A 115,343-nucleotide genomic window follows, 5' to 3' on the forward strand; every position below is an offset into this window, starting at 1 on the left:
CATTGGTTATATAGCGGTGGTTGAGTATCGCCAGTACCGGCTTGTAATAAAAACCCGTATAGTTTTCCGACCTGCGTATATTACGCTGCAATTCAAATACATGCTCCATCAATCCCGAAATAGAACTATTACCGAGGCTGTAGCCCATTGTTACATTGATCTTATCTATCTCTCCGGGGATGGAATATAATGCCGGTAACAGCAGGTTTTCGTCAGGCAACACCAAAGCTGTATTCATTGCTTGGGTAGACGAAGTTATCTGTTTCTCATCCATCAATGACCTGATGATAGTATGCACATATTTAGCCTGTCCTACAGCCGAAGGAATGCCTATTACCTCAACTACAGGCAGATCCATACTCAATTCTTCCGGCTCCAGAGTCAGCTGTGTAGGAAAAAGCATCTTATTCCTGTCTATAAAGAATGAGGCTTTATTTTGAGGGTCACGAACCAATGGAGAGGAGTAGTCCCAGTAAAAATCAGCGATTTTCCGTTTATGCAAATACTTCAAAAGTGTTTCTTCCGATTTACTGTGCCCGTTCAGTCCTACAAAGATTACTTTTTCGAAAGGCAGCTCATAATCTATATCATTCGCCAAGCGCTCGGTCACATCACGGAAAATCATTCCTTCATATGCCATACCCTTGTTATGAAGCTGCTCACGCAAAGATGTGTACAATTGGAAAAGTACCTCCCACATCTCCAAAAAGTCCTTTTTTTTATCATTCTCTCCTATTGGAAGAAAGTTGGACCAAAAGCGGCGGATAGCTTCTATCTGGCTTTCGGTAAGATAATCGAACCCGGCATCGATCTCTTTCAGGTCATGTATATTGCGAAATAGCTGCTGTGCATCTACAAGGTATTTATCCACATCGTCGAAGTCATTCAGCAGCATCTCGCCCCAATAGAGAAACTCATCGAAAGTCTCGGTCGATAAGCTCACCCGTATATAAATATCATACAATAAGAAAAGCATCTCGATCCGGTCAGCTTTCTTATACGGACTCAACTTTTCGAAGAGGTCGGTAACAGTCAGTATTTCGGGAGAAAAAATCGGGCGTCCTGCTATTTGTGACAAATAGTGCTGAAAAAATATCCCTGCCCTACGGTTAGGAAATACAAACGTATAACGGCTTATATCCTGACCGTAAGATTTGTAGTATGCCTGAGCGACATTATATAGGAATGGAATCATTTAATCAGCTCTGTTTTTATGAGTAATACAAAGGTAAAATTAATGTGCAAATTATCTAATATGCCGATGTGCCAATTAAATTAGCAAATACAAAAATTAGCAGTTGTTACTATTGCTAAAATATACATTTATTAACCATACAATGTTAAAACCTGACACATCTGACACTTTATTACTATTTCTATCTTGCCATTTTTACTTTTATTAACTACATGTAGTTAAAAGGTAACAAAGGTAACGCTTTTTCTACCTATTACTTTTTACCCTCTCTGTGGCCTCCCCTCGGGGCAGAGCTGTTAAGTTCTATTTTTTTACCCTCTGTGTCATGTTGAACGGAGTGAAACATCTCGTTTTTCAGGGTCGGGATCCTTCGTTCCACTCAGGATGACAGCAGAAAATAACAGAACAAAGTAGAGAACTTAACAACCCTGCCCCGAGGGGAGGTTGGAGGGGGCAATCAATTTTTCAAAGAACTATAAGCTATCAGCTAAAGGCTATCAGCTCTAACTATATAGATAATTATCTTCAAATCTGTTCACAAATTCCCTGGCAGTTATTTAGAGCCTTTAACAATAAATCCTTTACAATCTCGTTTTTAACTTAATTGAATAAAACTGCCGATCAATCGGTTTTTAGTGTAATTTTGTATCTGAAAAAGTTCCGGTGAACTTATACCCGTGAATGGTTGTTTATCAAGTAAAATAAATACAAACTATATCGATTATGAAAAAACTTCTTTTCGTTTTATTTGCAGCAGCAATGCTTACAGCATGCGGTACTGCTTACAATACTCAGCTCAAACAAGTTCAGTTGGGTATGACTCCCCAGCAAATCGTGACATTGATGGGTGACAAATACACTGTGGTTGAACAGAAAGACAATAACAACCAAACTATCATGTACAAAGACAAATTCAAGAACGAATGGTATTTCCAGTTTGTAGACGGAAGTTTGTATAAATGGTATAAAGAAAAAGAATAAAGCAAACTCGTTTTTATTTAAAAAACATAAAAGAATCGGCGAAAGCCGGTTCTTTTTTATTTCAGGAATACGGTTCTATAAGTAATTTAATGTATTTTTATGCACTTAATTACAATATAAGTTTTGTAAAGCATTTATTGTCGTAATTAAATGTTTGATTAATTTTGACTCCACTTCGTTTCGTCAGAATATTCATTTTGCCTTGATGCAAAACGAACCAAAAAATCAAGGCTGCATCCCTCGGCGACCCAAAACCGTAGCTTCGGTGGGGCAAAATAATACGAAGTCATCTTTAGTCGGATTATCGACCGGGTATAACTGCTACCCTATTTTGCTCTACACCTCCGCTTTACGGATTGGGTGCCCGCCTGTGGGACGAGGCCGAGACCGCAATGCGGCGACGAGAGGCTGTCTTATTTGAGTTCAAAGGGCTTCGCGCCCCTAAGGCGTCAGCGGACGCGCATTAGTTCTGCAGGCGGGGCACCCACACGGTGCAGGAGGCGTAGATGGTGATGGGGCGATAGCCCATTCGTCACTATCAGCCGGCAAGCCGACTGTGGGTCGCCGAAAAACTTAGCGCTAGCCTTTTGCTTACTTTTGGGCAATGCCAAAAGTGAGGACAAGCCCGGGAGGGCGCGGCAGGACTGAGATAAGGCCGCAAGTCCGAGAAAAGGTATGGCTATTGTACAAAACAATCAGACAATTAAATACGACAATAAATATCATTTATTACTTAATACCTGAAAACAATTATGGAACAATCACCTTTATCTAAAATGCCCCGTATAGAAGTTGTTGATGCTCTCCGTGGATTTGCTGTTATGGCAATCTTACTTGTACACAGCCTTGAGCATTTCATTTTTCCTGTATATCCCGATCCTCTATCGCAACCCGAATGGCTGAATATTCTGGATAAAGCTGTATTCAGTATAATATTTACTCTTTTTGCAGGCAAATCATACGCCATCTTTGCTTTGCTTTTCGGTTTTACCTTCTATATCCAATTGGCAAACCAGCAGGCCAAAGGCCGGGATTTCGGATACCGTTTCCTGTGGCGCTTGGTACTTTTAGTTGGTTTTGCCACACTGAACGCAGCATTCTTTCCTGCCGGAGATGTTTTATTATTATTTTCCATAGTCGGTATTTTCCTGTTCATTGTCCGCAACTGGAGTGAAAAAGCTATACTGATCACTGCTATTATTTTTCTGTGCCAGCCCATTGAGGTCTTCCATTATATCGCCAGCCTGCTCAATCCCACATATACACTACCCGATCTCGGAGTAGGCAGAATGTACGGAGAGGTGGCAGAATATACAAAAAGTGGCAATTGGGGTGAATTCCTTTGGGGAAACATCACACTCGGACAAAAAGCTAGTCTTTTCTGGGCCATAGGTGCAGGGCGCTTCTTGCAAACCGCAGGACTTTTTCTGCTCGGATTCCTTATCGGAAGAAAAAAACTGTTTATCTCGTCGGATAGCAATATTAAATTCTGGATTAAGACACTAATCATTTCAGCTATATTATTCGCCCCGCTGTATCAACTTTGGGTGGAATTGTCGGCCAGCAACAATGCCATAGTAAAACAAAGCATAGCTGTATTATTGGATATGTGGCAAAAGCTCGCATTCACTTTTGTACTGGCATCCTCGTTTGTACTGCTATATCAGAAGGAGAAATTCCGGAATATGGTTTCAAACCTGCGTTTATACGGAAAAATGAGTTTGTCTAATTACATCACACAATCTATCACCGGAGCATTGATTTATTTTCCTATCGGACTTTACCTTGCCCCTTATTGCGGATATGCGTTAAGCCTGCTTATAGGACTGGCAACTTTCTTCTTACAAGTACAATTGTGTAAATGGTGGCTAAAAAGCCACAAACAAGGTCCATTGGAAAGATTGTGGCATAATCTCACATGGATTGGAAGTAAATAACTCATTAAAGAATCCTTGGACGTAAATAAGGGTCAGTTTAAATTTTTCACGAATATTTAAACAGGCTCTAAATACCACTCTTACAAAAATCGGTATATTTGCAATAAATAAAAATACAAAAAAGAATGAAAAATGTTTTTGGATTGCTGCTTGCCGGCTTACTCTTTACTTCAGCCCATGCGCAACGTTTAGACCTCAGGGATATTAATGCAGGAAAATATTACGCACGTGGCGTACAACCTGTAACATCGTCAACTGACGGAGAATCATATTTTCAGGCCGACAGGGACAATAAAATGATTATCAAATATTCGTATAAAACAGGATTGCCTACCGATACGATTTTTAATGTAAAAAAAGCCCGGGATTGTACATTCGACTCATTTCAGGGTTTTCTCATAAGCCCTGATGAAAAACGATTGGTCGTATACAATGATTCCGAGTCCATATACCGCCATTCTTTCAAAGCAAATTATTATTACTATGATGTGCGCCGCAATCTGGTGCGCAAACTGACCGAAAACAAAAGCAAACAATCTGTACCGGTATTTTCCCGCGACGGACGTATGCTTGCTTATGTGATAGACAACAATATCTGGCTGGCTAAATTCGATTACGATACAGAATCGCAGGTAACCAAAGACGGTGAAATAAATAAAATCATCAATGGAGGTACCGATTGGGTATACGAAGAAGAATTCGGAACTACCAGGCTGATGGATTTTTCGGCCGACGGAGGCTTATTAGCTTTTGTCCGTTTCGATGAAACCGCCGTACCGCAATATTCTATGCAGATGTATGGCAATCAGTTGTACCCGTCGCTGTTTACATTCAAATACCCAAAAGCAGGAGAACAAAACTCAAAAGTAACATGTAATGTGTTCGATATAGATGCCAAGACTATCCGCAAAATGAATATCCCTGAAAGCACGGAGTACATCCCGCGTATAGAATTCCTTCCTACGGGTGACGAACTGGCTATTATGACTCTGAACCGTGACCAGAATAAATTTGAAATGTTCTTCACCAACGCCCGTTCTGCCGTTCCCCGCTCGGTGCTAAACGAGGTGAATAGCCGTTATGTAGATTCCCAATCATTGAATACAATACACTTCTTTGGGAATCAGTTTACATATGTAAGCGAAAGAAGCGGCTACGCCCATATCTATCTGTACGACAATACAGGTGTAATGCAGAAACAACTGACTTCGGGCAATTACGATGTAACCGGCCTGCTTGCCGTAGACCCTGTTGCAAAAGCTGTATTCTACGAAGCTGCAGAAGAAAGTCCCTTACAACGCGCCATTTATAAAGTAGATATGGTGAAAGGCATCAAAACGAAGCTATCGGCTAAACAAGGCACAAATGAAGCGACATTCAGTGAAAACGGTAAATATTATATCAACAGCTATTCCAACACATCTACGCCAAAGATAACCACTGTGCATGACGCCACAGGCAAAGAACTACGGGTACTGGAAGACAATGCCGCTCTAAGTAAAACACTGGCATTAATGACTCTTCCCAAGAAAGAGTTTATAACTGTAAAATCGGCTGATGGCAGGGATTTGAATGCATATATAATGAAGCCTGCCGACTTTAATCCGTCCCGTAAATATCCGCTGGTTATGGTGCAATATAGTGGACCGGACTCACAGCAAGTACAGGATCGTTATGGTATGGACTGGACTGATTATCTGACCACCCAGGGCTTTATAGTAGCCTGTGTAGACGGACGCGGCACAGGAGCCAGAGGGGAAGAATTCCGTAAATGTACCTATATGAATCTGGGTATCTATGAATCGGATGACCAGGTGGCTGCCGCTAAACACTTTGCCACACTTCCATATATCGACGGCAGCAAAATGGCAATCTGGGGATGGAGCTACGGAGGGTATAATGTACTGATGAGTATGAGCCGTGGTAACGGCACATTTAAAGCCGGAGTGGCAATTGCACCAGTAACCGATTGGCGCTTCTACGACTCTGTTTACACTGAACGTTTTATGCGTACACCTCAGCAGAACAATGCAGGATATGAAGCCGGCTCACCTGTCAATTTTGCAAATAAGCTGGAGGGGAATCTATTATTGATACACGGTTCGGCAGATGATAATGTACATTTCCAGAATACGATGGACTATGCTGCTGCTCTGGTAAAAGCAAACAAGCAATTCGATATGTTTGTGTTTACAGACAAAGACCATTCGATACGGGGTGCGGCTAACCGTACTTATCTGTATGAAAAAGTAATTAAGTTTTTGAAAACAAATCTGTAATAATGCGAATCAGTAGTTGAAATAAGATTCACAGAAACGAAGTGTATGTAATTTTAATATTGGTTTTTTATTGACTACACTTCGTTTCGTCTGAATGTTCATTTTGGTATTACCCAAAACGAACCAAAAGACTAGCGCTTCGTTTCTCGGCGACCCAAAACCGCAGCTTCGGTGGAGCAAAATAATACGGAATCATCTTTAGCCGGATTATCAGCGAGGTATAGCAGCTACCGTATTTTGCTCTACACCTCCGCTTTACGGATTGGGTGCCCCGCCAGCGTCACTAATGCGCGGGAGCGGACGCCATAGTGAGGGCAAAGCCCTTAAATCAAATATGCATCAGCCTTGTCGTGCGTCAGCGGACGCCATTTGCTTTATGGACGGGGTACCCATAGGGTGAAAAAGGCTAAAAAACGAAAACGTGTTTGAGCTTGTCTACAGATTCGTATTATGCTCTATTCAGAGCGAGTTTTTTCGTTTAGCCTTTAAGTCCGTTATGGGTCGACCTATAAAGTGGGCGTCAAAGCATTTTTGATTACTTTTTTTGCTTAGGAAAAAAGTAATACAAGCAATCTGTGATTGTGCGTAGTAGAAAAAAACAATTTTATACTACAATAATTGCTTTAACTACTGTATTGATATAAAACATTTTTTTAGCCACATGCCGTATCATAATTTACATGTCTTTATGGAGTAAAATGAACAATTGAGACCTCTCATCTTATCGAATATGAATTTCTGATAAAAAACACGCTTATAATAACATATCGTGAACTTTTCATTATCTTTGTGCTTCGAAAATGAGGTGAAATATATGACTAAAAATAAACAACAGTTGCTGGATGAACGTTATATGAGAATGGCGGCTATCTGGGCTGAAAATTCATATTGCGTACGCAGAAAAGTCGGGGCTTTGATTGTTAAGGATAAAATGATTATATCAGATGGATATAACGGTACTCCGGCGGGTTTTGAAAATATCTGCGAAGATGAGAACAATGAAACCAAGCCGTACGTTCTACATGCCGAGGCCAATGCCATAACAAAAGTAGCATGCTCTCACAATAGCAGTATGGGTGCAACAATGTATGTAACGACATCTCCCTGTATTGAATGTGCCAAATTAATTATCCAGGCAGGTATTAAACGCGTTGTTTACAACCAAAAATACCGGCGCAGCGACGGTGCGGCATTACTGGAGCGTGCCGGAATTGAAGTTGTTCTTATCGAAATGGACGAAACAGAAAAGAATCACTAAAAAAGCATTTAATGCAACATTGTTTAGTCATGGTCGGCTATTGCTGTTGCTGATATAAAAATAATAAACAGGTCTGAGACCTTAATAGAGTCTAAGAATAAATGAAAAGTAATAAAAGGATATATATTTGGCTGCCTTTGTGCATCGCATTGAGTATCGCTGTAGGGATACTCATTGGTAATTTATTTTCTGTGTTTACCCCTGTACGGAAAATATTCGGAGGTAGTAATAAACTGGAGACTATATTTGAATATGTAAATAAGTCGTATGTAGACACTGTCAACGTAAATGAATTGGTGGAAGATGCTATTCCCACGATTTTGGCCGGACTAGACCCTCACTCTGTATACATTTCGGCAGAAAACATGGCATATAGCGGCGATGAACTGGAAGGTCACTTCAGCGGGGTCGGAGTAGAATTCCTTATCAAGAACGATACGGTAAATATCGTGAACGTTATACCAGGAGGGCCATCTGAGGCAGTAGGCATTATTCCCGGCGACAGGCTGGTATATGTCAACGATAGCCTTTTTGTAGGAAAAGGGCTTAGCGAGGAAAAGGTATTCAAGACATTACGGGGTAAGAAAGATACCAAAGTTAAGATAAAGATAAAAAGGGACACAAGCCCCGATCTCATCGAATTTGAGGTTACCCGTGCCGATGTACCTGTAAAGACAGTTCCGGTATCATACATGATAGATGATAAGATAGGATATATCAAAGTTACGAAGTTCGGCAGTACAACTTATAATGAATTCATTACAGCTATTGCTAAGCTGAAAAGTCTGGGATGTGATTCATTCATCGTAGACCTCCAACAGAATACAGGTGGCTATATGGGTGCGGCAATTATGATGACGAACGAATTTCTCGCAAACGGAAATATGATTGTTTATACCGAAGGACGTGCTTATCCCCGCGAAAATGTATTTGCCGATGGTTCGGGCACATGTAAAGATAACCAGCTGATCGTGCTTATTGACGAAGGAAGCGCTTCTGCCAGTGAGATCTTCGCAGGAGCCATGCAGGATAACGACAGAGGCCTGATTGTAGGCCGCCGTTCATTCGGAAAAGGCCTTGTACAAAACAGGTTTATGTTTAAAGACGGGTCGGCTTTACAATTGACCATCGCCCGTTATCATACCCCTTCGGGAAGATGTATCCAAAAAGCATATAAAAAAGGTGACCGAACCGATTACGATATGGATATACTAAACAGGTACAACAGAGGAGAATTCTCGAACAGGGACAGTATAAAACTGGACAATCTCCCATTGTTCCATACTTTAGCAGGACGTCCCGTATATGGTGATGACGGTATATTGGCCGATGTATTTGTCCCCCGCGATACAGTAGGAATCAACTCTTATTATCTGAAAGTGGCTAACAGCGGTATGATGCGGGAATACTCTTTTGTTTATTCAGCCAAGAACAGGGATAAGCTGAAAGGGTATAAGACATGGCAGGAGGCTCATAAATACCTGGCTGCGCAACCAATTGTAGATTATCTGGTAGAATATGCATACAGCAAAGGAATACGTCGCCAGCCATACCTGATAGAAGAATCCAGAAGGCTGCTACAGGCGCAGATGGAAGCGATCATTTTGCGGAATATTTTCGGTGAAGACGCATACTATCCGATAGCACAGAAAGACGACCTGATAATGAAAGAGGCGGTTAAACTACTCAAAGCAAATAAGGCAACCCCCGAAGCAATAAAGAGCGAGCAATACAAATAAAATAATATAAGAGAAGCATGAGATATTAACTCATGCTTTTTTTATGTCCCTATTGTAACCTTTTCCCTCTTACATTCGTCATATAAGAAACATTTAAAATAAAAAGGATGAAAAGAGCCGCACTATCTGTTATTTTTGTTATAATGACTATTGCATCCCTACATGCGCAGAATAATAAGATATATACTGTAAAAACAAACTCTGAGAATGTAAGAATCATTGTAAACGGATCAGAATCAGAAGAGTCGATTCCCTTTAATGCTAACAGAAGCGACACGATACAGCTCTCTATAAATGTAGACCCTCTCTGTCTTGAAATTCAAACAGATATCGATAGTTTAAAACTCCTCATACCTGTGGACCTGAAGTATGTATTCAACATTCGGAAGGAGACCATGCAACCTTTTGTGCTGATTATAAATCATGGTTTGGAAATAGACAGTATTAGTTTTGATAAAGCAGAACAAGACTTTAAATTAAAGTTTGCCTATGAGAAAGAAACAAATAATCCATATCTTCAAAAACTGAGAGCCGAATACCCGATTGACAGTATTGCTGCAATAGGAAAGACAGATATAGAAAAAGTCCGTCATATCGCATCATGGGTACATAACCTTTGGCAACATGATGGGATGAATGAACCGAAACAAAGCAATGTATTATATATTCTGGACCAGGTAAGACAAGGGCAACGGTTCAGATGTGTCGAATACGGAATTGTTACAACTGCCTGCCTGAATGCAATAGGTCTGCCTTCCCGCACACTATCTCTTAAAACAAAGAATGTAGAGACTACTCCTAGCGGTGCAGGGCATGTAGTAATGGAAGTATTCCTGAAAGATCTGAACAAATGGGTTATGGTAGACCCTCAATGGGATGCTATCCCCTATTTGGAAAATACACCCCTGAATGCAGTTGAATTTCAGGAGGCAATGACCCAAAAGAAAAATATAGATATCAAATCAAGTGACATAGAGTTCAATAAATTCCAATACGAAGCATGGATATATCCTTATTTATATTATTTCTCCTGTAAATTTGATAACAGGGAAAATATACCCAAAGAAGCAAGGATTACTATAAATGGTAAAACCGATCTGATGCTTGTACCCCTTGGCGCGAAAGAGCCCACTGTATTTCAACGTCGTTTCTCTATAAACTACTGTATATATACAAATTCATTATCAGACTTCTACAGCAATCCGTATTAGACCGGAAACTATTATTGGTCGATGAGATAATCTTCTGACAATTCTTTTTCTGACGTTTTCCGGAATGCTACAAGCTGGTAAACCAACACGAACCATACCAGCAGGCTCGGGAGAGCTTTTAATGAGTATGGCCTTATAATCTCCCTTCTGATAAAGGCCGGAATTATGTCCGAATTAGCAAAAAGAGTTAAAAACAGAGTGAATACAAATAAGACAAGCAGGTATTTATTCAGGGGCTTCTTCTGTATCAGAAACCAAATAGCAACCCCGGTTACGGCTATGATGTAAGTACTGTTTTCGGAGCCGGTACTGAATAAGACGATAAAGATAAGGGTAGAAGCTAAAAGGCCATATTGATAAACCGGATTCCGGTATTCCTTTATCGGTATGTATTGCAAGGCAAACAAGATAACAGCAGGAACAAGAATTATAAGATTTGAAAAGGTTAGTCCTGAAACCCTTTGTACTAAACCTATTGCAGATATATTCTGATAAACGGAACCTGCATTCAATGTATTCTTCAACATCAGCGATTCGTACCAGTCGGCATAGCTTTGTATAATAAACTGGGGCGAAGAGATGATCATTGGTAAAATGAAGAAAATAATCCCCCATAAAAATAAATATCCGATAAGTTTTGGCTTATGTTTTGAGAAAAAGAAGAATGCCAGCCCTACAATACCATACAGTTTTATAAATAGTCCCAGCATAATAAAGCAGGCTGCCCAAAAGTCCTTTTCCGACTTGATGCAAATGAAAGATCCGATTATCAACGCTGCTATAAGTGTATTAGTCTGACTGTTAGTCGCATTCAGATACACTTCGAGTATGGCAATCCAATAGATTATAACTTTGCCTTTCCACGACATAGGAAGTTTATAGATCGCGACTAGTAATGTAGCGGCAATTACCATTTCCCACAAAGGTATTCCGAGGAAATCAGGCAGCAGGGCAAAAGGCGCTATTACAATACTGAATAGCGGTCCGTAATGGTTCGAATCAAAATATTTATCAGGATATTCGGCATAAAGATTCACCTGTTCGATTGTATGATAAAATACATACTTGAATATCTGGTAATTATTGGCTTTATTCAGATGCCCCAACCCTGCGACCAAAGCAGCACCAATCCATAAGACAAATATCAGACGCTTATCATAGAAAATCGGTTTCTGAAAGAACTTGAAAACGGAATTCATTGCTATTATTCGTTGTTTTTTAGGATATTTCTTATTTTCAGCATCAAAAATAGGATAATATTACTGAAGAAATGTATTTTTGTCTGATATTTCTATATCAAGCTGAATTATGATATATTCTTTTTCAGCTTCAACGGTCTAAAAAGGATGAGCAATATACAACAAGCAAAAGATAAATTACGAAAAGAGATTTCCATACTCAAAAAAAAATGTACTTCTGATGAACTTCATAATCGTTCACTGGAAGTATTATCAGTTCTTGAACTAACCGGGATATTTCAGGAATCGAAGACGATATTTATATACAATAGTCTTGAGGACGAGGTGCAGACCTTCGATTTTATTCGTAAATGGAATTCCGAGAAACATTTTTATCTCCCGGTGATTGAAAAAGATGAAATGGTTTTCAGGAGATGTACATCCAACACCTGTTTCCAGCAATCCGCATTTGGCATCATGGAGCCTGTGGGTGAAAATTACACCGATTATAAAAAGGTTGATTTGATAATAATTCCCGGGGTGGCATTTGACCGGAAAATGAACCGGATGGGCAGGGGGAAAGCTTATTACGATCGTTTTTTACCCAAAGTAAAAGTACCTAAGTTGGGTATATGCTTCGAATTCCAGCTATTCAACGAAATACCGGCAGACAAAAATGATATAAAAATGGATTATATTGTATCTGAGAATGAATTGATTTGGTGAGGTGTCAATTAACAGAAGCTAATTCATAATTTATAATTTATAACTCATCATATAAAATATTATCTTTACGCCCAAATAAGTAACGGAAGATATTTAATAATATACTTTCGAGCGATAATTTACGTTAGTTGTTATACTTACCAAAGCAACGTTTAAAGCAGAGAGAGCAGAGTCAAGTGTACTTGAACTATGCCGAATCGCGATAAACGACTAATGAATTGAATAAATAGGTCTGAGACCTTAGAATCAGAAATTGAAGTATGTCTATAGTAATTAGAGAAGTAAAAGAAGACGATAAGGCACTAAAGAAGGCCTTTGTGAAATTCCCTATAAAATTATATAAAGATTGTCCGTATTATGTGCCTTCCCTGATATTGGACGAGTTGGACACCCTGAATACAAAGAAAAACCCTGCTTTTGATTTTTGCGAGATGCAAATGTTCCTGGCCTATAAGGAGAATGAGATTGTAGGTAGGATTGCGGCGATCATCAATCATAAAGCCAATGAAGTATGGAACGAAAAACATGCGCGTTTCAGTTTTGTCGATTTCATAGATGATAACGAGGTCGTAGATGCTTTATTCGCAGCAGCAATAAAATGGGTAAAAGATAAAGGAATGGATGCGATAGTAGGACCTATGGGATTCACCGACCTTGACCCAGAGGGCATGCTTATAAAAGGATTCGATCAGGTAAGTACAATGGCGACTAAATACAGTTACCCATATTATGTGGCGCAGATAGAGCGATTAGGCTTCGAGAAAGAAGCGGACTGGAATGAATACAGGATTCCTGTGCCTGATGCAGTACCTGAAAGACATCAGCGAATAGCCAATATGGTAGCCACACGTTATGGTTTGAAAGTTCTTAAATTTAAAAGTTTGAAACAGATAGCCCCATATGTGGACAGGTTATTCAAATTGATGAATGAAGCCTACACGCCTCTTTATGGTTTTGCTCCTTTATCTCAAAAGCAGATAGATCATTATGTAAAAATGTATGTACCGCTTTTACGTTGGGATATCGTATCTATTATCATCAAAGAAGAAACGGATGAAGTAGTTGGCTTTGGTATCGGAATGCCAAGTTTATCCCGGGGGCTGATTAAGTCGCGTGGAAAACTATTCCCTTTCGGATGGTATCACTTGCTGAAAGATCTGAAGAGTAAAAAGAATCCGGTTATTGACCTGCTATTGATAGGTATTTCACCTGAATATCAGGGAAAAGGTGTGAATGCGATTATATTCAATGACTTTATACCATCAGCGTACAAATGTGGTTTTCAGTTTGCCGAATCCAATCCGGAATTGGAAATGAATAATAAAGTAGCCTCATTATGGGATGGCTTTAATGCAGAGAATCATAAGATGCGCAGAGCATATATTAAACATCTAAATTAAAGGATGAGGGTCTACTTTAACTTTTTCTTCCGAAGATTTTTTTATAATTTTACGCTGCGTTTTTCATTACTAGAGATTTTTTAAAAGTTTATGGAAGAAGAGAAGATCGAACTACCCGAAGTTAATTATTCCGATGATGATATAAAAACCCTCGACTGGCAGGAGCATATCCGCCGCCGTCCGGGGATGTATATTGGTAAGTTGGGCGATGGCTCATCTGCCGATGATGGTGTCTATGTGCTTCTCAAAGAAGTGATGGACAACTCTATCGATGAATACATGATGGGTTTTGGCAAAACTATCAGTGTCACGATTGAGGAAGGCATCGTCAAAGTGCGGGACCACGGACGAGGAGTGCCATTAGGTAAAGTGAAAGATGTATCATCTAAAATGAATACCGGGGCCAAATATGACTCTAAAGCCTTCAAAAAATCGGTAGGACTGAACGGTGTAGGTATAAAAGCCGTAAATGCACTTTCTTCATTTTTCCAAATTCAAAGTTTTCGTGACGGACAAACAACGTCTGTTGAATACAGCAAAGCGATTGTAACCAAAGAGGATAAAATACACGATACAACAGAAGAAAACGGTACACTAATTGAGTTTATTCCTGATAATACGATTTTTACAAATTATAATTTCAGGGATGATTATGTAGAGAGCCTTCTCAAAAACTATGTATTCCTTAATACCGGGCTTACCATAATTTATAATGGTAAGAAATTCTTTTCCAAAAACGGGCTTGTAGATCTCCTGAATGAGAACATGACCTCCGAAGCCCTGTATCCCATCATTCACCTGAAAGATGAAGATATAGAAGTCGTTATTACCCATACCGACCAATACGGGGAAGAATATTATTCGTTTGTGAACGGACAACATACCACACAGGGAGGAACGCATCAGTCTGCATTCCGTGAATCATTATCCCGTGTAGTCAAAGAATACTATAATAAGAATTTCGATTATGCTGATATCCGCAGCGGTATTGTGGCAGCTATCAGTATAAAGGTTGAAGAACCCGTATTCGAATCCCAGACCAAAACGAAGCTGGGATCAAAAGATATGGGACCGGGTGGGCCTTCTGTACAGAAATTTATCGGAGACTTCCTCAAAAAAGAATTGGATAACTACCTGCATAAACATACCGATGTATCGGAGACGTTACTTAAAAAGATTCTTGACTCGGAAAAAGAGCGTAAAGCTATTGCAGGGGTAACCAAGCTAGCCCGTGAACGTGCAAAAAAAGCCAATCTGCATAATAAGAAATTGCGCGACTGCCGCATTCATTATAACGATACCAAGGGCGATAATCTGGATGAAACCAGTATTTTCATTACTGAGGGGGATTCCGCCAGCGGGTCTATCACAAAGAGCCGTAATCCGAATCTGCAAGCGGTATTTAGCCTTCGTGGAAAGCCTTTGAACAGTTTCGGGTTGACAAAGAAGATTGTATATGAGAATGAAGAATTCAACTTGTTGCAGGCAGCTCTGAATATCGAAGACGGACTGGACGGGCTACGCTACAACAAGATAATAGTTGCTACCGATGCTGATACGGATGGTATGCACATCCGTTTGCTGATACTTACTTTCTTTTTGCAATTCTTTCCGGATTTGATAAAGAAGAATCACGTATATATATTGCAAACACCACTTTTCCGTGTTCGCAACAAGAAAGAGACATTCTATTGCTATACCGAGGAAGAACGAATTACTGCCATCAGTAAATTGGGGGCAAATCCTGAGATAACCCGCTTTAAAGGTCTGGGTGAAATATCGCCGGACGAATTTGTGCACTTCATAGGGAAAGATATGCGTCTCGACCGGGTGACAATGAAGAAAGAAGACTTAGTAAATAATATGCTCAACTTCTATATGGGTAAGAACACTCCTGAGAGACAAGAGTTTATTATCGATAATCTGGTGATAGAAGAAGACTAAATAAATTAAAATGAACAACGCTCACGCAATTATACTTATATCTTCACCCGACCAACCGGGGCTGGTAGCTGCCGTTACCGATTTTATCAATGTAAATGGAGGTAATATCATCAATCTGGAACAACATGTGGATAAACAAGCAAATACGTTCTTTATGCGTATCGAATGGGATTTAACCAATTTCATTATTCCTCGTGAGAAAATCAGTGATTACTTCCAGACGATGTATGCTAAGAAGTACGATATGACATTCCGGCTTTACTTCAACGACTATACGCCACGTATGGCCGTTTTTGTTTCTAAGATGTCACATTGCCTGTTCGATATACTAGCTCGCTACACTGCCGGAGAATGGAACGTGGAGATTCCTCTTATCATCAGCAATCACGAAGACATGCGATGGGTTGCCGAACGCTTCGGTATTGAATACCATGTATTAAAGCTCAACAAGGATAATAAGGATGAAATAGAAGCTCAACAATTGGCACTATTGAAAGAAAAGGAAATCGATTTTATTGTCCTTGCACGTTATATGCAGATATTGACGGATAAATTCATCGAAACATATCCTAATAAAATAATAAATATCCACCATTCTTTCCTTCCTGCTTTTGTGGGGGCAAAACCCTATCATGCGGCATATGAGAGAGGTGTGAAAATTATCGGCGCTACAAGCCACTATGTAACAGCCGAGCTTGATGCAGGCCCGATTATAGAACAGGACATCACCCGTATTACGCATCGCGATAGTGTGGAAAATCTGGTGCGCAAAGGACAGGATCTGGAGAAGATAGTATTATCCCATGCTATCGAATATCATCTGACGCGTAGGGTATTGGTATATAAGAACAAAACTATCTTATTTGCATAAAAAATGCGGTTAGCAAGGTTTTATGTTCTTTAATATGTTTGGATAAAACGATTATCTGGTATGTTTTCTTACTTTTGTAAAGTTTAATACCACACGGAGGAATAAAATAACTTATAATATTAATCTTAAATATAATTTTATGTTTAAAAATCATCCTAAAGGCTTGTTAGCAGCCTCATTATCTAATATGGGAGAGCGCTTTGGCTTCTATATTATGATGGCTATCTTAGTTTTATTCCTAATGGGAAAATATGGTTTAGACCTTAAAACAGCAGGAGGAATATATTCCGGATTCTATTTTGCAATATATGCATTAGCCCTTGTTGGAGGGATTATTGCCGATAAAACAAAACAATATAAGAATACTATTGCTGTAGGAATTGCGCTTATGGCTATAGGGTATCTTATTATAGCTATACCGACAGACACACCTGTAACTAACTTTCCTTTAATGCTAGGTTTAACATGCTTTGGTCTATTTGTAATTGCATTTGGTAACGGCTTATTTAAAGGGAATTTACAAGCATTGGTTGGTCAATTATATGACGAAAATCCAGAATTTGCAAATAAACGCGATGAAGGATTTTCTCTCTTCTATATGTTTATTAATGTTGGAGCTATCTTTGCACCTATTGTAGCTGTATTGATAAGAAATTTATGGTTGAAAATAAATGGATTCCTCTATGATTCTACGCTGCCAGCTCTTTGTCATCAATATTTAGGGGGAACAATCAATGCTGAAGGAACAGCTAGTCTTACAACATTGTCTAAAGAAGTTTCTATCAATGGTGCTCCGACAGATTTGACTGTCTTTGCCAACGAATACTTGAATGTCTTCAACACTGGATTTCACTATGCATTTGGGATTGCCATTATTGCTATGCTTATATCATTCACAGTATTTCTTATCAATAAAAAAGGATTTCCTGATCCAGCTAATAAGAAAGTTGGCGATATTGAAAAAACCAGCAAAACAGTAGTAATGGATGCTACTGAAGTAAAAAAACGTTTGTACGCACTTTTTGCAGTATTTGGAGTGGTTATTTTCTTTTGGTTCTCATTCCACCAAAATGGGTTAACTCTTACTTCATTTGCGAAAGACTTTACTGATCTTAGTGCCTTCGAAATCAATTTCTTCAATATTGTAACCCTCAAAGGAGCTGAATTATTTCAGATATTCAATCCTTTGTTTGTCGTATGTTTAACACCAGTTGTTCTAGGATTGTTCGGATGGCTGCGAGCAAGAGGAAAAGAACCATCAGCACCAAAAAAAATCGCAATAGGTATGGGGATTGCTGCTATTGCATATCTTGTAATGACTATCGGTTCATTGGGGTTGCCTTCTGATACCGAAAGAATTGCTATGGGGGGAAATATTGAACGTGTAACCCCTACACTTCTGATTGGTACCTATCTGATACTTACAATAGCAGAATTATTTATTAGTCCTCTTGGGTTATCTTTTGTTTCGAAAGTAGCCCCTCCACATTTACAAGGCGTTATGCAAGGATGCTGGCTAGGTGCTACTGCCATTGGTAACTCATTGTTATTCATAGGGGCAATATTCTACGAAAAAATATCTCTATCTGGTACTTGGGCAATCTTTGTTGGAGCCTGCCTGATTTCCATGCTTATCATGCTGGGAATGGTAAAATGGCTTGAGCGTATTACAAAATAAATAACACTTAAATATTAAAAACAAACCCCGGTTTCATAACAGAAACCGGGGTTTATTTATCTCCAGATACTAATTTAAAGTATGTTGCAAAAGCAAAAAGAAGTCTAAAACCTCACCCTCATATCAACTGGTAATCAAACACATACAAAACAGTCAGAGACTCTAAAAATTACAACTATTAATAATTAGCCGGAACAGATTATTTACATTTCGCGAAATTGTATTATCTTTGACCCCGAAATACAGAATTATGAATTATCTAAGCGTAGATAATTGATTCTGTTCCCAAAAGTTGGGAGGGTCTTTTTTTCCCTTTTCTGTGAGGGAAGTGAGGGATAAAGACTTTAGTGGTAACCTAATGATTATTTTATGAAGTATTTGAAGTACTTCTTGATTGCGGGTATAACCTTTATAAGTTTATCATCCAATATGTCAAGAACTTCTAGTCTTTCGGAAGGTATTTATCCGGGAAACCTGTTGCCTGATATTAAAAATTTGGTAAATGAATCAGGAACAAAAATTAGTTTGTCTGACCTTAGAGGTCAAAAAGTATTGGTAAACTTTTGGGCGGCTTATGACGCCTATTCGCACAAGGACAATGTGCTGCTGTCTCATCTGATCGAGAGTAAGCAGTATCCGGTGCAGATGGTTTCGGTTTCTTTTGACAAGAGCGAGTCGGTGTACGAGAGAACGTTGGTTATGGATAAGATTGATACCAGGTATCAGTTCCTGGCCAAAGGGGATGCTTCCTCTGAACTGTACGATCGCTATCAGTTAGAACGTGGATTTAAAAATTACCTGATTGATGAAAACGGGGTAATTGTGGCAATGAATCTTACGCCTAATGATCTCGGCAGACTGTTGAATGAGAATTAAATTATTTTACTTTTTATTAAGGCGTTTCATTTCTTGAAAATGAGACGCTTTATTCTTTTTGTCTAACTTGGCATAGTTATTGTTTTATTTTAGATAAGAAAAGTTTAAAGGTTTTGAATTATGACTGACAAAAAACAAAATATAAAACCAAATAACGGACTGATAGCCAAAACTCTCGACTGGGCATATTCAAAAGCAGTAGTTGGTCTGACAGGTGTTGATTCGGCCTATGATCTTGGCAACAGCTATCTGCATCAGGATGGTACACTGAGCCAGCAAGTAGATTCGCTTATCAAATGGCAGGTAGCAAAAGCTGCAACGAGTGGTTTCGTCACCGGGCTTGGCGGAGTTATGATTATGCCCCTGACTGTTCCTGCAAATATTGCCAGTGTGATTTATGTGCAAATACGCATGATAGCAGCTATAGCTTATATGGGTGGACACGACATCAGAGACGACAGGGTTAAATCGCTCGTCTATATCTGCATGGTAGGCAATGGAGCAAAGGAGCTACTGAAGGACGTAAGTATCAAGGCCAGCGAAAAACTGATATCTAAAACCAGCGAAAAAGTCAGTGCTAAATTAGTTGCAAAAGCAGGTGAGAAGGGAGTAACCTCCCTCGGAAAAGCCATTCCTGTTATTGGCGGGGTAGTCGGAGGCTCCTATGACGCCATATCTACCCGTGTAGTGGGAAAAGTAGCAAAAAGAATATTTATTGACAATCCGGCTGCAAGCAAATTTGAAGAAGTGGTTGAAGAAGATTAGAAGGCATAGGTGCCTGCAGTTTCGAAACGGACTCCCATTTTTCTGGCATTATCAAATATTGTTTTTGCCCTTTTGTTCTCAGGATTGATCCACGACATACAATCTGTAAGAACTACAGTCTTCTTTGCCAGTTCGCTGCAAGTATCAAGAATGTCGTTAAGAGAGTTAGCCACACAGTAATCCGCAGCTTCCCCTATAAGCAATACTTCATCATATGAATTTAGAATAGATATCAGTCTACTATTCAATTGCGTTTCAGGTTGGGAATCCCATTCTACAGCTGCCCTGAAAATACTGTAATGTTCCGTTGATTGCGAATATCCCTTATAGAATAATTCATATGACTTATTATTATTTACGGCCCATTCAATAAGGCTATCGGTAATCATTTTATCTATAGACCAACCGCTTGTGCCCAATACACAGTGCATAGGCCATATTGTGCACACTTCACCTTTAGCTTCAAGCTGTTCCAGATATGGGATCGTTAATTCTTTGTTATACTGTGCCTGCCACAATCCAGACTTAACATCTGTCGCGTTAATAATGGAGAACAACGGCGGATGATTCCCATTCTTATCCTTCCAATAAACTTGATGAGCTACATGTATAGGCTGATGAGAGTCAAGCGTAAGAGCAACATAGTCTATTTTGGCTTGATTTTTCCGAATAAAGTCTGCGATGCAGACTACATCTACATCAGCGTTCTTTACAAAAAGGGAACCTGTGGGAGAGGTGAAATCATTTTGCAGGTCTATGGCAAGTATGGCTGTTTTTTTCATCATTTAAGTATAACATTCTGACACAAATATAAGTAAAAAAAGCAACCCCGAAAGGTTGCTTTTCTAATATAATAAACACTAATCTATTAATAACGAGCTTCTACAGCACTCCAATCGATTATTTTCCACAATTCGGCAAGATGGTCTGCACGACGGTTCTGGTAATCAAGATAATAAGCATGTTCCCATACGTCGAATCCCAAAAGTGGAGTCAAGCCCTTTGTAATAGGGTTTCCTGCATTAGGTTCTTTTGTAATTTCCAGATTGCCTGCATTGTCTTTAGCCAGCCATACCCAGCCCGAGCCGAATACTGCTGTACCTGCTGTAACAAATTCTTTTTTGAAGCTTTCGAACGAACCCCATTTTTTGTTTATGGCTTCAGCAAGTTTTCCTTTAGGTTCTCCACCACCATTAGGGCTGAAAGAAAGGAAATATATATTGTGGTTTAATGTCTGTCCTGCATTGTTGAAAATAGCGCCGTCACTTTCCTTTACAATTGTTTCAAGATCTGCATTTTCAAATTTTGTTCCGGGAACAAGATTATTCAGATTTGTTATATAAGTCTGAAGGTGCTTACCATAATGTAACTCGATAGTCTGTTGGCTTATAACCGGTTCTAAAGCATTTGTTGCATATGGCAACTTTGGTAATTCAAATTTCATAGCTTTTGTTTTTTGATTGTTATTATTATCGTTGTTTATATTTTGTGCTTTTATATTACCAATAAGTAATACAGAGAGCGTTAGACACGTAAAAAATATCCTTTTCATAAACTTCTGTTTTTTAGTGTGTATGCAAATTTAACAATCTTAATCCGATATTTGTTTAACAATTGGCTGATAATTATCATAAATTGTTTTTAAGGGTTTATCGCCAAAATCTATAAGTATTGACTATGATATAAATAGAGACTATATTTCTTTAATTATATAGATAAAGATTTTAGAAAAAGATATCAGAATAAATATGTACTTTTGTTATCAAAATTATCAAGTATATGCTCTTTGTAGATTCATCCTTTATTTTATCGGAAATCATAGAAGAAAATCACCAGTTGATCCCTGTTATAAACCGTTTCGGAATAAAGCTGGGATTGGGAGATAGTACCATTGCCGACATTTGCAGGAAAGCAAATATCAATACGGAGTTTTTTCTCGCTATACTCAATACGTTTCTTAACGAGGACTACTTCCCTGAGCGCAAACTTCAAAAGTTTGATATTGAGCTGGTAATTACGTACATAAAGCAGACTGATGCATACCTGATACACGGGCAACTTCATAATCTGGAAAAGCATCTGAACGCTTTTATATCTATGAGCGACCCTAATAATCCTCAGTTGAAACTGATAAGCCGCCTGTTCACAGAGTTTAAGAACGAACTGATCGGGCAGATCGAGCAGGGGATGATGAAAGGAGACACTCCCCTAGCCCTCCTCACAGACCTTAAAAGCATCATAATTAAACATATATCAGGCAACTTCAACGAAAATATGTGTTATGCCACTATATTTACCATAGACAGTTTTCAACGGGATTTGGAGAAGCACAACCGCATAAGGGAGAAGATCTTAAAACCCATGATCGCAGACTTGTCCGAATCAGGGGTAGAAGATCTACAGGAACTGATATCGGTTAGCCATGCTATCAAGGCAACAAAAGCTCAGGCTTTGTCGCAGCGCGAACTGGACGTTCTCCGGCTTGTGGCATTGGGACTACTAAATAAGGAGGTGGCCGATAAACTCAATATAAGCCTGAACACTGTATTGTCGCACAGAAAGAATATCACAGCCAAACTGGGGATAAAAACAGTATCAGGATTGATATTCTATTGCATGACAAACGGATATATAACCGCCGACGAAATAGAACTATAATATTATGGACAAGCTAAACCGTTACATATCTTTCGAATTGCTCTTTGCTCTGTTATTTATCATCGCATTTTCGTTACCGTGGCTCGATATGGGATTGGTGAAAATCGTAGGTTGGGATATACCCGATATACAAAAGAAAGTAACAAAAGTCACTAATTTCTTCTCCCGTAATAAAGAATCGGTTTATACTACATATGTAGTTTATCTTGTTCCTCTTCTCAGCATCTTCAGCGCCGTATTATGGCTGTCTCTAAAAAAGAAATCAGCCCGCATACTTCTTATGGTAGCGGGTATATTGGCCTTCGTAGTATCCCTCAACCTTTTCTATAAGCTTCCGAAATATGGAAGCGGGGTGTATCTACTTTTCGCCACTTCAATTCTGTCGGTCGCATATTTAATAATCGTGTTCCGGAAAAAGAAAGTTATACCTACAATAGAAAATGATAACCTGTCGGATAACCCCGGCCCCGAAAATATGCAGCCTTTATAACCTGATATATAACGATGTATTATTTTTATATTCTCATCATTATATGTACTCAAGCCGGACAAAACCATAGTTCATCGGTAATCCATGAAATACAACCATTTCTTATTTATGGTTGATTGATTATCTCTTTTGTTTTGATATTTGTAGCTATAATAGCTATTAATATAAGAATAACCCCGACCCACCGTGTAGCATCTACAGATTCGTGAAGAATGAATGCCGAAGATGAAATTGCTACCGGCAATTCTACTGCACTTAATATGGCTCCGATAGAAACGCCGACACGCGGTATACCCATCGAAAAAAGAAGCGGAGGGATAACAGTGCCGAGTAAAGCCAGGATTAATCCCCAAAAGACCAATCCTTCCCAATATATACCGTTGAAAAAAAACATAGGAGGAAAAATAATCCAAGTGATAGCACATGAACCGGTAATCATCAACGCGCTCTTTTTCAATACAGGAAGGTCATTACCTACACGCCCGCTGGTCATCAGAAACATGGCATAACAAGTTGCCGCCAGTAAACCGAAAACAATACCTTTCAGATTAAGAATTATTTCATGACTAAATATTCCACCGGCCAGAAGCGTGCCTAACAGGACAACGCCAAGCAGCAACAGTTGCTTCCAGCTAGGCTTTTTCTTAAATACGATAGCTTCGATCAGTATACTTATCCACAAATATTGCATAAGCAAGATAATAGCCACGGATGCTGGTAGTAATCCGACACACTGATAGTAGAATATTCCCACAAGGCCCGTAAAGGTTCCAGACAAGGCTATTTTCCACCAACTGGTCTCAGCTTTTATTACTTTTGACTCTTCCGGTTTATCTTTTCTTTTAAACGATTTGGTGATCATATATAGTAACCACAAGATAACCATTCCCGAAAAAGACTGAGTGCCTGTAATTTCGCCCAGCGTATAACCATTAGCATAAGCAAATTTTACAATAGTAGACAACAAGCCAAAGCTGGCTGCCCCCACGAATACCAGCAGCCCACCTTTTATTCTTTCATTCATAATATTTAAGTTATTTATTGCCATTCTAACGTACTTTTTTCAGAAGAAGACACACAAAAAGGGAGTACCCTTTTGCGGATACCCCCTCCATTTGTTTTATCGTTCGTATATAATATCAAATAGAAATATCATATACGGGTTGGTACTGCAAAATTACAAAATTTATTTTCATGGTCAAAATATAAAAATAAGGCGCTCAAATCCAGCCTTAGATTTAGATACAACAATAATGTGAATCACAAAAAGCAACTAACAGCTAAATAGGTTTCTTTGCAACAGACAATCAAACCTATAGGGAATTGTCATCAAAATCGGATTATTACCTGTTAGCGACAAGAATAATAAAGGTATCTGCTAATAGCCAAAAATAGCTATCTTTGCTCTCTGTAATTAAATAAATTTATAAGGGATAGATTAAACATTTATTCTGATAGAATGTTTTAAAATTAAATATGAAGAAAATAGTTATTGCAATCGACGGTTTTTCATCAAACGGTAAAAGCACAATGGCTAAAAGCCTGGCAAAACAAATCGGATACATCTACATCGACAGCGGGGCCATGTACCGAGCAGTTACACTTTACTGCATACAACAGAATTTATTCGAAGACGGTAAACTAAACGAAAGTAGATTGCGTGACGAAATAAAGAATATAAAAATAGAATTTCATTTAAATAAAGATACAGGAGCGCCTGACACATATCTTAACGGAGAAAAGGTTGAATCCGCCATTCGTAGTATGGAGGTTTCTTCAAAGGTAAGTATTGTTAGTGCTATTCCATTTGTACGCCATGCAATGGTTACATTACAGCAGCAAATGGGTGAGGCTAAAGGCATAGTAATGGACGGGAGGGATATCGGCACTGTCGTATTCCCTAACGCTGAAATGAAAGTCTTTGTTACGGCTGACGCAACTATAAGGGCACAACGACGCTTCGATGAATTACGTTCGAAAGGTAATACGGAAACGACTTTTGATGAAGTATTAGAAAATTTAAAGTCCAGAGACCATATGGATCAGACGCGGGCAGAAAGCCCTCTGATAAAGGCAGATGACGCCATCCTTCTGGACAATTCACATATGACCATTGATGAACAGATGCAATGGTTGCTGGACAAGTTCAAACAAATAACAACAAACTAAATGAGTAATATAGAGATAGACGCAAAATCAGGTTTCTGTTTTGGAGTGGTCAACGCCATAAAAAAAGCGGAAGAGGAACTCGCAAAAGGAGGTACATTGTATTGCCTTGGTGATATAGTCCACAATAATCTGGAAGTTGACAGGCTTGAACAGCTGGGCTTGAAAACAATCAATCACGAGGAATTTGCACAATTGAAAGATGCCCGGGTTTTATTGAGAGCGCATGGCGAACCACCATCAACTTATCAGATTGCAAAAGATAATAATATTGAAATTATTGATGCTTCATGCCCGGTCGTACTTCGCCTGCAGAAAAAGATACACGACAAATACGATAACGAGAGAGACAATAATACACAAATCGTTATCTACGGAAAGAATGGACATGCAGAAGTAAACGGACTGTTAGGACAGACAGAGTCGACTGCAATTGTCATTGAAAAGAAAGAGGATTTGGAAAAGCTTGACTTTTCAAAAAACATATGCTTATTCTCGCAAACGACCAAACCTCTCGATGGATTTCAGGAAATCATTGATATTATGCAAAGCCGTATGATAGGCGATGCTAAATTTGAGTTCTTTGACACTATATGCCGTCAGGTATCAAATCGTATTCCGAATATCAAAGAGTTTGCATCTAAGAATGATATCATCTTCTTCGTTGCAGGAGAAAAGAGTTCGAACGGAAAGGTACTGTTTGCAGAATGTAAGAAGTACAATCCAAATTCTTATTTCATAACCACGCCTTCAGATATAGATCCAGATGTTGTGAGTAAGACTGCGTCCATCGGAATCTGTGGTGCGACCTCTACACCAAAATGGCAAATGGAAGAGGTTGAAGCCAAGATAAATGAAATAAGATCGGTATTAGTTTAGCCAAATTGCTTAAAAAAATTACCGAATCAGCTATTTTATTCTTACTTTTGTACCTGATTTTTTAATGTGCTAAAAAGAGAATAAAATATTAGTAAAACTATGTCTACAATCAAGTGTATCGGTATTTTGACATCCGGAGGCGATGCTCCCGGTATGAATGCAGCAATTCGTGCTGTCACTCGTGCTGCTATTTATAACGGGCTGGAAGTAAAAGGTATTATGCGTGGTTATAAGGGACTGATATTCGACGAAATCGAACCATTCAGAACCAATAGTGTAAGTAATATAATACAACAAGGTGGTACAATTCTGAAAACCGCCCGTAGTAAAGAATTCCAAACGCCGGAAGGTCGCAAGATCGCTTTTGAAGCACTACAAAGAGAAGGTATTGATGCATTAGTAGTTATCGGTGGAGACGGTTCTCTTACCGGAGCGCGTATATTTGCTCAGGAGTTCAACTATCCGATTGTTGGCTTACCCGGAACAATCGATAACGACTTACAAGGCACTGACCTTACCATTGGATATGATACGGCTCTGAACACCATTATGCAGGCGGTAGATAAAATACGTGACACAGCAAGTTCACACGAACGCCTGTTCTTTATAGAGGTGATGGGACGAGAATGCGGTTTCCTTGCCTTGAACGGTGCTATTGCATCGGGGGCTGAAGCTGCGATTATCCCCGAAATGATGCTGCAACAAGACCAGTTGGGAGACCTGATCTCGAACGGTTTCCGCAAAAGCAAAAACAGTAGTTTAGTCCTTGTAACCGAAGGCGATATTACCGGAGGTGCAATGGCTATGGCAGAACGTGTAAAAACGGAATATCCGCAATACGATGTACGTGTGACTATTCTGGGACATGTCCAACGTGGGGGTTCTCCTACAGCCAACGACCGGATTCTGGCAAGCAGAATGGGTGCAGCGGCAATTGATGCATTATTGGACGGACAGCGCAATGTAATGATTGGCATACAAAATGACGTGATTATAAATGTGCCTTTTTCAAAAGCGATTAAGAAGAATAAGCCGTTACAACAAGATCTTTTAAATACATTGAAGATTCTTTCTATATAATAGAAAAGTCGCTTGAATATCAAAATAAGAAATACAGAGCCTATTTGAAAGGCCCTGTATTTTGTTTTTATGAAGGTTCATATATTTACCACATCAGTACTACATGGAATGTTTCTGTACCTGGTTTGATCTTGGTACTGAAGTCTGAATATGTAAGATAAAACCTTATATTTCCTGTCTGAAAATCAAAATCAAAGGTTTGTGTCCAAAAGAATTCACCTAAATCATCTTTTCCGGCTTTGTGTAACACCAAAGGCATACCGTTTTTAATTCCTGTGTCAGTTTCAATATAAGCAATAACTGTACCGTCATCGTAAACGAATTTAGTCAGCTCTTTCAACGGCTTATCTGCATAATAATAGGAATTCAATTCATTTGGTTCTCCCATCAGTTTCCAATCACTTTGTGTTACAACGATAGTTTTTGCATACCAGTTTGTCCCGTAGCCAGGTTCACCTTGTGGTCCTTCCGGTCCCATTGGACCTTCACATGCGATAAATATCAATGCTGTAAATAAAGATAATAATACTTTTTTCATGACTGTTCGTTTTTTATAATTTGACAAATTTGTTATATCTGATTTAACGCCTTCTGCTACTTTCCGTATTTTGTCTTTCCCGTTCTTGCCTTTCTCGCTGTTCTTGCTGTTCCTGTTGACGACGGCTTTCGGCTTCGCGACGTTCTTGTTCTTGTCTCTCTTGCTGTTCTCGCTGGCGACGATTTTCAGCTTCGCGGCGTTCTTGCTCTTGTCTTTCTTGTTGTTCCTGTTGACGACGATTTTCAGCTTCGCGACGTTCTTGTTCCTGTCTTTCCTGTTGTTCCTGTTGACGACGATTTTCGGCTTCGCGACGTTCTTGCTCTTGTCTTTCTTGCTGTTCCTGTTGACGACGATTTTCAGCTTCGCAACGTTCTTGTTCCTGTCTTTCCTGTTGTTCTCGCTGGCGACGGTTTTCAGCTTCGCGGCGTTCTTGCTCTTGTCTTTCCTGTTGCTCCTGTTGACGACGGTTTTCAGCTTCGCGGCGTTCTTGCTCTTGTCTTTCTTGTTGTTCCTGTTGACGACGATTTTCAGCTTCGCGACGTTCTTGTTCCTGTCTTTCCTGTTGTTCTCGCTGGCGACGGTTTTCAACATTCCGGCGTTCCTGTTCTTGCAAATCTGAAGTTATACTTTGAGACGACCCGTTTATATTTGTATTATCTGGCTTTTGACTCGATTCAGGGACTGGTCGGTCAGATGTTCTTATTTCAGTTGTAGATTCCGGCTTCGGGCGCTCCGATGTTCTTATATCTTCAACTGGCGGTTGAGGTTGTGTTGGTGGCTGTGGCCCGACGGGCGGTTCCGGCTTAGTAATAGGAGGTTCCGGTCTTACCGGTGGCTTTGGTTTTGACGGATGTCCCGGTTTTGGTTTATGCGGAGGCCTCGGCCTATTTGGCTTCTGATTAGGGTAAGACGGATATGACGGATAATAATAGTTGTCGTCATAGTAATCTGTATGGTAATAATTCTCATCAATATATACAGGATAGTATTCTTCATAGTAGTATGTGTCATATGGAATAGAGTAATCTCCATAAGACTCATTCTGAATATAACTTTCTGATTGATAACCATTACTTAGATTGTATGACTCATTGGTTATCACACCTTCTGTTTTTACTGCATCCGGTGCAGTAGCTAATATATAATAATTACCAGTGTAATTGCTTTTATAAGCTTCCTCATTCTTTATACTATCAGATTGGAGGAAACCGTTTGACGAATCACCGGATTTATTAATTTCCGGCCTATCAAAGGCATCCTGTACTCGATTATCAGTAACGCTATTTTCGGGTTCTGAGCTATTGTTATTGGAAGCCACAACAGCTATATCATTACTGTTATTCTCATTCACGCTATTCGCTTCTTTCTTACAGTTTTGTAATAAAAGAGTCAGGCTGATTAAGCACAAAAAGTATAGTGACCTTCTCATAATGATAAAGTATTAATTATTTGTAATAAATGAAATTTTACAGTCGGTTAATAGAATGTCGGCTAAGTAGTAAGTTTGCTTTTTCCTGATTAATATAGTTTTTTATTTTTGGTTTCATTTTCTATATTTTTTAGACTCTCAACCTTATTAAAGGTTTAAATTGATAATATGAATAAAAAAGTGTTTCAAAACATGCTATTCTTTTGACATATTGCTATATTCTTATTTGACATCACTATCCGGATTCTTCAATTATTTAACCTGCAACCGTTTGCAGGTTAAATTTATCGATTAAACAGCTGAACAAAAACCTGCATAAATAAATTGAATTAGTTTTACATTCGGTTCTACCTATTGATAATTCAATCTAATTTTAATCATGAAAAAGCTTCATTTTTTATTCTTGTTCTTATTAATATTCGCAGCTTGCAGCGACAACAATGACGACCCTATTATACCGGAAGTTCCGGAACCTCCAACCCCAAGTTCATCTATCGAAGATTTAAGAGATGGAATAACTGTTATCAGCGACGATTCCTTAGCCTTTGTATTATTCGCACCAGGAAAGCAATCAGTATATCTAATCGGCGATTTCAATGACTGGAAAGTATCGGATGCATATAAAATGAATCAAGTTGATGACCGTTTCTGGATAAAGATCGGTGGTTTGGAAAAAGGTAAAGAGTATATATGCCAATATCTTATCGATAATAAAATAAGGGTTGCTGATCCATATGCATCTAAAATATCAGACCCTAATAATGATAAGTATATCAATAAGGAATATGACATATATCCGGGCTTGATTACTCCTACTACAAAAACTACCGGCCTGTCTATGGTAGTGAATACCTCTCCATCCAAATATTCCTGGAAGGTATCGGATTTTAGCCTTCAAAACCCAGAAAGTATGGTTGTTTATGAAGTTCTTATCCGGGATTTTACAGAGAAACGGAGTATAAAAGGTGTGCAGGAGAAACTCAATTATATAAAAAATCTGGGAGTAAATGCCATAGAGTTTATGCCGTTCAATGAGTTTGAAGGAAATGACAGTTGGGGATACAATCCGTCTTTCTACTTCGCTACCGATAAAGCATATGGAACATCAAACGATTATAAAGCCTTTATAGATGAATGCCATGCAAATGGTATAGCCGTAATTATGGATATGGTACTGAATCACAGTTTTAGCCAAAGCCCTATGGTTATCATGTATAAAAATGAGAATGATGATAATATAGGAGATAATCCATGGTACAATAAAGAATCTCCAAACCCGGTTTATTCCTGGGGCTATGATTTCAACCATGAAAGCAAATACACTCAGGCTTTTGTAGACAGTGTATGCTCATACTGGATGAAAGAGTATAAGGTAGATGGTTTCCGCTTCGACTTCACAAAAGGGTTTACCAATACCAAAGGAGATGGCAATGCGTTTGACCAGGCCCGTATCGACATACTGAAAAGAATGGTGAGTGAAATCCGCAAGCGTAATCCTGATGCGATCGTTATCTTTGAACATCTTGCCGATAATAGCGAAGAGAAGGTATTGTCCGATTATGGAATCTATCTATGGGGCAACATCAACTACAACTTCAACGAAGTAACCATGGGTTGGGGACATGAGATGGGAGACTATGAAAAACTGAAAGGAGATATCAGTTGGGCCTCATATAAGGTACGGGGCTGGACAAAACCAAACCTTGTAGCTTATATGGAAAGCCACGACGAGGAACGTATCATGTTCAAAAACAACATGTATGGAAACACAAACAACCCGTCTTATAATGTACAGGAACTACCTGTGGGACTGGCACGGACAGAAGCTGCCGCTGTTATCCTGATGTCGCTCCCTGGTCCGAAGATGATCTGGCAGTTTGGCGAATTGGGATATGACTACTCTATCAATGCCCGTGAGGATGGTTATTGGACAAGCGACTATCAAGACGGGCGCTTTCGTACAGCTAAGAAACCTATCAAATGGGACTATTTAGAAGATACAAACAGGAAAGCCTTGTATGATGTATATGCCAAGATGAACAAGTTGCGCACGACTAATTCTATTTTCTCTACCACTGATTATACTATCGGGCTCGGTGATAACTTCAAACAAATACTGCTAAAATCGACTGAGGGCTATGTGTGTGCTATAGCGAACTTCTCAGTTGAACCTGTGACTGCAACCGTAAATTTCGGCAAGACAGGAACATGGCAGGACTATTTCACCAGCAAGACTTTGGTTGTAAATGAATCGACACAAGAAATAACACTGGATCCGGGCGAATATTATCTGTACTTCAGCAAGTAATCAGATTAGGACGGTAGCCACGATATGGCGGCGGCCTCCATGGTTGCGAAACTCGCACAGATAGATTCCCTGCCAGATACCCATATTAAGACGGCTCTTTGTAATCGGTATAGTAAGACTAACCCCTGCAAGAGTCGTCTTTGCATGTGCAGGCATATCATCATCCCCCTCCATTGTATGCACATAATAAGGCTCACGTTCGCGTATCAGACGATTGAAAATAGATTCCATATCTTCCCGCACATCGGGATCGGCATTCTCATTGATGGTGAGAGCTGCAGAGGTATGCTTTATGAACAGATGCAGCAAACCTGCCTGAGGTAAAGCAGGCAGGTTTTGCATTATTTCTTCCGTTACCAGATGAAAGCCTCTGTTCCGGGGCTGTAATGAGAATTCTATCTGGTTGACCATGATTACAAGCAGTTTTCGGCATGATAAGAAGATCGAACCAATGGGCCGCTCTCCACATAATCGAATCCCTTGCTTAAGGCAACTTCCTTGAAACGCTTAAACTCATCCGGATGAATATATGAAACCACAGGCAGATGCTTACGGGATGGTTGTAAATACTGGCCGATTGTCAACACCGAACAGTTCGATGCCCGGAGATCATCCATTAACTGGAATATCTCGTCGGTAGTTTCTCCCAAACCGACCATCATCCCCGATTTGGCTTTCAGTCCATTATCTGCAATACGTTTCAATACTGACAAACTAACATCATATTTTGCCGCACTTCGTACTTTCGGGGTAAGGCTTCTTACTGTTTCCATATTATGCGAGATAACATTCGGAGCAGCCTTGCATACCATATCTACAAATTCGAATTTCCCCTGAAAATCAGGAATCAATACTTCAATAGTAGTGGAAGGATTCACCTGACGTACTTTATTGATGGTATCTACCCAATGCTGAGCCCCCTGATCCGGCAGGTCGTCCCTGTCTACCGAAGTTATCACAGCATGCTTAAGCCCCATCAACTGTATCGATTTGGCAACATTTGCCGGTTCGAAAGGATTCAAGGCCAATGGACGCCCGGTCTTTGTATTACAGAACTTGCATGAGCGGGTACATATATCACCGCCGATCATAAATGTGGCAGTTCCCCTCCCCCAGCATTCACCCATGTTCGGGCAGCGTCCGCTGGTGCAAATTGTATGTAATCCATGTGATTCTACTATATTTAAAGTTTCGGAGAAATGGTCGCTACCTCCCAGTTTTATTTTCAACCAGTCCGGTTTTTTTACATGTTCCATCTATATTGTGAATTATGATTTTAGAAAATATAAAACAAAGATAAGCCTTAGAATGTTTCCCACGAAAATAGTAAGGGTTAAAAAGTCATCTATTTATACTATCATTGATAGATGAACAAAATACAAAACTAAAGAATAAACATTATTTTCCGCTGTCCATCTTCACATACATTAACAATATATGTTTAAAAGGTAACAAAAGTAACAGAAATCAATTAATAATTAAAAATGAACAATTAATAATTAGTTTGTCTGTTAGCTGCCATCAGTCAACAATGTTTTTCTCGAACTACACACAGGGCAGAGTAATTGTTAAAAAGCAACAAAGGTTACACTATTTGCAGTTAACAGAAATGCAGGTCTTTCAACTCATTACTTGTTAAAAGGTAACAAAGGTTACACATTCTGCATCCTCTCTCCTATTACTTTTTTTGTTCTCCCTCTTTCCTATTCTCATTTTCAATTTTTTGTTTTTATTCTCTTTTTAAGTCCCCTTTGGGGGATTGAGGGGCCGATCAATCTGTCAAAGAGCTATAAGCTAACAGCTAAAAACTAATAGCTTACCATATAGATAAACTCTTTCGAAAAAATAAATTTCGTGGTTTGCCCTAACTCTATTCACTATATTGAAAAAATTGTTTAATTTTGCAGCCTGAAACATTTTAATGTAAAAATGATAAACCGCGTTCTTATCCGTATCAGAGTTGTCCAAATACTGTTTTCGTACAGTCAGGGTGAAACTACAGACATGAGAAAAGCTGAAAGCGAGCTTCTTTTCAGTCTGCAAAAATCATACGATTTATACTTCTATCTACTTTCACTTTTGGTTGAACTTACCGACTCTTATGCCCAGAAAGTCGACAACCGCAAGTCGAAGCTTTTGCCCACAGAAGAAGATATAAAGCCAAACACCAGATTATTAAATAACAAATTTATTCTTCAATTGAGAGAAAACCTCGAATTGAATAAATATCTTAAAGACAGGCCTTTTTCTTGGTACGATCACGATACTTTCGTTCGTAAAATGCTTGAGAACATCCTCAATTCAGATATCTACAAAGAATATATGGACGGTGATTCGCATAGTTATGATGACGACCGTGAATTTTGGCGCAAAACGTTCAAGCATGTCATCTGTACCGACGAGGAATTATACACCTTACTGGAGGATGAAAGCCTTTACTGGAATGACGACATCGAAATCATCGAATCTTTTGTCCTGAAAACGATTAAAAGGTTTGAGGAAAATAAAGGGGCCGCTCAGGAGTTACTTCCTATGTTCAAAGATGATTCCGACAGGGAGTTTGCTGTAAAATTGCTTCGTGAATCCCTTTGGAATGGCAAAGAATACCGGGAACTGATAGATAAGTATACCAAGAATTGGGAATCGGAACGTATAGCCCTCATGGACATGGTAATAATGCAAATAGCAATAGGAGAAATAGTAAGTTTCCCATCCATCCCCATAAGCGTAACTCTGAACGAATATATCGATATAGCAAAATCGTACAGTACAGCTAAAAGTGCTTCTTTTATAAACGGTATTCTGGATGCAATTGTAAAAGAACTAAAGGAAGAAAAGAAGATAATTAAGAAATAATAATATTTATCATATTTTCACCTTCACTCTAATTCAAAATAATCGCTTATATTTGTAAAGCGTTTTTAGGAAAGGAGAAAAATCAAGAATAATATAAATCAAATATTAAAGAATCTATGACTTTATTAAATGTATTATTACAAGCAGCCGAAGGTGGTGCACCTGCCGGCGGAGGTTTTCTGGGATTAGGCAGCAGCGGTAGCATGATTGTGATGATGGTGCTCTTATTCGCCATCATGTATTTCTTTATGATACGTCCGCAACAAAAGAAACAAAAAGCGTTGCAGGAAGCTCGTAATGCAATCAAAGTAGGAGACAAAGTAGTTACTGCCGGAGGTATCCACGGAAAAGTGAAAGAAGTAAACGATTCTACATTTGTGCTGGAAATTGCCGACGGAATAAAAATCACAATCGAAAAATCTTCTGTTTACGTTTCAGCTGCTGATACTCAGGCTAACAACAGATAATTCTTTTGAATGAAACATAAAAGTCAGGTATAGCTATATGAGCGATACTAGAAATATCATCATACAAGAAGTCAGATCGTTTTTCACAAATATATCATGGAAAAAGATACTGACTTTTTTGTTTTTTGTATTGCTTTCCTCAGTTTTTTGGATGATGCAGGTCTATCGCCAGAAATTTGAGTCTACCCTTACTATACCTGTTAAATATGTAAATGTACCCGACAGCATCGTTTTCGAAAACGAGCTGCCATTGAAAATATATGTACGTATTAAAGATGACGGGGCAGCCATGTTCAAATACTATTTCACCCATAGAAACGACTCTCTGGTAGTAGATGTGAGGGATATAGTAAAGGGAACACAGGAAAAAGTGATACAGGGCCGGAACTTTGAACAATTGGTACGGGGAAAACTCTTCGCTTCTTCAGAACTGATAAGCTACTCTCCCACCCGTGTATCTTATGCCTATGCTGTATTGCACCAAAAGAAACTACCCGTTATATACGACGGTTATATAAGTCTGGCATCTGGTTATCTGATCGACGGGGAACTGACAATCGAACCCGATTCGGTGCTTGTATACGGCAGCCGTGCCGCACTAGATACATTGCATTACGCTCACACAGTGAACGATACACTTCGAGAAGTAACCGAGGATAAAAAAATGCTGGTAGCAATGAAGCAAACCAAAGGCATTCGGTTTGTGCCTAACACTGTAGAACTAAATGTATCGGTAGATAAGTTCAGTACAAAGGAAGTAGAAGTTCCTATTGAATGCATTAACCTGCCGGAAAATCTGACAATCAAGTTCTTCCCGTCATCAATCAAGATACCATTCTTTGTAGGTATAAAAAGATACAATGACATTTCGTCTCACGACTTTCAGGTAATTATAGACTATAATGATCTCAAAGACCTGAAAGAGGCTTCGATCCCGGTACGAATAACTGAAAGTCCGGATTATATACAGACCAAAGGACCTGTTCCGTCCGAAGTGGAATTTGTACTGGAACAAAAATAAAGGCAGCAGATTTTTTTATTTGCCTCTACATGCAATATATCAATACATTCTTTTACACGAATAATAATCCCTCATAGAATGATCAAATTAGGTATAACAGGAGGAATAGGTAGTGGTAAATCTACCGTTTCGGAGATATTCTCCCTTTGCAATGTACCTGTTTATATAGCCGATACAGAAAGTAAAAGGCTTGTGGCAACTTCACCTGTTATAAAAGAAAAATTGATTAATATCTATGGTGAAGAATTATTTGAGGGTGGTGTGCTGAATAAAGCATTACTGGCTTCCCATATATTCAATGATAAAGCCAAATTGGAACAGGTAAACGCAATAATACATCCCGAAGTAGAAAAAGATTTTAAAGAATGGGTGGTTAACCATGCACACAGTCGGGTGATAGCACACGAAGCCGCAATTCTTTTCGAGTCGGGTTTCAATAAACTTATGGACAAGATAGTGATGGTATACACTCCCCTCGAAATAAGGCTGGAACGTACGATGAAACGGGATCATACTACCCGCGAAAAAGTATTGGAACGCATACACAATCAGATGCCTGATGAAGAAAAAGCTAAACTTTCTGATTTTGTAATTGTTAATGATGGAGCACATTCATTGATCGAACAAGTGCTCGACATTCTGAAACAAGTAAAAGACTTATAAAACATAATGGAAATACAAAAATCATATAAAGGTATATTCGAAGCGAATAAGAAATGGGTAGAGAAAATAAATGAGGAAAACCCGGACTTTTTCACGCATCTGGCAGATCAGCAAAACCCTGACTATCTTTACATAGGATGCTCCGACAGCCGCGTGCATGCCAATGAGATAATGGGCCTGCAACCCGGAGAAGTATTCGTACACCGTAATATCGCTAATATGGTGGTCAATAATGACCTCAACGTATTGTCGGTCATTAATTATGCCGTGGAATACCTCAATGTGAAATATATCATTGTATGCGGACATTACAATTGCGGAGGGATAAAAGCCGCAATGGAACCGAAAGATTTAGGAATACTGAATCCATGGCTGCGTAATATACGCGATGTGTACCGCCTGCACGAGAAAGAGCTGGATACTATTTCCGATCCGCAAGCCAGGTATAACCGCCTGGTAGAAATAAATGTATATGAACAGTGTCTCAATATAATAAAGACAGCAGAAGTACAGAAATCATACCTGGCAAAAGGTTATCCCCGTGTAGCCGGCTGGGTTTACGACCTGAACGACGGCATACTCCACGATCTGGAAATAGATTTTGAAAAAGAACTGAACCGTATTCGTAAGATTTACGATCTAACAAAAGGAGAATAAGTCTGACGCAAGTTATAAATTAAAAATTATGAGTTATAAATTAGCAGTTACGGCTATATTGTTAGGAATCCTGTCGCTTTGCAGCTGCAAACCATCCAGAACAGATAAAGCCCGCACTCTATCAGTTACTATAGAGCCTCAAAAATATTTTCTAAGTAAAATCGTAGGAAATCACTACGAGGTAAATTGTATTGTACCATCGGGCTCCAATCCCGAAAGTGCCGATTTCACCCCATCGCAGATGATGGCTTTGGATAAGAGCGTAGCCTACTTCAAAATCGGTTATCTGGGGATAGAGAACACATTGATAGATAAAGTGTCCCAAAGTAATCCTGAACTTAAAGTTGTAAATTGCTCGCAAGGTATTGAACTTATAGGCGATGCTCATATACATTGCGAAGACGATAATCATGACCACAATCATACACACGCCCATGCTGCAGGTGACCCGCACACATGGAGCTCGGTAAGATCGGCTAAGATTATAGTCGAAAACATGTATAAGGCTGTACTGGAATTAGATGCCAATAATGAAGCAGACTATACTGCCAATTATGATAAACTGGTAGCTGAGATAAACAGTACCGATAGTATCATCAAATCGTATCTGGAAAAGGCTCCGAGCAAGGCATTTATAATATATCATCCTGCACTCAGTTATTTTGCCGATGAATACGGATTGACCCAATATTCAATCGAACATGAAGGAAAAAACCCGTCGCCGTCACAGTTAAAGGAGCTTATAGATAAAGCAAAATCTGAAGGTATAAAAGCTGTTTTCATACAGCAGGAGTTCGATACAAAAAATGCAGAAACTATAGCAGAAGCAATAAACGGGAAAACTATCCCCATAAACCCGTTATCATATAACTGGAGTGAGGAAATGATAAAAATAGCCAAGGCTTTGGCACAGGAAAACGAATGAGCAAAATACTTGAAATAAGAGATCTTTCGGTAGGATACGATGATAATCCTTATGTACTGAAAAACGTGAATCTGGATGTTTTCCAGGATGATTTTCTCGGTATTATCGGTCCCAATGGCGGAGGAAAGACCACATTATTGAAAACGATCCTCGGGCTTGTAAAACCGACGGACGGCAGTATATCTTTTTTCAGGAATGACGTGAAAACGGATAAGATAAACATCGGTTATCTGCCGCAAATAAACCAGATAGATAAAAAATTCCCCATATCCGTCCATGATGTTATACTGTCGGGGCTGACAATCAAACACAGCGTATTTTCACCTTATACCAGAGAACAAAAAGAGAAGGTCGGTGTTATAGCGCATCAGATGGGACTGGATAAACTTATCGACAGGCCTATAGGCGCATTATCCGGAGGCCAGCTCCAACGCACTTTGCTTGGGCGTGCTATTATAGACGGACCAGACCTGCTGGTGCTCGACGAACCTAATTCATATGTGGACAAACGATTCGAGACTGATTTTTATAAAATACTCGAAGATATAAATAAAGACACCGCCATTATTCTTGTCTCCCATGATGTAGGTACAGTAATATCGCTGGTTAAAAATATAGCCTGTGTAAACGAAGGACTCCACTATCATTCAGGTACCAATATCACGACCGAATGGCTCGAAGAATCATACTCCTCCTGCCCTATCGAAATTGTCGGTCATGGCGATTTTCCGCATCGGGTATTGGATAAGCATGAGGGTTGTGAATGTTGTAAAGATGATTAAGAATTCTATAAAATTCTACGTCATTTTGTAAGTAGCCTCTTTATTTCCTCCCTGTACACTTCATTTTCGGTTATACCATTGTGCTCTTCGTTTTCTAATGTAATAAGCAAATCCGAATCTTTCAATACAGGCTTCAATTTCATGGAATTATTATAGTTTATCACCTTATCTTTATTTCCATGAAAGATGACAACAGGCATTTTACATTCACTGACATATTTATATGTTTCCAACTTATATTTGACCAGAAAACTGGGGATAACAGGGCAAATATCCTGAATCACATTCGTAAGACTATAATAAGGAGCCTGCAAAATCAACATATGGGGGTTATTTACCGATGCAATCTTTGCGGCTGGCCCCGTGCCGATAGAAAAACCCAGTACAATTAACCGGTCTTCATCATATCGCTTCTTCATTTCATTATAAGCGAGCTGAATATCGCTGAATAATTGATTCTGGCTGTCAATCTCGCCCCTACTTTTGCCGAATCCCCTGTAATCGAGAAAGAATACATCATAGCCTAAATCCGTATACACAGAAGCCAAGTGTCCCCATGAATCAAGAGCCCCGGCATTGCCATGCAGATAGAAAATCAATCCTTTGGGATTTTCTGTTTTGAACAGAAGGCTATTCAATGATGTCCCATCATCCGCTTTTAAATATATTTCCTCAAAATCCTGCTTAAACCGGAAAGTATAATTATTATCAAGTTTTGTTGGGTAAAAAATCAGTTTTTCCTGAAAAAAGTAAAAGAATCCACACAGTAATATATAGAGTGATAATAAAATCGCACATATTCTGATTACTGCTTTCTTCATCATTTACAAAGTTCTTTTACCGTCTTATACTTCATCGGCACATTGTTCAATACCTGTCTTTCCACAATTTTTTCAGCCATTCCACAATTTTGCTCTCCGATGCGTTTTGCTGCGGCTTCCAGAATTGGCGTCCTTTTATTTCTTTAGGCACATAATCCTGCTGTACAAAGTTATTCTCGAAACTGTGGGCATACTTGTAGTTTTTGCCATAATCCAGTTCTTTCATAAGCTTGGTCGGTGCATTACGCAAATGCAACGGAACCGGCAGGTTACCCGTTTCATTCACCAATGCGATAGCCTCATCTATAGCCATATATGCAGAATTACTTTTTGGTGAAGTTGCCAAATACACGGTGGCTTCGGCTAAGACAATCCGGCCTTCCGGCCAGCCAATCTTCTGCAAAGTATCAAAGCATGCATTCGCCAGTAAGAGGGCATTAGGATTTGCCAACCCTATATCTTCCGCCGCCGAGATAACCAACCGCCGGGCGATAAATTTCGGATCTTCCCCCCCGGCCACCATCCGCGCCAGCCAGTAAATAGCCGCATCGGGGTCACTACCCCGGATAGACTTGATAAAGGCTGAAATAATGTCATAATGCATCTCACCTCCTTTATCGTATGCCGCCGGATTTTCCTGTAAGCGTTCTGTCACAAGCTTATCCGTTATGACAATTTTGTCACTCACATCCGCGCCTGTTACCAGATCGAGTATATTCAACAGTTTACGGGCATCACCTCCCGAAAAGCGAAGCAATGCATTGGTTTCCTGTAATTCGATATTCCGTTCTTTAAGTATAATATCCTGCGTCACGGCACGATGAGCCAGTTCGATCAGGTCATCCTTATCCAAGGATTGCAAAACGTACACCTGACAACGTGACAACAATGGCCGTATAACTTCAAACGAAGGATTTTCCGTTGTAGCGCCTATCAATGTAATCACACCTGTTTCCACTGCATTGAGCAACGAATCCTGTTGTGATTTTGAAAAACGGTGGATTTCATCAATAAACAAAATAGGGCTTTTCGTATTGAAGAACTGACTCTTTTTAGCCTGTTCTATCACCTCACGTACATCCTTTACACCCGAGTTTATCGCACTCAATGTATAGAAAGGAGTATCCAGCGTATTGGCAATAATCTGGGCCAATGTCGTCTTCCCTACTCCGGGAGGGCCCCAAAGAAGAAAAGAAGGTATTCGTCCCGATTCTATCATCTTGCGCAGGATAGCACCTTCACCCACAAGATGCTTTTGTCCTATATATTCGTCCAGGGTACGTGGACGCAAACGTTCTGCTAATGGCTGGCTCATATTTTTGTTGAAATTATCGTAATCCAAATTTACAAAAAGTTTCTATTAGTCCGAAATAGAATAATGAATTCTCCGTTCCCTGGCAGGTAACTAATAATCAAATTGGTAGTATCCAGCGACAATTAGATTAATAATATTATCTTATTATAAAAAAATGCTTTACATTTGTTTTAACAATTACACAAATGTGAAGGATTATATAGTGCGATTGCAACTACCATTGACTGGACGTTGCAACAACAAGTTAACGATTAAATAAAACATGACAAGCCCGGAGATACTATGTAACAGATTGCTCGACGCAATCAAGCGCAAGCTACCCAAAGATGCTAATATGGCCAATATTTTAACCGATATATTATTTATAGGTAAAGAGGCTGCATACAGAAGATTGCGCGGAGAAGTTTCATTCACACTATATGAGGCTGCACTCATAGCCCGAAAGTTTCAGATATCATTAGATTCAATTATAAACCTAGCCCCTTTCGAAAATCTGATTTTTGAATTAAAACCCCAACGTTTTTATAATCTTCGGGATATAGATTATAAAATGCTGGAAGAATATATCGATGTGCTTAAATTCTCAAAAACAGATCCGAAGGCCGAACAGGTATTCACTTCCAATGTGTTTCCTCAATTTCCATCTCACAAACATTATTTGTTAACAAAATACAGTTCGTTCAGGTGGATGTACCTCAATGAAAAGGCCGATGCTATAAAAAGTTTCCATGAAATGGAATTTCCCGATAGGTTGTATAAATTATGCAGAGATTGTGTAAATGAAACTATGAATATTGCAAATACATCATATATATGGGATAGTACTATTTTTCAAAGCATAGTTAAGGAAATAAAATATTTTTCAAACATTGAACTTATCAATGCCCAAGATGTCTTGTTATTAAAAAATGAACTTGAGGAATTATTAAATTTCATTGAAAGAATTACTGCAATTGGCCGTTTCGAAAACGGGAACAAAATACAAATATATATATCCGATATTACCTCCGACACGGGATATGCTTATCTGGACACAGAGTATTTGCATCTTAGCATGATAAATGCTTTCGCCCTAAATTACTTAGTAGCCCTCGATAAACGTACACTGGACAAGATAAAGGAAAGAGTTCAATCACTGAAAAGAGTTTCCACGTTAATATCCGAAAGTGGGGAAGAACAACGCCTCAGATTCCTCAGGGCACAGAGGGAAATAGTGAGTACTTTATAAATGAGTTTATATCCTTAGACCGAATAACCGGGGCCACTAAAACAGCTAATGGTAAAGTTACTCTATCTCCTCTACTAAAAATACTTTTCCAGACAATACACATTGTCTCCTTACCGCATAGATTCAGACTTTTTAATCAATAAAGATTTCTGACAAATCGTCATATTTCATATTTTCTCAAAAAAAATATCACTTTGGCACAGCATTTGAATAACAGATAGTGTCGCTGCAAAGCGCAAAAAAGATCAATTAGAATTAAAAAACAAATAAATATAATAAACTAAAATGGGAAAAATAATTGGAATTGACTTAGGTACCACAAACTCTTGTGTTGCCGTGTTGGAAGGTAACGAACCTATCGTTATCGCTAACAACGAAGGAAAAAGAACGACCCCTTCTGTTGTAGCATTTATTGAAGGAAACGAACGTAAAGTAGGAGACCCTGCTAAACGTCAGGCTATCACAAATCCTGAAAAAACAATATACTCCATAAAAAGGTTTATGGGTGAAACCTGGGATCAGGTTCAGACAGAAGTTACACGTGTACCTTACAAAGTAGTAAAAGGGGACAACAACACTCCACGTGTAGATATTGACGGACGTCTGTACACTCCACAGGAAATTTCGGCTATGATTCTTCAGAAAATGAAGAAAACAGCAGAAGACTACCTCGGACAGGAAGTAACGGATGCTGTTATCACTGTACCTGCATATTTTAGCGATTCGCAACGTCAGGCTACAAAAGAAGCCGGAGAAATTGCAGGACTTAAAGTACAACGTATTGTTAATGAACCTACAGCCGCAGCCCTTGCTTACGGTCTGGATAAGGCTCATAAAGATATGAAAATCGCCGTATTCGACCTTGGTGGTGGTACATTCGATATTTCTATACTGGAACTGGGTGACGGTGTATTTGAAGTGAAATCTACTAATGGTGATACACACCTTGGCGGTGATGACTTCGACCAGGTAATTATCAACTGGCTGGCAGAAGAGTTTCAGAAAGAAGAAGGACTTGACCTTCGCAAAGACCCAATGGCTCTTCAACGTCTGAAAGAAGCTGCCGAAAAAGCAAAAATCGAGCTTTCGAGTACAACATCTACCGAGATCAACTTACCATATATAATGCCGGTAAATGGTATACCAAAACACTTGGTAAAAACATTGACACGTGCTAAATTCGAACAACTGGCCGATACCCTGATACGCAAATGTATCGATCCTTGCCGTCAGTCATTGACTGATGCCGGATATTCTGCATCTGATATTGATGAAGTTATCCTGGTGGGTGGTTCTACACGTATACCTGCTGTACAGGCCGAAGTTGAAAAATTCTTTGGTAAAACTCCTTCTAAAGGTGTAAATCCGGACGAAGTGGTTGCTGTAGGGGCTGCCATACAAGGTGGTGTATTGACAGGTGAAGTAAAAGACGTACTTTTATTAGACGTGACTCCGCTATCTCTTGGTATAGAAACTATGGGTGGTGTGATGACCAAACTGATTGAGTCGAACACAACAATACCGACCAAAAAGAGTGAAACATTCTCTACAGCAGCAGATAATCAACCGTCAGTACAGATTAATGTACTACAGGGCGAACGTCCGCTGGCCAGAGATAACAAACAAATCGGTGTATTCAACCTGGATGGGATTATGCCAGCCCGTCGTGGCGAGCCTCAGATAGAAGTGACATTCGATATCGATGCCAATGGTATCCTGAGTGTATCGGCAAAAGATAAAGCTACAGGTAAGGAACAATCGATCCGTATCGAGGCTTCATCAGGACTAAGCGATGCTGAAATCCAGAAGATGAAAGATGAAGCTGCTGCCAATGCTGAATCTGATAAGAAAGAAAAGGAAAAGATAGACAAGTTGAATCAGGCAGACTCTATGATTTTCCAAACAGAAAAGCAATTGAACGAACTTGGAGATAAAATCCCGGCTGACAAGAAAGCCCCTATCGAAGGTGCCCTGAACAAGCTGAGAGATGCTCACAAAGCTCAGGATCTGGCGGGTATAGATACAGCAATGAACGAACTGAATACCTTGTTCCAGAATCTAAGTCAGGAAATGTATAATCAGGCTGGAGCAAATCCTGGCCAACAAGCCGGAGGAAATGCCGGGGAGCAGCCGAAAAACGGTGATAACGATGTTACTGATGTAGATTTTGAAGAAGTGAAATAAGCATATACACACTTTTATATACTACAAAAAAGCTGTCGGATTAAATTTCGGCAGCTTTTTTTATTTATGTGATATCTTCTTTGCAGGCTTCATACCTTTTACAAGATGGACTATCGCCAACATAGGGCTAGAGAATATCATACGTGGACCGGAGTAGCGCATGACTTCCTGCATTCGCAGTTTCATATCGGGTCTATAACAATGGATAGGGCATTGCTGGCATGTAGGTTTATCTTCACCAAAGGTACAGCGTTCCAGCCTGTCCATGGCGTATTCATTGAGCTGCAAGCAGTCGGCACACAAGCTTTCTGATGTACCATGCCTGGCAGCACAGTATATCTTTATCATCTTTGTCACCGTCTTTTTTTCTGTATTATTCATTTTCTACAAAACCTCCGTCAATCATTCTTTCGGGATTTATAAAATAAGCCATACCCGTCTTCATTTTCTTGAAGTTCAGCTTTTTGTAAAATCCTTCTTTCCCCGGAGAGGCGTATAATATAAAATTACAACCAGGAGTAACCGACATTAGCCGCGTCACTATCTCCTGTCCTATTCTATGTCCCTGATAAGCCGGGTCTACTGCAATATCATAAAGTGCAGACTGCCGTACCCCATCGGATATCATACGCCCAAATCCAATAAGCACAGTATCATTGAAAACAAAAATTACAGAATGGCTCGCCTCAAAAGAAATCCGGTGCTTATCCACATCTACTGTAGACATGCCAACGATATCCAGTAAATGACGAACCCTTTCCCAGGATACACCCCGGCAATCAGTTTGGTATCTTAAATTCATATATGCAATAGCTAATTATTCAAAATTGAAGATAAGTGAAATCATACGTGATTTTCCGGAAGATATTGCGTCCCTGTATTTGAGCATCTCTCTGTCTGTTATATCAGACTTGTCTTTGTTTATCAAATCGGCCAAACCGAATGAGAATCGTAATTCCGGGCACAGTTTAAACAGTGGTAAATAGATGTTACATCCCACACCAAACTCTAAGCCGTAATCCATCTTTTTAAAACGTACTGCCTGATCATTTTTAGAGCCAATATCCAAAGCTGCATAAGCACCGCCCAATACATAAGGGCGATAATTTCCCATACGCGGCGCACTGAATTTCAGGTGTAAAGGCACAGTGAGATAACTCGCCTTCAATGATGTGGTATATTCTTCGCCGGAAGACTGTTCTCTGAATACGAAGCGTCTTTCGCCCAAATGCATGCTGGGGGATAAACGGAGGTTGAAATATTCATTCAGATACCTGTCTCCTATCATACCTACACTAAATCCGACAGAGTAAGAGGGTATTTCGGCAAACCATGCTTCACCGTTTTCACCCACATAGCCTGTATGCGAAAATATCAGATCGGGAGCATTGATACCTATCGAAAAGCCCAGATGGTACATCTTCTGATCTGCAAACGGCTGATTTAAAGCCTTACGTGTCTGAGCCTGAACAGCGTCTACAAAAGTAAAACACAAGGCTACTAAAATAAATATATATGTTTTCGTTTTCAATACAGAATCCTTTTTTTATAAAACGTAGATCTACAGCCGTTATTATACTAAAAAACAGTATTAATCATTACTTAGAAAGAGTCAAAATAAGCAAGTCGTCAAATGGCCTTACGAACAAATAACACAAATATAATAAACTATAATACAATTAATTAACAAACAACCCAAAACAAGAGATAGATAAAAATGATGAATTATTTATAATATCTAACATTATCTATTTTGGCTGACAAAAAAAACTCTTTATATTTGTTACATCAAAGTTAGTAATAATATTAAAAATCGAAAATCATGGCTTACGTAATTAACGAAGATTGTATTGCTTGCGGTACTTGTATTGATGAGTGTCCGGTAAACGCAATTTCAGAAGGCGACATCTATAAGATCGATCCAGATACTTGCACAGACTGTGGAACTTGTGCTGATGCATGTCCAACTGAAGCAATTCACCCTGCATAATTTTATCAGGAGTATAAAATACAAAGGAAGCTAAAATTAGCTTCCTTTTTTGTTTTCCAAATGTTCTTTGAGATTAACCGGACAGATCCGGCAATACTAAATAAAAAGAAATGGGATACTTTAATAGTATCCCATTTCTTTTTATTTAGTGCTACAGATTAATACACATGTCCGTCGTCTTTCAAATCTTTCACATCGAAGCGTTTCTTTTCCAAAGAGTTCCATGCATAGATAATGTATGCGAGAACAAACGGAACAAGGATGGAAACAACGCTCATCACTGTTAAAGTGAATTCACTTGATGAAGAATTCTCCAATGTCAGCGAACTCTGAAGATCGCTTGCAGAAGGATAATAAGCAGTATTATTAAATCCGGTAATAAGAAGCAATGTACATACAGTCAGCACTGTGCCTACTCCTGTAAACCAAATGCCACAATTATAACCTTTCGTCAATAATGTTTTGCCGATACCAAACAGTACAAGAAGAACTCCTACAACAAATACAATACCTACAACAGGCATCTCTATCAAGTTATTAAGGTATTTGTGCGGCTCCATAAATACTTCTTTTGTATCAGGATTTACAGCAAATCCGTCAGCAATAAATGCCCAGATAACAAAAGCTAAGAAAAATATTACAAATGGAACACAGTTATATAATAAGAACTTGCGTGAACGGTCTACCAACTTTTCGTCCTGAAGACGATTGATAAAGAACAAACAAGCCTGTGTACGTGCGAGGAAGAACACTGTCAGTCCTAACAGCCAGTTGCGAGGATTGGCCAAAGCTTCCAAGCCATGCCATTCACTTCCCCACCGGCTGATAACAGGGTTTATCACATCGGTCATATTCTCTTTATTCACAGTAAAATCCGAACCGGTGAAGAAAGTAGCCAAAGCTGCACCTACGAGGAACGTACCAAGTAGACCATTAGTAAATAAAAACCAACGATATGTGTTACGCCCGAATAAATTGCCCGGTTTGGACTGGAACTCGTATGACACGGCCTGCAATACAAAGCAGAACAGGATTGCCATCCATACCCAATATGCCCCACCGAAACTGGTAGAATAGAATAATGGAAAAGATGCAAACAAAGCCCCTCCAAAAGTAACAAGAGTAGTAAATGTATATTCCCACTTGCGCCCTAAAGCATTAACAAGTATCATGCGCTCTTTTTCGTCTTTAGCCAAAGAGAAGAGCATCGATTGCCCGCCCTGAACAAATAGAAGGAATGCGAAAAGACCTCCGATCAGGCATATGAGGAACCACCAATAATGTTGTAAAAATGAATAATCCATATTTATATCTTTTAGAGATTTCTTGAGGTTAATCGTGAAATCTTGAAATTATTAAATCTTAAAATCTTAATTAGTGAGAGTCCTCCGGACCTTTTTTAATCTGATTGAACATAATACGAATCTCTGCAATAAGCAAAGCTGTAAACAGAGCCAGAAACAAGAAGAAGGATATCATTACCGATTTAACGGAAATAGCAGAAACAGCTGCCTGCAATGGTAATACATCCTGTATAGTCCAAGGCTGACGTCCTATTTCGGCGACCATCCAGCCGGCCTGACCTGCAATGTAGGCCAAAGGGATAGTCCACAGACATGCCCATAGAAGCCATTTCCTGTTTTCAATATCTTTATTCCTATACACAAAGAATGATAGTACAACGAACAATAATACAAACCAGCCACCAAGATAAACCATGATATGGAATGGCCAATATACTAATGGTATATTCGGTATCAGCTGATCCGGAGTTTCCAGATATCCGTATCCGAAATATGAATAATTAGCCTTCAATGTTTCTTTATATTCATTGGCTGCAGCTTCATTTCCTTCCTTTTTAGCCTTTTTATAATCGGCTAATGCCTGAATAGCGGCTTTTCCTTTTATTTGCTTTTCTGTAAACGAAAGTGCTGTAGAACCGTCTGGTTCTTTATATCCACCTTCAATTATATCTTTTATCCCGGGAACATATGCGTCTAATTCGCCAAAGCTAAGCCATGACAAGCCTTTCGGTATGCTTATGTTTATTAAATACGGATCTACCCCGTCATTATATGACTCTTTTGCCGGATTAGGTATAGCAAAGGCAATAAGCCCCACTCCTTCTCCACCTTCATACAGGCCTTCCATTACGGCCAGTTTCATAGGTTGCTTATCTGCTACCTGCTGAGCCGAACCATGTCCTGTCCATGCAATAAGAAGTGACGACACCAATCCAAATCCTGCTGCAACTCTCATACTCTGTTTCGCAAATTCTGTATCTCTCTTTTTCAGCAAATACCACGCAGCTATTCCGGCTACGAATACGGCACCCAGTATCCAGCCCGAAAGAACCGTGTGGAAGAATTTGTTGATAGCTACAGGAGATAGAGCTATATCCCAAAAACTGATCATCTCGTTACGGGTAGTATCCGGATTGAACTCCATACCTACAGGATATTGCATCCATGCATTTGCTATAAGTATCCATAAGGCAGAAAGTGTTGCCCCTGTAACAGTTAACCATGTCGCTGTCAGGTGAGCTTTTTTACCAACCCGCTTCCATCCGAAGAACATAATAGAAATAAAGGTGGCCTCGAGGAAAAATGCCAAGGTGGCCTCAATGGCCAATGGCGCACCAAAAATATCGCCAACAAACCAGCTGTAGTTAGACCAGTTGGTACCAAACTGAAACTCCATGATAATACCTGTAGCAACCCCTATAGCGAAGTTGATACCAAAAATTACCATCCAGAATTTTGCGGTTTTTTTCCACTGCTCGTTACCTGTACGCACATACATTGTCTCCATGATTGCCATTATCACTCCTAACCCGAGGGTAAGAGGAACAAACAACCAGTGATACATTGCAGTCATAGCAAACTGGGCTCTAGACCAGTCTATTAACGATGTACTTAGTAGTTCCATAAATATTAGTTTTATATTAGTAAATATATGAGGATTTCTATTATTTATTAGTAGAAGTGAAAAACGAAAAGTGAAAAATACTTTTCAGGTTTCATCTATTACTCTCCGTTTTTCACTTTGCATTACCGATATCAATATTCTTTATATTCAAGGCCGAATGTATGAGCTACGGCTTTGTAAACAATATCACCTTTGAGAATGTTCAGTCCTTTCCGTAAATCTTTATGTTGACGGCAAGCTTCTTCCCAGCCTAAGTTGGCAATACTAAGGGCGTACGGGAATGTCGCATTTGTCAGAGCCAAAGTAGAAGTCATAGGCACGGCTCCCGGTATATTTGCAACGCAGTAATGTACTACATCATCAATAACAAATACGGGGTCGAGATGTGTAGTTGGTTTTGAAGTTTCGAAACATCCACCCTGATCTATTGCCACATCGACCAATACTGTTCCTGCCTGCATCGTTTTCAGCAAATCCTTCGATATTACCTGCGGAGCTTTATCTCCGGCAATCAGGACTGCTCCGACAATCAGATCGGCATCTTTACACAACTCCTTGATTGTATGCGCATCCGAGTAGCGGGTAGTTACATTTGCGGGCATAATATCGCTCAGGTAGCGCAAGCGAGGCAAACTCTTATCCAGAATGGTTACTCTGGCTCCGATTCCAGCTGCTATCTTAGCTGACTGCGCACCTACAATACCACCCCCGATTACAATTACATGTGCCGGTTTTACTCCCGGTACTCCTCCTAAGAGAACTCCTTTTCCCAAATGCGGCTTTTCGAGAAAACGTGCTCCCTCCTGAATAGCCATACGACCGGCAACCTCGCTCATAGGTACAAGCAGAGGCAGAGAACGGTCTGGTAATTCAACTGTTTCATAAGCTATACAGATTGCCTTACTTTTTATCATTGCCTTAGTAAGTTCAAGGCTGGATGCAAAATGGAAATAAGTAAATACAATCTGATTTTCCCTTACCAAGTCATATTCCTCTTTTATCGGCTCTTTTACTTTCACAATCATATCTGCGATAGCATAAACCTCTTCGATGCTGGAAAGAATGGTAGCTCCGGCCTCCGTATAGTCCAAATCGGTAAAACCGCTACTTACGCCGGCTCCGTTTTGTACAAACACTTCATGTCCCTCAATAACAAACTCATACACACCTGCCGGTGTAACTGCTACCCGATTTTCAAAAGCTTTCAGCTCTTTAGGAATTCCGATTTTCATAAGAATCTTTTATTTATTAGTTAAAAATATAACTTTATGCTTCTCCTATTGGTCCTGTTATCGGCGGAAGAAATCCGGCCGAATTATCGGCAGATACGGGTCCGTTTTGGGCTTCGAACCTGTTGATATTTTCATTTAACGCATATAGCAAACGCTTGGCATGCTCGGGTGTTAATATTATACGTGATTTTACTTTTGCCTTTGGTAGTCCGGGCAGAATACGAACAAAGTCAATAACAAATTCGGATGAAGAATGGGCTATAATAGCCAGATTTGAATATGTACCCTGAGCTACATCTTCCGGCAACTCTATCTGTATTTGATTGTCCTGTTCATTTCTATTTTCCATAACTTATCTATTATATAAATTCTATTTGACTTACGTCGATTTGCAATCCAAGATTTGGCTCCGGCAATTGTTAATTCATTTCAGAATTTTGTATATCAACACAATACAGATATCTTTTATAAAATCATCTATTGTAAACTATATAAAATCTCCTTTCCGACAGCCCTTCTTACAAAGGAACAGAAATATCGCATAAAATCAAAGGAAAGCGTATATATTTTATAACACAAATATACATATTTTAAAGCTCTCAGGATACCTTAAGGTCATCCTCTCCACCTACGTTATTATCAGGTAAATCTATCGGCATCAACAACGCTTTCTTTCTTTTCTTTTTACTCAGAACTATTATCTGGGAAATAGTGCCAATCAGGCCTAAGCCCAGCATTACAAAGCGCATGGTACCATTGCCAAATACGACAAATGCCGTGAAGAAGATCATACACCACATAATCCCAATAGAAATAGTTAATCCTTTCCAGCTAAACCCGTCGTTGACACGGCGAATATATTTACCTGTCAACTTATGGTCCATTAGTTTCTGATGCAGGCGCGGTGAACTTTTGGCAAATAAGACACCCGTTAGAAGAATAAAAGGAGTCGTAGGCAGACCCGGTGTAACTATACCCAACAAACCAAGACCTAGAGATATAAACCCTAATATTATATATACATATCTCATTTATTGTGCGTGCTTATTTTTTTGAAATCGTTTCCACAACAAAGGAATAAAAAAAGAATGACATTTAATAATTCTATGATAAGTTTAATCTGTTAAATGTTCTCTATATAGTAACACTTAATATGGTTCACATTTTAGATTAATGCAATTTTGACCATATAAGATCAAATCTTTTTTATTTATCTATATATCACCTGAGAGAAAGTGCTCTTTGAAATAGTATAGTAGAAGTTTATTTTGCAATTAAATATCAAAATTGTAAAAACTGAAAATGTGAGAAAGTTGCTACTTCTTAACTCCTGATTTACATTCCCGAATTTCTATAAATATAAAAGCATGGAAAATATTCCATGCTTTTATATTTATTATAATAATTATTATTTACTATTTTTTCAATGTAAAGAAGAACTCCAATCCTCCTTCGGCTCGGTTTTTAACCTGTATCTCTCCCTTATGGAACAGAACAGCATTCTTTACAATAGATAAGCCTAAGCCTGAACCGCCCGTATCGCGTGTGCGCCCTTCGTTAACACGGTAGAAACGTTCGAAAAGCCTTGCCAGGTATTGCTCGTCAACACCCCGCCCTGTATCGCAGAAGCTAAAATACAGATATTCATTATCCTCCATATAGTTTTTGATATTGATCTCTATATGCTGCCCGGCGTAGCTTATCGAATTATCTACAAGGTTGCGGAAGATAGAATAGAGCAGGGTATAATTGCCGTCTATAGTCAGGTCGTCTTTGATGGATACATTTAGCTTTATATCATTAGCTGCCAGTCCGTCAGTTAAATCTATCCTGACTTCATCCACGAGTTGTGCCAGATTCACTTTCTCCAGTTTAAACTGCGCAGGAGCTTCTTCTATTTTACTGATAAGGCTTACATCATCTATCAGGTTCGACAGGCGAATGGTCTGCTGGTGAGCCCTATGAATAAACTGCGCCTGCTTATAGGCTTCCAGTTTCTGAGAGTCCAGTGTCTCAAGATATCCTCGCAGGCTTGTTACAGGAGTTCTCAGTTCATGGGCGATATTGTTTGTCATCTCCTGTTTCAGCAGGCGTGTTTTTTCTGTACGTGTAATGTCTTTTATTGTAATCTCGAAGCTGTCGTCTTCGAAAACAATTGTCTGGATAGAGAAAGTTTTCCCGTTCTTTTTCAGTTGGAACGTATGGAAGTTTTCATCCTTCGTGCGTTTACTGATAAAGGCTATTGCAGGATCGAATACTTCTTCTTTGATAATAGCTTCCAGATTGAAAACAGGCTGGTCTACAATAAAATTGAAATACTGGAAGAAATGTGTATTGGCATATATTTTCTTAAACTCTTTGTCGAAAATACAAATACCTTCATGTGAAAACTGGAAATGCTGTATCAGTTTTTCCCGTTCTACTTCTATTTCGCGCTTACTGTTTTCTTTCTGTTTGAGTATGGTTACCAATTGTTTGCCGATTTCACCCAACTCATCGTCAGGGAATTCTATCTTCTCTGTCAGCGGCTTGTCATCTTTTATCTTTGTAGTCAGAGCTTTTAGCTGTGAAATAGATTTTCCGAATCGTCCTGCTGCATAATTGAGTAAAATCAGTACTATGACAAATATACCGATGACAATATATATAAAGAAATTGTCAGCTTTAAGCATACCTTTTGTCTCTATGGTATATGGCAGGGCTACCCGTACATAGTATTCTTTATAATGCTTGGCGTAATATAAATATTCGTGTTTGGTCGATGCTGACATCCGGATATTGGAACCTGTATTCTGATACAAAGCATTGCGTATTTCGGGACGGTCGAGATGATTGTCCAGTGTACTGATATCCTTAACATCCTTGTCGAAAGTAACTTTTCCTTCCGTATTTATAATACTGATACGGATATCTTCAGGTAATATATAGGCAAGTGTATCTATATGTACCATGTCGCTATCTTTCAACTGACGCATTTCTATATATGTATGTATCATCTCGGCATAATTGTCGAGCCTGTCTTCCAGGGCCTTTGTACGTTGTGCCTTTTCCTCCTTCTGTTCGAATATAATAATAGACACCGTGAATAGTGCAAATATGATAAAGAAGTAGGAGAATATCCGTTGCTTGTAAGTCAGTTTCATAATTATGGCCTCCCCAACCCCTCCGAGGGAGGGGCTATTTTAATGTTTCTATATTTTTTCCTCTTTGCTTTCCTCCCCAGGGGGATAGCAGGAGGGGCTATTTGTTTTGCAAATTAAATGTATATCCATATCCGGTACGGTTTACGATATAATCGCCATAAGTACCAATCTTTTTCCTGAGACGTGCGATGTGTACATCCACGGTTCTTTCCAATACAATGCCGTCGTCCTTCCAGGCCTTATCCAATATATCGGTACGTGAAAATATGCGGCCTGTGTTTTGCACAAGCAATACCAATATATTGAACTCGGTTTTGGTAAGTTCTACTACTTCTTTGTCTACAGAAACGGTTTTCGTATCGAAATCTATCTCCAGATTGTTCACTGTCAGTATATTTTTGTTTGCTGCGCTATTTTGGTTTTCTGTCCTTTTCAGCACACTTCTTACGCGGGCTACAACCTCCTTTATAGAGAACGGTTTGGATATATAATCATCCCCTCCGATAGAAAAGCCTGTCAGCATATCATTTTCAGTATCCTTTGCCGTAAGGAAAATAATAGGAATATTATTTCCGTCTTTTCGTAACTGGTCGGCGAATTTAAATCCTGAGATTCCTCCCATCATCACATCCAGTAATATCAACCGGTGCTTAGGGGTTAACATCTTTGCAGCCTGTTCTGCCGATTCGGCAAGGTCTATATCATAACCCTCATTTTGCAGATTGAATTGCAGGATTTCGCGGATATCCGGCTCATCGTCTACTATCAAAATAGATATATTCTTATTGTTTGTTTCCATGCCTGATATCTTTTCCTTCGGTTAAATAAATAGTGGCCTCAGCAATGTTAGTAGCACTGTCGCCAATGCGTTCGAGGTTGTGAGATATGGAGTTTACATTTATCATATTCTGTATCTCTTTTTTGCTCAGCTTTTTGTCGGCAAAAGTCTCTTGTAAAGATAAGCCTATTTGATGATATAATTCATCAACTTTATCATCATCTTCTATTACCTGGTATGCCATATGACTATCTTCGTTCGAAAAAGAGAATATGGCGTTACGGAGCATTTCGCTTGTATACTGCACCATCTTATGAATGATCTTCTTAATTTCTTCAAAATAAGGAGTGGACAAATCTACTTTTTTCAGAAAATGAATAATATTCAACAGCATATCACCTATGCGTTCCAGATTTGTAGTCAAATCCTGATAGGTTATTATTTTACGCAGGTCGGCAGCAATAGGATTGAACTGAAAAATGGTGAATACCACTTCTTCACGAACTTTTATTTCCAGCCTGTCCATGATTATTTCGTTCGATTCGGCTTCCTCATAAAGTGATTCGATTGTATTGTCATTGAGCAGTTTGGTGGTTATCTGCATCTGTATCATGGCTGTCCGCGACAATAGTTCGAAGTCGTGGAGCAGAAGTTCTAATTGTTTGGCTTTTATATTTGTTGTCATAATTATGATTTGAAAATTAGTAAATTAGCATATTAGCAAATTATTTTTCAATTTTCACATTTGCTAATTTCCGGATTGGCATATTAACTGAATACCCCTGTCAGGTAATCCTCCGTACGCTTGTCTTTCGGCTTGGTAAACATCTGCTTGGTAGTACCATATTCTACCAGTTCACCCAGATACATGAACATCGAATTGTCCGATAAGCGGGCTGCCTGCGACATATTGTGCGTAACGATTACTATTGTATATTCTTTCTTTAGTTCAAATATCAATTCTTCCACTCTGTTGGTCGATATAGGGTCGAGAGCCGAAGTCGGTTCGTCCATCAATAGTAATTCGGGCTTCAAAGCCAGTGCGCGCGCTATGCACAGGCGTTGTTGCTGTCCTCCCGAAAGGAATGTTCCTTTCTTATTCATTGAATCTTTCACCTCATCCCAGAGAGCTACGCTACGGAGGCTGCTTTCTACGACTTCGTCACGTTCTGTTTTGCCCAACTTTATGTTATTTAGTTTATATCCTGCAATAACATTATCATAGATACTCATCGTAGGAAATGGATTCGGACGTTGGAATACCATTCCTGCACGGCGGCGCACTTTCATTGGGTTCATATCGAATATACTCTGTCCTTTTAGCAGTATCTCACCCGTTGTCTTTATGTCGGGATATAATTCATGCATACGGTTTATAGCGCGCAAAAGCGTACTTTTACCGCAGCCCGACGGTCCCATGATGGCTGTAACCGTATTCTCCCTGATACCTGCATTTACCATATTCACCGCATTTTTGCCGGGAGTATATGAAACAGATACATCCTTGAGTTCCAGTATATATTGTTCGTTCAAATTTACTGTATTTTCCATTTTTTTGCTATACTTTTTGCGAAAAGATTAATACCCAATACAAACAAGAGGAGTAGTAAGGATGAAGACCATACCAGATTTGCAAGATTAGGATCGTTGTAAAATTCCCATATCAGTAAGGATATGGCACTTGTAGGACTGGTAGCATCCCAGTTTACGGTAGATGCACCTAAGGCTGTAACCAACAGAGGGGCGGTTTCGCCCATCACACGGGATATGGCCAGTAGCGATCCGGTAAACAACCCGCTAAATGCCGAAGGTAATAATACCCGCAACACAACAGTGGTGTATGAACCGCCCAGTGCCAGTCCGGCTTCTTTTAATGATGTCGGCAGCATCTTTATACTTTCTTCGGTGGAACGTATTATCATCGGCAACATCATTATGGCGAGGGCAATACTACCTGCCAGTGCCGAATAACCCGACATGGGGATAACGATCCATATATAAACTACCACCCCGATGACTATCGACGGTATTCCCTGCAACAAGTCACTGAGGCTGCGCACAAAACTTGCCATCCGTTTTTTCGGGTTTTCGGCAAGGTAGACGCCCACCATTATCCCGATGGGGATAGCTATTACAATTGCAATAGCCAGAATAAGCAATGTACCGGTGATACCATTCAGTATCCCACCCGGTATAGGGCTGTCGCTGATACGGGCGAGCATGGCTTCCATAGAGGTAGGTGCTACTTCCGTAAACAAGCTTAGATTGAACTGTTTATATCCTTTTTTTACTAGTTCCCAGAGGATAAGAAAAAGAGGAATCATTGTGATAGCCGACAAGGTGCAAACAGCGAAGAAGAATATTTTACTCTTCGTCAGCCTGTATTTGGCAGTGGATGTCAATCTCTTTTTCTTTTTCATTTATTTACCATTTTCATGATGTACTTGGCTACAAAATTGATACATGCTGTGATAAGGAACAGCAATAAGCCGATAGCCATTAATGAACTTAATTTCAGTCCACTGGCTTCTCCAAACTGATTGGCGATGATACTTGCCATTGAATTTCCGGTATCTGATATACCGGTAGGTATGTTATTGGTGTTTCCTATCAGCATGGTTACGGCCATTGTTTCTCCCAAGGCACGTCCGAATGCCAATACATAGGAAGCGAATATACCCGACCCTGCAACAGGCAAATTTATGGAGGTTATTACTTCCAGATTGGTAGCACCGAGGCTGTATGCTCCTTCTTTAAGATCGTTAGGCACCATAGCTATGAACTCGGCACTAAGTGATGAAGCATAAGGAATAATCATAATAGCCAGAACGATGGATGATAATAATATACCGAAGCCCTGATCGCTCACACCCATATCAATCAGTATAGGGCGCAGGGTATAAAAACCCCACAACCCATACACGATCGACGGTATTCCTGCAAGCAGGTCTACGACAGAACTTACTATTGTCGATATTTTCTTATTTCTGAAATATTCTCCATTAAACAATGCTACGGAGAGAGAGAAGGGGATGCAAAACAGCAGGGCTAATATAGATGTCATCATTGTACCTGCAATGAAAGGCAGTGCTCCGTATACATCGTTCCGTGAATCCCATTCTGTAGAGGTGATAAAGCCTAATCCAAATTCGGAGAATGCCCCGATACTCTTGCTCACCAGCCCGTATATAACCCCTGCTGTGAGTAATATTATCAGGCAGGCTGCAATGAATAATATGGCTTTAAATATTTTATCTTTCATTTATGTAGAGATTGTAGCCTCCTAAATCCCCCGAGGGGGACTTTGGTAAACCCGAAGTGTAAAATTTGATTTTTTATCAACATATTGTTATTCTTCGCTTTGTAAACCTCCCCTTTGAGGAAGTATGGAGAGACCTTAGTGGGCTGCTCCTTTTGCTACAGACAATTGGTAAGTCTCTATTTTTTTCCCATCGTATGTCATCGATTCGATGATAGCTTTTGTTTTCTCCAATGCTATTGCCGGAAGTGGAGCATAGTGTGTTTTTGTTGCGATATCTTGTCCTTCGGAGCTGATAATGTAGCTCAACAGACCTGCCAAAGCCTTAGCCTGAACTTCAGATCTTGCGTTATAATTTTGCTCTTTATAGGCTATGATCCATGTAAATGTGCTGATTGGATATGCTTCAGGATTTGGAGAATTGGTGATCACTACACGTGTATCGCTTGGTATGTCTACATTAGCAGATGCAGAGATGCTTTTGGTATCAGCAGCGACAAAGTTCCCGGCACTGTTTTGTAATAGGGCCGATGACATATTTAGCGCCAGCGCATATTCAGAGCCTATATATCCTACTGCTCCTTCTGTTTCGGCAATGATACCTGCTACACCCGGATTGCCTTTAGCTGCAATACCGACAGGGAATTTCAACGATTTGCCTTCACCTATCTCTGTTTTCCATGCTTCGTTTACTTTCGACATGTATTCGGAGAATACAGATGTAGTCCCACTGCCATCCGAGCGGTAAACTGCTGTAATACCTTTGTCGGGTAAGTTGAGCGTAGGGTTCAATTCTTTGATCTTTGCATCATTCCATTTGGTAATTTTACCTCTGTAAATGTCTGATATAATATCTGCTGTCAGTTTCAGTTCTTTTACATCTTTCAGATTGTAAGCCAGTACAACTCCACCTAGTGCTGTAGGTATATGTACTATATCTGCACCCATATCTTTAAGCTCTGCATCGGATAAGAATACATCGGTTGCACCGAAGTCTACAGTCTGGTCTTTCAGGCTACGGATACCACCGCCGCTACCGATAGCTCCATAAGTAACAGGGCTACCTATTTTTGCATATTCTTTAAACACTATGTTGTAGAATGGTGCGGGGAATGTAGCCCCGGCTCCGGATAATGCCGATTCCTTCTTTCCGCAGGAACTTAGTGCGATAGCTAATGTGATTGCTGTAAATAATAAAACTTTTTTCATTTCCTTTTGCTTTTAAATTCTGATGCAATATTATTATGTTATTATAACAAACGGACTAAGGATTTGTTACGAAACGGTTAAGATTGGAAACATTCCTTTATAATAATTCCGAGAATGATTTTATGTAGCAGAATATCAATTGAAACAGGCCCCAAGTAACTATATACGCAAGAAAAAAACGCCCATAAAAATGAGCGTTCAAGATTATTTTTGTGTATCAGAAATCTTACAAATTAATCTCTAAGTTTATAAAGAAATACTGTTCTGCTTTACCTCTGTCTGCATTTATATTGCGGAAGTTGGGTGCAATTTTCAATTGTTTCAATGGCCGGAATTCTGCACCTATCATCATAAGTTGACCATCGAGGCTATTCCATGGAGAGGTAAAATTATCAGGATTGGACGAGTCCATCAAATCGTACCGGGCAAATGTCCTCCATTTTGGAGCTACCTTCGCCGATGCATAGACGGAATAACCGTAATAGTCTTTTTTGTCTATAAAACCTTTGTTGTAAACCCTGTTATATTCCACACCTCCCGATATTTTCTTATCCTGATAACCCGCAAAGAGAGACAATGAGTACTGGTCTTTGTATTTAGCGTCTGTTATACCGGTGGGCAAGGCGTCGCGCTGAGTCTCATCATCGTTATATATGTCTGCGTAAACCCTGAGGATAATGTTCTTTATCGGGTGCAAGCTCAATCCTGCTGCATAGCGCATGCTATTGTCCTTCTTTACTTTCTTATATCCTTCTCCATTGGTAAGACTGAAGTCGGCAGAAATATAGTCGTTAAAAGTATATTCTGCAGTGATGCCAAGATCTACGCTGGGAGCCATTTTATTGAGATCCTGAAACGACTTCATCACATAGCGGTGCATAAAATATTTTTCCTGGATGCTGAACTGCATCAGTCCGGTAAGACCTACATTAATATTAAAACCTTTGTCGTTCCAGTTTACAAAAGCATTGCGCAGATGCACTTCAAGCCCGTCGGTAGATGTTTTTCCGGATGCTCCGTCGATAATCACCTGAGCTTGAACTGTCCGGGTGAATTTGTATCCATATCCCAAAAATGCGCGGGTAATGTCGAACCCTTTCTCTTTGTTTACATGTCCGAATCCGGTGCTGTAATCCAAAAATCCTCGGGCTATGATGTTGCCTGATGGTTTGAAAGCTACGGAGTCTTTTTCCTGGGCAAAACAAGGCGTAAGGACTTGTAAGATAATGAGGCTGAAAATAAAATAAAGTTGTTTCATATCGATTTCCTGATTTTTTATGCAAAGTAAAGCGTAAAGATTTGAAAACAGCTTTGTATCATCATTAAGGTTTCGTTAAGATAACGTTACGTATAAATATATACTTAAACTGTATAATGCTTACCATGTTTTTACAGACTTAGATTTCTGCAAAAATAGTGATTTATTTATACTGTTGAATGAATTAATAAGGGCAAACTCATCAAAAAACGACATTGTGCCTTTCTTGCATTTTGCAGAAGGCGAAATATCTTTCGCCCTCTACAGTATAGCCAGATAAGGGCTGTATTTTGATGGGTTTGACCTATTAAAAAAGCTGTTTGAGCAGGTGCCCAAACAGCTTCTTTTAACGAAAAAATTATAATAGAATTATTTCTTAGGATTCATTATCACTTCAATAAAGTTGCCTTGAGATATGAGCTGTTTTGTTACATCTTTGATATCATCTTTAGTCAAAGCATTTACGATCGACAGATAACTAGAGTAATTATCCTCTCCATAGAAATGATATGCACTCAGTACACCTACCCAGTAACCATTTTGTTTTTCATCTTCCTGGAATTTCTTCACCATATATTCTTTTACCTTCTGGAAGTCGGCATCTTCAGGTCCTTTTTCCGCTATATTTTTCACTTCACGGTCAACAATAGGAGCTATCGACAAGGCTCTTTCAGGATCGGTGTCGAATGTCATTTGCAGAGTGGTCTGCCCTTCCGGTATACGACTGATTCCTGCCTGAGCACGTACACCATATGTACCTCCGGCTTCTTCCCTGATAGTACGTACATATACGATATCCAGGATTTGTTTCAAGGCAGATAATGTAATCTGGGTCTTCTGATCGCGTTTCAATGTTCCGCTATATAATTCGAATACAGAAGTCTTAGGTGTTTTCATTTCCTGCTCGAATACGTCTTCGAATTTTCCTTTGCGTATATCTGCTTTTACATTTTTATACTTAGCATCCTTGTTTCCTGACGGAAGAGAAGCCAGATACTGTTCTACCAAAGGTTTTAACGTAGCTTCGTCTATAGTTCCCACAAAGGTGAAAGTGAATGAGCCGGAATTAGCAAATACTTCTTTGTAGATTTCGATGATACGGTCATAATTCAATTTCTCTGCATCTTCCAGTGTCATTTCTTTCATACGTGGGTTGTTCTCATATTTAGCCTCATTGGTGCGCAGCCCCATAACGTAAGATGGCTCCGAACTCAGGTTTTTCAATTGGTTCTTTATTGCATCCATCAATGTTGTGTATGCCCCCTCATCTTTACGAGGTGCGGTAAAGTACAGATATGTAAGCTGCAATAGAGTTTCCAGGTTTTTGATATTCGAAGAACCATTCAATCCTTGAGTCCATCCTGATATATACGCATTTACATTTGCCGATTTTCCGGCTAATACTTTTTTCAGGTCTGTAGAGCTAAAGTTTCCGATACCACCTACATATGGTACCATGGATGCCATGTTCGCATTGTTTATGTCCGCATCGGCTATAACGGATGTACCTCCATAAGCATGTGAAGCCATAATGATTTCGTCATCTTTAAAATCAGTCTTTTTGATAACAACTTTCATTCCGTTCGACAAAGTCCATACTGTAGCACCCAGTTTATCGTCTGTTGCCATACTAACCACTTTGCCTGCCTGCGGTATCTGGCTGATAAGCGGTTCATTCGAAACGGTTTCTGCATATGGTGTAATTTCTTCGGCTTCCACAGATTTGAATACATTAAGTAATTCGTCTGTGGTAGGATACACCAAGCCATCTTTTTCCGGTCCTGTAACGGTAATAATAATATTTTTGTTGCTAATAAGCCCTTGAGACATTGCGTTGATCATCTGAGCATTAAGCATAGGGGCGATCTGTTTCAGGAAGTTGTATTCATATTCTATGCCGGGAATACCTTCATTGTCGGAGAAACTGCGGACATATTCCTGTACATATCTTCGGTTCAGCTCTTTGCTTCTGTTGTTATACATATCTTCATATCTTTGCAGAAGAGTTGCTTTGGCTCTTTCTACTTCGGCTTCGGTGAATCCGAATTTGCGGATACGTTCGTTTTCCCTTACCATACTTGCTAAGGTTTCATCGACTTTGCCCTCTTTACTCAAAGCCATTGTGGTCCAGGCATCTTTGGTTTTCGATACAAAGAAATTACCATCGTAGGCATATGATGCTGCAAATGGAGCGTCGGCTTTTTGGGAGATTTCGTTCAACCTGTCAGATAACATGCTCGATGCCATGCTTTTTACAATACCGGCCATTAGTTCAGCTTGTGTTTTCTTTAGATTTTCGGGCAGAATATCATGCTTTATATATAAGCTAACAACGGTTTGCACGGCTTCCGGGTCTGTTATTACCGATACGATAGGATCTTCATTGTCCGGTACAGGGAAATATACTCTTTCTGCTGGATCGACAGGTTTAGGTATATCGGCGAACATCGTTTTCACCTGCGCCTCCACTTCATCTACATTTATATCTCCTACAACAATGATCGCCTGCAAATCGGGTCTATACCATTTGTGATAATAATCTTTTAGTGTCTGATAAGGGAAATTCTCCACTATCTCCATTTTTCCGATAGGCATACGGTCAGCATATTTACTGCCTTGGAAGATGATAGGTAACTGTTTGTCCCAGATGCGGGATTGCGCTCCGCTACGTGTACGCCACTCTTCTTTTATAACCAGGCGTTCTTCGTCTATCTGCTCATCCTTGAGCGCGATAAAGCTCGACCAATCGTGCAATACAAGCAGACAAGAGTCGATAATGGCCTGGCGCACAACAGGTACATCGGAAAGGTTATATACTGTTTCGTCAAAAGACGTGTAAGCATTAACGTTTGCACCAAACTTGACTCCGATACTCTCCAGGTAATTGAGCATTGTCTTTTTGCCGGGGAAATTCTTAGAACCATTAAAGGCCATATGCTCGAGGAAGTGAGCCAGCCCGGCCTGATTGTCTTCTTCCTGCATAGAACCTACTTTCTGAGCGATATAAAAATCGGCTCTTTTTTCAGGATAGGCATTGTGCCTGATATAATATGTCAGACCGTTTTCCAGTGTGCCGAATCTTACCTGCGGGTCTACCGGTAACGGTTGAGGTGCTTGTGCTTTTATCAGGCCTGTTATGGCTAATAAAGCAAATAGAATAATTGATTTCCTCATACTTAAATGTTTTAGTTTAGTGAACATGTTTGTTATGATGTGATTGATTGGATTTCTTTGTTCATGTCCGAATATTTATATCCAACATTTATTATTAGTCTCAGTATTATGTGAAAAAATCACAAATCTTAGGCAAAAAAATAATTATGCCGCAAGTAACAGATATCATGGCTGCGAGAAAAACGGCTGCTGCCGCCAGGTCTTTTATCTTCTTTATCATTTTATGCCATTCGGGCGATATATAGTCACATATATTCTCGATAGAAGTATTAATAATTTCGAGAGACAAGACCAGACCTATCAGCACCAAGATAACTAGCCATTCGGTAATAGATATATTGAGTAGGGCACTTAGTATTATAACAATGACAGATGTAATAATATGGATGCGGGCATTATGCTCTTCAGCCCATAATACTTTGAATCCGTAAAATACATGCTTAAATGTTAATAATCTTTCTTTTATAGAAAACTTTTTTTCGCCTTTTTCCATATTTATCTGTCAGTTCATCTTTCCTAAGGATGTGCTAATGTATGAAATTATGCTGTGATTTTTTATATTGAGATTGGTTTTAAATTAAAATTATTTATTATTCAAGAGCCAATTATGTTAATACGGGCTTGTGTCGGCGACTTTTAATTCTTAATTTTGGAAGACTTCGGATGATTAAGGTCTCAGATATGTTAAGTTGATTAAGAACTAAGGCCGGACAAAATCCGTTTACATAAAGAGTATATTGTTTCAAAAAAAATATATAGTATGGATATAGAAGATTTACAATCTGATTATGAGTCTATGACTGTCTCGATAGCCCGATGGATGCAGGAAGCATTATCTCATTTGGGGGTTCCCGAACAATGGATTGAATATGTCAAATTGATAGTACTGCTGGCTATTGTTACAATAACGGTGTATGTGTTGCAACTGGTGGTAAGGAAGATACTGACATTCGTTTTTCACCGTGTGGAAAAAATAACCACACTTTCTTTTTTCGGATATACCATAAATAATAAACTGCCTCATTATCTGGCTCTGGTTGTTCCATACTCGTTTGTCAGGGGAGCCATACCAATTGTATTTTACGACTTCAAAGGCCTGATAAGCCCACTGATAAAGCTGACTGATATTTATTTGGTTTTCATGGTGATATGGACTGTGATGGCATTGGTAAGATCGTTTGGAGATGTTCTGCAGGAAAAGCCTGCGTTCAAGAATAAACCGATGAAGAGTTATTTTCAGGTAATACAAATCATCCTTTTCATATTCGGAGCAGTAGTTGTATATGCCATTCTCACAGGGCGGTCTGCCACAGCGTTTTTTGCTGCTATGGGGGCAGCTTCGGCAGTGTTGCTATTGATGTTTAAAGATTCTATCATGGGTTTTGTAGGTAGCATACAGATTACGACAAACGACATGGTACAGATAGGAGACTGGATAACAATGAACAAATACGGGGCGGATGGTAATGTGGAAGAAATAACACTGACAACGGTAAAAGTCCGCAACTTTGATAAAACAATTACTACGATCCCTACTTATGCCCTGATATCGGATTCGTTCCAGAACTGGCGCGGCATGCAGGAGTCTGGTGGCCGTCGGTTCCGACGGGCATTGAATATTAAATATGACAGTATCCGCTTTTTGACCGAAGAAGAGATTGAGAAGTTCAAAAAAGTAGATGGACTTGCCGATTATATAAAGGAAAAGCAGGGGATATATGCGAAGTTGAATAAACAGACGGCCAGTGATCTGCCGTTGAATAAGCATGCTATTACCAATTGCGACCTGTTTATGCAATATGGAATTTATTACCTGCGCAATCATCCGAATATAAATAAGGATATGACCCTTCTGGTAAGGCAGCTGGCATCGACTACACAAGGCTTGCCGATAGAATTATATACATTTACCAGTACCACCATATGGGCAGAGTATGAAACTATATTGGCAGAGATCATGAATCATCTGATAAGTGTGGTGCAATATTTCGGCTTGACAATATATGAAGAATCATCGGGAAGTGATGATTATAATGTATATATGAAACGGATGGAGCAATAAATATTTCGGTGTTATTCTTGAATTTCTTTAACTAAAACAAGTATGAAAAAGTATATATTTTCGGTAATCGTCCTTTTTTGCACCTTCTCCCTGATTTCTTGTCAGAGTGACCTGGATAAAATGGGACAGGCTGTGAAGAGCCATTTCAAATACAGGGATGCCGACAATGGGACTATCACAAAGATAGAAGAAGTAAAAGCTCTGTCGTATGATAAGATCCCTGAAGAAAAACGAGAAAATCCGGATGAGGTCTATCTTTGTAAAGTATATGTAAGAGGTACCTGGAGCTATGCAAACAGTTTTCGTATCTATAATATAAACGATACACTTGATTGTTTCTTTAGCAAGAACAAGACTTTTCTAAGATTGGGAGAGAATAAAACCGAGTGATATGCTGTCGAGATAGGGTTGTACGATGAATGTTGTACAACCTTTACCGGGCCAGTGTAATCTCTAAGATTTCGGGAGGTGCAAAGAACCGGAAAGGTACAGCTCCCATACCAATGCCCGAAGTAACATATAATTTGACTCCGTCTTTTTCTTTCCATCCATAGCGGTATCTCTGTCCGGTATTCAGATAGCCTAGATCTTTTCTGCGTGCATCTGTACTTGGCATAGCCGGTGCATATAGGCCTAAGAATGTAATTTGTCCGCCATGAGTATGGCCGGAGAGCATCAGGTCTACCTTGTTTGTATTCAATAATTCCACGTAATCAGGATTATGCGATAAAAGAATACAGAAATCGGATTTTTCGACATCATTAATTGTATTTCCAATCAACTGCTTATCTTCCCAGAAATCCCCGACACCTCCAATTTTTATACTGTCGTTCCCTTCTTTTATCCAATATGACTGATTGTCGCAGATGAAGAAACCACAATCGGTCAATCCTTTCTGAATGAGCCCAGCATCTTCCCAATGGTCGTGATTTCCCAAAACGGAAAAAACTCCATAGGTGCTTTTAAGGTTCTTTATTTCTTTAAAGAATGGATTTGTGTATGTTGTATCCTTGAGAATGTAATCTCCCCCAAGCATGATAATATCGGGATTCCTCTCGTTTATTTGTTCTACAAGGTCTTTTACATCGGAAGAAGTAAAATAATGGCTGCAATGAATATCAGAGACAAAAATGATCTTCTTTCCTACAAAAGATGCCGGTATATCTTCATTGGTGAAAGTCATTTTGCGTATCTCTATATGTCGTGCTTCCCAGTATCCGTATGTAAGACCAAGAATACATGCAAGTAAAACAGCAGATACAACAATCAGAAATCTTTTCTTTTTACTTCTCATTTCTGTACTCGTTGTCGTAATCTTCAATAGACCTACGGATGACTTCGTGCGCCGTTTTCACATCATATATATCAGTTAAAATGCAGCGAGGCGATTTATCCCCCGGTAAATCCTTATAGGTAGTAAAGTAGTGCTTCAGCCTGTCTATTACCATCGTAGGCACATCACATATATCACGAAACGAACCATAAATGGCATCATTCTCCAGTACTGCAATCAGTTTATCGTCGGCTTTGTTATGATCCAGCAATCGGAATCCGCCTATAGGACGCGCTTTGACAATAATGTCCCCGTGGGTAATATCTTTTTCTGTCAGCACACATATATCTACAGGGTCATTATCTCCTTCTATATCTGTCCGGTTCAGCTGTATATTAGTAACTTCGGCTACCCGGTCGGCACTATATGTCTGAGGAATAAAACCATAAAGAGCTGGTATGATATTCGAATATTTTTGTGGACGATCTATGCTCAGGTATCCGGTTTCTTTATCTACTTCATATTTTACTGTATCAGTAGGTACTATCTCGATAAAGCAGGTTACTACTTCCGGGGCATTATCGCCAATAGTGATACCGTGCCACGGATGAGCTTTGAATTTCTGTCTGTTCATTTCAATGATTTATCTTTTGTAAATGTTGCATTTTGTTTAGCAGATACAAATTTACATCAATATTTCTGTATCTCCATACCGATTGAGAAAACATCTCTTGTAAGACAGGATTGTTTAATACATAACGACTATCTTAATTTAAAAATTGGGGGCTTTAGCTCACATCTGCCGCGCCCTCATTTTTGGCATTGCCCAAAAGTAAGCAAAAAACTAGCGCTCGGTTCCGCGGCGACCCAAAAAGGCTGCATCGCTTCTATTTTCACTAAATATTTATCAAAATAAAACATCTTTATCTATATAAGAAATTAATTATTAATATCAATATTTAAGTCTTATGAAGTATAAAGAAAAAATGGCCTCGGAGATTATCCGGATGATAGAACAGGATTTGTGCAGCATTTCCGAAATCTGCAAATCATTTAAGATCAGCCGGAAGACATTTTACGAGTGGAAAAAGGTAAAGCCTGAATTCGGCGAAGCGGTAGAAGAAGCCATCGACCACCGCGAAGATGTAATGATAGCCTCGGCTCGGATAGGACTGAAGCAACTGTTAGAGGGCTATGTGCAGAAAAAAGAGAAGATTACCTATATCCCCGATAAGAATAATCCTGTGGAAGATATGGAGAAATGCCGGGTAGTGGAAAAGAAATTCTGTCCGCCGAGCATCCGCGCCATAAAGTATGTACTCGACCGTGAAGAAAGGAAGAAAGACAAAGACCGCTTACTGGCATCGGAACGCCGCCCGTTGGTCATCGAAGTGCAGGACGAGGAAACCAAACGTGAACTGATGATATTGCAGGAGAACGGCTTCCGTTCGGGAGGCTCGCTCAATGCGGAGGTAGTGGCGGCTGTGGACAGGAAACTGGAAGAAGAACTAAAAGTGAAAAGTGAAGAACTAAAAATGAGAAATGGACAAGAGCAAACGGGACAAGGGCAAGTTATGGAACAGACGCCTGTCGTACAACCATCTGCCACTCCGATGGAGAAACCCAAACCGAATGCCTATCCCTTTCTGCCTCCGGGATATACATCGAGGACGGATTGAGGAAGTTTTAAGTGAAAAATGAAAAATTATACGAGATACAAACTGTTACCTTTGTTACTTTTTAACAAGTAAAGAGTTAATAGTTATATGAAATACAAGTCTACAAGACACGAGATACAAGTTGTTCACTGATGACTGTTCGCTGATAACTGGCGAGATGCTTCGCTCCGCTCTGTATGACAAGCTAATTATTAATTTTCATTATTAATTGTTTTCTGTGTTACTTTTGTTACCTTTTGCGTCTTGGCGTCTTTGCGAGAGAATATTATTAACTAATAACTGTTAACTGAAACAAGTGTATTAATTTAAAATATTAATCTATTACTTATAGGGCTGATATTTCCCCGAAAACTAGTACTTTTATATCCCAATCTAAAAAAAATCGAGGTATCGCACCTTATGTTATCCTTATAAGTATAACAATGATTGGAAGTTACAACTTTAAGACACGGTATAAAATTACTTTTTTGCGACTATAATTAAAAAAACACAGTAGAAAATGGGTGGTTTCTTTGGAACAATATCTAAAACAGCCTGTGCAACAGACCTTTTTTATGGCACAGATTACAACTCACATTTAGGAACCCGCCGAGGAGGGATGGTTACACTCCATAACGGGACTTTTAAACGGGCAATTCACAATCTTGAAAATTCATATTTTCGTCTGCGCTTCGAAGCCGACTTAGACAAGTTTCAGGGTAACTCAGGTATCGGAATTATCAGTGATACCGACCCTCAGCCTATATTTATCAGTTCCCATCTGGGCAAATATGCTGTAGTAACGGTAGCTAAAGTCAATAATATAGACGAACTGGAAAAGGAGCTGCTCGATAAAGGTTGCCATTTTTCGGAATTTAATGCCGGACAAATTAATCAAACGGAACTGATAGCTCTCCTTATCTCACAGGCCAATACCTTTGTAGAGGGAATAGAACTGGTTCAGGAAAAGATAAAAGGCTCTTGTTCCATGCTTATCCTTACCGAAGAGGGAATTATCGCGGCACGTGATAAATGGGGGCGTACACCTGTTCTTATAGGAAAGAAAGACGGAGCATATGCGGCTACAAGCGAACCTTGCAGTTTTCCTAATCTGGAGTACGAATTGGAATACAATGTCGGTCCCGGAGAAGTAGTTATGCTTACAGCCGATAGCATGACGCAACTGCGCAAGCCGAACAAGAAAATGCAGGCCTGCTCTTTCCTCTGGGTCTACTATGGTTATCCTGTATCCGACTATGAAGGAATAAACGTGGATGCCGTGCGCTATGCCAGTGGACAAGCCATGGCTAAGAAAGACGATACGGAAGCAGATTATGTGGCGGCCATCCCCGACTCGGGTATCGGTATGGGCTTGGGATACGCAGAAGGAAAGGGAATTCCTTACCGCCGCGCCATTATCAAATATACACCTACGTGGCCGCGTAGTTTCACACCTGCCAATCAGAAAGTGCGGGATCTGGTAGCTAAAATGAAGCTAATCCCCAACCGTGAACTACTGAGGGACAAGCGAGTAATATTCTGTGACGATTCCATTGTGCGGGGCACGCAACTCAACGACAACGTGAATATACTCTACGGATACGGAGCAAAAGAAGTACATATCCGTTTAGGCAGCCCGCCTATTTTGTTTTCATGTCCTTACCTGGGCTTTTCGGCATCACGTTCACCATTGGAACTGATTGCACGCCGTACAGTGGAGGAACTCGAAGGTGATCACGAGAAAGATCTGGATAAGTACGCGACTACCGATTCGCCGCAATATAAGAATATGATAGACTGCATTCGTAAAAAGCTGAATATAACCACACTGAAGTTTATTACAGTAGAGGATCTGATCGCATCAATCGGTCTGCCCAAAGAATGTGTTTGTACATATTGCTATAATGGTGCTAAACCGGAAGAATAGAGGTTGCCTTATGCAGACTCTGAACAGTATCTCTAGATAAAGAACATCAGAAGCAGTTGCGTGAAGATTATCCTGGCAAACATAGATACGGGATAAACAGTGGCATATGCCACAGATGGTTCATCGTCTTCTATTATCGAGTTTACATAGTTGAGCGCCATTGGATTTGCCATACTTCCACATAGCATACCAACACACTTGGCATAGTTGAGCTTGAACATTTTCATGGCAAACAAGGCGACAATAATAACAGGGACAACAGTCAGTATAAAACCGAAGCCAATCCACAGAAGTCCTTCTGTCTGGAATACAGTCTCGAAGAAATGCTCTCCGGCACTGATTCCCAAGCATGCCAGATAGACTGTGAGCCCGAACTGGCGCATCAGTAAGTTTGCACTCTGGGTTGTATATGTGGTAAAACGGAAGCGAGGACCAAATGCACCCATCAGTATCCCTACAATGATAGGCCCTCCGGCTATACCCAGCTTCACAGGGAATGTCATACCCGGGAAGGGAAGGGGCAATGCTCCCAGGATAAGACCTAAGGCAATACCGGCAAAGATAGCGATGAGGTTGGGACGGTCGAGACGTTTCTCTTCGTCACCAAGTATTTTGGCAACATTGTCTATCGACGCCTTTTCTCCGACCACTGTAAGCTTATCGCCGATCTGTAGCGACAAGTCAGGCGAAGCAAGCAGGTCTATACCTGCGCGGTTGACACGGGTAATATTGATACCGTAATTGTTCCTGAGCCTCAATGTACCCAGCTTCACGCCATTAACCTTGCTGCGGGTTACGATAATACGGCGCGATACGAGTTGGCTGTTATCTATATGGTTCCAGTCTATATCTTCCTTGTTCCAGTCTACGTTTTCCTGCTCACCGAACAAGACTTTGATATGTTCCACATCCGATTTGATAGAGATAATCAGCAGATGGTCGTCATGTTGCATCACGCTTTCGGAAGTAGGGATGGTCACTTTGCCGTCGCGCCAGATGCGTGATATGACAAAACGCTTTGAAGACAGCTTCATGATATCGCGGATAGTCTTTCCTTCTATAGCCGGATTGGTCACATGAAACTCGCCTACATATGTATTATGGTCTTTCTTCTCACTGGGAACAGCGTAAGCACCTTTGGCCACGAATACCTTCTTCAGGAATATGATAGCCAGTATTACGCCTACTACACCCAACGGATATGCCACGGCAGTAGCTAATGCCATATCAGCTATGGCTTTCATATCTCCGCCGGTTATTTGTTTCAATGCTTGTTGTGCTGCACCAAGAGCCGGAGTATTTGTAGTAGCTCCGCAAAGAATACCAACCATATTGGGTAAAGATATATCGCTTACGATACTGAATATAAGCGCCATTACCAAACCGAGGAACACAACACCCAAGGCTAGCATATTTAAACGAAGTCCGCCTTTACGCAAAGATGAAAAGAAACCGGGACCGACCTGTAATCCTAAGGCATAGATAAACAGTATAAGCCCAAAATTCTGAGCAAAATTAAGCATATCTTTGTTCAGGTCAAGATCGAAATGACCCAGTATAATGCCGACAAAGAAGACAAAGGTGATACCCAATGAGATATTGAACAGTTGCAGCTTGCCCAGTTGCAACCCAATGGCCGAAACGACCGAGATAACTATAATAGATTGAACCGACGAGGGCTCAAAAATGGTCTCCATTAACCAATCCATGACATTACACAACGTTAGAAATGCTGTGCAAAGGTAAGACAATAAAAACGAATGCGCCAATATTGCACGAATGAAAATTGTGGTAAGTATCTGAATATTTTCAGAAAAGCTTTATCTATATGTAAAAAGCAATCGTTCTTTGAAATGTTTATAAAACTTCAATATAATCAGAGATATAAATAATAAAAAGTATTTAGATATTTAACAACAGAGATTAATTCACTCAAAAAAACAAGGGTTGTCCCATAAATAAAGTTGTATCTTCAAAGTGTTACCCTCTTTGTCATTCTGAGTACAACGAAGAATCTCGACATTGAGAAACGAGATGTTTCATTCCGTTCAACATGACAAAAGATACCAAAATTTATTTATGAGACAGCCACCCGTTAAATAATACTTTATATCGTTTCTATCTTAAATCCCGCCTTCTGTACAGTATCTATCACTTCATTTTCGGTGATACCATCCGATACTACAGTCAGTACCTTATTCTTATTAGCGGTATCTACATTCCAGTTAGAGATACCTTTCACTTCATCGAGGAACGGGGTTACTTTGGCGATACATCCGCCACAATTAATATTGGTCTTAAATGTAAATGTCTTTGTTTCCATATGTTTAATGAGTTGTAAGTTATGAGTAATAAGTTTTTTAGAATTCTAGTATACTAGACACTAGTACTCTAAAATTTATTTTTCGTTTTTCACTTTTCGTTTTTCCTAAATTCTTATCTCTTCCATTTCAGTCGTAAACTATTGCTTACCACACTGACACTGCTCAACGCCATCGCAGCGCCTGCTATCATCGGATTAAGTAAAAAGCCGTTGATGGGGAAAAGGATACCGGCGGCAACAGGAATCCCTATCAGGTTATATATAAATGCCCAGAACAGGTTTTGCCGTATAGTAGCCACTGTTTGCCGCGACAGCTTAATCGCTTCGGGTATTTTGGTGAGGTCTGATGATATAATTGTCATCTTTGCCACATCCATAGCTATATCGCTGCCTTTACCCATCGCTATGCTCAAATCTGCCTGAGCCAGCGCTGTACTGTCATTGATCCCGTCTCCGACCATCGCTACTACTTTACCTTCTGCTTGCAATTGCTTTATAAATTCAGCCTTTTGGTGAGGCAATACCTCAGCTTTATAGTGTTTTATACCAGTCCGTGCGGCTATCTCCTTTGCTGTGGATTCGTTGTCTCCGGTAAGCATATACACCTCTATTCCGGATGATTGTAATTGCCGGACAGCGGTTTGCGAAGTAGCCTTTATCTCATCGGCAATGGCAACGACTGCAATGGCCTGTTTATCATCGGCAAACCAGATTACAGTTTTAGACTGGGAACTAAGTTCTTTTGCTTTATTGTTTAGAACTTCATTTATAGCAATATTGTTCTCATTCAGCAATTTATAATTTCCGACAAAGTATAATTGCCCGTCAACAAAGCCTTTAGCTCCTTTTCCCGTAATACTTTCGAAACCGGAAACAGGAATAGACGCCTCTGCATTGAAATATCGTACCACAGCCTCTGCCAGCGGATGCTCCGACTGCTTCTCCAGACTTAGTAAAGCGGCTTTCGGGCTGTCATCATTATTCAGCCAGAGAATATCGGTTACCTGAGGTTTACCTTCTGTTATGGTTCCGGTCTTGTCCAGCACGACTGCGTTTATCTTTTTTGCCTGTTCGAGGCTTTCGGCATCTTTTATCAGAATGCCTTTTTCAGCACCCTTCCCTACCCCGACCATTATCGCTGTCGGCGTGGCAAGTCCCAAAGCACATGGGCAGGCAATAATGAGCACCGTTACCAATGCAAGTAAGCCATGAGTAAATCCATTGTTACCACCCAATATCAGCCAAATAATGAAAGACACAATTGCAATGCTTATCACTATAGGAACAAAAATTCCGGCTATTTTATCAACCAGTTTTTGCACCGGAGCTTTGCTGCCCTGCGCTTCCTGCACCATCTTTATAATTTGAGCAAGCATAGTTTCGGAGCCTACTTTCTCAGCCTTGAAGCGGAAACTACCCTTTTGGTTTATTGTTCCGGCAAACACTTTTCCATCCGCTTCTTTCAATACGGGGACAGGCTCTCCGCTCAACATACTTTCGTCCACATATGATGTACCCTCTGTAACCCGTCCGTCGACTGCAATTTTTTCTCCAGGCTTTACTAGAATCAGGTCGCCTATATTTACATTTTCAATTGGGATTTGATTGTGACTACCATCTTCTTGTATTATCGTTACGGTCTTCGGTTGTAATCTCATCAGTTTTTTTATGGCAGACGAAGTATTCCCTTTTGCCTTTTCTTCCAGCAAGCGTCCTAATAGAATAAATGCAATGATAACGCTGGCAGCCTCGAAATAGACATGAGGTTCTACTCCTCTTGCTATCCAGAAATCAGGGAACAGCGTATTGAACACACTGAACAAATAAGCCACACTTGTACTCAATGCCACAAGCGTATCCATATTGGCAGATCTGTGCTTTGCCTGTTTCCACGCATTAATAAAGAAATCTTTACCCAACCAGAAAATAACAGGAGTGGAAAGCACCCACATTATTTCGTTGGCATAAGGTATACGCATAAAGAACATCCCTATCGCAACTACCGGTATAGAAAAGATTATGGCTAATATCGTTTTGCGTTTCAGATCGCCGAATTTCTTCCGGTGAATTTCTTCCAAAGTTTCAGCCGTTGTATTCTTATCTTCTTCGATAAGCAGATCATATCCCCCGTCCTGAATGGCATCACGCATATTCTCGGGCGATATTTCATCCGGTAAATACTCTACAGCCAATGTCGCAGTAGCAAAGTTAACCGATGCATTTACCACCCCTTTCAGTCCCTTAACAATACTCTCCGCGCTTATAGCACACGACGCGCATGACATCTGGAGTACGGGGAACGTCTTCTTTACTGTATTATCTGTTGCTTTCATAATCTTCATCTTTTGATTATACAAAGATGGCAACAAAATAACCGGAAATTGTTATACTATTCTTTGGAAAGTTTATGAGATTTACACCTCATCCAATGGTTTTCGCTTGTTAGTTCTTATTTGTTTGAAATGGCTCGGAGTCAGTCCCGTTACTTTCTTAAACTGGGCGCTAAGGTGAGCTACACTGGAATAATTCAAGTTAAAAGCTATTTCATTCAATGTTAGTTCGTCATACACCAGCAGCTCCTTTACTCTTTCTATTTTCTGGGCTATAAAATACTTTTCTATCGTAGTACCCTCTACTTCCGAAAACAGATTGCTGATATAATTATAATCGTGATGAAGTTTCTCACTAATATAATCGGACAGATTAATTTTCAGATTATTGTTATTATAATGTACCAACTCTATAATAAGGTTCTTTACCTGTTCTATCAAACGGCCTTTTTTATCGTCTATCAATGAAAAGCCCAGAGATTCGAGTATCCCGCTTAGCTTATTTTTTTGCTCTGTGGTTAGTTTCTTTTCGAGGTGGACTTCTCCCAATCGAACTGAAAGTGGTTGTATATCCAGTCTTTCGAGTTCCGATTCTACAACCATTATACAACGGTTGCAAACCATATTTTTTATATATAATACTTCCATAAATTTATCTATATATTATAAATCCGCAAAAAGTATACCATGTAATTACGGAATAATCAACGATGGATACTTTAATAGATAATATTAAACAATAATAGCGATATAAAGTTACAACTCTTTTTTATTTCATTAAATTTGAAACTCTTTAATATAAATATATGAATTTAGAACATATCACATCCGAAGTCTGCAAAATAGCTACCGAAGGCGGGCACTTTCTTGCAAAGGAGAGAAAAGTTTTTCAAAGAAACAGAGTAGAAGAAAAAAATGCACACGACTATGTGTCTTATGTAGACAAGGAGACTGAAAAACTTCTGGTAAAAAAATTATCGGTCTTATTTCCGGAAGCCGGATTTGTCACCGAAGAGGAAACTATAAAAACCGAAGAAAAAGACTATTGCTGGGTTATCGATCCGCTTGACGGAACAACCAACTTTATTCACGACAACGCTCCGTACTGCGTAAGCATAGCCCTTACCTACAAATCGAAACCATTAATAGGCGTTGTATATGAAGTATGCCGTGAAGAATGCTTTTATGCATGGAAAGGCGGTAACGCGTACCTGAATGGAAAACAGATATCAGTATCAGCCACGAACGATATAAACAAGGCTCTGGTGGGGCTTGACTTACCATACAACGACAAAGAGTACAAACCTCTGATGAACCACTTGATGGATCAGCTATACGGTAAAGCATCGAGTATCCGCGTCAATGGTTCGGCTGCCATGTCGTTATGCTATGTAGCTGCCGGACGGTTCGATATATGGTGTGAAGCATTTATCAAACCATGGGATTTTATGGCGGGCGCGATTATTGTAGAAGAAGCCGGTGGCCGTATTTCAAATTTCGAAGGACAGGAACTTCTTTTCAATAACCATCATATCGTAGCATCGAATAATACTGTGATACATGATGAAATACTTGCATTGATACAACCTTTTTTTAGCTTTATCAAGTAAAACCAATTTTATTTTAATATCCGGTCTTTATATTTAACTGTTTTTTTCTTTAGCGCATTGCAAGAGATGCCAAAAAGTAATACTTTTGCAAGTCTTTAATCTGATTAAAAAGAAAAATGGGAAAAACCCTTGACATTGATTCTATATACACACTTTTATTTAAAGAAAAAAAACTGGTTGTTGATAAAGATAGCATCGACCATGTACAACAAAGCTACAACTTTCTGAAAAAATTTTCGGAGGATAAAATCATATATGGTATCAATACCGGATTTGGCCCTATGGCTCAATATCGTGTCGATGACAACTTCCTTACCAATCTTCAGTACAATATTATCCGCAGCCATTCCACAGGGGCAGGTAAACCATTGGAGCCTCTCTATGTGAAATCCGCGATGATAGTACGTCTGAATAACTTATTGCAGGGGAAATCAGGTATCCACCCCGAACTGATTCATTTATTAGCGGAATTTATCAACCGCAGCATCTGCCCGTTTGTACCCGAGCATGGCAGCGTAGGAGCAAGTGGCGACCTTGTACAATTGGCTCATATCGCGCTAGCTTTAATAGGTGAAGGTGAAGTGTTTTACAATGGTGAACTGAGAAATACGGCCGAGGTATTTGATGAAAACAGATTGAAGCCAATCTCTATGCACATACGTGAAGGCCTTTCGGTAACTAATGGAACTTCTGTGATGACAGGAATCGGCATTGTAAATCTCATATATGCAAAGAGATTGCTACACTGGGCCGTTGCGGCATCAGTAATGATAAATGAGATAGCCTCTTCGTATGATGACTTTATGTCCGAAGAACTGAATGCGACAAAACACCATAAAGGTCAGAAAGAGATAGCCAAGATGATGCGTAAATGGAGCAAGGGAAGTTCCAGTTTACGCAAGCGTGAGAATTACCTGTATAATAAAGAGAACAAAGAAAAAATACTTAAACATAAAGTCCAGCCATATTATTCATTACGTTGCGTTCCTCAGATATTAGGCCCTGTATACGATACTTTGGTAAATACGGAGGAAGTATTGGTTAACGAAACCAATTCGGCCTGCGATAACCCTATTGTAGACAAAGAAAGCGGAAATGTATATCATGGCGGAAATTTCCACGGCGATTATGTGTCCTTTGAAATGGATAAACTGAAAATAGCTGTAACAAAAATGGCCATGCTTTCCGAGAGACAGCTCAATTACCTGTTTCACGACCGGATAAATGATATACTTCCTCCCTTTGTAAATATGGGTGTACTGGGATTGAACTACGGGTTACAAGCTGCGCAATTTACAGCAACCTCTACCACGGCAGAGTGCCAGACACTCTCCTACCCGATGTATGTACACAGTATACCGAATAACAATGACAACCAGGACATTGTAAGTATGGGAACAAATTCAGCCCTACTTGCCAAAACTGTAATAGACAACGGATATCAGGTTATGTCTGTTTTATTTATGGCGATAACACAGGCGATAGATTGCCTGAATATACAAAACGATTTATCAAAGAATACAAAAGTAATCTACGATGAAATAAGGGATATCTTCCCTAAATTTGTAGAAGATACGCCGAAATACAAAGAGATAAGTAAGCTGACGAATTACCTAACGAATAAAGAGATAGAAAAAATTTCATGATGAAATACGCTTTAGTAACAGGAGCCAGCAAAGGAATCGGCAGAGCAACCAGCCTCAAACTTGCCGAAATGGGATATTTTATCCTCATCAACTATAATTCGAGCCGTGAAGACGCGGAAAAAACATTAGAATTGGTTAAGGAAAAAGGCTCTGACGGTGAACTGCTGAAATTTGATGTATCGGATGCCGCCGAAACAAAGTCGGTACTTGATACATGGACAGCGCAACATAAAAACGAATATATAGAAGTTCTGGTAAATAACGCAGGTATCAGAAAAGATAACCTGATGATATGGATGCCCGAAGAAGACTGGACAAGTGTCTTAAACATCAGCCTCAACGGCTTCTTCCATGTGACCCAGTATATGTTGAAAAATATGCTGGTAAAGAGATTCGGCCGAATTATAAATATTGTATCTTTGTCCGGCATTAAAGGAATGAAAGGACAGGCAAACTATTCGGCAGCCAAAGGCGGCCTTATAGCAGCAACTAAAGCGCTTGCAGCTGAAGTCGGTCCCCGAAATGTGACTGTAAATGCCGTAGCTCCGGGATTCATACAAACAGATATGGTGAAAGACCTGCCCGAAGAAGAGTTGAAAAAACTGATACCTGTAGGACGCTTCGGCACAGCAGAAGAGGTAGCGTCATTAGTAGGTTTTCTGGCTTCGAAAGAAGCATCATACATCACAGGCGAAGTAATTTCCATTAATGGCGGCATATATACCTGATAATACTATAAATACATAAATGAGGAGAGTTGTTATAACAGGCATGGGAATTTATTCCTGCATCGGAAAAAATCTTGATGAGGTAAAAGAATCGCTATATCATGGCAAATCGGGTATAGGCATCGACCCCGAAAGACTGGACTTCGGTTTCCTTTCCCCGCTGACAGGCATAATAGAAAGGCCTGACATGAAAAAACTTCTCGATCGTAAAAAACGTAACTTCTTAGCCGAACAAGGCGAATATGCATATGTTGCTACTCTCGAAGCTTTCCGGAATGCAGGAATAGACGATGCATTCCTCGAAGCGAATGAAGTAGGTGTACTTTATGGAAATGATAGCAGTGCACTCCCTGTTATAGAAGCTGCCGATATTATCCGTAACAAGAAGAATACGGTGCTCGTTGGCTCAGGATCAATCTTCCAGTCGATGAACTCGACCGTAACAATGAATCTCTCGGTTATTTTCAAGCTGAGAGGAATCAATCTCACTGTTTCAGGCGCATGTGCCAGTGGTTCACATGCTATCGGATTAGCATACTTCCTCATCAAAAACGGTTTACAGGATTGTATCCTTTGCGGAGGCGCACAGGAAGTAAACCCATATTCGGTAGGTAGTTTCGATGGATTGGGAACATTTTCCAAATTGACAGATGAACCGACCAAAGCATCCCGCCCATTCGACAAGAACAGGGACGGGCTTATTCCGAGTGGCGGTGCCGCCAGTCTGGTAGTGGAAAGCTACGAATCTGCGGTGCGACGTGGAGCTAACATTCTGGCAGAAGTAATCGGATATGGATTCTCTTCAAACGGGGACCATATATCTACTCCGAATATAGACGGGCCCATCCGTTCTTTGGAAATGTGCCTGAAAGACGCCAATGTAAAGCCGGAGGAAATCGGATATATAAACGCGCATGCCACATCTACTCCTATCGGGGATATGAATGAAGCCAAAGCAATAAGCACTGTGCTTGGAGAACATAAACCTTTTGTCACATCGACTAAATCGATGACAGGACACGAAATGTGGATGGCAGGAGCCAGCGAGGCAATCTATTCAATATTGATGATGAATAATAACTTCATCGCTCCGAATCTTAATTTTGAAGAAGCAGACGAAGCCTCGGCTTTGCTTAATATACCTAATAAACGTATTGATACATCATTTGACATGTTCCTATCCAACTCATTCGGTTTTGGAGGAACAAATTCAACCCTGATAATTAAAAAATTCAAAGAGTAACTAGTCCTGATGGAAATGACGAACGAAGAGATAATCGAGAAAATAAGAACGACTTTAGCCGAAGAGTTTGAAGTAGATGTAGAAACTATCCAGCCGGATGCGCCTCTGATCGAGACACTGGAAATGGATAGCCTCGACTTTGTAGATATGGTCGTACTGATAGAACAGAATTTCGGATTCACCGTAAACGGTAATGACTTTGTAAATATAAAAACTTTTCAGGATTTCTATGATTTTATCATAGAACATCTCGACAAGCCAAATGACGGAATGGAAGGGTAAAACCAGAGGAGGAGTATTCGGATACCTTTTCTTTATCTTCCTGATAAAGAAAATCGGAATCACTGCTGCTTATGCATTTTTAAGCACTATCGTCTTATACTTTATCCCCTTTGCGCCAAAAGCTACCGGAAGTATCTGGTACTATTCCCGTAAGGTACTAAACAAAAGTAGACTATCTTCTATCGCGATGCTCTTCTGCAGCTATTACAGGTTTGGGCAAACGCTGATAGATAAAGTTGCTATCGGCAACGGGATGAAAGAAAAATATGATTTCCGCTTCGAAAACTATGAAAGTTTTCTAGACATACTGAATGCCGACACGGGAGCAATTATAATCGGGGCACATGTCGGCAATTGGGAAATGGGTACGCCGTTCTTTGATGAGTATGGTAAAAAAATCAACATCCTTTTATATGACGCTGAATATAAGAGGATAAAAGAATTACTTCAAAAAAATTCCGTCCCGGCCGGTTTTAAAGTAATTCCTGTAAACAATACCGATCTAAACCATGTATTCGCGATAAAAGAAGCCTTAGATAACAAAGAATATATTTGTTTTCAAGGTGATCGGTATATCAATGAAGAGAGACGACTGAAAGGTATATTCATGGGTAAAGAAACCAGCTTCCCGTCAGGGCCTTTTCTATTAGCGGCAAAGATGAAAGTCCCCGTAGTATTTTATTTTGCTATGCGCGAACCTAAGAAATCGTACCGGTTCCATTTCATCGTGGCAGCACCTGTTTCTAAAAATGAAAAAGCAAAGCCTGAACAACAATTACTTGACCAATACGTTCCGGCACTGGAAAATATTCTGAAAAAATATCCGGAACAGTGGTTCAACTACTACAATTTCTGGAACGAAAAATAAAGCATTACAATCCGACTAACATATAATCAATCATGAACTTGTTTCCTTCCTTACAAAAAAGATATTCCGAAGAGCAGTTTTCAGCGGCCGAAGCACAACGGATGGCGCAGGAAATAGCCTTTGGCCCTATTGTTTTTCAGGTATCACGGCTTATGCTCAAGTTTGGTATTTTCGAATTATTATCAGAGAGCCGGGAGGGGCTAACGCTGAATGAAATTTCGGAACATAAAAAGCTATCCCGTTATGCAGCACAAGTATTGCTGGAGGCTTCGCTTTCGATTGGCACTGTATTGGTAAAGAACGATAAATATATGCTGTCCAAGGTCGGATGGTTCTTATTGAACGATGAAATGGCACGTATCAATATGAACTTTAATCATGATGTAAACTATTCAGGGCTATTCAATCTGGAAGAAGCACTTCTGAATGGAGAACCTGAAGGACTGAAAGTTTTTGGCGAATGGCCGACAATATATGAAGGCCTGTCAAAGTTGCCTGAGAATGTACAAAAAAGCTGGTTCGATTTCGACCATTTCTATTCCGACAATTCTTTTACGCAAGCACTGCAAATAGTCTTTGCAAACAATCCCCGTACATTACTCGATGTGGGCGGTAATACAGGACGCTGGGCGATGAAATGCGTTGAATTCAACACGGATGTAAATGTAACCATTATGGATTTGCCCCAACAACTTGAATTAATGAAAAAACAAACGTACGGACAAACCGGCTCCGACCGCATATATGGACATGGCTGCAATTTGCTGGACAAAGATGTCCCTTTCCCTAAAGGCTTCGATGCTATATGGATGAGTCAGTTCCTCGATTGTTTTTCGGAAGAAGAAGCTACAAGTATTTTGACCCGCGCCGCGGCATCTATGGAAAAATCTTCGTTCCTTTACATTATGGAAACATTCTGGGACCGTCAGAAATTTGAAACAGCAGCTTATTGCCTCACTCTGACCAGCCTGTATTTTACGGCACTGGCAAACGGCAACAGCAAGATGTATCATTCGGATGATATGATACGCTGTGTAAAAGCAGCCGGACTGGAAGTTAACGAAATACACGACGGATTGGGATTGGGGCATAGCATTATGGTTTGCAAACGAATATGAGTAAGCTGGTAATAACAGAAGAAGGAGGTATATTGGACTTAATTCCGCAATGTCCGCCAATAGTGATGGTCGATAAGTTTTACGGAATTGAAGGTGACTGTTCATATACGGGACTGACAATCAGTCCCGGTAATATTTTCATTGAAAACAATTATTTCAAGGAACCCGGTATTATAGAACATATCGCGCAATCGGCCGCAGCACGTGTCGGATATATCTGTAGGCAAAATAATGTCGCCGTACCACTCGGCTTTATCGGATCTGTAGACAAGATGACAATTCACATCTTACCAAAGGTAGGTAATGAACTGCATACCGAGATAAAAATAATACAGGAAGTCGCCGAAATCACCCTGATAGGTGCGACAGTAAAAATCGGAGATAACCTTGTCGCCGAATGCCGTATGAAAATATTTTTGAAAAAGGAATGAAAAAACATAAATACAGAGCTAAAGAACCCGCACTAACAGACAGAACCACTATAAAAGTCCGTTTCAGTGAAGTAGATTCCATGCGTATTGTATGGCATGGCCAGTACATCAAGTATTTTGAGGATGGCCGGGAAACCTTTGGCAAACGGTATGGAATCGGTTATTGCGACATTTACGAAAACGGATACACTGCACCCATTGTCGACCTCACCTGCCAGTATAAGCAATCCTTATCATTCGGAGAAGAGGCTATTGTGGAAACAAACTATATAGCTTCAGACGCTGCGAAAATAATATTTGAATATACTGTTTATAAAAGTGATGGTGAGACAGTTGTCGCTACGGGCAGTACAGTTCAGGTATTCTTGAATTCTAACAATGAACTGGAGTGGACAAATCCCGATTTTTATCAGGAATGGAAGAAGAAATGGAATATCTGAATGACATATACATTACTGCCGATAACATTATCAGCTCTTTAGGATTTACGACTAAAGAAAATGTTTGTGCCATTAGCCTGAATAAATCAGGGATTATCTCTGTAGAAGCAGGAAAAATCTCCGATACCCCGATTCTTGCCGGGCTAATTAATTCGGATATACTGAACGAACTGACAGAAAAGTATAGCCTGCAAGAATTCAGCAAGGCAGAACAACTTGCCATATTATCAATTAAGGACTTATTGTTACAAAGAGATATAGAACTGAAAGAGTGCGGCTTCATTCTTTCCTCAACAAAAGGGAATGTAGACTTACTGCAACATCATACAGAGAACATTGACAGAAACGTTTTTCTCAGAGAAAGTGCGTCTAAAATTACAGGTTATTTCGGAATGGACGATAGGGCTATGGTTGTATCCAATGCCTGCATATCGGGGGTATCAGCTCTTATTATTGCCCGCCGCTTACTCCTGAATGGTGACTATAAGCATATAATCGTTACGGGGGTAGATGTCCTTTCTCATTTTATTACCAGTGGTTTCCGGTCGTTCCGTTCCCTGAGTGAAAACCTTTGCAGGCCTTACGATAGTGAAAGGGACGGGTTAAATATGGGAGAAGCCTGTGGAAGCATCCTTTTGTCCACAGAATCCGGAACGGATAATATAACTATCAGAGGCGGGGCAATAAGCAACGACGCCAATCATATATCAGGCCCTTCACGCACAGGTGACGGTCTGTACTATGCAATGAGGGATGCAATGGATGAAGCCGGAGTAACTGCCGATGACATCGACTGCATAAACCTGCACGGCACTGCAACGGTTTTCAACGATGAAATGGAGGCTAAAGCTGTTTATCTGGCTCAATTGGAAAAAGTTCCTGTCAATAGCCTAAAGTCGTATTTCGGGCATACATTAGGCGCATCGGGAATCATTGAAACAATTATTTGCGCACACCAATTAAAAGAGAATGTCATATACGGCACATTAGGTTATCAAACAAATGGTGTTTCGCAATCCCTGAATGTAAGTAATAATCACATCTGTGGAAAGACGATAAACACCTGTCTTAAAACAGCTTCCGGCTTTGGAGGTTGTAATGCCGCTGTTGTATTATCCAAAATACCTTCGCATAAGTCAATTGAGCAGGGAACATTTTTATTCAACAAAATAAAGAGCTGTACAATAGAGAATAGTTCTATAAAAGTAAATGATGAGGTCGTATTCAACTCCGCATCCGGTGATTTTGCCGTTTTCATCCGCGAAGCATTCAAAAATACAGGTGACAGCAACCAGAAGTTCTATAAGATGGATGACCTCTGCAAACTGGGATATATAGCAGCGCTACATTTACTCAATGGGATCACTTTTAATCCCGATGAAATGGGGATTATCTTATCCAATTACTCTTCGTCATCAGATACGGACGCGAAGCATCAGCGGATAATAGATGGAGGTGGAGACAATGCCGCCAGTCCGGCTGTATTCGTTTACACACTGCCCAACATTGTTGCAGGTGAAATATGTATCCGTCATAAAATACAGGGCGAAAATACCTTCTTTATCGAATATCCCGGTAATATGGAAAGACAGGAAGAATATGTAAAACTTGCCATGAACAGGAGTAAATTACAATTTTGCATCACAGGATGGTGCGAATATCTTGATAATAAATACAAAGCTGAATTCAGACTCATAAAGAAAGATAAAACATGGAAGAATTGATAGAAAAACTGAAAAAAGAACTGATACAGGAATTAAATCTTGAAGAAATGACTCCCGAAGATATAGATGCCGATGCCCCGTTATTCGGAGACGGTCTGGGCTTGGATTCCATCGACGCGCTCGAAATTATCCTTATCCTCGAACGTAATTACGGCATCAAGATCAAAAAGCCGGGAGAAGGAGAAGGTCGCGAAATATTCAGATCGGTAAGATCATTAGCCGAATTTATTTCTACACATCAGCAATAATGAAGATTTACATTACAGGAACAGGTATTGTATCAGGTATCGGCATAAATGCAGAAGAAAACCTGCATGCTATCCGGCACAAAAGTCATGGAATGGGCAAAGTCACTCTTTTCTCTACCAGCCTCAATGTTCCTGTAAGTGAAGTGAAATATACAAATCAGGAGCTGAAAGAATTATTGGCTCTACCTGCCTATAAGACATATTCCCGGACTGCTTTGCTTGGAATACTAGCGGCCAAGGAGGCCTTATCGGATTCAGATATAGACGTAAACGCCCAACGTACCGGACTTATATCTTCCACCTCGGTGGGCGGTATGGATTTAAGTGAAAACTTTTACGTCGATTTCCGGAAAGATGAGGAAAAGGGCCGTTTAAGGGATATTGTTTCGCATGATTGCGGCGACAGCACTCAAAAAATTGCGTCCTATCTGGGTATAACCGATTATGTAACAACAATAAGTACAGCCTGTTCTTCCGCAGGAAACGCGATAATGCTGGGGGCAAGGATGATTAAAAACGGATTGCTGGATGCTGTTATCGTCGGTGGAACCGATGCTTTATGTAAGTTTACCCTGAATGGCTTTAACTCGCTGATGATTCTGGATAAAGAACTGTGCAAACCATTTGACAAATCCCGTGAAGGCCTGAATCTGGGCGAAGGTGCCGGTTATCTTGTATTACAATCAGAAAAAACACTAAAAAGAAAACCATATTGTATTCTCTCCGGCTATTCCAATGCAAATGATGCTTATCACCAGACAGCCACTTCTCCCGATGGAGACGGGCCGTACCTGTGTATGAAAGAAGCTGTTGAAATGGCAAATATACTTCCCTGTAATGTGAATTATATCAATGTGCATGGCACGGGAACGCCTAACAACGACCTTTCGGAAGGGAAAGCGATCATACGTCTTTTTGGCGAGAATATCCCCAAATTCAGTTCATTGAAACCGTTTATCGGACATACATTAGGAGCTTCGGAAGGGATAGAGGCAGCCCTGTCCGCATTATCCATATCTAAAGGGATCGTTTATCCGAATCTCAACTTTAAAGAACCGATAGAAGATACGAATCTTATTCCTGTTACAGAATGGGACGAAGGCTTAGCGATCAAACATGTCTTATCCAACTCTTTCGGATTCGGAGGGAATGATTCTTCTTTACTTTTTTCGGCAATAGAATAGATTATTAAGTAAACAAAAAAATAATGGTATATTTAAAATGTTCAATTATTTAATGCATAGCTACCGTCTTTGTTTATTTTTAGAGGCTTGGCTCACTACTGCCGCGCCCTCCCGGGCTTGTCCTTCCTTTTGGCATTGCCCAAAAGGAAGCAAAAAGCTAGTGCTTCGTTCCTCGGCGACCCACAATCGGTTTGTCGGCTGAAAGTGACAAACGGGCTATCGCCCCGTCCCTTTCTACGCCGTCTGCACCGTGTGGGTGCCCCGCCTGTGGAACTTATGCACAGATGCTGACGCCTTAGTAAGCAAAGCCCTTTGGTGAATAAATACGCGTCAGCCTGCGCCGTTAGCTTCACGAACGGGGCACCCGTAGGATGAAAAGACGAAAAAAACGGAAACGTGTTTGAGCTTATCCGCCGATTCGGATTGTGCTATCTTTCCAGCGAGTTTTTCCGTTTCGTCTTTTTGTCCGTTACGGGTCGGCCTTTGAAGCGGGGCGCTAAAGCGTTTTTGGTTCCTTTTGCGGCTTTGGGCAAAAGGAACACAAGCAATCTGTGATTGCGCGTAGTATAAATGCATCAAATAATTGAACATTAAAACATATCAATAAATAGTATACAATACTTAGTTATGAAAAGACCTTGTTATATAAACTCATTCGCATCTATCCACCCCGATGGTATTACCGGAGAAAGCGGGATGCTGCATGCGGTGGAGCCTGATTACAAGCACATCATAACCAACGCGAATATGCGCCGCCGTATGAGCCACATTGTAAGGATGGGTGTTGCGTGCGGATTGGTTTGTCTGGAACAAAGCGGGAACAAAAATATAGATGCCATTATTACAGCTACCGGACTTGGATGCCTGGCCGATACAGAAAAATTTCTGGATAATCTCATAGAAAATGAGGAGCAATTGCTGAATCCTTCGGCTTTTATACAATCTACATTCAATGTCATAGGCGCTCAGATCGCCCTGATTACAGGCTGCCATTCTTATAACAATACCTATGTGCACCGCGGCCTCAGCTTCGAAAGCGCCCTGATCGACGGCATGATGAGGATATGGGAAGGTGACAATCAGGTCCTGATCGGTGCTGCCGATGAAGTGTTACCCGCCGGGCATACTATCTTGAAAAGGCTGGGTATGCTCGATAATATTATATTGGGCGAAGGCTCCCAGTTTTTTACATTAGCGGCTGAAAAAGAATTATATACTGTTGCAGAACTGGCAGCTGTCAGGACATTTACAGGAAAGCTGTCTTCGGAGGAGATATTGCAAAAGATAAAGATATTCCTGGCAGAAAACAATCTGAATCCAGCAGATATACAACATCTTATCATAGGCAGAAATGGAAATACAACCGATGACCTGGTATATAATGTTGTGGAGCAATTATTCCCATCCACCTCATACTCGACATTCAAAGACATTTGCGGGGAATACCCGACCGCTTCGGCTTTCGGTATGTGGAAAGGATTAAATCGGTTGGAAAAATCCAGTGATATACAATACCTGCTTATCTACAACCATTATTACACGGTAAATCATTCATTGATATTATTGAAAAAATGCTGATTTTCATTTCATCCATAGCTGCTATACTGCTTATATTCCTTATCTATGCCTCTTACAGCATTCGGTCGGAAATATACTTAAAAGCATTATGCCGGAATGAAAAGAAAGGAAAAGTAGTAGCGCTCACATTTGACGACGGACCCGACAAAGAGCAGACGCCCAAAGTGCTTGATATTCTAAAAGAATATGATATCAAAGCTACTTTTTTTTGTATAGGCAGCAAGATTAAAGGGAATGAAAGTATCCTGTTAAGGATGAAAGACGAAGGCCATTCGATCGGTAATCATACTTTTAATCACTTTTTTTTGTTTCCTTTGTATGCGTCGCAACGGATGAAATCTGAGCTAAGCGATTGCGAAAAGACTATTGAGGAGGTAACAGGAGAAAGAACGATATTGTTTCGTCCGCCTTTCGGCATCACCAATCCAACTGTAGCAAAGGCTGTTAAAGCAATGGACTATATAACTATCGGCTGGAGTATCCGCTCTTTAGATACATGTAAGAAAGAGAAGACGGTATTGAAGAGAATAAAGCGAGGACTAAAGCCCGGAGCGGTCATTCTCTTACACGATCCATTACCACAGAGTGACAGCCTGTTACCAAAAATAATGGAACTTTTGAAAGAAAACGATTACACCATAGAGAGAGTAGATAAATTATTTGATATACCTAAAACAACGAAATGAAACGCATATATATTTGTTATTTACTTATTTTCATTAGTTTACCGCAGATAAACGCGCAGATGAAAAAGATGAAAGATGTGGAAGCCTTTAACAAACGTGTTCTCGCGGAGGCTGTATCAGTAAAAAGTATAGAAAGTGATTTTACTCAAATAAAGCATCTCGACCTGTTTAATGAAGATATAACTTCGAAAGGTAAATTCTATTACAGGCACAATGATAAAATAAGTCTCGATTATAGTTCCCCTACAAAATACCTGATTGTTATAAATGCCGATAAACTAAAGATAATTTCGGATGGTAAAAAAAATGTTGTGAACCTGAAATCGAATAAAGTCATGAGTGAAATGAGAAGTATGCTCGCCGCGTGTATGTCGGGCAATATTTCGCAGATCTCAGGTTATAACATGGAATACTTCGAAGATGCGAACTCCTACCTGATAAAAATAAAACCAACTAACAAATCCGTACAGGCGTATATCTCAGGCTTCGATATTTATATGGACAAAAAAGATATGTCGGTATCCAAATTGCGTATATCCGAGAATGCCACCGATTATACCGATTACCTGTTTCAGAACAAAAAGTTTAATACACTGACAGATGACAAAAAGTTTTCAGTTAATTAGTATCCTGTTGGTATGCCTTACTTTCGTCTCCTGTTCTAAGAATACATATCCGCTGAAAACAGGGCCTGCCCCTATTATATCCGTTGGGAATAAAGCACAGAAGTATAATATGACGTTGGATTTCGGAGGTAAACATTTCAATGGCATGCTTATCGCAAAAACAATGGAAGATGGCGAAATACGCATTGTCGCATCTACCATGTTCGGACTCAGTCTGTTCGATTTCGGAATGAAAGGTGAAAACTGGAATATTTACAGTTGTATAGAGCCTATGCGGAAAGACCGTGTACTGAAAATCTTTGAAACTGACTTCAAACTGTTATTTTTATCGGACAGGAACGTTAAAAAAATAGAAAAAACAAAAGAATATACTAAATTTGTAACAGGAGGAGGTATCTCCAAGGGGGTAATTTATGCCATACCTGAGACAGAAAACGATTCTGAGAAAATACAAATAAAGCACTCCTGGCTACGATTAACTATCGGACTGGAGAAAATGGGAGAAAACAATGTTATTGAATGATTTTTACGAAATAACCGATGTAATGAAAGGTGAGCCCGCTCATCGTTTAAGAGTGAAGCTGAATCCCTCGCATCGCATATATGAAGGACATTTCGCGGGACAACCAATAGTTCCGGGAGTATGCACATTACAAATCATAAAAGACTGCGCCGAAAAACTATCCGGTAAAGAGTATATGTACGCATATATATCCTCCTCAAAGTTCCTGTCATTGGTCGACCCCATGGTTAACGGCCTGATAGAGTTTAATATTTCGTTAAAAGATACAGACGATAACCGTATCTCCCTGTCCGCAGAAGGAAAATATCAAAACACAGATACCGTATTCATCAAAGTAAAAGCAACTTTGAAAGAGATTGAAAATGAATGAATCCGTAGATACTATAATATGGCAGGAGAAATTAAATAATCTCGGTATCGTTGTTATTATCCCTACATACAATAACGACAGGACTCTCCTATCCGTTATCGAAGGGGTAAAACAATACAGCAAACATATTATAGTGGTCAACGATGGCTCTACAGACACAACATCCGGAATACTGAAATCCATCCCCGGCATTCAGATCATTACCCACACAAAAAATAAGGGAAAAGGCTATGCTCTCAAAAATGGATTATCAGCAGCAAAAGAGCAGGGATTCAGATATGCAATAACGATAGACTCCGACGGACAGCACTACCCTGCCGATATACCTGCTTTCGCAAATGAAATAGAAATGCATCCTGATACGATGCTTGTGGGGGCACGGAATCTGACAGCCAATAACATGCCGGGTAAAAATACATTTGCCAATAAATTCTCGAACTTCTGGTTTCAACTGGAAACAGGCATAAAACTGGAAGACACACAATCCGGCTATCGCCTTTATCCGCTCCATCATATAGGAAAAATGAAGTATTGCACAGCCAAATACGAATTCGAACTGGAAATGATCGTATTTCTGGCATGGAAAGGTGTGAATGTAAAAAATATCCCTGTAAATGTATATTACCCGCCACAAGGCGAACGGGTATCGCACTTCCGACCGTTAAGGGATTTTACACGCATCAGCATACTGAATACAATACTTGTTATAGTCACCTTCTTGTGGATACTACCCTTGAAATTTTTCAGGAAACTGACATGGACAAATATCCGCGCTTTTATAGATAAGGAAATACTAAAGTCGAAAGATTCGAACAGAACTATGACACTATCCATTATGTTGGGGATTTTCATGGGAATTGTTCCCATATGGGGTTATCAGATGATTGTGACGGTTTTCTTTGCCCATTTTCTGAAACTGAACAAAGTAATTTCGCTGGTTGCATCCAATATCAGTATTCCCCCGATAATGCCGTTTCTTTTATATGGGAGCTATGCTACAGGCTGCTTTCTTACAAATAGCCCTGTATCGTTCGATGTCACCGATATTTCATTGGAAAAGATGAAAACGGTCTTGTTCCAGTATCTGACCGGCAGTATAGTTTTCGCTTTGGTTTGCAGCATGCTGGCAGGCATTATATCGGCAAGTTTACTGCTGATATTCCGAAAAAGGAAACGGGCTGTAGATGTTTAAGTAATCTAATGACATGTTTTAATGTATAGTGACTATCTTAATTTAAAATTGGTGACTTTGTCTCATTACTGTCGCGCCCTCCCGGGCTTGCCATCACTTTTGGCATTGCCCAAAAGTAAGCAAAAAGCTAGTGCTAAGTTCCTCGGCGACCTGTCAACAGCTTGCCGGCTGAAAGTGACAAACGGGCTGTCGCCCCGTCCCTTTCTACGCCGACTGCACTGGACAGGTGCCCGCCTGCGGAACCAATGCGCATCTGCTGACGCCATAGTAAGGCAAAGCCCCTTCGAGAATAAAATATGCGTCAGCCAGCGCCATAAGCTTCACGGACGGGCACCCGTCAGAAGAGAAAGGCTAAAAAACGAAAACGTGTTTGAGCTTATCCGACAATTCGGATTATACAAACCCCGGAGCGAGTTTTTTCGTTTAGCCGTCTCTACTGCTAACGGGTCGGCCTTTGAAGCGGGGCGCTAAAGTATTTTTGGTTCCTTTTGGGGATTTGGTCAAAAGGAACACAAGCAATCTGTGATTGCGCGTAGTAAAAATCACATAAAATAATAGAACATTTAAGCCTATCAATAAATGTTGTACAATACTTAACATAGAGTATAAATGAGTAACTTTTTCGTCAATCTATATAATTATTTCACCCGGCATAAGATAATCCTCTATTTGTCGCTGGTTGCAAGTATAGCCATTATGGGTTATTTTGCCCTGCAACTCAAATTCGAGGAAAATATCACCCAGTTCTTTCCTGATACCAAAAACGAACAAAACCTGAATACTGTTTTCGACAACCTGCGTATCAAGGACAAGATTATTGTCATGTTCTCGTTATCGGATAAGGAACAGGACAACGATACCGCAATATTGACAGAAAGCGCGACCTTATTCGCAGACAGCCTGTTAGCCCGGACACAAGGAACATATGTAAACAATATACTCCTCCGTATAGACGACAGCCTGAAAACCGAGATGCAGAATTTCGTCTATGACAATCTTCCGATCTTACTCAGCGACAGCGATTATCAGCGTATAGACTCCTTGTTTTCAAAAGAGAAAGTCGCATCGGTTATGCAACGGAACTATTCCAACCTGTTGTCCCCGGCCGGAGGCTTTCTCAAAGAATACATTATGAGAGACCCTCTCGGCCTTGGAGGAAACGCACTGAAACGCCTGCAAGACTTCCAACTGGATAGTAATTTCGAGCAACAAGACGGATACATTTTCACCAAAGACGGCTCCATGTTGCTGTTGTTCATTACTCCTACATACAGTATGGGAAGTACGGGGGAAAACGACAAACTAATTTCGGCCATAGAAAAAGAAATAGCCGCCATTAACAAAGACTATCCGTCAGTGAAAGCCGAATACTACGGTGGTCCTTCTGTCGGTGTATATAATGCCCGTCAGATAAAAGAAGACTCCATACTGACAATCACTCTGGCACTGGTTATAATCATTGTTTTCATTCTATTGGCCTTCAGGCAAAAGAGAACGATCTTTCAGATCATCACCCCGACTATCTTCGGAGGATTGTTCGCCCTCTTTATGATTTCACTATTGAAAGGCAGTATTTCGTCTATAGCCGTCGGTTCCGGTTCCATAATCATGGGTGTCGCCCTCAGTTATTCCATACATATGGTCGTACACCAGAGCCACGTGGCCTCTGTGGCACAACTGATAAAGGAACTCACCTACCCTCTTACCGTCGGTAGTTTTACAACAATCGGCGCATTCTTAGGATTACTTTTCACCAGTTCGGAATTATTACGTGACTTCGGGCTTTTCGCATCCATGACGCTGATAGGTACAATTATCTTCTGCCTCATATACCTGCCTCACTTCCTCGACGGGAGGGTTCATCAGAAAAGAAGCGCATTGCTCCGCTTTATAGAGCGCTTCAATGCTTACCGTTTCGATAAAAACAAATGGCTTGTGGGCGGCATCTTAATATTAACGGTCATTTGTGTATTTACTTCACGAAATGTAGGTTTCGATGCCGATATGATGCATATGAATTATGAACCGGAACATTTGAAAGAAGCTGAACAGAAATTGGCGGAGATCGTAGATAACGATAAGAAAAATATCCTGTTTGTAAGTGTAGGTAAAAATACAGATGAAACAATACAAAACTATAATGCGACCAATAAAAAATTATCAGTACTAAAAGAGCAAGGCCTGATCAAAAACTTTGCATCTGCTGATTACTTCCTTATCCCCGAAGGTATCCGGCAAGAACGTCTGCAAAAATGGAATAATTACTGGACTGCCGAAAAGAAAGAATATTTGAAAACAACGCTGAAAAGCGAGTCCGCAGCATATAATTTTCGTCAGGATGCTTTTGCCCCATTCTACAAATGGATAGATTCTGACTTTACCCTGCATAAAGATATTACAGAGACAAACCGGATATTAAACGACTGGCAAACTAATGTGCCGGGCCTTACCCTGCTCATTTCACAAGTGCAGCTCGATGATAAAAATAAGGAAGAAGTATATCAACACTTCAATAATGGCAATGAAGTTGTGATTTTAGACCGCTCCTTCTTTACAAAGAAGTGGGTATCTGCTATCAATGATGACTTTTATCTGATATTATTCATTTCATCATTCCTCATTTTCATCACTTTACTGATATCTTACGGACGTATCGAATTGACACTGATCAGTTTCTCCCCGATGTTTATCAGCTGGATTATCATTATCGGCATCATGGGGATATCCGGGATGGAATTCAATATCATCAATATCATCCTGTCCACTTTCATATTTGGTATCGGGGACGATTTCAGTATATTTATTATGGACGGTTTACAGAATAAATACCGGACAAATAAGCCTGCGCTGAACGGACATAAAACAGCCATCTTCTTTTCGGCTTTCACCATTATTGTAGGAATGGGAGCCTTGATTTTCGCACAGCATCCCGCCTTGCAGTCTATCTCGTTGATGTCTATCCTCGGAATGATAGTTGTGGTTTTGGTTTCGTACACTATCCCTCCTGTTATCTTCCGCATCTTTATGTCTTCGCAGACAACAAAAGGGCTACCGCCATATACACTGGCCTCTATTTTGATAACTGCCTTTATATACGGGCTATTCCTTGCCGGGTGCCTGTTCCTCCGCATAACGATTTTACTATTATATCTCGTTCCTGTAAAGAGGAGGAAAAAACGACAATTCATGTGCTACCTGATAATGCTCAACTGCCGCTTCATTTGCTTTGCTGGATTTATATTGAAAAAAAAGAGAGTAAATGTCGATGGTGAAACATTTAAGAAACCTGCCATTATCATAGCCAACCACCAGTCTTTCCTCGATATACTTCTGCTTCTTACGCTCCATCCTAAAATGGTGATGGTCACAAACGAATGGGTATGGAGGTCTCCGTTCTTCGGCGCAGTAATCAGGTATGCAGGCTATTTTTATACAGGCGAAGGATATGAAAATTCGGTGTCGCACATCAAAGAACGTATCGATGAAGGATACTCAGTTGTCATATTCCCTGAAGGCACACGTTCATACGATGGTAGATTGAAGCGTTTCCACAAAGGTGCGTTCTATCTATCCGAGACACTGAAACTGGATATAATCCCTATTGTATTATATGGCACAGGGATGGTTATTTCAAAATCGCAGCCATTCTATCTGAAACGGGGAATAATAGCGACTAAAATCCTGCCCCGCATTACTTATGAAGACCGCTCGTTTGGAAACACGTATAAAGAAAGGACAAAAAAGATAGCTTCTCTTTTTTCCACAGAATATGCTAAGGTTTGTGCCGAATATAATACGGCCATCAATCCATATTTCTATCATATGCTGGTAAAGAACTACATCTATAAAGGTCCGGTGATGGAATGGTATGTACGCATAAAGGTGAAAATGGAAAAAAGCTATAAGATATTCGACGAACTGATACCTGAAAGGGGGCAAATCACAGATATCGGTTGCGGATACGGTACTTTAGGATATATGCTTACCATGCTATCGCCCGACAGGCAGGTATTAGGCTTAGACTATGATGAAGATAAAGCCGAAGTCGCCCGGTACGGATATTTACATAATGAGAATACCTCTTTTGTATATGCCGACGCATTGGAATATCCGCTACCCGAAAGCGATATGTTTGTATTGAATGACATGTTACACTATATGGATAGCCGGAAACAGGAATCGTTATTAAAAAAATGCATACAGAATCTTCGTGACAACGGGTTGATTATCGTTCGTGACGGGGATAGCCGGGATAAGCAAAAACAAAGACTGACAAAGTTATCGGAGATATTCTCTACCCGTATATTTGGTTTTAATAAAACAAAAGAAGAACTTTGTTTTACTTCGGCTGAGAAACTGTATGAAATAGCTGAGACTTGCAATATGACTGTAGAGAGCTTCAAAAACGATAAATATACGTCTAATACTATTTTTATATTTAAGAAGAAAGAAGAGAAAACAAATGGGTAAATACGATATCATTATAGCGGGGAGCGGATTGGGCGGCCTCGAATGCGCTGCCATCCTGAGCAAAGAGGGATACAACGTATGCGTGCTTGAAAAGAACGTGCTATTCGGAGGATGCCTGCAAACATACATCCGGAAAGGGCGTCAATTCGATACGGGAATCCATTATATAGGCAGTCTGGACGAGGGACAGATAATGAACCAGTATTTCAAATACTTCGGTATAATGGATAAACTGAATATAAAACGTCTCGACACCGATTCTTTCGATACTATATTCTATAAAGATAAAGTATATAACTACGCGGTTGGCCACGACCATTTTGCCGATACACTGGCTCAGTCTTTTCCACATGAACGGGTAAACCTGAAAAAATATACCTCTATCCTCCAAGATGTAGGAAGACTGATCGATATAGACAACCTGAAAAAAGGGAGTATTGCACAAAACGGCATGAAATATTTTTATGCGTCGGCTACTCAGATGATAGCAGATACGGTTAAGGATGAAACACTGAGGAGTGTTTTAGCCGCTACATCCATGCTGTATGGAGGAATAAAAAACAGTTCTACCTTCTACCATCATGCGATGACCAATAACTCGTATATCGAAAGTCCGTACCGTTTCATAGACGGAACCATGCAGATAGCCGAACGGCTGATAGACGTTATCCGGGCGAATGGAGGTACCGTATTGAACAATAAGGAAGTTACCCGCCTGATAGTAACGGACAATCAGGTAACGGCCGCAGAAGTAAACAATGAAGAAATATTTGAGGCCGATCATTTTATCTCCAATATCCACCCCAAACGCACATTGGAGATACTGGAAAAGAGCCGCTATATAAAAAACGCTTATATATCCCGCATCAATGCTTTGCCTAATTCATTCGGAGTCTTCACAACGTATCTGGTGATGAAGCCGGATTCTCAGCCTTATATCAACAGTAATTATTATGTGCATGGAACTGATAATGTATGGTATAATGACGATTCGTCCCGGGATAAGATCAACAATGCCCTGCTCTGCTTCCAATGCAACAGCAATAGTGACTATACGGATATAATCTCGGTATTGACACCAATGTATATGTCGGAACTGAAAGAGTGGGAAAATACCACTGTGGGCAAGCGGGGGGATGATTACATCGCTTTCAAGAAAGCCTATTCAAACAAAGTACTTGAGTTTCTGAAAGGCAAAGGATTCGATTTCTCCGGTAAGATAGAAAGCATATATAGCACCACACCGTTAAGTTACCGTGACTATACGGGAACGCCTTACGGCTCGGCATACGGTATAGTAAAAGATTGTAAGTTTCCCGAATTAGGTTTTATTTCCACAAAAACGAAACTGAAAAACCTTTACTTTACAGGCCAGAATATGAATGTACATGGTGCTCTGGGGGTAACGCTCACATCCATGTTCACTTGCGCCGACTTTGTAGGTCAGGAATATTTAGCTAAAAAAGTAGGGAATGCATAAATTGCTGAAAAAGGGTCTGAAGGCCGGATTATATGTGCTGCTGATATTCATTCTCGCTTTTGGCGGAATTATCGGCTACATGTATTTTTCAGCGGATATGTGCGTGCCCGAAATAGCGGAAGAAGTTCCCCGCTACAAACTGACAGAAGAACCTGATTACCGTCAGTGGGGTGATAATTATCTTCGCAAGAGTGAAAGCGGATTGTGGGAACTGAAAGTCTCCGGCAATGATTACCAGCGGGGCATCGCTATAGGAGAGATGTCGAAAGACCTGCTATATTATCAGGAAAAAGTATTTGTAGACCAGATAAAGGTACTTGTCCCATCCGAAAATCACTTACGATTTCTTGGCTTCTTCACCATCCTGTACAACCGTAATCTGGGAAAGAACATACCGGAGGAATACAGGCGTGAAATTTACGGGATATCCCACTCCTGCTCCGATGAATTCAGCTATATCGGCACTCCCTACGAAAGACAGTTAAATTACCATGCCGCACATGATTTAGGACACGCCATGCAAGACTATATGCTCGTAGGATGCAGTTCCTTTGCTACATGGGGTACAGCAAGCGCCGATTCAACATTGGTAATCGGCCGCAATTTCGATTTTTATGTAGGGGATGATTTTGCAAAAAATAAAGAAGTGCAGTTCTATGATCCCGAGAAGGGTTATAAATTCGTATCTGTAGCCTGGCCGGGGATGACCGGCGTATTATCGGGAATGAACGAAGAAGGGCTGACAGTTACAATTAACGCTGCAAAATCTTCGATGCCTACATCCGCTAAAACACCGATATCCATCCTTACTAGGGAGATATTGCAATATGCGTCTACAATTGAGGAGGCATATGAGATTGCGAAAAAAAGAGAGACTTTCGTATCCGAATCTATCCTTATAGGTTCAGCCAAAGACAAGAAAGCAGCCATTATAGAAAAATCACCTGATAAGATAGGTTTATTCACTACCGATGGAGAACAAATTATATGTACCAATCATTTCCAATCAGAAGTATTCGCCAAGGACGAACGGAATCTTGAAAATATCCGTACAACAGACAGCCAATACCGTTTCGGGCGATTGACAGAGCTCCTCGATAAAAACAAACCTTTAGATGTGAAAAAAGCCGCCTCTATCCTTCGCGACACAAAAGGATCGGGAGATAAAGAAATAGGACTGACAAACGAAATGGCAATCAACCAGTTTATCGCGCACCATTCGGTCATATTCAAACCCGAACAGCGAATAATATGGGTATCTACCCACCCTTGGCAGATGGGTAAATATGTGGCCTATGACCTGAATAAGATATTCGGGGAAGATACGGATTTCAGAAAAGAGATATATTCTACGGAATATACTATTCCCGAAGATTCCCTGATACATGGCGATATGTTCAACAATCTCTTGACATATAAAGAACTGACGAAAGATATAAAAGCTAAGATAAAAGAGAAGAGTTCTATATCTTCCGACAGATTAAACAAATACGAAGCCTCTAATCCCGAATATTATCATATGTACGAAATAGTGGGGGATTATTACATGTCGCAAGGAGAAAAACAAAAAGCAAAAGAATACTGGCAAAAAGCATTGACAAAAGAAGTACCGAAGGTTTCTGAAAAGGAATGGATAGAGAAAAAGATTCGGTTTTAGGCCCATTTATTAAATAATTGGTTTATTTTATTCAAGTTATTTTATCTATACTATTTTTAATGTGCCAATGTTTTAATGTGCCGATATGCCAATGTGGGAATTAGCAAATATGTGTAAAAACTGTAAAGTTTGTCAGGTTTTGAATTTTATATAGTGATAGACCTTGTGCTGTCCAGTATGAAACAAACGGGCAAGCACAAGGGATTTTTATCATAAAAAATAGATGGATAATTTAGAAGAAGTAGTAAAATATGACAAATAAAAATATGTGTAAAAAGTGTCAGATGTGTCAGGTTTTAACAATATATTGTGAATATAGACTAAAATAATATAGGTTTCGAAAGATGTATTGTTAATTTTGAATTGAAGATTATGATCAGAGTTTTTCAGTGTAACAAAAAGTTTTTTACCACGAAGGACACTAAGATTTACACTAAGGACACAAAGATTAAGAATGGAGATACAAAGTTGTAAAGTTTGTAAAGTTTTAACTATATATGGTGAATATAAAAAAATAACAACCCTATGGAAAAACACCCCGATATACAATTTCAGCCTGCTATCAAAATCAAAGAATATCAGGAAACGAAATTACAGGCTGCTCTGCAATACCTAAAAGAACACTCCGCTTTTTATCAAAGGATGTTTGAAGAACAGAATATTGATATAAATGAGATCAAAACAATTGAAGATCTACGGAAACTGCCTGTTACCACAAAAGATGATTTACAAAGATACAGTGAAGATTTTATCTGTGTAGAGAAATCTCGAATTATCGACTATGTAACTACATCGGGGACTCTGGGAGATCCCATCACATTTGTCCTCACCGACAAAGACCTCGACCGCCTTGCCTATAACGAATACCTGTCTTTTACTACCGCCGGATTTACCAAAGAAGACATCATGCAGTTGATGACAACTATAGACCGCCGTTTCATGGCCGGACTGGCTTATTTTCTTGGAGCGCGCGAACTAGGTATGGGTGTAGCCCGTGTAGGAAACGGGATACCCGAACTTCAATGGGATACAATAGAACGGATACATCCAACCTGCGGGATAGCAGTACCTTCATTTCTTATTAAACTGATAGACTTTGCCGAAAAAAATAAAATCGATTACAACAACAGTTCCATCAAAAAATGCCTTTGCATAGGGGAATCTTTACGCAAAGAGAACTTCGAACTGAATACTCTGGGCAGACGTATTCAGGAAAAATGGAGTTCCCTGCAATTATATTCCACATATGCCTCTACCGAAATGCAGGCATCATTCACAGAATGCGACCGCTTTTGCGGCGGCCACCTACAGCCTGAACTGATTATCGTGGAATTTCTGGACGACAACGACAATCCTGTCGGAGAAGGTGAGTCGGGAGAAGTTACCATTACTACATTGGGCGTGGAAGGGATGCCCCTCCTGCGCTTCAAGACAGGAGATGTTTGCTATCACTATACCGAGCCTTGCACTTGTGGCAGAAATACCATACGCCTGAGCAGCGTATTGGGACGTAGGGGACAGATGATAAAATATAAGGGAACCACATTATATCCACCTGCTTTATTCGATATACTGGACAATGTACCGCATATCAAAAACTATGTAGTTGAAGTATTTACCAACGATCTGGGAACAGATGAAATATTAGTGCGGGTAGGCTGTGACGAAGACAGAAGTGACGCTTTTATAAAGGAGATCAAAGACCTGTTCAGATCGAAGGTAAGAGTTGCCCCGAATATAAGTTTCGAGTCTCCTGAATATATCGCACAGATTCAGACTCCACCCATGAGTCGGAAAGCTATTAAATTTATAGATTTACGGTAATTCTTTTGATAAGAAAAGGCTTTTTCTTACATTTGGTATAAAATCACTAATAAAATCTTATTTATATGAAAAAATTAGTTCTACTTATTGCACTACTGGTTAGTGTTGGCGGTTTTGCTCAGAAAAAAGAGCTTTTAAAAGACATTGAAGCCATCAATTTTTATGGAGTAGACTTTTCCCATGCGAAAGTATATGGTGCAAAAGAATCCGGCGAACATTTCAAATATGCATTTCAGGATATCAACAATCTTTTTGTAACAGAAGCGCGTAAATACGACGTCGCTAAATATTTAAAAAGACGAGTTCTGGGTGTCTATATTGATGATGTTAAAGCTCGTATATCAGACCTTAAAGCCGATGACATTTTCACTACAGATGCCGCATGTCAACTGGAAGACAATACAATAAAAGATATTGTAAAATCCCTTTCGGTGAAAGAGAGTGATGGTACGGGAGTAATCATCATAGCCGAAAGATTAAGTAAGGCGAAAAACAGAGGATACTTCGATGTTGTATTTTTTGATATAAAAACCCGTAATATCATTGATAGCTGGAAAGCCGATGGTAAAGCACAGGGATTCGGCCTTCGCAATTTCTGGGCGCACTCGGTACGTGAAGTTCTGAAATTCAGTGAATCTGCATTGAAATAAGAATACTGTACTTGTATCAGAACCTCTTTGTTTATATAAATAAAACCTAATTAATAACGATTTAAATCTTTCGGATAATAATCCTGAAAGATTTAAGTCGTTTATAAAATAATAATACTATGTTTTCAAAAGAAACCTACATCAACCGCCGCAACCAATTGAAAAAAGCAATAGGTTCAGGTATTCTCCTATTTCTCGGAAACGACGAATCCGGAATGAATTATGAAGATAATACCTATCCTTTCCGTCAGGATTCCACGTTCCTTTATTTCTTCGGGCTGCCGTATGCCGGACTAGCTGCCGTTATTAATATAGACGAAGACAAGGAGATCATTTTCGGAGACGAACTTACTATCGACCAGATAGTATGGATGGGGACGCAACCTACATTGAAAGAAAAGAGTGAAAGAGTCGGGGTTGCTAATACCCAGCCTTATTCTTCTTTAGGCGATTATCTGTCAAAAGCTGCGACTAAAGGACAGAAAGTGCATTACCTGCCAACTTACAGGGCGGAGCATAGACTCAGACTAATGGACTGGACGGGTCTTAAACCTGTACAACAAGAGGCCTCCCTCCCATTTATTCAGGGTGTGGTAAATCAACGTATCTATAAATCGGAAGAAGAAATCGCCGAAATAGAAAGGGCATGTGATATTACAGCCGATATGCACATTACCGCTATAAAGAAAGTTCGTGTAGGGATGAAAGAATATGAAGTGATGGCCGCATTGGAAGAAGTGGCCTATGCTGCCGGAGGCAGGCTCTCCTTCCCTACTATAGCCACAGTAAACGGACAAACGCTGCATAATCATTATCACGGAAATACAGTAAAAGAAGGCGACATGTTCCTGATCGATGCCGGAGCAGAAACCGAAATGGGTTATGCAGGCGATATGTCGTCTACCATACCTGCCGGGAAGAAATTCTCGTCCCGCCAGAAAGATGTATATGATATTCAGGTAGCTTCACATATTGCATCAGTAGAAGCATTACGGCCGGGCATTCCATTCAAAGAAGTGTATGAACTTTCAGCAAAGGTTATTTGCGAAGGGATGAAATCACTAGGCCTGATGAAAGGTGATATGGACGAAGCTGTACAGGCTGGTGCTCATGCAATGTTTTTTCAGTGTGGGCTGGGACATATGATGGGACTGGATGTACATGATATGGAAAATCTGGGTGAAGTTTGGGTCGGTTACAACGGAGAGCCCAAAAGTACGCAATTCGGACGAAAATCGTTGCGATTGGGGCGAAAACTGGAACCGGGTTTTGTACTTACTATCGAGCCGGGAGTTTACTTTATACCCGAACTGATAGACTTATGGAAAGGTGAAAAGAAATTTGAAGAATTCATCAATTACGATAAATTGGAGGCATACAGGGACTTTGGCGGATTGCGTAACGAAGAAGACTTCCTTATTACAGAAACAGGTTCCCGCAGGTTAGGTAAAAAGATACCATTGACTACCGAAGAAGTAGAAGCATTAAGATAACGATGCAGGACAACAATAAAGCGCTTATTTATGGCAGTATTGCTGTATTAAGCTGGTCTACAGTAGCTACGATGTTTAAAATGGCGCTGAAGTATTTTTCTCATTTCGAGATGCTTTTGGTTGCCAGTTTTACAGCATTGCTCATATTCAGCATAGCAATGACTATACTGAAAAAATGGACTGATCTGCAAACCCTCCCTGCTAAGCAGTGGGGATGGTTTGCATTGGTCGGCTTATTGAATCCCGTGGCTTATTATCTGGTTCTTTTCAAATCGTATGCTTTATTGCCTGCGCAAGTGGCACAACCGATAAACTATGCCTGGCCGATTGTATTACTCGTTTTGCTCGCTATTATTGCCCGCCAGCCAATACCCAAGATGAAGTATATTGGCATGGCACTGTCTCTCGGAGGAGTAGCTCTTATATCGTTGGGTTCGGGTGGTATAAGCGGACAGAGTTTACCTATTGCCGGATTACTTCTTGCTTTCTTAAGTGCATTTTTGTGGGCAACCTATTGGATAGTAAACAATCAGAATAAAAAAGTGGATGGAATAGTCGCATTGTTCCTCAGCTTCCTGTTTGGGTCGGTATATTTGTTGATCGGAGCCTTGTTTGTTGGAGTCAATCTGAATTCTGTACCCGGAATATTATCCAGTATCTATGTAGGCGCTTTTGAGATGGGGATACCATTTATATTTTTCGGGCTGGCTATCAGGAAAACGAATAATCCGGCTTTGGTGAATCAGATGTGCTATCTATCGCCGTTTATTTCCCTTTTCCTTATCCATCTGGTATTAGGAGAGCAAATATACGTGACTACATATCTGGGATTATTCCTCATCGTGTTTGGTATCGTATTCAATGAGTATCTGACAAAATACTTCCGTAAAAAGGCTATTGACTAAATAAAAAAAGCCGGTATCAACCGGCTTTTTACACTATATTCGGACTGATATTATTCAGCGCCTTCTTCTTCATTCACAGGGGCAATCAGTTTATAACCTTTACCGTGGATATTGATAATCTCAATACTTGGATCCGGTTTCAACAGCTTACGCAATTTTGTGATATATACGTCCATACTACGTGCATTGAAGTAGTTATCATCCACCCAGATTTGTTTCAAGGCATGATTTCTTTCCAATATGTCGTTAGCATGAGCACACAACAAAGCTAATAGTTCTGCTTCTTTGGTAGTCAGTTTAGTACTTTCACCATTAATAGTTAGAATCTGCTTTTGAGTGTCAAAGTTCATATTACCGAATTGGTAAACCTGTTGTTCTTTACTTCTCTTTCCTTTTACACGACGGAAGATAGCCTCGATACGAAGAACAAGTTCTTCCATGCTGAACGGCTTTGTAATATAGTCGTCAGCTCCGGCCTTAAAGCCTTCAAGGATATCATCCTTCATATTCTTAGCAGTTAAGAATATGATCGGAATTTCTGTATTGATTGCTCTGATTTCTTTTACCAGAGTGATACCGTCTTTTTTAGGCATCATCACATCCAGAATACACAGGTCGTATTTTTCTTTTACAAACCCTTTGTATCCAACTTCTCCGTCAATGTAAAGGTCAGTGTCGTAACCTTTTGCCTGAAGATACTCTCTCAGCAGCATACCGAGATTCTCATCATCTTCACATAAAAATAATTTCAATTTTTCTTCCATAACTTACTTATTTACATACAATTTATTTGAGTTGTTCATTATTCTTCATTATAGGCAGACAAATTATAAATTTGGTGCCTTTACCTAACTCACTCTCAGCTTTTATAGTTCCTTTGTGGTCTTCAACTATTTTCCTCACATATGCCAATCCCAGGCCAAAGCCTTTCACATCGTGCCGATTGCCTGTAGATACGCGATAGAAACGTTCAAATATCTTCTTTACAAATTCTTTCTTTATACCTATACCGTTATCTTCTACTGATATATATAGTTTATTATTGCTATTCCATGTGCGTATCATCAATTCCAACGGCACATCCTCTCTTCTGTATTTCACTGCATTATCCAATAAGTTAAATAACACATTGGTAAAATGCATTTTATCTGCTTCAATGGCTGATTCTGTCGCTTCCAAATCGATATCCAGATTACCTCCGAATTTTTCGACTTTTATCTGGAAAGTATTAGCTACACTTACAACAACATCGTTGGCATCCAGTTCTTTCATTTTCAGCGTTGCTTTTTGCTTCTCGAAAAGAGACATCTGCAAAACCTTTTCTACCTGAAAACTTAGCCGTTCGGTTTCATCATTTATCACACCAGATATATGTTTAAAAACTTCCGGAGATTTCGTGATGGAGCCATCTTTAAGCATTTGTGCTGCTAATGAGATTGTTGACACAGGCGTCTTCAGTTCATGTGTCATATTATTCATGAAATCACTCTTCATTTCCGACAAACGCTTTTGGCGGAATGTGATGTAAATGATTATAATAAATGTTACCAGCAATATAAAGGTAAACAAAATTGACGGATATAGAAATTTTACTTCACTAAACAAGTATTTATCCTTATCCGGGAAGTATACTTTCAAGTATGTAACTTTATCCTGTGGATCGTTAGGAAACAACGATTGCAGATAATAGTCCTTCCTGTTTTGCATTGTAAAAAACGGCTGCTGGTATATTGGCTTGTCGTTTTTATCCACCACTTCGTACTGGAATGGCAATTCTATCCCATTCCCTTTTATCTCGTTTCTGATAAGAACCTCAAGCGATTTCAGATTCACCCGTTCTGCTATAGGTATATTACTTGCCGTATTTATAATGCGGTTTAATACCTCGTTCATTATATCGCTCTCGTAAAGATATTTCTTTTTTTGTTCATCCTGCATACCGAATATCGTTTTCGATATAGCATTCGTCCCACCTTTGCTCGGCGACTGGAAAATCTGGCTCTTCGGAGTTTGAGTAGTGGTCGACATATTCAACTCCATATTTATCTCCATATCGGGAGCTGTCATCTTCACTCTTTGCTGATGCGTTACAGTTTCTTCCTGCATTTGATTTTGCAAAGATAATGATCTGTTATAAGCGGCCGCCTGCTTTTTCTGATTCTCGAGAAATGCCTCATTCAGATACTTCTGTGTCTGATCGAGTTCCAAACTACGGGAAACCTGCAAAAGGCTTCTGTTTATAATTTCATTAAACTGATCACTCCTTATCCTTATCGATTCTCTAAGGTAGGTTATTTGTAAGTACAATAGGCCAAAGAACGCAAATGCCATTATTCCGGCGAGTATCCATATTGTCGATTTTTTCATTTTTAGCCTCTCTATTCTACCAAGACTTGCTTACTTTATTTAAATAAATTTTATAGGTCTCGATTTTACTATTTAACAATTAAGACAAAGATATTGTTTAACATTTGAAAAAAATAAACATAAAGGAAATATTTTTTCTATGCAAGCTTATAAATATTTTTTATTGTAGCAAAATAAATTTTAAGCTTATTCCAAAATTACTGTTTGTTGTCGGATATGACGACGATGAAATTAATGGCCTGTTGAGAATACGATCATAGAACGCCCTCAAAGTCAAAGATCTGCTCATTGCATAATCCGCCGATATCTTTAACGTTACAATAGTCGTGCCACTTGTTGCCTGCGTAAAATCTTCCTGAATCTTACGAAGTAAGGCTTCAACTGTTTTATGCGAAAGATCTGCTTTTATATTCAAATCGTTATTGAACTGCCCTGTTGACCTCTGGCTCAATCCTATCAGGCGGTTAAACTCATTGATTCGGTATCCGAATCCGACTACAAATTCTTTTTGCAGCGACTCTATGATCTGATAGGAAGACATATTTAAGGTTAAGGTACGTGCATTATTATAACGTGTATTGATTGTCATATTATTATTCAGTGTACCTTCAACTCCAAACAGAGGATTAAACACTTCGGATATACCCACCGATGATATATTGTATGGAGAAGATGGCACCGGATTCCCACTGAGTATATCACGTATATACCCTAGTTCGTCATCTGCCTGCACCCAATTTGAGAAGGAATTATAATTACTTACCTGATAGTAACAGGTATAAGCATGATTGAGCCTTAAATTCTTAAATTTCTCTTTTATAAGAGGAATACTGGTCAGCCCATCATATGCTACTGTCCAGTTTGGTAATATAGATAGTAAGGACGGAAATGCTGTAAGTGCGATATTATTTGCACTACGTCCTGTATAAGCGGATATAAATGCCGGAACAAGCACGTCAGCAGAATTAACATCGACCTCGCCTGTGGCTGCCGAATAAGGCTGGCCGATAAGACCGGGAGTATTTTCGCTGATAAAGCCTCCTCCAGGGTAAGAGGTATTCCTATATTTAGCCTCCAATCTGTTTTTTATACGATACCTGTTTTCTAGGAATTTTTCGAAGGCTGCCGAATAATAACCATTTTTAGCATTGCTACTTTTAAGGGCTGAAGAAAGAGCCACAGTGGTCATAGAGAAGTTACCGCCGAATGTTCTCGATGTATTCGGAGTACCATCTTCTAAAACTGTATACTGAACTTCTGTCCGCTTATTATTCTCATGCTTGGCATTCAGTTCTATCTTGAAGTCCTTAAATGGTTCTATTTGCGCTCTGAATTCGAATGTTTCGGCTGTATTAAATACCGATGGAGAGACATTCATAACATTCCCGACAAGCCAGTCTCTGTCTATCGACTTTTGTATGAAATCATCACCACCCTCTAGTCCGAAAGCAAAGCCTAGTCCCGGAACCATTCCATAATCGGATCCTTTCTGCCCAAATGCATCACCTATACCAGGTTTGAAACCTGAAATATATGTTTCGTTATGCCTTGAGTAATTAAACCCTAATGTGCGCACCGACATTAGCCCACGCGCTGAATATTCTACTATATCCTGTAACAGTTTCGACGTTCCGGTTTCTTTATATCTACCTTCAATACTCAGTTGTATATCAGCAGAGTCTTTATTATTTATCCGGATTGTATTCTCATCTACCTTTTTAAATTTCACGGTATATGGCTTTCCGCCTTTTCTTGCAGTTACCTGTATATTTTTTGTATTGAGGCCATGCGTAATTGTTGCAGTTGTATCTCTTTGTAGTACTACATTCTGAGTAAAGCGACGCCTTTCAGGCTCACGCTTTTCCCGTTCACGCTGGCTAGGAGATTGTGGTCTTCTCTTCGCATCGAAACGGTCATTTACTCTTTTCAAAAATGAAGATTTATTATACAGCGCGGTCATACTGAATCTATTTGTCAGATCCAGTGTCATTGTATTACTTATGGTATTGCCAATCTCCACACTATCTATATTGGCCCCTCGATCCCACTGATAACCACTCGTATAACCGGCATTAGACGTAACCCAATCCATAGCCGGGATATTCTTGAACGGAAGCTGATAGGTAACTTTCACTGACTGGCGATACGAAAGCGGGTCCCCAAGGCTTTTCAGGCTACGGATAACAGCATCTTTCCATGTATCATAGTCATCTCTGTTCAGCTTTTTATTCACTTGCAGATATGGTTCTTCTATTTCGGCTCTGGTCCCCGATTGAAAAGAGAATTTCAGATTGCGCGTAAAATCCCAATCGATGCTAAAGTCCCTGTCCCATAAGAAAGACTGACTCCATGATAAGAACTCGTTGGATGTTCCGCCTCCAAGCCTGTAGCTTTCTATATCACGCAAGGCTGTTTCGGTATAGTATCGTACTATATTGGAATTAAAGGCGATATTAGACGGAAGATAATTAAAGCCTAATGACCGGGCAAACTTTGCAGCTCCGGACTTGCTCTTTGCATTTTTGAATGGTTCCCAAGTCTTCACCATCGGACTATATGCATAATTGAATGTCGCCCGATAATTTTTAGTCACATCATATACCGTAGTTGGATTCTTCGTCTCACTCTGACTAAATGAATAGCCAAAACTAAAGTTTGCCGGATCGTATGGCATCGGAGTCTTACTCTGAATATTCACCTTAACATTATTCACACTGATGCTCTTCGTTGTGGTTTTCTCCTGCGCCAGACTCTTTATTGAATCTTTTTCAGCTTTGGTTTCCACTATGCTCAATGCCTCTTTCAGTGTAACATCCTGATCGAATGGATCGTATTTTGGAGTAGTTGTCTGATTAGAATATGAGTAATATAAAGGCAGACTTACTTTCGCTTTCTCCGGGAAGAACTTACCTAATTCTATGTTAGCAGCGATGCTATATGTATGATAATCGTCGGAACGCCTTTCCATCAGTTTCTGATCCAAAGCTCCGAATCCAACAGTTTCTTTCCGTCCCGATAAATTTATTGTCCCTAAGTCGGATAGTGCAACGTTCAGATTTCCCTGTGCAGCCCACCCGCCTTCTTCGTCAAAGTCGGTAAGGCGAAGCTCATTTATCCAGACTTCTCCCGACTTGACTACTGTGCTGTTGTTCCTTACGCCAACCATTATCACATTAATCTCGGATAATGAAGGATTACCAATTACACTTACCCTGTTGTTTTGCTTATCAGGGTCATACTCGTAATAGAGTGTTGTATATGAAACCGTAGAGCCCGCCTTTCGTTTCTCCCTGTTGCGATGCAGTTTTACATCTTTCAGTAATTCTAACGGGAAGTCGAACATATTATCGTTAGGCCATACCACATTCCTGTCGCTTGAGCCTTCCGGAGTTATTACTAACGGTATCTCGTATTCGTAATAGTTATTTTTATAATCGGAACCCAGGCGGATAAATATCGTGAAATCGCCTCTTACTAATTTCTCACCATCGATAAGTTCTTCTGCATGGGTAAACATCTGTAAACGTTTATATCGCCTGAGGTCATAATATGTATTTTTATAAATTGCACGCGCATCCCCTGCGCTCAGGTCATGTATACGCATAGACAATGATTGTTCATTCTCCTTTATCATCTGTGCCTGATCGGGATCGGTGACACGACTGAGTCCCGGAGGAAGCACATAACCGACAGGCTTACGATCGGAATTTTCTTCTATATTTACTGTTGCAACATCGAGAGTACCATTTCCCGATGGCTCGTTATTTTTATTTAGGGTCTGTTCGTATGTACGCCAATCGCCACGAACCAATTGCAATGTACCAAAACGCAGGAATGTTGTCTGATTGAAACCGGTCATAAACATGCGCATAAAGCGGATACTTTTAAAATCCGAGATATTCCCTATTTTTTCACCTTGGCGTACAGGTACTTTAAACTGATACCATGTCACTTCTCCCTCTGTACCGTTGCGAAGTGGTACACTCACTTTACGGCTATCGGCTATGAAATTTTCGCCGACATTCATTTTTTTCGGATCAAGTTCTATCCTATACTGGAAATAGGCTTCTGTTTCATTCAGTGTATTATCCTGATCTATGTCCTCCACATCAGGCACTGGCCGGGCGGCGGTAGAATAACTCTCTGAAGTCTGCTTGGTATCAGGAGAGTTTCCTTCGGTATTGTTATAGTATTTATAACGGTCGAGAATACTTACCTCATCGCGGTCATAATCGGCCCCACGATAGAAATGATATGTATCTCCGGCGGGGTCGTTCAGTGGTGAAAACGGATCAGCCTTTAATTTTTCTCTTGCTGCCGCTGATAGTTTGGCATCGTAATCCTGTAGATATTTGCTATATGTACCAAATGTAAATTCTTCATCTGTGCTCAATCCATTCAGTCCCACATCCTGCCTCCTGCGGGCATCAACTCCGGCATTATCGTCAAAAGCATAAACTGTCGACTGGCGTTTTGGTACTTTACCCCATACCGTAGTTTCTACAGCATCAGGATCATCATTGACAGGTAGGCCGTTTTCAAAGAATTTCTTACCGTCTTTAAGAACATCCTCTGATATTTCACCCAGATTTATATATAAATCGCCTCCTTTTGCCGTCTTGTCATAAACAAACGGGTCCATCAGCCAGAATTCTATATACTCTACATTCGACGCTTCAAAATCACGTACATCCATACGGCGGGTAATCCCTCCCCAACGGGTTTCCGGATCTCTCAGCTTTCCGTCCGAATCTATATTTGTTGCATCCAGATTATAAGGCCCTCTCTCATTAGGATAGAAAGACAGATTCAATGCAGGGAGAGTCGCCGATTCATTATAAGGAACATCCTTATTCGGATAAATCTCGTACATATTGATCTCCCGTACAAAGTGGTTGGATAATTGGTCCTGATCATTTTTTATATGATTAGGTGTCAGAGATGAGCCTTTACGGGTAAAAAGATTGTCTATCATAAACCACGATAACATAGCCCGGTTCATTCCATACTCTATCTGGTTACTCAATTTCGCCTCTTCAAATAATACCTTATTATCCTTACCCTTAGCATCCTGAGGAGTAGAAGCCAAAGTCCATGCATACGGATTTTTCACATCTATCCGCGATTGCGATGATTCGAAATCATCCAGATAAGAATATCCTCCTGCTTCTTTACTCTGATAATGTCCGGGGATCATCTGGGCAAACTCGGCATTGAACGAAATCTGAGATGGCTGGGTCGCTTCTACAAATGGCAATTTATCTACAAGATTTGTCAGCCACATCGATTCCGTTTTATAGGATGTGTTCAGCCCCCACAGCGTATTTTTCACAGATTCGTCACCAATCTGAGTTTTCATTGTAAGGGGTTTCTCATAGTAGTGCATGATAGTACCTCCAATATTGAAATTCTTTGAAATATCGTAACTCAGATTAAGCCCCAGTAAGGTTTTACGTTGCATATTAAAGGTTCTTCCCTCGGAAGAAACCTGAATCGGTGTATTGGAGTCCAGCAAATTTTGGTTGATAATAGTAACCCTTCCTGCAATATAATCGACTATATAATCTACACCCTCAACCAGAGTGGCTCCGGCAGCTGTTAATCTCACAGAGCCCTGAGGTATATTAGTGGCGTTAAGGTCTATCTCTGCATTACTGGAACCTGATCCACGATATGAACCTGATATTTTGAATTTATTCTTCTCTGCAATTTGCTGAGCAACAGTCAATGTAGAGTCGTATAGCTCCTGATAGACGTATTTATCGGCAATGGTATTATTTCCTATCTTCTGTCTCAGATGAGATCCAAAAGGCTCGACCACAGGGAAGAAAACACGTCCGTTCTGCGACTTAACGGTATATCCTTCTACAAAGTCGAAGATACCATCCCCTTTAGTACCTTCTTTATTTGTTACTTCATTGTTGCGGGAATCGAGCCTGTCGAGATTCATTACTCTCAACAGTAGTTCGTTCCTGATATTACCTTCCGGAATGTAATTTATATAAGTACCTATAGTGTCTGACTGATAAGATATATTCAACATGAAATGGTCTTGCTGAACAGCATTATCACTTACCTTATATACGTTCTTCATCATCATATCCCAAGTGTAGGAACGAGGAGAAAGAGAGACAGGCTTTATCAGCTTTACAAACAATGCCCCGGATTTCGGATTACCTGAATCATATTTATCCACAATGTCAGTCGCCAGTTCACCCACCTTGTAATCTTTGCCGTTGGCTCTGTATGTATAAGCTACTGCAAGCACTTCATCGGCTTGCAGAGCCGAGGTAAGCGATATATAACCCAATTGCGGATTAAAAGTATATTCAGCCTGAGTCAGCAACCGGGCACTCTCTATTTTTTCATAATCGAGGCCGCTTTCTATATATCCGCTAAATTCGGCTGTAACCTGAGATTTGTCTCTCGCTTTAGGTTTGTCCCTTTTAATTGTAGCGTAAAGATCATTTGCATCATTATCCGGATTATCCGGTTTTCCTCCGGCGGCAATCCATTTATTATTCTTGATTTTTGTATGTTCACCTATATCGGCAAATGCAACTATGTTACGGGATTGTGTATAATCCCCCCTCTTGTTTGTCACCCATACTTCAATATTGGTAATATTGACAGGCGACTGAATAAAAGGCAGTTTAGACATAGCCTTATCATAATTGTCACGAAAATAGTTGGATATGAAGAAATGTCTGTTGGCATCGTATTGGTCAGCTTTGAATTCGTACTCATTGGTTTGGATACCACCCTTCGAACTTGTAGTTTGAGATTCGGACTCTTGTTGCGATACTACCATATTGACACGCAATTTACCAAACTGTAGTTCCGTATTGATACCGAAAAGAGATGTTCCTCCATTAATGAGGGAGTTGGTCGTTGCCATGCTTACGTTTCCGGCTTCGATGCGTTTTATTATCTCATCTTCCTTTCCCTCATATGCCAATTTTAGTTTTTTAGAGTCAAAATCGAATAATGCTTTTGTATCATAATTCATATCGAAATTGATCTTATCGCCTACAGATGCCGTTACATTCATCTGTATATCTTCATTAAACTCAAAGGCAGTCTTACTTCTGTTACGTTCCGACAGGGTAGGATTGTCGGTACTTGTATGCTTGACTCCCATTGTAGCCTCTACATATCCCTGTGTCCGTACCTTTACTCCTCCGGGACCAAAGAGCTTTTCGGCAGGGCCGATATCCAGTTTTATATCCTTCAGTGAGAATTCGTCTTTTTCGTCCTTATTGTCGTAGGTTTCCACATTCTTTCCCTTAAAATAGCTAGACATTGAACGTTTCAACGTATAGTCCATATATTCTTTAGGGGTAAGTGAAAAAGGTGTCGATATCTCCTGGTCACCTACTCTGGTGCGAAAAATGTATAGTTTTGTATTGGGGTCATATTCTACCGACGTCTCAATATTAGAGGGTGTTTTGAGATCGGCAGGAGGATTATCTTTTAGATCCTTATATGTAGTTATCTGCGTTTTCTTTACAGGATAACGAGGCACTGTATCCTGTGATTGCAGTTCGTCAGCGTAAGCAAAAAAGGAATCTGTCTTACCGGTGATACCAGAAAACAAACTCACAGAACTTATGAGGAGCGTAGCTACAAATAAATATTTTATATATTTTTTCAACTCTAAAATAAATAATCGATAATAAGGTTGCAAACCTATTTAGTGCCTGGTTAAGTTAAAAATATAACAATTAGTCAGATTAAAAATGTATCATCAAATTATCTTCTACCGTCTATTACTTCATTCTATGGATAAACCAGCTGCAATTATTATACTTACTATAAAATGCCCAGCTGATCACAACATTTTCAATGCTGTCTTTATAATCTGTTCGACTGTACTATCAGCTTTGTCCTTTAGAATTTTAGCCACAACTTTTTGAGATGCCTGCTGAGTAAACCCAAGCATAACTAATGCTGCGACTGCTTCTTCCCCCGACGGATGTCCCGATGCAAACATATCAACCTGCTCTATCCCACTTACTTTTATCTTATCCTTCAGATCCACTATCACACGTTGTGCCGTCTTCAGACCAATACCTTTCACGGTTTTCAACATATCAGAATTTCCTGAAGCAATAACGTTTGCAAGCTCCTGTGTGTTCATCGAAGACAATATCATACGCCCGGTACTGGCTCCGATACCCGAAACACTTATTAATAACATAAAAAGTTCGCGTTCCTGTTTGTCAAAGAAACCGAATAATTGGTGAGCATCTTCTCTTATAGCTTCGTAAATAAATAGTTGTGCACTTTTCTTACCTGTCAGGTTTGAATATGTATTCAACGATATACTTATAAAATATCCTACGCCATAGGTTTCAAGGGTGACTGAGGCCGGGGTTAATTCCGTGATTTCACCTTTTATATAGTCAATCATAACTCTATTATATTACACTAGTTAATTAATAACGAAAAAACATAAAAAAAAGTATATCCTGCAAGAGAACTTTTTCAAGCCCTTCAATCCCCGCAATTATCTTATTTAATGGGCAAAGATAAAGTTTTTAGATTAGTTTTTATACCTTTGTCTTAGTCTATTAATTCGAAAAGAGAACTATGCAATTAAAGAAAGTTAAGATTCAGTCCAACAATCTGTTTACACAACGCACTTCAATCAGAAAATATGATCCGTCGATAAAAATCAGTAAAGAGGAAATATCCGATATCCTGCAAGATGCAATGACTGCGCCCTCCTCATTCAACCTACAACCCTGGCGTTTTTTCATCTTCGACAGCAAAGAAGGCAAAGAATTGATAAGGCCATATATGATGTTTAATCAGCTGCAATGGGAAACCTCGTCTGCTATAATAGCCATCTATGGCGACATGGACAATTATTCATCTGCCGATAAAATACTGTCGGCCAATGTGGAATATGACTTAATGACACAGGAACATAAAAACAAAATGTTGGA

General features: G+C 39.9%; 101 protein-coding genes (2 of these 101 cut by a window edge). 61 read left to right on the forward strand and 40 right to left on the reverse strand.

Annotation, left to right across the window (positions count from 1 at the left end):
- Nucleotides 1-1,195: the 5' end (the start) of a PD-(D/E)XK nuclease family protein gene (locus QZL88_RS03005; RefSeq protein WP_296938543.1), read on the reverse strand. 1,697 nt of this gene lie to the left of the window's left edge; the window shows 1,195 of its 2,892 coding nt (coding positions 1-1,195); its start codon is at nt 1,193-1,195; its stop codon lies off the left edge, out of view.
- Nucleotides 1,196-1,918: 723 nt separating this feature from the next.
- Here QZL88_RS03005 and QZL88_RS03010 point away from each other — a divergent pair.
- Nucleotides 1,919-2,176, forward strand: a complete 258-nt coding sequence (locus tag QZL88_RS03010) for a hypothetical protein (protein ID WP_006799522.1) — start codon at nt 1,919-1,921, stop codon at nt 2,174-2,176.
- A gap of 449 nt (nt 2,177-2,625) precedes the next feature.
- On the opposite strand, the gene QZL88_RS03015 is transcribed toward QZL88_RS03010, so the two are convergent.
- The gene (locus QZL88_RS03015; protein WP_296938544.1) at nt 2,626-2,871 is read right to left on the reverse strand and encodes a hypothetical protein; all 246 of its coding nucleotides are present in this window, start codon (nt 2,869-2,871) and stop codon (nt 2,626-2,628) included.
- Between the two features lie 57 nt (nt 2,872-2,928).
- Between QZL88_RS03015 and QZL88_RS03020 the strand changes: the two genes are divergently transcribed.
- The 5 genes from QZL88_RS03020 to QZL88_RS03040 all read left to right on the forward strand — a co-directional run bounded on the left by QZL88_RS03020 (nt 2,929) and on the right by QZL88_RS03040 (nt 10,600).
- Nucleotides 2,929-4,113: a DUF418 domain-containing protein gene (locus QZL88_RS03020; protein ID WP_296938545.1), complete on the forward strand. Its 1,185-nt coding sequence runs from the start codon at nt 2,929-2,931 to the stop codon at nt 4,111-4,113.
- A 125-nt stretch (nt 4,114-4,238) separates the two neighbouring features.
- Nucleotides 4,239-6,392 carry a S9 family peptidase gene (locus QZL88_RS03025; RefSeq protein ID WP_296938546.1) on the forward strand — a complete coding sequence of 718 codons (2,154 nt, stop codon included), beginning with the start codon at nt 4,239-4,241 and terminating at the stop codon, nt 6,390-6,392.
- Nucleotides 6,393-7,206: 814 nt separating this feature from the next.
- A complete protein-coding gene (locus tag QZL88_RS03030) occupies nt 7,207-7,650 on the forward strand; it encodes a dCMP deaminase family protein (protein ID WP_006799525.1) in 444 nt (147 codons plus the stop codon).
- 101 nt (nt 7,651-7,751) lie between these two features.
- Nucleotides 7,752-9,389 (forward strand): S41 family peptidase, encoded by a 1,638-nt coding sequence (locus tag QZL88_RS03035; protein ID WP_296938547.1) that lies wholly within the window; start codon nt 7,752-7,754, stop codon nt 9,387-9,389.
- Nucleotides 9,390-9,496: 107 nt separating this feature from the next.
- Nucleotides 9,497-10,600 (forward strand): transglutaminase-like domain-containing protein, encoded by a 1,104-nt coding sequence (locus tag QZL88_RS03040; RefSeq protein ID WP_296938548.1) that lies wholly within the window; start codon nt 9,497-9,499, stop codon nt 10,598-10,600.
- An 11-nt stretch (nt 10,601-10,611) separates the two neighbouring features.
- Here QZL88_RS03040 and QZL88_RS03045 read toward each other — a convergent pair whose 3' ends face one another.
- Nucleotides 10,612-11,799, reverse strand: coding sequence for a glycosyltransferase family 87 protein (locus tag QZL88_RS03045; protein ID WP_296938549.1), 1,188 nt, complete (start codon nt 11,797-11,799; stop codon nt 10,612-10,614).
- A gap of 147 nt (nt 11,800-11,946) precedes the next feature.
- Between QZL88_RS03045 and QZL88_RS03050 the strand changes: the two genes are divergently transcribed.
- The 7 genes from QZL88_RS03050 to QZL88_RS03080 all read left to right on the forward strand — a co-directional run bounded on the left by QZL88_RS03050 (nt 11,947) and on the right by QZL88_RS03080 (nt 20,038).
- The gene (locus tag QZL88_RS03050) at nt 11,947-12,504 is read left to right on the forward strand and encodes a 5-formyltetrahydrofolate cyclo-ligase (RefSeq protein ID WP_296938550.1); all 558 of its coding nucleotides are present in this window, start codon (nt 11,947-11,949) and stop codon (nt 12,502-12,504) included.
- A gap of 260 nt (nt 12,505-12,764) precedes the next feature.
- A complete protein-coding gene (locus QZL88_RS03055) occupies nt 12,765-13,904 on the forward strand; it encodes a hypothetical protein (protein WP_296938552.1) in 1,140 nt (379 codons plus the stop codon).
- Between the two features lie 90 nt (nt 13,905-13,994).
- The gene (locus tag QZL88_RS03060; RefSeq protein ID WP_296938553.1) at nt 13,995-15,848 is read left to right on the forward strand and encodes a DNA topoisomerase IV subunit B; all 1,854 of its coding nucleotides are present in this window, start codon (nt 13,995-13,997) and stop codon (nt 15,846-15,848) included.
- Between the two features lie 10 nt (nt 15,849-15,858).
- Entirely contained in the window at nt 15,859-16,719 is an 861-nt protein-coding gene (gene purU / locus QZL88_RS03065; RefSeq protein WP_006799531.1) for a formyltetrahydrofolate deformylase, read from the forward strand.
- Between the two features lie 139 nt (nt 16,720-16,858).
- Nucleotides 16,859-18,397 carry a peptide MFS transporter gene (locus tag QZL88_RS03070; RefSeq protein ID WP_296938555.1) on the forward strand — a complete coding sequence of 513 codons (1,539 nt, stop codon included), beginning with the start codon at nt 16,859-16,861 and terminating at the stop codon, nt 18,395-18,397.
- Nucleotides 18,398-18,826: 429 nt separating this feature from the next.
- Nucleotides 18,827-19,273: a TlpA disulfide reductase family protein gene (locus tag QZL88_RS03075; protein ID WP_296938556.1), complete on the forward strand. Its 447-nt coding sequence runs from the start codon at nt 18,827-18,829 to the stop codon at nt 19,271-19,273.
- A gap of 120 nt (nt 19,274-19,393) precedes the next feature.
- The gene (locus tag QZL88_RS03080) at nt 19,394-20,038 is read left to right on the forward strand and encodes an EcsC family protein (RefSeq protein ID WP_296938557.1); all 645 of its coding nucleotides are present in this window, start codon (nt 19,394-19,396) and stop codon (nt 20,036-20,038) included.
- On the opposite strand, the gene QZL88_RS03085 is transcribed toward QZL88_RS03080, so the two are convergent.
- Complete coding sequence (locus QZL88_RS03085) at nt 20,035-20,823, reverse strand: hypothetical protein (protein WP_296938558.1); 789 nt, start codon at nt 20,821-20,823, stop codon at nt 20,035-20,037. The genes QZL88_RS03080 and QZL88_RS03085 overlap by 4 nt on opposite strands.
- Before the next feature lie 83 nt (nt 20,824-20,906).
- Complete coding sequence (locus tag QZL88_RS03090) at nt 20,907-21,482, reverse strand: superoxide dismutase (protein ID WP_185095958.1); 576 nt, start codon at nt 21,480-21,482, stop codon at nt 20,907-20,909.
- 335 nt (nt 21,483-21,817) lie between these two features.
- On the opposite strand from QZL88_RS03090, the gene QZL88_RS03095 reads away from it, so the two are divergent.
- Together QZL88_RS03095 and QZL88_RS03100 are read left to right on the forward strand one after the other, a co-directional pair.
- Nucleotides 21,818-22,696, forward strand: coding sequence for a helix-turn-helix transcriptional regulator (locus QZL88_RS03095; protein WP_296938559.1), 879 nt, complete (start codon nt 21,818-21,820; stop codon nt 22,694-22,696).
- Nucleotides 22,697-22,700: 4 nt separating this feature from the next.
- On the forward strand, nt 22,701-23,186 hold the full coding sequence (locus QZL88_RS03100) for a hypothetical protein (RefSeq protein WP_296938560.1): 486 nt from the start codon (nt 22,701-22,703) through the stop codon (nt 23,184-23,186).
- A 106-nt stretch (nt 23,187-23,292) separates the two neighbouring features.
- Here the strand turns inward: QZL88_RS03100 and QZL88_RS03105 are convergent, their stop codons facing one another.
- Nucleotides 23,293-24,210, reverse strand: a complete 918-nt coding sequence (locus QZL88_RS03105; protein WP_296938561.1) for a DMT family transporter — start codon at nt 24,208-24,210, stop codon at nt 23,293-23,295.
- Nucleotides 24,211-24,662: 452 nt separating this feature from the next.
- On the opposite strand from QZL88_RS03105, the gene cmk reads away from it, so the two are divergent.
- From cmk to pfkA, 3 genes are all read left to right on the forward strand, one after another.
- Nucleotides 24,663-25,355 (forward strand): (d)CMP kinase, encoded by a 693-nt coding sequence (gene cmk, locus QZL88_RS03110; RefSeq protein WP_296938563.1) that lies wholly within the window; start codon nt 24,663-24,665, stop codon nt 25,353-25,355.
- The gene (locus QZL88_RS03115) at nt 25,356-26,231 is read left to right on the forward strand and encodes a 4-hydroxy-3-methylbut-2-enyl diphosphate reductase (RefSeq protein ID WP_296938564.1); all 876 of its coding nucleotides are present in this window, start codon (nt 25,356-25,358) and stop codon (nt 26,229-26,231) included.
- A gap of 99 nt (nt 26,232-26,330) precedes the next feature.
- A complete protein-coding gene (gene pfkA / locus QZL88_RS03120; RefSeq protein ID WP_296938566.1) occupies nt 26,331-27,311 on the forward strand; it encodes a 6-phosphofructokinase in 981 nt (326 codons plus the stop codon).
- An 85-nt stretch (nt 27,312-27,396) separates the two neighbouring features.
- Here the strand turns inward: pfkA and QZL88_RS03125 are convergent, their stop codons facing one another.
- Together QZL88_RS03125 and QZL88_RS03130 are read right to left on the reverse strand one after the other, a co-directional pair.
- Entirely contained in the window at nt 27,397-27,849 is a 453-nt protein-coding gene (locus tag QZL88_RS03125; protein WP_296938567.1) for a hypothetical protein, read from the reverse strand.
- A gap of 43 nt (nt 27,850-27,892) precedes the next feature.
- A complete protein-coding gene (locus tag QZL88_RS03130; protein ID WP_296938568.1) occupies nt 27,893-29,278 on the reverse strand; it encodes a hypothetical protein in 1,386 nt (461 codons plus the stop codon).
- Nucleotides 29,279-29,657: 379 nt separating this feature from the next.
- Here QZL88_RS03130 and QZL88_RS03135 point away from each other — a divergent pair, with 379 nt between their 5' ends.
- Complete coding sequence (locus QZL88_RS03135; RefSeq protein WP_296938569.1) at nt 29,658-31,586, forward strand: alpha-amylase family glycosyl hydrolase; 1,929 nt, start codon at nt 29,658-29,660, stop codon at nt 31,584-31,586.
- On the opposite strand, the gene QZL88_RS03140 is transcribed toward QZL88_RS03135, so the two are convergent.
- On the reverse strand, nt 31,587-31,997 hold the full coding sequence (locus QZL88_RS03140; protein WP_296938570.1) for a secondary thiamine-phosphate synthase enzyme YjbQ: 411 nt from the start codon (nt 31,995-31,997) through the stop codon (nt 31,587-31,589). It abuts the gene before it with no gap.
- A gap of 2 nt (nt 31,998-31,999) precedes the next feature.
- Entirely contained in the window at nt 32,000-32,842 is an 843-nt protein-coding gene (gene lipA, locus QZL88_RS03145; RefSeq protein WP_296938571.1) for a lipoyl synthase, read from the reverse strand.
- Nucleotides 32,843-33,515: 673 nt separating this feature from the next.
- Between lipA and nusB the strand changes: the two genes are divergently transcribed.
- The 7 genes from nusB (at nt 33,516) to QZL88_RS03180 (ending at nt 38,957) form a co-directional block, all read left to right on the forward strand.
- On the forward strand, nt 33,516-34,442 hold the full coding sequence (nusB, locus tag QZL88_RS03150; RefSeq protein ID WP_296938572.1) for a transcription antitermination factor NusB: 927 nt from the start codon (nt 33,516-33,518) through the stop codon (nt 34,440-34,442).
- Between the two features lie 116 nt (nt 34,443-34,558).
- Entirely contained in the window at nt 34,559-34,909 is a 351-nt protein-coding gene (gene yajC, locus QZL88_RS03155) for a preprotein translocase subunit YajC (RefSeq protein WP_006799548.1), read from the forward strand.
- A 37-nt stretch (nt 34,910-34,946) separates the two neighbouring features.
- Nucleotides 34,947-35,930, forward strand: coding sequence for a YbbR-like domain-containing protein (locus QZL88_RS03160; RefSeq protein WP_296938573.1), 984 nt, complete (start codon nt 34,947-34,949; stop codon nt 35,928-35,930).
- 78 nt (nt 35,931-36,008) lie between these two features.
- Complete coding sequence (gene coaE / locus QZL88_RS03165) at nt 36,009-36,593, forward strand: dephospho-CoA kinase (protein ID WP_296938575.1); 585 nt, start codon at nt 36,009-36,011, stop codon at nt 36,591-36,593.
- A gap of 6 nt (nt 36,594-36,599) precedes the next feature.
- Nucleotides 36,600-37,250, forward strand: coding sequence for a carbonic anhydrase (locus QZL88_RS03170; RefSeq protein ID WP_006799551.1), 651 nt, complete (start codon nt 36,600-36,602; stop codon nt 37,248-37,250).
- Between the two features lie 28 nt (nt 37,251-37,278).
- Nucleotides 37,279-38,175, forward strand: coding sequence for a zinc ABC transporter substrate-binding protein (locus QZL88_RS03175; protein ID WP_296938577.1), 897 nt, complete (start codon nt 37,279-37,281; stop codon nt 38,173-38,175).
- Nucleotides 38,172-38,957, forward strand: a complete 786-nt coding sequence (locus QZL88_RS03180; RefSeq protein ID WP_296938579.1) for an ABC transporter ATP-binding protein — start codon at nt 38,172-38,174, stop codon at nt 38,955-38,957. Before QZL88_RS03175 ends, QZL88_RS03180 begins: the two co-directional genes overlap by 4 nt.
- A 20-nt stretch (nt 38,958-38,977) precedes the next feature.
- Here the strand turns inward: QZL88_RS03180 and QZL88_RS03185 are convergent, their stop codons facing one another.
- Both QZL88_RS03185 and QZL88_RS03190 read right to left on the reverse strand, forming a co-directional pair.
- Nucleotides 38,978-39,781, reverse strand: a complete 804-nt coding sequence (locus QZL88_RS03185; RefSeq protein ID WP_296938581.1) for an alpha/beta fold hydrolase — start codon at nt 39,779-39,781, stop codon at nt 38,978-38,980.
- Nucleotides 39,782-39,824: 43 nt separating this feature from the next.
- Nucleotides 39,825-41,093: a replication-associated recombination protein A gene (locus QZL88_RS03190; RefSeq protein ID WP_291110626.1), complete on the reverse strand. Its 1,269-nt coding sequence runs from the start codon at nt 41,091-41,093 to the stop codon at nt 39,825-39,827.
- A gap of 262 nt (nt 41,094-41,355) precedes the next feature.
- Between QZL88_RS03190 and QZL88_RS03195 the strand changes: the two genes are divergently transcribed.
- Both QZL88_RS03195 and dnaK read left to right on the forward strand, forming a co-directional pair.
- Nucleotides 41,356-42,321 carry a helix-turn-helix domain-containing protein gene (locus tag QZL88_RS03195; RefSeq protein WP_296938584.1) on the forward strand — a complete coding sequence of 322 codons (966 nt, stop codon included), beginning with the start codon at nt 41,356-41,358 and terminating at the stop codon, nt 42,319-42,321.
- A 285-nt stretch (nt 42,322-42,606) separates the two neighbouring features.
- Complete coding sequence (dnaK, locus tag QZL88_RS03200; protein WP_296938585.1) at nt 42,607-44,505, forward strand: molecular chaperone DnaK; 1,899 nt, start codon at nt 42,607-42,609, stop codon at nt 44,503-44,505.
- A gap of 60 nt (nt 44,506-44,565) precedes the next feature.
- Here dnaK and QZL88_RS03205 read toward each other — a convergent pair whose 3' ends face one another.
- Genes QZL88_RS03205 through QZL88_RS03215 form a run of 3 tightly spaced genes read right to left on the reverse strand, consistent with a single transcriptional unit; the run spans nt 44,566 to nt 46,036 of the window.
- Nucleotides 44,566-44,886: a nitrous oxide-stimulated promoter family protein gene (locus QZL88_RS03205; protein ID WP_296938586.1), complete on the reverse strand. Its 321-nt coding sequence runs from the start codon at nt 44,884-44,886 to the stop codon at nt 44,566-44,568.
- Nucleotides 44,879-45,307, reverse strand: coding sequence for a GNAT family N-acetyltransferase (locus tag QZL88_RS03210; protein WP_296938587.1), 429 nt, complete (start codon nt 45,305-45,307; stop codon nt 44,879-44,881). The genes QZL88_RS03205 and QZL88_RS03210 overlap by 8 nt, the downstream gene beginning before the upstream one ends.
- Before the next feature lie 15 nt (nt 45,308-45,322).
- A complete protein-coding gene (locus tag QZL88_RS03215) occupies nt 45,323-46,036 on the reverse strand; it encodes a porin family protein (RefSeq protein ID WP_296938588.1) in 714 nt (237 codons plus the stop codon).
- A 291-nt stretch (nt 46,037-46,327) separates the two neighbouring features.
- Here QZL88_RS03215 and QZL88_RS03220 point away from each other — a divergent pair, with 291 nt between their 5' ends.
- Nucleotides 46,328-46,495 carry a 4Fe-4S binding protein gene (locus QZL88_RS03220; RefSeq protein WP_006799560.1) on the forward strand — a complete coding sequence of 56 codons (168 nt, stop codon included), beginning with the start codon at nt 46,328-46,330 and terminating at the stop codon, nt 46,493-46,495.
- Nucleotides 46,496-46,653: 158 nt separating this feature from the next.
- Here QZL88_RS03220 and cydB read toward each other — a convergent pair whose 3' ends face one another.
- From cydB to QZL88_RS03295, 15 genes are all read right to left on the reverse strand, one after another.
- Entirely contained in the window at nt 46,654-47,799 is a 1,146-nt protein-coding gene (cydB, locus tag QZL88_RS03225) for a cytochrome d ubiquinol oxidase subunit II (RefSeq protein WP_296938590.1), read from the reverse strand.
- 70 nt (nt 47,800-47,869) lie between these two features.
- Nucleotides 47,870-49,423, reverse strand: a complete 1,554-nt coding sequence (locus QZL88_RS03230; protein WP_296938591.1) for a cytochrome ubiquinol oxidase subunit I — start codon at nt 49,421-49,423, stop codon at nt 47,870-47,872.
- A gap of 131 nt (nt 49,424-49,554) precedes the next feature.
- Nucleotides 49,555-50,655, reverse strand: coding sequence for an alanine dehydrogenase (gene ald, locus QZL88_RS03235; RefSeq protein WP_296938592.1), 1,101 nt, complete (start codon nt 50,653-50,655; stop codon nt 49,555-49,557).
- Between the two features lie 34 nt (nt 50,656-50,689).
- A complete protein-coding gene (locus QZL88_RS03240; protein WP_291110643.1) occupies nt 50,690-51,004 on the reverse strand; it encodes a DUF3467 domain-containing protein in 315 nt (104 codons plus the stop codon).
- Between the two features lie 250 nt (nt 51,005-51,254).
- Nucleotides 51,255-51,686, reverse strand: coding sequence for a YbaN family protein (locus tag QZL88_RS03245; protein WP_296938593.1), 432 nt, complete (start codon nt 51,684-51,686; stop codon nt 51,255-51,257).
- A 384-nt stretch (nt 51,687-52,070) separates the two neighbouring features.
- Nucleotides 52,071-53,798 carry an ATP-binding protein gene (locus QZL88_RS03250; RefSeq protein ID WP_296938594.1) on the reverse strand — a complete coding sequence of 576 codons (1,728 nt, stop codon included), beginning with the start codon at nt 53,796-53,798 and terminating at the stop codon, nt 52,071-52,073.
- A gap of 97 nt (nt 53,799-53,895) precedes the next feature.
- On the reverse strand, nt 53,896-54,597 hold the full coding sequence (locus QZL88_RS03255; protein WP_296938595.1) for a response regulator transcription factor: 702 nt from the start codon (nt 54,595-54,597) through the stop codon (nt 53,896-53,898).
- Entirely contained in the window at nt 54,581-55,261 is a 681-nt protein-coding gene (gene phoU / locus QZL88_RS03260; protein ID WP_296938596.1) for a phosphate signaling complex protein PhoU, read from the reverse strand. The genes QZL88_RS03255 and phoU overlap by 17 nt, the downstream gene beginning before the upstream one ends.
- A gap of 83 nt (nt 55,262-55,344) precedes the next feature.
- Nucleotides 55,345-56,127 (reverse strand): phosphate ABC transporter ATP-binding protein PstB, encoded by a 783-nt coding sequence (gene pstB / locus QZL88_RS03265; protein ID WP_296938597.1) that lies wholly within the window; start codon nt 56,125-56,127, stop codon nt 55,345-55,347.
- On the reverse strand, nt 56,112-56,996 hold the full coding sequence (gene pstA / locus QZL88_RS03270) for a phosphate ABC transporter permease PstA (RefSeq protein ID WP_296938598.1): 885 nt from the start codon (nt 56,994-56,996) through the stop codon (nt 56,112-56,114). The genes pstB and pstA overlap by 16 nt, the downstream gene beginning before the upstream one ends.
- The gene (gene pstC / locus QZL88_RS03275) at nt 56,993-57,838 is read right to left on the reverse strand and encodes a phosphate ABC transporter permease subunit PstC (protein WP_296938599.1); all 846 of its coding nucleotides are present in this window, start codon (nt 57,836-57,838) and stop codon (nt 56,993-56,995) included. Before pstC ends, pstA begins: the two co-directional genes overlap by 4 nt.
- 135 nt (nt 57,839-57,973) lie before the next feature.
- A complete protein-coding gene (pstS, locus tag QZL88_RS03280) occupies nt 57,974-59,044 on the reverse strand; it encodes a phosphate ABC transporter substrate-binding protein PstS (RefSeq protein ID WP_296938600.1) in 1,071 nt (356 codons plus the stop codon).
- 226 nt (nt 59,045-59,270) lie between these two features.
- On the reverse strand, nt 59,271-60,302 hold the full coding sequence (locus QZL88_RS03285) for a hypothetical protein (RefSeq protein WP_296938601.1): 1,032 nt from the start codon (nt 60,300-60,302) through the stop codon (nt 59,271-59,273).
- Between the two features lie 369 nt (nt 60,303-60,671).
- Nucleotides 60,672-63,476: a M16 family metallopeptidase gene (locus QZL88_RS03290; protein ID WP_296938602.1), complete on the reverse strand. Its 2,805-nt coding sequence runs from the start codon at nt 63,474-63,476 to the stop codon at nt 60,672-60,674.
- A gap of 106 nt (nt 63,477-63,582) precedes the next feature.
- On the reverse strand, nt 63,583-63,969 hold the full coding sequence (locus tag QZL88_RS03295) for a diacylglycerol kinase family protein (protein WP_296938603.1): 387 nt from the start codon (nt 63,967-63,969) through the stop codon (nt 63,583-63,585).
- Nucleotides 63,970-64,236: 267 nt separating this feature from the next.
- On the opposite strand from QZL88_RS03295, the gene QZL88_RS03300 reads away from it, so the two are divergent.
- Complete coding sequence (locus tag QZL88_RS03300; RefSeq protein ID WP_296938604.1) at nt 64,237-65,538, forward strand: mechanosensitive ion channel domain-containing protein; 1,302 nt, start codon at nt 64,237-64,239, stop codon at nt 65,536-65,538.
- A gap of 42 nt (nt 65,539-65,580) precedes the next feature.
- Nucleotides 65,581-65,928 carry a hypothetical protein gene (locus QZL88_RS03305; protein ID WP_296938605.1) on the forward strand — a complete coding sequence of 116 codons (348 nt, stop codon included), beginning with the start codon at nt 65,581-65,583 and terminating at the stop codon, nt 65,926-65,928.
- A 43-nt stretch (nt 65,929-65,971) separates the two neighbouring features.
- Here the strand turns inward: QZL88_RS03305 and QZL88_RS03310 are convergent, their stop codons facing one another.
- A complete protein-coding gene (locus QZL88_RS03310) occupies nt 65,972-66,832 on the reverse strand; it encodes a metallophosphoesterase (protein WP_296938606.1) in 861 nt (286 codons plus the stop codon).
- The gene (locus QZL88_RS03315) at nt 66,822-67,445 is read right to left on the reverse strand and encodes an inorganic pyrophosphatase (protein ID WP_296938607.1); all 624 of its coding nucleotides are present in this window, start codon (nt 67,443-67,445) and stop codon (nt 66,822-66,824) included. The genes QZL88_RS03310 and QZL88_RS03315 overlap by 11 nt, the downstream gene beginning before the upstream one ends.
- A gap of 334 nt (nt 67,446-67,779) precedes the next feature.
- On the opposite strand from QZL88_RS03315, the gene QZL88_RS03320 reads away from it, so the two are divergent.
- Both QZL88_RS03320 and QZL88_RS03325 read left to right on the forward strand, forming a co-directional pair.
- Nucleotides 67,780-68,490, forward strand: a complete 711-nt coding sequence (locus QZL88_RS03320) for a phBC6A51 family helix-turn-helix protein (RefSeq protein WP_296938608.1) — start codon at nt 67,780-67,782, stop codon at nt 68,488-68,490.
- Between the two features lie 499 nt (nt 68,491-68,989).
- Nucleotides 68,990-70,396, forward strand: a complete 1,407-nt coding sequence (locus tag QZL88_RS03325) for an amidophosphoribosyltransferase (RefSeq protein WP_296938609.1) — start codon at nt 68,990-68,992, stop codon at nt 70,394-70,396.
- Between the two features lie 32 nt (nt 70,397-70,428).
- On the opposite strand, the gene QZL88_RS03330 is transcribed toward QZL88_RS03325, so the two are convergent.
- The 4 genes from QZL88_RS03330 to QZL88_RS03345 form a co-directional block, all read right to left on the reverse strand.
- Nucleotides 70,429-72,105 carry a putative transporter gene (locus QZL88_RS03330; RefSeq protein ID WP_296938611.1) on the reverse strand — a complete coding sequence of 559 codons (1,677 nt, stop codon included), beginning with the start codon at nt 72,103-72,105 and terminating at the stop codon, nt 70,429-70,431.
- A 398-nt stretch (nt 72,106-72,503) separates the two neighbouring features.
- A complete protein-coding gene (locus QZL88_RS03335) occupies nt 72,504-72,719 on the reverse strand; it encodes a heavy-metal-associated domain-containing protein (protein ID WP_296938612.1) in 216 nt (71 codons plus the stop codon).
- A 113-nt stretch (nt 72,720-72,832) separates the two neighbouring features.
- Entirely contained in the window at nt 72,833-75,052 is a 2,220-nt protein-coding gene (locus QZL88_RS03340; protein WP_296938613.1) for a heavy metal translocating P-type ATPase, read from the reverse strand.
- Nucleotides 75,053-75,133: 81 nt separating this feature from the next.
- Nucleotides 75,134-75,697, reverse strand: coding sequence for an AraC family transcriptional regulator (locus QZL88_RS03345; protein WP_296938614.1), 564 nt, complete (start codon nt 75,695-75,697; stop codon nt 75,134-75,136).
- A 158-nt stretch (nt 75,698-75,855) separates the two neighbouring features.
- Here QZL88_RS03345 and QZL88_RS03350 point away from each other — a divergent pair, with 158 nt between their 5' ends.
- From QZL88_RS03350 to QZL88_RS03480, 27 genes are all read left to right on the forward strand, one after another.
- Nucleotides 75,856-76,659, forward strand: a complete 804-nt coding sequence (locus QZL88_RS03350) for an inositol monophosphatase family protein (RefSeq protein ID WP_296938617.1) — start codon at nt 75,856-75,858, stop codon at nt 76,657-76,659.
- A 116-nt stretch (nt 76,660-76,775) separates the two neighbouring features.
- Nucleotides 76,776-78,305: an aromatic amino acid ammonia-lyase gene (locus tag QZL88_RS03355; RefSeq protein ID WP_296938618.1), complete on the forward strand. Its 1,530-nt coding sequence runs from the start codon at nt 76,776-76,778 to the stop codon at nt 78,303-78,305.
- Nucleotides 78,305-79,033, forward strand: a complete 729-nt coding sequence (gene fabG / locus QZL88_RS03360; protein ID WP_296945001.1) for a 3-oxoacyl-ACP reductase FabG — start codon at nt 78,305-78,307, stop codon at nt 79,031-79,033. The genes QZL88_RS03355 and fabG overlap by 1 nt, the downstream gene beginning before the upstream one ends.
- A gap of 19 nt (nt 79,034-79,052) precedes the next feature.
- On the forward strand, nt 79,053-80,276 hold the full coding sequence (locus QZL88_RS03365; RefSeq protein WP_296938619.1) for a beta-ketoacyl-[acyl-carrier-protein] synthase family protein: 1,224 nt from the start codon (nt 79,053-79,055) through the stop codon (nt 80,274-80,276).
- A gap of 15 nt (nt 80,277-80,291) precedes the next feature.
- Nucleotides 80,292-80,558, forward strand: a complete 267-nt coding sequence (locus tag QZL88_RS03370; RefSeq protein ID WP_006801508.1) for an acyl carrier protein — start codon at nt 80,292-80,294, stop codon at nt 80,556-80,558.
- Nucleotides 80,539-81,426, forward strand: coding sequence for an acyltransferase (locus QZL88_RS03375; RefSeq protein WP_296938620.1), 888 nt, complete (start codon nt 80,539-80,541; stop codon nt 81,424-81,426). Before QZL88_RS03370 ends, QZL88_RS03375 begins: the two co-directional genes overlap by 20 nt.
- A 32-nt stretch (nt 81,427-81,458) precedes the next feature.
- Nucleotides 81,459-82,544: a class I SAM-dependent methyltransferase gene (locus QZL88_RS03380; protein ID WP_296938621.1), complete on the forward strand. Its 1,086-nt coding sequence runs from the start codon at nt 81,459-81,461 to the stop codon at nt 82,542-82,544.
- Nucleotides 82,541-82,975 (forward strand): hydroxymyristoyl-ACP dehydratase, encoded by a 435-nt coding sequence (locus tag QZL88_RS03385; RefSeq protein ID WP_296938622.1) that lies wholly within the window; start codon nt 82,541-82,543, stop codon nt 82,973-82,975. Before QZL88_RS03380 ends, QZL88_RS03385 begins: the two co-directional genes overlap by 4 nt.
- Nucleotides 82,972-83,415 (forward strand): acyl-CoA thioesterase, encoded by a 444-nt coding sequence (locus QZL88_RS03390; protein WP_044216849.1) that lies wholly within the window; start codon nt 82,972-82,974, stop codon nt 83,413-83,415. Before QZL88_RS03385 ends, QZL88_RS03390 begins: the two co-directional genes overlap by 4 nt.
- Nucleotides 83,403-85,139: a beta-ketoacyl synthase N-terminal-like domain-containing protein gene (locus tag QZL88_RS03395; RefSeq protein WP_296945005.1), complete on the forward strand. Its 1,737-nt coding sequence runs from the start codon at nt 83,403-83,405 to the stop codon at nt 85,137-85,139. The genes QZL88_RS03390 and QZL88_RS03395 overlap by 13 nt, the downstream gene beginning before the upstream one ends.
- Nucleotides 85,127-85,387, forward strand: coding sequence for a phosphopantetheine-binding protein (locus QZL88_RS03400; protein WP_296938623.1), 261 nt, complete (start codon nt 85,127-85,129; stop codon nt 85,385-85,387). Before QZL88_RS03395 ends, QZL88_RS03400 begins: the two co-directional genes overlap by 13 nt.
- Nucleotides 85,387-86,571 (forward strand): beta-ketoacyl-[acyl-carrier-protein] synthase family protein, encoded by a 1,185-nt coding sequence (locus tag QZL88_RS03405; RefSeq protein WP_296938624.1) that lies wholly within the window; start codon nt 85,387-85,389, stop codon nt 86,569-86,571. The genes QZL88_RS03400 and QZL88_RS03405 overlap by 1 nt, the downstream gene beginning before the upstream one ends.
- A 69-nt stretch (nt 86,572-86,640) precedes the next feature.
- On the forward strand, nt 86,641-86,862 hold the full coding sequence (locus QZL88_RS03410) for a hypothetical protein (protein ID WP_296938625.1): 222 nt from the start codon (nt 86,641-86,643) through the stop codon (nt 86,860-86,862).
- Between the two features lie 336 nt (nt 86,863-87,198).
- A complete protein-coding gene (locus QZL88_RS03415; RefSeq protein ID WP_296938626.1) occupies nt 87,199-88,149 on the forward strand; it encodes a beta-ketoacyl synthase chain length factor in 951 nt (316 codons plus the stop codon).
- Nucleotides 88,143-88,835: a polysaccharide deacetylase family protein gene (locus tag QZL88_RS03420; RefSeq protein WP_296938627.1), complete on the forward strand. Its 693-nt coding sequence runs from the start codon at nt 88,143-88,145 to the stop codon at nt 88,833-88,835. The genes QZL88_RS03415 and QZL88_RS03420 overlap by 7 nt, the downstream gene beginning before the upstream one ends.
- On the forward strand, nt 88,832-89,461 hold the full coding sequence (locus QZL88_RS03425) for an outer membrane lipoprotein carrier protein LolA (RefSeq protein WP_296938628.1): 630 nt from the start codon (nt 88,832-88,834) through the stop codon (nt 89,459-89,461). The genes QZL88_RS03420 and QZL88_RS03425 overlap by 4 nt, the downstream gene beginning before the upstream one ends.
- Nucleotides 89,436-89,984: a hypothetical protein gene (locus QZL88_RS03430; protein ID WP_296938629.1), complete on the forward strand. Its 549-nt coding sequence runs from the start codon at nt 89,436-89,438 to the stop codon at nt 89,982-89,984. Before QZL88_RS03425 ends, QZL88_RS03430 begins: the two co-directional genes overlap by 26 nt.
- Complete coding sequence (locus QZL88_RS03435) at nt 89,971-90,354, forward strand: hydroxymyristoyl-ACP dehydratase (protein ID WP_291110713.1); 384 nt, start codon at nt 89,971-89,973, stop codon at nt 90,352-90,354. The genes QZL88_RS03430 and QZL88_RS03435 overlap by 14 nt, the downstream gene beginning before the upstream one ends.
- The gene (locus QZL88_RS03440; RefSeq protein ID WP_296938630.1) at nt 90,347-91,546 is read left to right on the forward strand and encodes a DUF2062 domain-containing protein; all 1,200 of its coding nucleotides are present in this window, start codon (nt 90,347-90,349) and stop codon (nt 91,544-91,546) included. Before QZL88_RS03435 ends, QZL88_RS03440 begins: the two co-directional genes overlap by 8 nt.
- A 57-nt stretch (nt 91,547-91,603) precedes the next feature.
- Entirely contained in the window at nt 91,604-92,017 is a 414-nt protein-coding gene (locus QZL88_RS03445; RefSeq protein WP_296938631.1) for a hypothetical protein, read from the forward strand.
- Nucleotides 92,018-92,155: 138 nt separating this feature from the next.
- The gene (locus QZL88_RS03450) at nt 92,156-96,016 is read left to right on the forward strand and encodes a trifunctional MMPL family transporter/lysophospholipid acyltransferase/class I SAM-dependent methyltransferase (protein WP_296938632.1); all 3,861 of its coding nucleotides are present in this window, start codon (nt 92,156-92,158) and stop codon (nt 96,014-96,016) included.
- Nucleotides 96,009-97,496, forward strand: a complete 1,488-nt coding sequence (locus tag QZL88_RS03455) for an NAD(P)/FAD-dependent oxidoreductase (protein ID WP_296938633.1) — start codon at nt 96,009-96,011, stop codon at nt 97,494-97,496. The genes QZL88_RS03450 and QZL88_RS03455 overlap by 8 nt, the downstream gene beginning before the upstream one ends.
- Nucleotides 97,489-99,153 carry a C45 family peptidase gene (locus tag QZL88_RS03460; protein ID WP_296938634.1) on the forward strand — a complete coding sequence of 555 codons (1,665 nt, stop codon included), beginning with the start codon at nt 97,489-97,491 and terminating at the stop codon, nt 99,151-99,153. The genes QZL88_RS03455 and QZL88_RS03460 overlap by 8 nt, the downstream gene beginning before the upstream one ends.
- 525 nt (nt 99,154-99,678) lie before the next feature.
- Nucleotides 99,679-100,977: an AMP-binding protein gene (locus tag QZL88_RS03465; RefSeq protein ID WP_296938636.1), complete on the forward strand. Its 1,299-nt coding sequence runs from the start codon at nt 99,679-99,681 to the stop codon at nt 100,975-100,977.
- A 65-nt stretch (nt 100,978-101,042) separates the two neighbouring features.
- Nucleotides 101,043-101,627: a hypothetical protein gene (locus QZL88_RS03470; protein WP_296938637.1), complete on the forward strand. Its 585-nt coding sequence runs from the start codon at nt 101,043-101,045 to the stop codon at nt 101,625-101,627.
- Between the two features lie 119 nt (nt 101,628-101,746).
- A complete protein-coding gene (locus QZL88_RS03475) occupies nt 101,747-103,120 on the forward strand; it encodes an aminopeptidase P family protein (protein ID WP_296938638.1) in 1,374 nt (457 codons plus the stop codon).
- Nucleotides 103,121-103,122: 2 nt separating this feature from the next.
- Nucleotides 103,123-104,025 (forward strand): DMT family transporter, encoded by a 903-nt coding sequence (locus tag QZL88_RS03480; RefSeq protein WP_296938639.1) that lies wholly within the window; start codon nt 103,123-103,125, stop codon nt 104,023-104,025.
- A gap of 50 nt (nt 104,026-104,075) precedes the next feature.
- Here QZL88_RS03480 and QZL88_RS03485 read toward each other — a convergent pair whose 3' ends face one another.
- From QZL88_RS03485 to ruvA, 4 genes are all read right to left on the reverse strand, one after another.
- A complete protein-coding gene (locus QZL88_RS03485) occupies nt 104,076-104,789 on the reverse strand; it encodes a response regulator transcription factor (protein WP_006801484.1) in 714 nt (237 codons plus the stop codon).
- 22 nt (nt 104,790-104,811) lie between these two features.
- The gene (locus QZL88_RS03490) at nt 104,812-106,392 is read right to left on the reverse strand and encodes a HAMP domain-containing sensor histidine kinase (RefSeq protein ID WP_006801483.1); all 1,581 of its coding nucleotides are present in this window, start codon (nt 106,390-106,392) and stop codon (nt 104,812-104,814) included.
- Nucleotides 106,393-106,552: 160 nt separating this feature from the next.
- Entirely contained in the window at nt 106,553-114,046 is a 7,494-nt protein-coding gene (gene sprA / locus QZL88_RS03495) for a cell surface protein SprA (RefSeq protein ID WP_296938640.1), read from the reverse strand.
- A gap of 177 nt (nt 114,047-114,223) precedes the next feature.
- Nucleotides 114,224-114,805: a Holliday junction branch migration protein RuvA gene (gene ruvA, locus QZL88_RS03500; RefSeq protein ID WP_006801480.1), complete on the reverse strand. Its 582-nt coding sequence runs from the start codon at nt 114,803-114,805 to the stop codon at nt 114,224-114,226.
- A gap of 179 nt (nt 114,806-114,984) precedes the next feature.
- On the opposite strand from ruvA, the gene QZL88_RS03505 reads away from it, so the two are divergent.
- Nucleotides 114,985-115,343, forward strand: partial view of a nitroreductase family protein gene (locus QZL88_RS03505; protein WP_296938641.1) — the 5' portion only. 280 nt of this gene lie beyond the right edge of the window; 359 of the gene's 639 nt are visible here — the first part of the coding sequence; it begins with the start codon at nt 114,985-114,987; the stop codon falls past the right edge of the window.

Source organism: uncultured Dysgonomonas sp. (assembly GCF_900079725.1).
GTDB lineage: Bacteria > Bacteroidota > Bacteroidia > Bacteroidales > Dysgonomonadaceae > Dysgonomonas.

Excerpts from the sequence above, each read along its gene's own strand:
- QZL88_RS03010 (WP_006799522.1), top strand. The coding sequence starts at position 1,919 with ATGAAAAAACTTCTTTTCGTTTTATTTGCAGCAGCAATGCTTACAGCA.
- QZL88_RS03020 (WP_296938545.1), top strand. The coding sequence starts at position 2,929 with ATGGAACAATCACCTTTATCTAAAATGCCCCGTATAGAAGTTGTTGAT.
- QZL88_RS03025 (WP_296938546.1), top strand. The coding sequence starts at position 4,239 with ATGAAAAATGTTTTTGGATTGCTGCTTGCCGGCTTACTCTTTACTTCA.
- QZL88_RS03030 (WP_006799525.1), top strand. The coding sequence starts at position 7,207 with ATGACTAAAAATAAACAACAGTTGCTGGATGAACGTTATATGAGAATG.
- QZL88_RS03035 (WP_296938547.1), top strand. The coding sequence starts at position 7,752 with ATGAAAAGTAATAAAAGGATATATATTTGGCTGCCTTTGTGCATCGCA.
- QZL88_RS03040 (WP_296938548.1), top strand. The coding sequence starts at position 9,497 with ATGAAAAGAGCCGCACTATCTGTTATTTTTGTTATAATGACTATTGCA.
- QZL88_RS03045 (WP_296938549.1), bottom strand. The coding sequence starts at position 11,799 with ATGAATTCCGTTTTCAAGTTCTTTCAGAAACCGATTTTCTATGATAAG.
- QZL88_RS03050 (WP_296938550.1), top strand. The coding sequence starts at position 11,947 with ATGAGCAATATACAACAAGCAAAAGATAAATTACGAAAAGAGATTTCC.
- QZL88_RS03055 (WP_296938552.1), top strand. The coding sequence starts at position 12,765 with ATGTCTATAGTAATTAGAGAAGTAAAAGAAGACGATAAGGCACTAAAG.
- QZL88_RS03060 (WP_296938553.1), top strand. The coding sequence starts at position 13,995 with ATGGAAGAAGAGAAGATCGAACTACCCGAAGTTAATTATTCCGATGAT.
- purU (WP_006799531.1), top strand. The coding sequence starts at position 15,859 with ATGAACAACGCTCACGCAATTATACTTATATCTTCACCCGACCAACCG.
- QZL88_RS03070 (WP_296938555.1), top strand. The coding sequence starts at position 16,859 with ATGTTTAAAAATCATCCTAAAGGCTTGTTAGCAGCCTCATTATCTAAT.
- QZL88_RS03075 (WP_296938556.1), top strand. The coding sequence starts at position 18,827 with ATGTCAAGAACTTCTAGTCTTTCGGAAGGTATTTATCCGGGAAACCTG.
- QZL88_RS03080 (WP_296938557.1), top strand. The coding sequence starts at position 19,394 with ATGACTGACAAAAAACAAAATATAAAACCAAATAACGGACTGATAGCC.
- QZL88_RS03085 (WP_296938558.1), bottom strand. The coding sequence starts at position 20,823 with ATGATGAAAAAAACAGCCATACTTGCCATAGACCTGCAAAATGATTTC.
- QZL88_RS03090 (WP_185095958.1), bottom strand. The coding sequence starts at position 21,482 with ATGAAATTTGAATTACCAAAGTTGCCATATGCAACAAATGCTTTAGAA.
- QZL88_RS03095 (WP_296938559.1), top strand. The coding sequence starts at position 21,818 with ATGCTCTTTGTAGATTCATCCTTTATTTTATCGGAAATCATAGAAGAA.
- QZL88_RS03100 (WP_296938560.1), top strand. The coding sequence starts at position 22,701 with ATGGACAAGCTAAACCGTTACATATCTTTCGAATTGCTCTTTGCTCTG.
- QZL88_RS03105 (WP_296938561.1), bottom strand. The coding sequence starts at position 24,210 with ATGAATGAAAGAATAAAAGGTGGGCTGCTGGTATTCGTGGGGGCAGCC.
- cmk (WP_296938563.1), top strand. The coding sequence starts at position 24,663 with ATGAAGAAAATAGTTATTGCAATCGACGGTTTTTCATCAAACGGTAAA.
- QZL88_RS03115 (WP_296938564.1), top strand. The coding sequence starts at position 25,356 with ATGAGTAATATAGAGATAGACGCAAAATCAGGTTTCTGTTTTGGAGTG.
- pfkA (WP_296938566.1), top strand. The coding sequence starts at position 26,331 with ATGTCTACAATCAAGTGTATCGGTATTTTGACATCCGGAGGCGATGCT.
- QZL88_RS03125 (WP_296938567.1), bottom strand. The coding sequence starts at position 27,849 with ATGAAAAAAGTATTATTATCTTTATTTACAGCATTGATATTTATCGCA.
- QZL88_RS03130 (WP_296938568.1), bottom strand. The coding sequence starts at position 29,278 with ATGAGAAGGTCACTATACTTTTTGTGCTTAATCAGCCTGACTCTTTTA.
- QZL88_RS03135 (WP_296938569.1), top strand. The coding sequence starts at position 29,658 with ATGAAAAAGCTTCATTTTTTATTCTTGTTCTTATTAATATTCGCAGCT.
- QZL88_RS03140 (WP_296938570.1), bottom strand. The coding sequence starts at position 31,997 with ATGGTCAACCAGATAGAATTCTCATTACAGCCCCGGAACAGAGGCTTT.
- lipA (WP_296938571.1), bottom strand. The coding sequence starts at position 32,842 with ATGGAACATGTAAAAAAACCGGACTGGTTGAAAATAAAACTGGGAGGT.
- nusB (WP_296938572.1), top strand. The coding sequence starts at position 33,516 with ATGATAAACCGCGTTCTTATCCGTATCAGAGTTGTCCAAATACTGTTT.
- yajC (WP_006799548.1), top strand. The coding sequence starts at position 34,559 with ATGACTTTATTAAATGTATTATTACAAGCAGCCGAAGGTGGTGCACCT.
- QZL88_RS03160 (WP_296938573.1), top strand. The coding sequence starts at position 34,947 with ATGAGCGATACTAGAAATATCATCATACAAGAAGTCAGATCGTTTTTC.
- coaE (WP_296938575.1), top strand. The coding sequence starts at position 36,009 with ATGATCAAATTAGGTATAACAGGAGGAATAGGTAGTGGTAAATCTACC.
- QZL88_RS03170 (WP_006799551.1), top strand. The coding sequence starts at position 36,600 with ATGGAAATACAAAAATCATATAAAGGTATATTCGAAGCGAATAAGAAA.
- QZL88_RS03175 (WP_296938577.1), top strand. The coding sequence starts at position 37,279 with ATGAGTTATAAATTAGCAGTTACGGCTATATTGTTAGGAATCCTGTCG.
- QZL88_RS03180 (WP_296938579.1), top strand. The coding sequence starts at position 38,172 with ATGAGCAAAATACTTGAAATAAGAGATCTTTCGGTAGGATACGATGAT.
- QZL88_RS03185 (WP_296938581.1), bottom strand. The coding sequence starts at position 39,781 with ATGATGAAGAAAGCAGTAATCAGAATATGTGCGATTTTATTATCACTC.
- QZL88_RS03190 (WP_291110626.1), bottom strand. The coding sequence starts at position 41,093 with ATGAGCCAGCCATTAGCAGAACGTTTGCGTCCACGTACCCTGGACGAA.
- QZL88_RS03195 (WP_296938584.1), top strand. The coding sequence starts at position 41,356 with ATGACAAGCCCGGAGATACTATGTAACAGATTGCTCGACGCAATCAAG.
- dnaK (WP_296938585.1), top strand. The coding sequence starts at position 42,607 with ATGGGAAAAATAATTGGAATTGACTTAGGTACCACAAACTCTTGTGTT.
- QZL88_RS03205 (WP_296938586.1), bottom strand. The coding sequence starts at position 44,886 with ATGAATAATACAGAAAAAAAGACGGTGACAAAGATGATAAAGATATAC.
- QZL88_RS03210 (WP_296938587.1), bottom strand. The coding sequence starts at position 45,307 with ATGAATTTAAGATACCAAACTGATTGCCGGGGTGTATCCTGGGAAAGG.
- QZL88_RS03220 (WP_006799560.1), top strand. The coding sequence starts at position 46,328 with ATGGCTTACGTAATTAACGAAGATTGTATTGCTTGCGGTACTTGTATT.
- cydB (WP_296938590.1), bottom strand. The coding sequence starts at position 47,799 with ATGGATTATTCATTTTTACAACATTATTGGTGGTTCCTCATATGCCTG.
- QZL88_RS03230 (WP_296938591.1), bottom strand. The coding sequence starts at position 49,423 with ATGGAACTACTAAGTACATCGTTAATAGACTGGTCTAGAGCCCAGTTT.
- ald (WP_296938592.1), bottom strand. The coding sequence starts at position 50,655 with ATGAAAATCGGAATTCCTAAAGAGCTGAAAGCTTTTGAAAATCGGGTA.
- QZL88_RS03240 (WP_291110643.1), bottom strand. The coding sequence starts at position 51,004 with ATGGAAAATAGAAATGAACAGGACAATCAAATACAGATAGAGTTGCCG.
- QZL88_RS03245 (WP_296938593.1), bottom strand. The coding sequence starts at position 51,686 with ATGAGATATGTATATATAATATTAGGGTTTATATCTCTAGGTCTTGGT.
- QZL88_RS03250 (WP_296938594.1), bottom strand. The coding sequence starts at position 53,798 with ATGAAACTGACTTACAAGCAACGGATATTCTCCTACTTCTTTATCATA.
- QZL88_RS03255 (WP_296938595.1), bottom strand. The coding sequence starts at position 54,597 with ATGGAAACAAACAATAAGAATATATCTATTTTGATAGTAGACGATGAG.
- phoU (WP_296938596.1), bottom strand. The coding sequence starts at position 55,261 with ATGACAACAAATATAAAAGCCAAACAATTAGAACTTCTGCTCCACGAC.
- pstB (WP_296938597.1), bottom strand. The coding sequence starts at position 56,127 with ATGGAAAATACAGTAAATTTGAACGAACAATATATACTGGAACTCAAG.
- pstA (WP_296938598.1), bottom strand. The coding sequence starts at position 56,996 with ATGAAAAAGAAAAAGAGATTGACATCCACTGCCAAATACAGGCTGACG.
- pstC (WP_296938599.1), bottom strand. The coding sequence starts at position 57,838 with ATGAAAGATAAAATATTTAAAGCCATATTATTCATTGCAGCCTGCCTG.
- pstS (WP_296938600.1), bottom strand. The coding sequence starts at position 59,044 with ATGAAAAAAGTTTTATTATTTACAGCAATCACATTAGCTATCGCACTA.
- QZL88_RS03285 (WP_296938601.1), bottom strand. The coding sequence starts at position 60,302 with ATGAAACAACTTTATTTTATTTTCAGCCTCATTATCTTACAAGTCCTT.
- QZL88_RS03290 (WP_296938602.1), bottom strand. The coding sequence starts at position 63,476 with ATGAGGAAATCAATTATTCTATTTGCTTTATTAGCCATAACAGGCCTG.
- QZL88_RS03295 (WP_296938603.1), bottom strand. The coding sequence starts at position 63,969 with ATGGAAAAAGGCGAAAAAAAGTTTTCTATAAAAGAAAGATTATTAACA.
- QZL88_RS03300 (WP_296938604.1), top strand. The coding sequence starts at position 64,237 with ATGGATATAGAAGATTTACAATCTGATTATGAGTCTATGACTGTCTCG.
- QZL88_RS03305 (WP_296938605.1), top strand. The coding sequence starts at position 65,581 with ATGAAAAAGTATATATTTTCGGTAATCGTCCTTTTTTGCACCTTCTCC.
- QZL88_RS03310 (WP_296938606.1), bottom strand. The coding sequence starts at position 66,832 with ATGAGAAGTAAAAAGAAAAGATTTCTGATTGTTGTATCTGCTGTTTTA.
- QZL88_RS03315 (WP_296938607.1), bottom strand. The coding sequence starts at position 67,445 with ATGAACAGACAGAAATTCAAAGCTCATCCGTGGCACGGTATCACTATT.
- QZL88_RS03320 (WP_296938608.1), top strand. The coding sequence starts at position 67,780 with ATGAAGTATAAAGAAAAAATGGCCTCGGAGATTATCCGGATGATAGAA.
- QZL88_RS03325 (WP_296938609.1), top strand. The coding sequence starts at position 68,990 with ATGGGTGGTTTCTTTGGAACAATATCTAAAACAGCCTGTGCAACAGAC.
- QZL88_RS03330 (WP_296938611.1), bottom strand. The coding sequence starts at position 72,105 with ATGGATTGGTTAATGGAGACCATTTTTGAGCCCTCGTCGGTTCAATCT.
- QZL88_RS03335 (WP_296938612.1), bottom strand. The coding sequence starts at position 72,719 with ATGGAAACAAAGACATTTACATTTAAGACCAATATTAATTGTGGCGGA.
- QZL88_RS03340 (WP_296938613.1), bottom strand. The coding sequence starts at position 75,052 with ATGAAAGCAACAGATAATACAGTAAAGAAGACGTTCCCCGTACTCCAG.
- QZL88_RS03345 (WP_296938614.1), bottom strand. The coding sequence starts at position 75,697 with ATGGAAGTATTATATATAAAAAATATGGTTTGCAACCGTTGTATAATG.
- QZL88_RS03350 (WP_296938617.1), top strand. The coding sequence starts at position 75,856 with ATGAATTTAGAACATATCACATCCGAAGTCTGCAAAATAGCTACCGAA.
- QZL88_RS03355 (WP_296938618.1), top strand. The coding sequence starts at position 76,776 with ATGGGAAAAACCCTTGACATTGATTCTATATACACACTTTTATTTAAA.
- fabG (WP_296945001.1), top strand. The coding sequence starts at position 78,305 with ATGAAATACGCTTTAGTAACAGGAGCCAGCAAAGGAATCGGCAGAGCA.
- QZL88_RS03365 (WP_296938619.1), top strand. The coding sequence starts at position 79,053 with ATGAGGAGAGTTGTTATAACAGGCATGGGAATTTATTCCTGCATCGGA.
- QZL88_RS03370 (WP_006801508.1), top strand. The coding sequence starts at position 80,292 with ATGACGAACGAAGAGATAATCGAGAAAATAAGAACGACTTTAGCCGAA.
- QZL88_RS03375 (WP_296938620.1), top strand. The coding sequence starts at position 80,539 with ATGACGGAATGGAAGGGTAAAACCAGAGGAGGAGTATTCGGATACCTT.
- QZL88_RS03380 (WP_296938621.1), top strand. The coding sequence starts at position 81,459 with ATGAACTTGTTTCCTTCCTTACAAAAAAGATATTCCGAAGAGCAGTTT.
- QZL88_RS03385 (WP_296938622.1), top strand. The coding sequence starts at position 82,541 with ATGAGTAAGCTGGTAATAACAGAAGAAGGAGGTATATTGGACTTAATT.
- QZL88_RS03390 (WP_044216849.1), top strand. The coding sequence starts at position 82,972 with ATGAAAAAACATAAATACAGAGCTAAAGAACCCGCACTAACAGACAGA.
- QZL88_RS03395 (WP_296945005.1), top strand. The coding sequence starts at position 83,403 with ATGGAATATCTGAATGACATATACATTACTGCCGATAACATTATCAGC.
- QZL88_RS03400 (WP_296938623.1), top strand. The coding sequence starts at position 85,127 with ATGGAAGAATTGATAGAAAAACTGAAAAAAGAACTGATACAGGAATTA.
- QZL88_RS03405 (WP_296938624.1), top strand. The coding sequence starts at position 85,387 with ATGAAGATTTACATTACAGGAACAGGTATTGTATCAGGTATCGGCATA.
- QZL88_RS03415 (WP_296938626.1), top strand. The coding sequence starts at position 87,199 with ATGAAAAGACCTTGTTATATAAACTCATTCGCATCTATCCACCCCGAT.
- QZL88_RS03420 (WP_296938627.1), top strand. The coding sequence starts at position 88,143 with ATGCTGATTTTCATTTCATCCATAGCTGCTATACTGCTTATATTCCTT.
- QZL88_RS03425 (WP_296938628.1), top strand. The coding sequence starts at position 88,832 with ATGAAACGCATATATATTTGTTATTTACTTATTTTCATTAGTTTACCG.
- QZL88_RS03430 (WP_296938629.1), top strand. The coding sequence starts at position 89,436 with ATGACAAAAAGTTTTCAGTTAATTAGTATCCTGTTGGTATGCCTTACT.
- QZL88_RS03435 (WP_291110713.1), top strand. The coding sequence starts at position 89,971 with ATGTTATTGAATGATTTTTACGAAATAACCGATGTAATGAAAGGTGAG.
- QZL88_RS03440 (WP_296938630.1), top strand. The coding sequence starts at position 90,347 with ATGAATGAATCCGTAGATACTATAATATGGCAGGAGAAATTAAATAAT.
- QZL88_RS03450 (WP_296938632.1), top strand. The coding sequence starts at position 92,156 with ATGAGTAACTTTTTCGTCAATCTATATAATTATTTCACCCGGCATAAG.
- QZL88_RS03455 (WP_296938633.1), top strand. The coding sequence starts at position 96,009 with ATGGGTAAATACGATATCATTATAGCGGGGAGCGGATTGGGCGGCCTC.
- QZL88_RS03460 (WP_296938634.1), top strand. The coding sequence starts at position 97,489 with ATGCATAAATTGCTGAAAAAGGGTCTGAAGGCCGGATTATATGTGCTG.
- QZL88_RS03465 (WP_296938636.1), top strand. The coding sequence starts at position 99,679 with ATGGAAAAACACCCCGATATACAATTTCAGCCTGCTATCAAAATCAAA.
- QZL88_RS03470 (WP_296938637.1), top strand. The coding sequence starts at position 101,043 with ATGAAAAAATTAGTTCTACTTATTGCACTACTGGTTAGTGTTGGCGGT.
- QZL88_RS03475 (WP_296938638.1), top strand. The coding sequence starts at position 101,747 with ATGTTTTCAAAAGAAACCTACATCAACCGCCGCAACCAATTGAAAAAA.
- QZL88_RS03480 (WP_296938639.1), top strand. The coding sequence starts at position 103,123 with ATGCAGGACAACAATAAAGCGCTTATTTATGGCAGTATTGCTGTATTA.
- QZL88_RS03485 (WP_006801484.1), bottom strand. The coding sequence starts at position 104,789 with ATGGAAGAAAAATTGAAATTATTTTTATGTGAAGATGATGAGAATCTC.
- QZL88_RS03490 (WP_006801483.1), bottom strand. The coding sequence starts at position 106,392 with ATGAAAAAATCGACAATATGGATACTCGCCGGAATAATGGCATTTGCG.
- ruvA (WP_006801480.1), bottom strand. The coding sequence starts at position 114,805 with ATGATTGACTATATAAAAGGTGAAATCACGGAATTAACCCCGGCCTCA.